The sequence below is a fragment of the Mangrovicoccus ximenensis genome, assembly GCF_003056725.1.
GTDB classification, from domain to species: Bacteria; Pseudomonadota; Alphaproteobacteria; order Rhodobacterales; family Rhodobacteraceae; genus Mangrovicoccus; species Mangrovicoccus ximenensis.
The window spans coordinates 277,482-389,989 of record NZ_QBKZ01000004.1 but is presented as its reverse complement, the minus strand read 5'-3'; the positions used below and the strand labels follow the sequence as shown (position 1 = coordinate 389,989).

Annotated in this window: 95 protein-coding genes and 19 pseudogenes (2 of these 114 cut by a window edge); 59 read left to right on the top strand and 55 right to left on the bottom strand. The window is 67.5% G+C overall.

Translation table 11 applies throughout. The annotated features are described in order from the left end of the window. From C7T91_RS11025 to C7T91_RS10995, 7 genes are all read left to right on the top strand, one after another. A protein-coding gene (locus C7T91_RS11025) for a glutamine synthetase family protein (RefSeq protein ID WP_201742063.1) crosses the window boundary here: on the top strand, positions 1-1,504 show its 3' portion. It extends 50 nt beyond the left edge of the window; only the last 1,504 of its 1,554 coding nucleotides appear in the window; its start codon lies beyond the left edge, outside the window; it ends in the stop codon at positions 1,502-1,504. 114 nt (positions 1,505-1,618) lie between these two features. Then, positions 1,619-2,920, top strand: a complete 1,302-nt coding sequence (locus C7T91_RS11020; protein ID WP_108259261.1) for an aromatic ring-hydroxylating oxygenase subunit alpha — start codon at positions 1,619-1,621, stop codon at positions 2,918-2,920. Beyond that, a complete protein-coding gene (locus C7T91_RS11015) occupies positions 2,917-3,558 on the top strand; it encodes an aromatic-ring-hydroxylating dioxygenase subunit beta (RefSeq protein ID WP_108259260.1) in 642 nt (213 codons plus the stop codon). Before C7T91_RS11020 ends, C7T91_RS11015 begins: the two co-directional genes overlap by 4 nt. Position 3,559: 1 nt before the next feature. Continuing rightward, positions 3,560-4,618, top strand: coding sequence for a PDR/VanB family oxidoreductase (locus C7T91_RS11010; RefSeq protein WP_201742062.1), 1,059 nt, complete (start codon positions 3,560-3,562; stop codon positions 4,616-4,618). Between the two features lie 93 nt (positions 4,619-4,711). Continuing rightward, complete coding sequence (locus C7T91_RS11005) at positions 4,712-5,632, top strand: alpha/beta hydrolase (RefSeq protein WP_108259259.1); 921 nt, start codon at positions 4,712-4,714, stop codon at positions 5,630-5,632. A gap of 37 nt (positions 5,633-5,669) precedes the next feature. Then, entirely contained in the window at positions 5,670-6,407 is a 738-nt protein-coding gene (locus C7T91_RS11000; protein WP_108259258.1) for a glutamine amidotransferase-related protein, read from the top strand. Positions 6,408-6,438: 31 nt separating this feature from the next. After that, positions 6,439-7,311, top strand: coding sequence for an alpha/beta hydrolase (locus tag C7T91_RS10995; protein ID WP_108259257.1), 873 nt, complete (start codon positions 6,439-6,441; stop codon positions 7,309-7,311). Positions 7,312-7,376: 65 nt separating this feature from the next. Here the strand turns inward: C7T91_RS10995 and C7T91_RS10990 are convergent, their stop codons facing one another. The 3 genes from C7T91_RS10990 to C7T91_RS10980 all read right to left on the bottom strand — a co-directional run bounded on the left by C7T91_RS10990 (position 7,377) and on the right by C7T91_RS10980 (position 10,861). After that, on the bottom strand, positions 7,377-8,417 hold the full coding sequence (locus C7T91_RS10990; protein WP_108259256.1) for an oxidoreductase: 1,041 nt from the start codon (positions 8,415-8,417) through the stop codon (positions 7,377-7,379). 123 nt (positions 8,418-8,540) lie between these two features. Next, positions 8,541-10,499 (bottom strand): FAD-dependent oxidoreductase, encoded by a 1,959-nt coding sequence (locus C7T91_RS10985; protein WP_145962850.1) that lies wholly within the window; start codon positions 10,497-10,499, stop codon positions 8,541-8,543. Next, complete coding sequence (locus C7T91_RS10980; RefSeq protein WP_236638163.1) at positions 10,499-10,861, bottom strand: SDR family NAD(P)-dependent oxidoreductase; 363 nt, start codon at positions 10,859-10,861, stop codon at positions 10,499-10,501. The genes C7T91_RS10985 and C7T91_RS10980 overlap by 1 nt, the downstream gene beginning before the upstream one ends. On the opposite strand from C7T91_RS10980, the gene C7T91_RS35405 reads away from it, so the two are divergent. Both C7T91_RS35405 and C7T91_RS10970 read left to right on the top strand, forming a co-directional pair. Next, a complete protein-coding gene (locus C7T91_RS35405; RefSeq protein ID WP_236638162.1) occupies positions 10,824-11,510 on the top strand; it encodes a nucleoside hydrolase in 687 nt (228 codons plus the stop codon). The two genes, C7T91_RS10980 and C7T91_RS35405, sit on opposite strands and share 38 nt — an antisense overlap. A 66-nt stretch (positions 11,511-11,576) precedes the next feature. After that, a complete protein-coding gene (locus tag C7T91_RS10970) occupies positions 11,577-12,290 on the top strand; it encodes an MFS transporter (protein ID WP_236638161.1) in 714 nt (237 codons plus the stop codon). A gap of 110 nt (positions 12,291-12,400) precedes the next feature. Here C7T91_RS10970 and C7T91_RS35400 read toward each other — a convergent pair whose 3' ends face one another. Then, entirely contained in the window at positions 12,401-13,660 is a 1,260-nt protein-coding gene (locus C7T91_RS35400; protein ID WP_145962848.1) for an HAD-IC family P-type ATPase, read from the bottom strand. On the opposite strand from C7T91_RS35400, the gene C7T91_RS10955 reads away from it, so the two are divergent. From C7T91_RS10955 to C7T91_RS10940, 4 genes are all read left to right on the top strand, one after another. Continuing rightward, on the top strand, positions 13,615-13,875 hold the full coding sequence (locus C7T91_RS10955) for a PepSY domain-containing protein (protein ID WP_108259252.1): 261 nt from the start codon (positions 13,615-13,617) through the stop codon (positions 13,873-13,875). The two genes, C7T91_RS35400 and C7T91_RS10955, sit on opposite strands and share 46 nt — an antisense overlap. Positions 13,876-13,987: 112 nt before the next feature. After that, positions 13,988-14,959: an ABC transporter substrate-binding protein gene (locus tag C7T91_RS10950; protein ID WP_108259251.1), complete on the top strand. Its 972-nt coding sequence runs from the start codon at positions 13,988-13,990 to the stop codon at positions 14,957-14,959. Positions 14,960-14,969: 10 nt separating this feature from the next. Then, positions 14,970-15,716 carry an ABC transporter permease gene (locus tag C7T91_RS10945; protein ID WP_108259250.1) on the top strand — a complete coding sequence of 249 codons (747 nt, stop codon included), beginning with the start codon at positions 14,970-14,972 and terminating at the stop codon, positions 15,714-15,716. Continuing rightward, positions 15,713-16,312 (top strand): ABC transporter ATP-binding protein, encoded by a 600-nt coding sequence (locus C7T91_RS10940; protein ID WP_108259249.1) that lies wholly within the window; start codon positions 15,713-15,715, stop codon positions 16,310-16,312. The genes C7T91_RS10945 and C7T91_RS10940 overlap by 4 nt, the downstream gene beginning before the upstream one ends. A 3-nt stretch (positions 16,313-16,315) precedes the next feature. Here the strand turns inward: C7T91_RS10940 and C7T91_RS10935 are convergent, their stop codons facing one another. Next, positions 16,316-16,519 carry a hypothetical protein gene (locus C7T91_RS10935; RefSeq protein WP_108259248.1) on the bottom strand — a complete coding sequence of 68 codons (204 nt, stop codon included), beginning with the start codon at positions 16,517-16,519 and terminating at the stop codon, positions 16,316-16,318. Positions 16,520-16,708: 189 nt separating this feature from the next. Between C7T91_RS10935 and C7T91_RS10930 the strand changes: the two genes are divergently transcribed. Further along, positions 16,709-16,996 carry a hypothetical protein gene (locus C7T91_RS10930; protein WP_108259247.1) on the top strand — a complete coding sequence of 96 codons (288 nt, stop codon included), beginning with the start codon at positions 16,709-16,711 and terminating at the stop codon, positions 16,994-16,996. A 1,505-nt stretch (positions 16,997-18,501) separates the two neighbouring features. Here C7T91_RS10930 and C7T91_RS10925 read toward each other — a convergent pair. After that, positions 18,502-19,137, bottom strand: a complete 636-nt coding sequence (locus C7T91_RS10925; protein WP_330848837.1) for an aminopeptidase N C-terminal domain-containing protein — start codon at positions 19,135-19,137, stop codon at positions 18,502-18,504. Positions 19,138-19,245: 108 nt separating this feature from the next. Here C7T91_RS10925 and trhO point away from each other — a divergent pair, with 108 nt between their 5' ends. Together trhO and C7T91_RS10915 are read left to right on the top strand one after the other, a co-directional pair. Continuing rightward, positions 19,246-20,151 (top strand): oxygen-dependent tRNA uridine(34) hydroxylase TrhO, encoded by a 906-nt coding sequence (gene trhO / locus C7T91_RS10920; protein ID WP_108259246.1) that lies wholly within the window; start codon positions 19,246-19,248, stop codon positions 20,149-20,151. 75 nt (positions 20,152-20,226) lie between these two features. Beyond that, positions 20,227-21,120: a DMT family transporter gene (locus C7T91_RS10915; RefSeq protein WP_108259245.1), complete on the top strand. Its 894-nt coding sequence runs from the start codon at positions 20,227-20,229 to the stop codon at positions 21,118-21,120. Here the strand turns inward: C7T91_RS10915 and C7T91_RS10910 are convergent. Continuing rightward, complete coding sequence (locus tag C7T91_RS10910) at positions 21,109-21,306, bottom strand: benzoate/H(+) symporter BenE family transporter (RefSeq protein ID WP_108259399.1); 198 nt, start codon at positions 21,304-21,306, stop codon at positions 21,109-21,111. The two genes, C7T91_RS10915 and C7T91_RS10910, sit on opposite strands and share 12 nt — an antisense overlap. Between C7T91_RS10910 and C7T91_RS10905 the strand changes: the two genes are divergently transcribed. From C7T91_RS10905 to xrtE, 4 genes and pseudogenes are all read left to right on the top strand, one after another. Next, entirely contained in the window at positions 21,260-21,622 is a 363-nt protein-coding gene (locus C7T91_RS10905; protein ID WP_161555849.1) for a TSUP family transporter, read from the top strand. The genes C7T91_RS10910 and C7T91_RS10905 overlap by 47 nt on opposite strands. Positions 21,623-21,643: 21 nt before the next feature. Further along, a pseudogene (locus C7T91_RS10900) lies at positions 21,644-22,621 on the top strand (NADH:flavin oxidoreductase/NADH oxidase); the annotation flags it as partial. An 82-nt stretch (positions 22,622-22,703) separates the two neighbouring features. Further along, positions 22,704-23,462: pseudogene (locus C7T91_RS39370) on the top strand (carbamoyltransferase N-terminal domain-containing protein); the annotation flags it as partial. A 143-nt stretch (positions 23,463-23,605) separates the two neighbouring features. Next, positions 23,606-24,295, top strand: a pseudogene (gene xrtE, locus C7T91_RS39365) (exosortase E/protease, VPEID-CTERM system); the annotation flags it as partial. Positions 24,296-24,478: 183 nt separating this feature from the next. Here the strand turns inward: xrtE and C7T91_RS39360 are convergent. The 3 genes and pseudogenes from C7T91_RS39360 to regB form a co-directional block, all read right to left on the bottom strand. Continuing rightward, positions 24,479-25,741: pseudogene (locus tag C7T91_RS39360) on the bottom strand (molybdopterin cofactor-binding domain-containing protein); the annotation flags it as partial. A gap of 1,263 nt (positions 25,742-27,004) precedes the next feature. Further along, positions 27,005-28,618 (bottom strand): PAS-domain containing protein, encoded by a 1,614-nt coding sequence (locus C7T91_RS10880; RefSeq protein WP_108259242.1) that lies wholly within the window; start codon positions 28,616-28,618, stop codon positions 27,005-27,007. A gap of 136 nt (positions 28,619-28,754) precedes the next feature. After that, a complete protein-coding gene (regB, locus tag C7T91_RS10875; RefSeq protein WP_108259241.1) occupies positions 28,755-30,143 on the bottom strand; it encodes a sensor histidine kinase RegB in 1,389 nt (462 codons plus the stop codon). Positions 30,144-30,230: 87 nt separating this feature from the next. Between regB and C7T91_RS10870 the strand changes: the two genes are divergently transcribed. Beyond that, positions 30,231-30,884, top strand: a complete 654-nt coding sequence (locus tag C7T91_RS10870; protein WP_108259240.1) for an SCO family protein — start codon at positions 30,231-30,233, stop codon at positions 30,882-30,884. A gap of 63 nt (positions 30,885-30,947) precedes the next feature. Continuing rightward, the gene (locus C7T91_RS10865) at positions 30,948-31,502 is read left to right on the top strand and encodes an ActR/PrrA/RegA family redox response regulator transcription factor (RefSeq protein WP_108259239.1); all 555 of its coding nucleotides are present in this window, start codon (positions 30,948-30,950) and stop codon (positions 31,500-31,502) included. A 79-nt stretch (positions 31,503-31,581) separates the two neighbouring features. On the opposite strand, the gene C7T91_RS10860 is transcribed toward C7T91_RS10865, so the two are convergent. Further along, the gene (locus tag C7T91_RS10860) at positions 31,582-32,991 is read right to left on the bottom strand and encodes a uracil-xanthine permease family protein (protein ID WP_108259238.1); all 1,410 of its coding nucleotides are present in this window, start codon (positions 32,989-32,991) and stop codon (positions 31,582-31,584) included. A gap of 171 nt (positions 32,992-33,162) precedes the next feature. On the opposite strand from C7T91_RS10860, the gene uraH reads away from it, so the two are divergent. From uraH to nusB, 7 genes are all read left to right on the top strand, one after another. After that, the gene (gene uraH / locus C7T91_RS10855; protein WP_108259237.1) at positions 33,163-33,519 is read left to right on the top strand and encodes a hydroxyisourate hydrolase; all 357 of its coding nucleotides are present in this window, start codon (positions 33,163-33,165) and stop codon (positions 33,517-33,519) included. A 24-nt stretch (positions 33,520-33,543) separates the two neighbouring features. After that, positions 33,544-34,701, top strand: a complete 1,158-nt coding sequence (gene hpxO, locus C7T91_RS10850) for an FAD-dependent urate hydroxylase HpxO (RefSeq protein WP_108259236.1) — start codon at positions 33,544-33,546, stop codon at positions 34,699-34,701. 43 nt (positions 34,702-34,744) lie between these two features. Then, positions 34,745-35,962 carry a urate hydroxylase PuuD gene (locus tag C7T91_RS10845; protein WP_108259397.1) on the top strand — a complete coding sequence of 406 codons (1,218 nt, stop codon included), beginning with the start codon at positions 34,745-34,747 and terminating at the stop codon, positions 35,960-35,962. 146 nt (positions 35,963-36,108) lie between these two features. Then, a complete protein-coding gene (gene ribB, locus C7T91_RS10840) occupies positions 36,109-37,209 on the top strand; it encodes a 3,4-dihydroxy-2-butanone-4-phosphate synthase (protein WP_108259235.1) in 1,101 nt (366 codons plus the stop codon). Between the two features lie 104 nt (positions 37,210-37,313). Then, a complete protein-coding gene (locus C7T91_RS10835) occupies positions 37,314-37,904 on the top strand; it encodes a papain-like cysteine protease family protein (protein WP_108259234.1) in 591 nt (196 codons plus the stop codon). 104 nt (positions 37,905-38,008) lie between these two features. After that, positions 38,009-38,521 (top strand): 6,7-dimethyl-8-ribityllumazine synthase, encoded by a 513-nt coding sequence (locus C7T91_RS10830; RefSeq protein ID WP_108259233.1) that lies wholly within the window; start codon positions 38,009-38,011, stop codon positions 38,519-38,521. Continuing rightward, complete coding sequence (gene nusB, locus C7T91_RS10825; protein ID WP_108259232.1) at positions 38,518-38,988, top strand: transcription antitermination factor NusB; 471 nt, start codon at positions 38,518-38,520, stop codon at positions 38,986-38,988. The genes C7T91_RS10830 and nusB overlap by 4 nt, the downstream gene beginning before the upstream one ends. 389 nt (positions 38,989-39,377) lie before the next feature. Here the strand turns inward: nusB and C7T91_RS10815 are convergent, their stop codons facing one another. The 3 genes from C7T91_RS10815 to C7T91_RS10805 are packed head-to-tail and all read right to left on the bottom strand — an operon-like array spanning position 39,378 to position 41,065. Continuing rightward, positions 39,378-39,797, bottom strand: a complete 420-nt coding sequence (locus tag C7T91_RS10815; RefSeq protein ID WP_108259230.1) for an anti-sigma regulatory factor — start codon at positions 39,795-39,797, stop codon at positions 39,378-39,380. After that, positions 39,797-40,153, bottom strand: coding sequence for an STAS domain-containing protein (locus C7T91_RS10810; protein WP_108259229.1), 357 nt, complete (start codon positions 40,151-40,153; stop codon positions 39,797-39,799). The genes C7T91_RS10815 and C7T91_RS10810 overlap by 1 nt, the downstream gene beginning before the upstream one ends. 3 nt (positions 40,154-40,156) lie before the next feature. After that, positions 40,157-41,065: a protoglobin domain-containing protein gene (locus tag C7T91_RS10805; RefSeq protein WP_108259228.1), complete on the bottom strand. Its 909-nt coding sequence runs from the start codon at positions 41,063-41,065 to the stop codon at positions 40,157-40,159. Positions 41,066-41,121: 56 nt separating this feature from the next. On the opposite strand from C7T91_RS10805, the gene C7T91_RS10800 reads away from it, so the two are divergent. Continuing rightward, positions 41,122-42,699 (top strand): peptide chain release factor 3, encoded by a 1,578-nt coding sequence (locus C7T91_RS10800; protein WP_108259227.1) that lies wholly within the window; start codon positions 41,122-41,124, stop codon positions 42,697-42,699. Positions 42,700-42,983: 284 nt separating this feature from the next. Here the strand turns inward: C7T91_RS10800 and C7T91_RS10795 are convergent, their stop codons facing one another. Continuing rightward, the gene (locus C7T91_RS10795) at positions 42,984-43,928 is read right to left on the bottom strand and encodes a glycosyltransferase family 8 protein (RefSeq protein ID WP_456237844.1); all 945 of its coding nucleotides are present in this window, start codon (positions 43,926-43,928) and stop codon (positions 42,984-42,986) included. A gap of 514 nt (positions 43,929-44,442) precedes the next feature. On the opposite strand from C7T91_RS10795, the gene C7T91_RS10790 reads away from it, so the two are divergent. Next, complete coding sequence (locus C7T91_RS10790; RefSeq protein ID WP_108259225.1) at positions 44,443-45,753, top strand: DEAD/DEAH box helicase; 1,311 nt, start codon at positions 44,443-44,445, stop codon at positions 45,751-45,753. Here C7T91_RS10790 and C7T91_RS38455 read toward each other — a convergent pair. Next, positions 45,719-45,916: pseudogene (locus C7T91_RS38455) on the bottom strand (DUF6635 family protein); the annotation flags it as partial. The gene C7T91_RS10790 and the pseudogene C7T91_RS38455 sit on opposite strands and share 35 nt — an antisense overlap. A gap of 252 nt (positions 45,917-46,168) precedes the next feature. On the opposite strand from C7T91_RS38455, the gene C7T91_RS10785 reads away from it, so the two are divergent. From C7T91_RS10785 to C7T91_RS10765, 5 genes are all read left to right on the top strand, one after another. After that, positions 46,169-46,993: a transporter substrate-binding domain-containing protein gene (locus tag C7T91_RS10785; RefSeq protein ID WP_108259224.1), complete on the top strand. Its 825-nt coding sequence runs from the start codon at positions 46,169-46,171 to the stop codon at positions 46,991-46,993. A gap of 70 nt (positions 46,994-47,063) precedes the next feature. Then, a complete protein-coding gene (locus tag C7T91_RS10780) occupies positions 47,064-47,708 on the top strand; it encodes an amino acid ABC transporter permease (RefSeq protein WP_108259223.1) in 645 nt (214 codons plus the stop codon). Beyond that, positions 47,705-48,364, top strand: a complete 660-nt coding sequence (locus C7T91_RS10775) for an amino acid ABC transporter permease (RefSeq protein ID WP_108259222.1) — start codon at positions 47,705-47,707, stop codon at positions 48,362-48,364. The genes C7T91_RS10780 and C7T91_RS10775 overlap by 4 nt, the downstream gene beginning before the upstream one ends. Position 48,365: 1 nt before the next feature. Further along, positions 48,366-49,154, top strand: a complete 789-nt coding sequence (locus tag C7T91_RS10770) for an amino acid ABC transporter ATP-binding protein (RefSeq protein WP_108259221.1) — start codon at positions 48,366-48,368, stop codon at positions 49,152-49,154. Continuing rightward, positions 49,154-50,230: a GntR family transcriptional regulator gene (locus C7T91_RS10765; RefSeq protein WP_108259220.1), complete on the top strand. Its 1,077-nt coding sequence runs from the start codon at positions 49,154-49,156 to the stop codon at positions 50,228-50,230. Before C7T91_RS10770 ends, C7T91_RS10765 begins: the two co-directional genes overlap by 1 nt. Positions 50,231-51,431: 1,201 nt before the next feature. On the opposite strand, the gene C7T91_RS10755 is transcribed toward C7T91_RS10765, so the two are convergent. From C7T91_RS10755 to C7T91_RS35380, 5 genes and pseudogenes are all read right to left on the bottom strand, one after another. Then, entirely contained in the window at positions 51,432-51,854 is a 423-nt protein-coding gene (locus C7T91_RS10755; RefSeq protein WP_108259218.1) for a VOC family protein, read from the bottom strand. After that, on the bottom strand, positions 51,851-52,144 hold the full coding sequence (locus C7T91_RS37860) for a hypothetical protein (RefSeq protein ID WP_269101080.1): 294 nt from the start codon (positions 52,142-52,144) through the stop codon (positions 51,851-51,853). The genes C7T91_RS10755 and C7T91_RS37860 overlap by 4 nt, the downstream gene beginning before the upstream one ends. A gap of 217 nt (positions 52,145-52,361) precedes the next feature. Continuing rightward, a pseudogene (locus tag C7T91_RS39355) lies at positions 52,362-52,841 on the bottom strand (ribonuclease J); the annotation flags it as partial. Between the two features lie 254 nt (positions 52,842-53,095). Beyond that, the gene (locus tag C7T91_RS37850) at positions 53,096-53,470 is read right to left on the bottom strand and encodes an MBL fold metallo-hydrolase (RefSeq protein WP_456237843.1); all 375 of its coding nucleotides are present in this window, start codon (positions 53,468-53,470) and stop codon (positions 53,096-53,098) included. A 50-nt stretch (positions 53,471-53,520) separates the two neighbouring features. Further along, positions 53,521-54,313: pseudogene (locus C7T91_RS35380) on the bottom strand (type III pantothenate kinase). On the opposite strand from C7T91_RS35380, the pseudogene C7T91_RS38450 reads away from it, so the two are divergent. After that, positions 54,206-57,403, top strand: a pseudogene (locus C7T91_RS38450) (PA14 domain-containing protein); the annotation flags it as partial. The pseudogenes C7T91_RS35380 and C7T91_RS38450 overlap by 108 nt on opposite strands. 355 nt (positions 57,404-57,758) lie before the next feature. Here the strand turns inward: C7T91_RS38450 and C7T91_RS10735 are convergent. From C7T91_RS10735 to C7T91_RS10725, 3 genes and pseudogenes are all read right to left on the bottom strand, one after another. Further along, positions 57,759-57,899: pseudogene (locus C7T91_RS10735) on the bottom strand (transposase domain-containing protein); the annotation flags it as partial. Between the two features lie 755 nt (positions 57,900-58,654). Next, entirely contained in the window at positions 58,655-60,448 is a 1,794-nt protein-coding gene (locus tag C7T91_RS10730; protein WP_108259216.1) for an ABC transporter ATP-binding protein, read from the bottom strand. Further along, entirely contained in the window at positions 60,445-61,122 is a 678-nt protein-coding gene (locus tag C7T91_RS10725) for a fused DSP-PTPase phosphatase/NAD kinase-like protein (RefSeq protein WP_108259215.1), read from the bottom strand. Before C7T91_RS10725 ends, C7T91_RS10730 begins: the two co-directional genes overlap by 4 nt. 177 nt (positions 61,123-61,299) lie before the next feature. Between C7T91_RS10725 and C7T91_RS10720 the strand changes: the two genes are divergently transcribed. Beyond that, positions 61,300-62,496 (top strand): pyridoxal-phosphate-dependent aminotransferase family protein, encoded by a 1,197-nt coding sequence (locus C7T91_RS10720; RefSeq protein ID WP_108259214.1) that lies wholly within the window; start codon positions 61,300-61,302, stop codon positions 62,494-62,496. A gap of 371 nt (positions 62,497-62,867) precedes the next feature. Here the strand turns inward: C7T91_RS10720 and C7T91_RS10715 are convergent, their stop codons facing one another. The 4 genes and pseudogenes from C7T91_RS10715 to C7T91_RS10695 form a co-directional block, all read right to left on the bottom strand. Further along, the gene (locus tag C7T91_RS10715; protein WP_108259213.1) at positions 62,868-63,248 is read right to left on the bottom strand and encodes a 2-dehydropantoate 2-reductase N-terminal domain-containing protein; all 381 of its coding nucleotides are present in this window, start codon (positions 63,246-63,248) and stop codon (positions 62,868-62,870) included. A gap of 470 nt (positions 63,249-63,718) precedes the next feature. Beyond that, positions 63,719-64,148 (bottom strand): annotated as a pseudogene (locus C7T91_RS10705) (transposase); the annotation flags it as partial. Between the two features lie 121 nt (positions 64,149-64,269). After that, entirely contained in the window at positions 64,270-64,668 is a 399-nt protein-coding gene (locus C7T91_RS10700) for a type II toxin-antitoxin system CcdA family antitoxin (RefSeq protein ID WP_108259212.1), read from the bottom strand. Positions 64,669-64,818: 150 nt separating this feature from the next. After that, positions 64,819-65,106: a 2Fe-2S iron-sulfur cluster-binding protein gene (locus C7T91_RS10695; protein ID WP_108259211.1), complete on the bottom strand. Its 288-nt coding sequence runs from the start codon at positions 65,104-65,106 to the stop codon at positions 64,819-64,821. A gap of 183 nt (positions 65,107-65,289) precedes the next feature. On the opposite strand from C7T91_RS10695, the gene C7T91_RS10690 reads away from it, so the two are divergent. Next, positions 65,290-66,300, top strand: coding sequence for a serine/threonine protein kinase (locus C7T91_RS10690; protein ID WP_161555845.1), 1,011 nt, complete (start codon positions 65,290-65,292; stop codon positions 66,298-66,300). Between the two features lie 21 nt (positions 66,301-66,321). Further along, on the top strand, positions 66,322-66,789 hold the full coding sequence (gene cynS / locus C7T91_RS10685) for a cyanase (protein ID WP_108259209.1): 468 nt from the start codon (positions 66,322-66,324) through the stop codon (positions 66,787-66,789). Here cynS and C7T91_RS10680 read toward each other — a convergent pair whose 3' ends face one another. The 4 genes from C7T91_RS10680 to C7T91_RS10665 form a co-directional block, all read right to left on the bottom strand. Beyond that, positions 66,790-67,980, bottom strand: a complete 1,191-nt coding sequence (locus C7T91_RS10680; RefSeq protein WP_236638158.1) for an MFS transporter — start codon at positions 67,978-67,980, stop codon at positions 66,790-66,792. Positions 67,981-68,408: 428 nt separating this feature from the next. Then, positions 68,409-69,026: a queuosine precursor transporter gene (locus tag C7T91_RS10675; protein WP_108259207.1), complete on the bottom strand. Its 618-nt coding sequence runs from the start codon at positions 69,024-69,026 to the stop codon at positions 68,409-68,411. Between the two features lie 111 nt (positions 69,027-69,137). Further along, complete coding sequence (locus C7T91_RS10670) at positions 69,138-70,094, bottom strand: glutathione S-transferase family protein (RefSeq protein WP_108259206.1); 957 nt, start codon at positions 70,092-70,094, stop codon at positions 69,138-69,140. Between the two features lie 3 nt (positions 70,095-70,097). Then, positions 70,098-70,886, bottom strand: a complete 789-nt coding sequence (locus C7T91_RS10665) for a VOC family protein (RefSeq protein WP_108259205.1) — start codon at positions 70,884-70,886, stop codon at positions 70,098-70,100. A gap of 133 nt (positions 70,887-71,019) precedes the next feature. Here C7T91_RS10665 and C7T91_RS10660 point away from each other — a divergent pair, with 133 nt between their 5' ends. Together C7T91_RS10660 and C7T91_RS31560 are read left to right on the top strand one after the other, a co-directional pair. Next, positions 71,020-71,916 (top strand): LysR family transcriptional regulator, encoded by an 897-nt coding sequence (locus tag C7T91_RS10660; RefSeq protein WP_108259204.1) that lies wholly within the window; start codon positions 71,020-71,022, stop codon positions 71,914-71,916. Positions 71,917-72,064: 148 nt separating this feature from the next. Further along, a complete protein-coding gene (locus C7T91_RS31560; RefSeq protein ID WP_145962846.1) occupies positions 72,065-72,322 on the top strand; it encodes a hypothetical protein in 258 nt (85 codons plus the stop codon). 1,523 nt (positions 72,323-73,845) lie between these two features. Here C7T91_RS31560 and C7T91_RS35370 read toward each other — a convergent pair. After that, positions 73,846-74,193: pseudogene (locus C7T91_RS35370) on the bottom strand (hypothetical protein); the annotation flags it as partial. A gap of 364 nt (positions 74,194-74,557) precedes the next feature. Here C7T91_RS35370 and C7T91_RS10655 point away from each other — a divergent pair. Both C7T91_RS10655 and C7T91_RS10650 read left to right on the top strand, forming a co-directional pair. Beyond that, positions 74,558-74,959 carry a hypothetical protein gene (locus tag C7T91_RS10655; protein ID WP_145962844.1) on the top strand — a complete coding sequence of 134 codons (402 nt, stop codon included), beginning with the start codon at positions 74,558-74,560 and terminating at the stop codon, positions 74,957-74,959. A gap of 167 nt (positions 74,960-75,126) precedes the next feature. Next, positions 75,127-76,158, top strand: a complete 1,032-nt coding sequence (locus tag C7T91_RS10650; RefSeq protein ID WP_236638157.1) for a 3'-5' exonuclease — start codon at positions 75,127-75,129, stop codon at positions 76,156-76,158. A gap of 3 nt (positions 76,159-76,161) precedes the next feature. Here the strand turns inward: C7T91_RS10650 and C7T91_RS10645 are convergent, their stop codons facing one another. From C7T91_RS10645 to C7T91_RS10630, 4 genes are read right to left on the bottom strand one after another with little or no spacing between them, the layout of a single operon-like run. Next, complete coding sequence (locus tag C7T91_RS10645) at positions 76,162-77,370, bottom strand: hypothetical protein (protein ID WP_108259202.1); 1,209 nt, start codon at positions 77,368-77,370, stop codon at positions 76,162-76,164. Positions 77,371-77,373: 3 nt separating this feature from the next. Beyond that, entirely contained in the window at positions 77,374-78,480 is a 1,107-nt protein-coding gene (locus C7T91_RS10640) for a branched-chain amino acid ABC transporter permease (RefSeq protein WP_108259201.1), read from the bottom strand. Then, positions 78,477-79,601 (bottom strand): branched-chain amino acid ABC transporter permease, encoded by a 1,125-nt coding sequence (locus C7T91_RS10635; protein WP_108259200.1) that lies wholly within the window; start codon positions 79,599-79,601, stop codon positions 78,477-78,479. The genes C7T91_RS10640 and C7T91_RS10635 overlap by 4 nt, the downstream gene beginning before the upstream one ends. Next, positions 79,598-80,266: an ABC transporter ATP-binding protein gene (locus tag C7T91_RS10630; RefSeq protein ID WP_236638156.1), complete on the bottom strand. Its 669-nt coding sequence runs from the start codon at positions 80,264-80,266 to the stop codon at positions 79,598-79,600. Before C7T91_RS10630 ends, C7T91_RS10635 begins: the two co-directional genes overlap by 4 nt. A 176-nt stretch (positions 80,267-80,442) precedes the next feature. Between C7T91_RS10630 and C7T91_RS32455 the strand changes: the two genes are divergently transcribed. From C7T91_RS32455 to C7T91_RS10615, 4 genes and pseudogenes are all read left to right on the top strand, one after another. Next, positions 80,443-80,877, top strand: coding sequence for an LLM class oxidoreductase (locus C7T91_RS32455; protein ID WP_161555844.1), 435 nt, complete (start codon positions 80,443-80,445; stop codon positions 80,875-80,877). 14 nt (positions 80,878-80,891) lie between these two features. Continuing rightward, positions 80,892-82,076, top strand: coding sequence for an aromatic ring-hydroxylating oxygenase subunit alpha (locus tag C7T91_RS10625; protein WP_161555843.1), 1,185 nt, complete (start codon positions 80,892-80,894; stop codon positions 82,074-82,076). After that, positions 82,076-83,059 carry an aldo/keto reductase gene (locus tag C7T91_RS10620; RefSeq protein ID WP_108259197.1) on the top strand — a complete coding sequence of 328 codons (984 nt, stop codon included), beginning with the start codon at positions 82,076-82,078 and terminating at the stop codon, positions 83,057-83,059. Before C7T91_RS10625 ends, C7T91_RS10620 begins: the two co-directional genes overlap by 1 nt. A 56-nt stretch (positions 83,060-83,115) precedes the next feature. Beyond that, positions 83,116-83,271 (top strand): annotated as a pseudogene (locus C7T91_RS10615) (aminoacetone oxidase family FAD-binding enzyme); the annotation flags it as partial. A gap of 117 nt (positions 83,272-83,388) precedes the next feature. On the opposite strand, the gene C7T91_RS10610 reads toward C7T91_RS10615, so the two are convergent. Both C7T91_RS10610 and C7T91_RS10605 read right to left on the bottom strand, forming a co-directional pair. Beyond that, positions 83,389-84,093: a response regulator gene (locus C7T91_RS10610; protein WP_108259196.1), complete on the bottom strand. Its 705-nt coding sequence runs from the start codon at positions 84,091-84,093 to the stop codon at positions 83,389-83,391. Then, positions 84,090-84,515: a MarR family winged helix-turn-helix transcriptional regulator gene (locus C7T91_RS10605; protein ID WP_236638155.1), complete on the bottom strand. Its 426-nt coding sequence runs from the start codon at positions 84,513-84,515 to the stop codon at positions 84,090-84,092. The genes C7T91_RS10610 and C7T91_RS10605 overlap by 4 nt, the downstream gene beginning before the upstream one ends. A gap of 259 nt (positions 84,516-84,774) precedes the next feature. Here C7T91_RS10605 and C7T91_RS10600 point away from each other — a divergent pair, with 259 nt between their 5' ends. Beyond that, complete coding sequence (locus tag C7T91_RS10600; protein ID WP_108259194.1) at positions 84,775-85,644, top strand: branched-chain amino acid aminotransferase; 870 nt, start codon at positions 84,775-84,777, stop codon at positions 85,642-85,644. Between the two features lie 73 nt (positions 85,645-85,717). Here the strand turns inward: C7T91_RS10600 and C7T91_RS10595 are convergent, their stop codons facing one another. The 3 genes from C7T91_RS10595 to trxB all read right to left on the bottom strand — a co-directional run bounded on the left by C7T91_RS10595 (position 85,718) and on the right by trxB (position 88,866). After that, positions 85,718-87,307, bottom strand: coding sequence for an arylsulfatase (locus C7T91_RS10595; RefSeq protein ID WP_108259193.1), 1,590 nt, complete (start codon positions 87,305-87,307; stop codon positions 85,718-85,720). A gap of 326 nt (positions 87,308-87,633) precedes the next feature. Next, positions 87,634-87,810 (bottom strand): hypothetical protein, encoded by a 177-nt coding sequence (locus C7T91_RS32450; RefSeq protein WP_161555842.1) that lies wholly within the window; start codon positions 87,808-87,810, stop codon positions 87,634-87,636. Positions 87,811-87,921: 111 nt separating this feature from the next. Further along, on the bottom strand, positions 87,922-88,866 hold the full coding sequence (gene trxB, locus C7T91_RS10590; protein ID WP_108259192.1) for a thioredoxin-disulfide reductase: 945 nt from the start codon (positions 88,864-88,866) through the stop codon (positions 87,922-87,924). Between the two features lie 216 nt (positions 88,867-89,082). Between trxB and C7T91_RS10585 the strand changes: the two genes are divergently transcribed. Beyond that, positions 89,083-89,583, top strand: a complete 501-nt coding sequence (locus C7T91_RS10585) for an Lrp/AsnC family transcriptional regulator (protein WP_108259191.1) — start codon at positions 89,083-89,085, stop codon at positions 89,581-89,583. Positions 89,584-89,751: 168 nt separating this feature from the next. Here the strand turns inward: C7T91_RS10585 and C7T91_RS10580 are convergent. Then, positions 89,752-90,174: pseudogene (locus tag C7T91_RS10580) on the bottom strand (polyphenol oxidase family protein); the annotation flags it as partial. A gap of 171 nt (positions 90,175-90,345) precedes the next feature. Between C7T91_RS10580 and C7T91_RS10575 the strand changes: the two are divergent. Both C7T91_RS10575 and C7T91_RS10570 read left to right on the top strand, forming a co-directional pair. Further along, positions 90,346-91,224 carry a hypothetical protein gene (locus tag C7T91_RS10575; protein ID WP_108259189.1) on the top strand — a complete coding sequence of 293 codons (879 nt, stop codon included), beginning with the start codon at positions 90,346-90,348 and terminating at the stop codon, positions 91,222-91,224. Positions 91,225-91,231: 7 nt separating this feature from the next. Continuing rightward, positions 91,232-93,727, top strand: coding sequence for a glycosyltransferase family 2 protein (locus C7T91_RS10570; protein WP_108259188.1), 2,496 nt, complete (start codon positions 91,232-91,234; stop codon positions 93,725-93,727). Positions 93,728-93,961: 234 nt separating this feature from the next. Here C7T91_RS10570 and C7T91_RS10565 read toward each other — a convergent pair whose 3' ends face one another. Next, complete coding sequence (locus C7T91_RS10565) at positions 93,962-95,215, bottom strand: Hsp70 family protein (RefSeq protein ID WP_108259187.1); 1,254 nt, start codon at positions 95,213-95,215, stop codon at positions 93,962-93,964. Between the two features lie 141 nt (positions 95,216-95,356). Between C7T91_RS10565 and C7T91_RS35365 the strand changes: the two are divergent. Next, a pseudogene (locus C7T91_RS35365) lies at positions 95,357-95,719 on the top strand (TetR family transcriptional regulator C-terminal domain-containing protein); the annotation flags it as partial. A 39-nt stretch (positions 95,720-95,758) separates the two neighbouring features. Here the strand turns inward: C7T91_RS35365 and nuoN are convergent. The 9 genes and pseudogenes from nuoN to C7T91_RS10520 all read right to left on the bottom strand — a co-directional run. Next, positions 95,759-97,162: pseudogene (gene nuoN, locus C7T91_RS37845) on the bottom strand (NADH-quinone oxidoreductase subunit NuoN); the annotation flags it as partial. A 12-nt stretch (positions 97,163-97,174) separates the two neighbouring features. Next, positions 97,175-98,747, bottom strand: a pseudogene (locus C7T91_RS10555) (NADH-quinone oxidoreductase subunit M). Next, positions 98,747-100,798, bottom strand: a pseudogene (nuoL, locus tag C7T91_RS10550) (NADH-quinone oxidoreductase subunit L). Before nuoL ends, C7T91_RS10555 begins: the two co-directional pseudogenes overlap by 1 nt. A gap of 5 nt (positions 100,799-100,803) precedes the next feature. Continuing rightward, positions 100,804-101,109 carry an NADH-quinone oxidoreductase subunit NuoK gene (nuoK, locus tag C7T91_RS10545; protein WP_108259186.1) on the bottom strand — a complete coding sequence of 102 codons (306 nt, stop codon included), beginning with the start codon at positions 101,107-101,109 and terminating at the stop codon, positions 100,804-100,806. A gap of 142 nt (positions 101,110-101,251) precedes the next feature. After that, positions 101,252-101,848 (bottom strand): annotated as a pseudogene (locus tag C7T91_RS10540) (NADH-quinone oxidoreductase subunit J); the annotation flags it as partial. Positions 101,849-101,884: 36 nt separating this feature from the next. Next, positions 101,885-102,379: an NADH-quinone oxidoreductase subunit NuoI gene (gene nuoI, locus C7T91_RS10535; RefSeq protein WP_108259184.1), complete on the bottom strand. Its 495-nt coding sequence runs from the start codon at positions 102,377-102,379 to the stop codon at positions 101,885-101,887. 2 nt (positions 102,380-102,381) lie between these two features. After that, complete coding sequence (gene nuoH, locus C7T91_RS10530; RefSeq protein WP_108259183.1) at positions 102,382-103,419, bottom strand: NADH-quinone oxidoreductase subunit NuoH; 1,038 nt, start codon at positions 103,417-103,419, stop codon at positions 102,382-102,384. Positions 103,420-103,592: 173 nt separating this feature from the next. After that, positions 103,593-104,138, bottom strand: a pseudogene (locus C7T91_RS10525) (molybdopterin-dependent oxidoreductase); the annotation flags it as partial. A gap of 396 nt (positions 104,139-104,534) precedes the next feature. Then, the gene (locus C7T91_RS10520) at positions 104,535-105,212 is read right to left on the bottom strand and encodes a GntR family transcriptional regulator (protein WP_108259182.1); all 678 of its coding nucleotides are present in this window, start codon (positions 105,210-105,212) and stop codon (positions 104,535-104,537) included. A 252-nt stretch (positions 105,213-105,464) separates the two neighbouring features. Between C7T91_RS10520 and C7T91_RS10515 the strand changes: the two genes are divergently transcribed. The 5 genes from C7T91_RS10515 (at position 105,465) to C7T91_RS38445 (ending at position 110,107) form a co-directional block, all read left to right on the top strand. Then, a complete protein-coding gene (locus C7T91_RS10515) occupies positions 105,465-106,436 on the top strand; it encodes an ABC transporter ATP-binding protein (protein WP_108259181.1) in 972 nt (323 codons plus the stop codon). Between the two features lie 43 nt (positions 106,437-106,479). Continuing rightward, entirely contained in the window at positions 106,480-107,742 is a 1,263-nt protein-coding gene (locus C7T91_RS10510; RefSeq protein WP_108259180.1) for an ABC transporter substrate-binding protein, read from the top strand. 184 nt (positions 107,743-107,926) lie between these two features. Then, complete coding sequence (locus C7T91_RS10505) at positions 107,927-108,787, top strand: ABC transporter permease (protein ID WP_108259179.1); 861 nt, start codon at positions 107,927-107,929, stop codon at positions 108,785-108,787. 1 nt (position 108,788) lies between these two features. Further along, positions 108,789-109,625: an ABC transporter permease gene (locus C7T91_RS10500; RefSeq protein WP_108259178.1), complete on the top strand. Its 837-nt coding sequence runs from the start codon at positions 108,789-108,791 to the stop codon at positions 109,623-109,625. 2 nt (positions 109,626-109,627) lie between these two features. Continuing rightward, entirely contained in the window at positions 109,628-110,107 is a 480-nt protein-coding gene (locus tag C7T91_RS38445; RefSeq protein ID WP_108259177.1) for an aspartate/glutamate racemase family protein, read from the top strand. Between the two features lie 194 nt (positions 110,108-110,301). Here the strand turns inward: C7T91_RS38445 and C7T91_RS10490 are convergent, their stop codons facing one another. Beyond that, the gene (locus tag C7T91_RS10490; RefSeq protein WP_108259176.1) at positions 110,302-110,589 is read right to left on the bottom strand and encodes an NAD(P)-dependent oxidoreductase; all 288 of its coding nucleotides are present in this window, start codon (positions 110,587-110,589) and stop codon (positions 110,302-110,304) included. A 55-nt stretch (positions 110,590-110,644) separates the two neighbouring features. On the opposite strand from C7T91_RS10490, the gene C7T91_RS10485 reads away from it, so the two are divergent. Further along, positions 110,645-112,141: a tripartite tricarboxylate transporter permease gene (locus C7T91_RS10485; protein WP_108259175.1), complete on the top strand. Its 1,497-nt coding sequence runs from the start codon at positions 110,645-110,647 to the stop codon at positions 112,139-112,141. A gap of 8 nt (positions 112,142-112,149) precedes the next feature. Here C7T91_RS10485 and C7T91_RS10480 read toward each other — a convergent pair whose 3' ends face one another. Beyond that, on the bottom strand, positions 112,150-112,508 hold the 3' portion of the coding sequence (locus C7T91_RS10480) for a DeoR/GlpR family DNA-binding transcription regulator (RefSeq protein WP_108259174.1). Its footprint extends 163 nt past the window's final position; 359 of the gene's 522 nt are visible here — the last part of the coding sequence; its start codon lies off the right edge, out of view — the gene reads right to left on this strand; it ends in the stop codon at positions 112,150-112,152.

Sequence of the window (112,508 nt, the reverse complement as noted above, 5' to 3'; positions counted from 1 at the left end):
GATGAATCAGCAAACTCCGATTGTAGCCGATCTCGGCTTCATCAAAACCCATGGCCTTTGGAACGAAAAGCAAATTGCTGCAGCAGAAGAGGTCATGAAGCAGGTCGAAAGCCTGAATCTGCGGACGATCCGCGTGGCTGTCTCCGATCCGCAGGGAAAGGTGCGCGGCAAGACCTTGATGCCGAAGACCTTCCGCTCGGTGATGAAGAACGGGCTCGATTTCACGTCTGCCCAGTACAATCTCGACAGCGCGGAAGGCATCGCCTACAATCCATTCACCTCAGATGGCGGCGTCGGCTTCACCGAAATGGCCGGATTTCCCGATGTCATCTTGGTGCCGGACCCCGAAACCTTCAAGGTGCTGCCGTGGTGCGACCGCACCGGGTGGATTCTGGGCGACATGTATTTCAACGACGGCCGCCCGATGCCCTTCGACGCCCGCCACAAGCTTAAGGCTGCCGAAAGCGCGCTCAAGGACGAGGGATACGACTTCGTGGCTGGCCTCGAGGTCGAGTTCTACGTGACGCGCGTCATCGACCAGAATCTCGGCGCCGAACATATGGGCGCAATGGGCGTTCCGCCGACTCCGCCGACTGTCGAGGCGGTCTGGCGCGGTTTTGCCTATCAGGCAGAAGAGCATCACGACGCGATTGCCGAGCTGCTCGATACGCTCGCCGATCACTGTACCGCGCTGGGGCTGCCGCTGCGCACGATGGAAGACGAAATGGGACCGGGCCAGCTCGAATTCACCTTCGACATCCAGTCTGGCCTGGAAGCCGCGGACACGCTCACGCTGTTCCGGTCGATGGTGAAGCAGGTCTGCGCGCGGATGGGATATCATGCGACCTTCATGGCGCTGCCGGGATTGCCGAACTTCGCCGCCTCCGGCTGGCACCTGCATCAGAGCATGACAGATGCCGAAGGCCGGAATGTCTTCGTCAATCACGAGGGCGGTCTGCTGTCCGACATCGGCAGGCATTTCGTCGGCGGCCTCCTGAAGCATGCTGTCGATGCCTCGGTCTTCACCACCCCGACAGTCAACGGCTACAAGCGCCGCAAGCCCAATTCGCTCGCGCCGGACCGCTCCACCTGGGGCTATGACAACCGCGCGGCGATGATCCGCGTGCAGGGCGCTCCGGGCGATCCCGCGACCCATGTCGAGAACCGCGTCGGCGAACCTGCAGCGAACCCCTATCTCTACATCGGGTCGCAAATTGCCAGCGGACTGGACGGCATCCGCAACAAGATCGAGCCGGGCGAGCTCGAGGCTGAACCCTATGCGGCGGCGCACCGCCCGCTGCTGCCCAAGAACCTGCCGGAAGCAGTCGATGCTCTCGAGAAGTCGGCCTTCTTCCGGGACACCTTCGGCGAGGGCTTCGTCAACTGGCTGGTCGGCATGAAGCGCTTCGAGCTCAGCCGTTTCGAGGCAGCCGTCCCGAACTGGTCGGAGACACCCGAGGCGGTCACCGCCTGGGAACACCGCGAGTACTTTACCCGCTACTGATCCTCACCCCCTGACGCCGCGCGGGCGCATCGCTCCCCCGCGCATCAAGACAGAACCTGCCGCAGCGATCCTGCACGGCGGCACCCAAAGACATGATTTTCTGCCGGAGGGCACATGCGCGATTTCAGCGAACCCCCGATCTATGACGACCTGATCGAGACAGACCGCGTCCACAGGACGCTTTACACCGACGAAGCCATATTCCGCGAGGAAATGAACAGGATTTACGGCGGCACCTGGACTTATCTCGCGCATGAAAGCGAGCTTCCCAAGGCCAATGACTTTGTTCGCCGGACCCTCGGGCTGAGACCGATCATCGTCTCCCGTGACCGCGACGGCAAGGTCCACGGCCTGCTCAACCGTTGCCCCCATCGCGGCGCGACCGTCTGCCGTGATGACGCCGGTTCGACGCGCCGCTTCACCTGCCCCTATCACAACTGGTCCTTTACCAATAGCGGCGATCTGGTCGGCGTTCCGATCGAGGAAGGCTATGGACCGAATTTCGACAAGTCCAGGCTCGGGCTCGGAAAGATCCGCGTGGAAGTCTATCGCGGCTTCATCTTCGGCACGCTGAACCATGAGCTGCCCGATCTCGAAACCCATCTCGGCACTGCGGCGCGCCGTCTTGACGAATGGATGGACCGCTGGCCCGGCGGCAAGATATCCGTGCGCAACGGCCAGCACCGGCTGATGTGCAACGGCAACTGGAAGCTGGTCAGCGACAATTCCCACGATGGCTACCATCCCGGCTATTCGCATGCGTCGCTTCTGCGGATGCGAAAGGACCGCTACGGCGGTGGCGTGGACATGCAATGGGTGCTGGGCAACGTCGATGACGGGCTGCAACGGCTTTACGATCTGGGCAACGGCAACACTTTCCTCGACCAGCGCCCCGAGATCGAACGCTACTGGTACCAGTCTGCCCCGATGCCGGGCGAAGACAGCTATGCAGCCACGCTGCGCGAGCGGCTGGGCGAGCGCGCCGAGCCAGCGCTCGACGTGGTGATGGGCTCGGGGATGAACCTCAACATCTTCCCCAATCTTCTTATCATCGGCAACCAACTCCAGGTGATCCAGCCGCGTACCGTCGATAGCACCGATCTGATCTGGTACTCGACCTCGATCGAGGCCGACGATCTTCCACCAGAGGTCAACGCGCTGCGGATGCGGCTGCAGGAGGATTTTCCCTCCTTCGGGGAGCCGGACGATCTTGCCAATTTCGAAGAGTGCCAGGCCGGCCTGTCGATCCCGGAAATGGAATGGGTCGTCACCAGCCGTCACATGGATACCGGCACCGAATATGTCGACGGGAACGGCGATCTTGCCGGGCTTCCCACCGATGAACTGGGGATCCGCGCCTTCTGGAAGGAATGGCTGATCCGGATGAACGCCACGACAAAGCTGGAGGCGAAATGAAGGACCTCAACGACTATTTCGATCCCGGGTTCACCGTCGACGACATCTTGGGCGACTCGAAGACCTCGACCTATGTCAACGACGCCTATTACGCGCTCCTGCGCGCGGACATGGCGGAATGGAGCGGCATCGGCACGCCGCTGACGGAGGCGGAACGTCAGGCGCACGAAGCGCTGATCCTGCACGAGAACTGGCTTCTGGACCGGCGCAATTTCGAGCAGTGGTACCAGCTCTACACGCGCGAATGCAGCTACTGGATCCCCGCGGCGCATGACCTGCCCGGCAACCCGCAATTCGATCCCCAGAGCCATGTCACCATCGCCTTCGACGACCGCCGCCGCATGGGAGACCGGATCGTGTGGCTGCGCACCGGCGTCGCCTATAGCCAGCTGCCGCCCTCCTATACGCTCCACATGTCGACCGGCTTCGTCCGCGTCCCGACCGGGCGGCCTAACGAGGTCAAGATCCGCTCGCAATTCCTGCTGCAGGAGATGCGATCGTCCAATCCGGTCCAGACCCTGAGCGGCTGGATGGGGCATGTCTTCAAGCAGGAAGACGGGCGCTGGAAAATCGACCGCAAGCTCGTGTCGCTGCTCGACGGGCAGCGCGGGCACCACAATCTGACCTATCTGATCTGAGATGGCTGCCAAGAACATGAAGGACCGGAACCAGTCTGAGGACGCTGCGGCAATCGGCATGCTGCGGCTTCGGGTGAAGTCCTGCACTGAACTAGCCGAGGGGGTGCTCGGGCTTAGGCTCGAGTCCCCCGACGGGTCGTCGCTCGCCCCTTGGACGCCGGGGGCGCATCTGGACATCACCCTGCCGAGCGGGCTAACGCGGTCTTATTCGCTCTGCGGCAACCCGTCGGACCTGAAGGGCTATGAAATTGCCGTCCTGCGCGAAGACGCAGGCCGCGGCGCCTCGCGTGAAATCCACGCGACCCAGCTTGTCGGCAGGGAGCTCGCAGCAATTGCTCCGCGCAACCAGTTCGCCCTCGCCGACGCGTCCGAGCACGTTTTCATCGCCGGCGGCATCGGGATCACCCCGCTGCTGCCGATGATCCGCGTGCTGGCCGAAGCGGGCAGGCCCTGGATGCTCCACTATTGCGGGCGGCGGCTGACTGGAATGCCTTTTGTCGAAACGCTCCGAGAGCTGGAGGCAAGCGGCACCGGTTCGGTTTCGGTCTATGCGGCAGACTGCGATGCGCGCCTGGCGCTCGAAGACATGCTCGGAACCACCAGTCCCGGCGCCGCGGTCTATTGCTGCGGTCCGGAGCGTCTGCTGCAGGCAGCCGAGAAGGCAGCCCTGGCAAGCGGCCGCGCGTTCCACATGGAGCGCTTTGGCCGGCCGGATCTGGCGAAGCCTGCAGAGCCGCCAGTGCAGCTTTCGCCGCAGGAGCAGCAGGGTACGGACGAAGAGATCGATCCCGATGCGCCCTTCGAGGTGGAGATGGCCAGGACCGGCGTCACCTTCGAGGTCGGACCCGGCCAGTCGATCCTCGGCGAAGCCCGCAAGCACCGCCAGGGGCTGAGCTTCAACTGTTCCGATGGCTATTGCGGCACTTGCGAGACCGCGGTTCTGGCGGGGAGGCCCGACCATCGCGACACCGTCCTGTCGGACGAAGAAAAGGCCGAAGGCGCCACGATGATGATTTGCGTCGGACGGTCCTGCTCACGCAAGCTCGTGCTGGATTTGTAGCGCTTGGCCTGCCCGGCGGTTGCCGCCGCCATCCCCGTGATGCGTCCATCCGGACGCGTCACCCCGAACTGACTCCCGAAAAGGGGCAATCACATGAACCGCCGTGCATTCTCCGTTTCAGTGCTGGGGCTTCTGCTGAGTTCCGCAGCGGCCCGCGCGGGCGAAGCGATCTTCTTGGACTTCGACCAGGACGGACTGAACGAAGCCTATGACCAGAGCGCTTGGGCTCCGAACGCCCCCGAGGTCATCGACCGCTACACTACCGTCAGCGCCGAAGTCCGGCGCAAGTACCCGCCCCGGACCGAAAGCTACGGCCCCGGCGCGGCAGAGACGCTAGACATTTTCACCCCGGCCGATGCAAACGGCCTGCCGGTGATGGTCTTCGTCCATGGCGGCACCTGGCGCCTGCTCAGTAGCGCGGAAGCCGCGCATCCAGCCCCCACCTTCGTCGAGAACGGCTGCATCTACATCGCGCTCAACTTCGACAACATTCCCGACATCCGCCTGCCGGGCATGGCCATGCAGTGCCGCCGGGCGATGGCATGGATCTTCGCCAACATCGCGCGCTTCGGCGGCGACCAGAACCGGATCTTCGTGTCCGGTCATTCGTCGGGCGGGCATCTGGCCGGGGTGCTGCTCACAACGGACTGGGCCGCGCAGGGTCTGCCCGCAGATCTGATCAAGGGCGGCGTCCTGCTCAGCGGAATGTTCGACCTGCACCCAGTCATGCTGTCCTCGCGGCGCGACTACCTGAGCCTTACTCCGCGCGAGACTGCGGACCTCAGCCCGATCCGGCATCTCGACCTAGTCGCCTGCGACATCCTCGTGGTCTACGGCGCGAACGAAAGCCCGGAATTCCAGCGCCAGTCGATCGACTTCGCGAATGCGCTTGCGGGCATGGGTCGGCTTTCCGGCCGGATCGAGCTGCGAGCGAACCATTTCGAGGTTCCTGAGGCCCTGAACAGCTCCGGCACCAAGGTCGCGCAGGCATCCCTGACAATGATGCACACATGATCCGGTGCGCAATGGATATCGCAAGATTGGGCAAGTGATGACAAGCAACAAACAGCCGGTGACCGTCACGATCCTCGAGGTCGGTCTAGTGCCGGAAACCCTCCGCGACCGATTCGGCTCGCTGCCGGGGATGTTCCAGGCGATGATCCGGCGCCAGGACCCTTCGGTAATCTTCAAGGTGGTCCGTGTCATCGAGGGCGAAAGCCTGCCGGAACCGGACGACATCGAGAGTCTCCTCATCACCGGGTCCTCCCATGGCGCCTACGAGGAGATCTCCTGGAAGGCCGACCTGGAGGACCTGATCCGCGCGGTCTACGCCCGCCACATTCCCATGGTGGGCGTCTGTTTCGGCCACCAGATCATTGCTCGGGCCTTCGGCGGCGAGGTGCGAAAGGCGGATCAAGGCTGGGGACTGGGACGTCATGTCTATGACGTGCGCCCCGGCAACGGGCTATTTCAGCAAAAATGCTTGGCGATCTCATGTTCGCACCAAGATCAGGTCCTCGAAAAACCAGAAAACGCAAGCACGCTCCTGTCATCTGATTTCGCACCCTATGCGGGCTTGCTCTACGACAATGGCACAACCCTGACCTTCCAGCCGCATCCTGAGTTCGAGCCTGAATATGCCCATGCACTGTGTGAGTTGCGCGAAGGCATTGCCCCGGAAGACGTCATCCGGAAGGCAAAATCCTCGCTCAATCTTCCGCTGGATGGTGACATCGTAGGTCAAGCAATCACGCGTGTTTTGAAGAATAAAGTCGCTATGGCCAGCTGACCACCTGCGCCCAAAGATCAAGGAAACCAACATGACTACGCTCTACGCCGGTTACCCGGATCAGGAAACGCTCGACCGGGCCTATGATGTCGAAGGGGCCGTGCCCGACTTCATGGCCTATGCAAGCCGATATATGGCGGACAGTGCCGCGGCCCGAAACTTGCTCAAACCGCGTCTTGACGTGCCCTATGGTCCGACACGGATGGAAACGCTCGAAGTCTACGCTGCTCAGGCGAGTGACCCGGCTCCAATCCTTGTGTTCATTCACGGGGGGGCGTGGAAGTCGCTCGATGCCTCCGTCTTCTCTCTTGTCGCCCCAGGGCCGGTCGCCGCAGGTATGGCTGTGGTGAACGTGACTTATGACCTATGCCCGCATGTAAGCATCGAGGAAATGGTGCGTCAGGTGCGAGCTGCCATCTCTTGGACATGGCGCAACGCGGACGGTTTTGGCGGCGACCGCGACCGCATCATCGTCGCTGGCCATTCCGCCGGCGCGCATCTGACAACCATGGCAACACTTACCGACTGGGACCGCTACGGCCTGCCTGAAGATGTGGTCAAAGGCGCTTTCGGCATTTCGGGGATCTATGACATGGAACCGATCTCGCGCTCCTTCCTGCAACCCTACCTGCGCCTCACGGCGGATGCTGTTCGCTGGCAGAGTCCGATCCGCAACCTGCGGACGCTTCAAACGCCCCTGACCCTTGCCTGGGGCACAGATGAGCCCGAGGGCCTCATCTCTAGCAGTCAGGCCTTCGAGAAGGCTTGGCAGGCCGTGGGCAATAGCGTCTCAAGCTTTACGCTGGAGGACGCGAACCATTTCGACGTGCTGGACGGTTTCGCTGACAAGGACGGCGTCATGACCCGCGCAGTGCAAGACCTTCTGGAGCGTAGCGCTGCCTGAGCAAAGCCCTTGTCGGTCTCTCCGCCGACAAGGGATGTCTTACATCTAGGAGCGGGCACGTCCGCTCAGAGCCCTCCACCATGCGCCCGATACCGGGCCAGCCAATGCGCATAGGGCGCTGGCAAGATCCACGCTGGATCCGGGACACCAAGTGCCGTGGCAAGCTGATATGGATAATGCGGGTTGGCCAGAAGCGCGCGCGCCATCATTACAATGTCTATGTGGTCTTCCGAAACTGCTCTTTCAGCATCGTTCGGCGCATCCAGAAGCCACGCCGAGCCGACTGCGATCCCGGCGTCGCGCCGGATTCGCGCGGCTGCCGACAGCAGGAAACCCGGCCCCCAAGGCACCTGCCCGACTGGCGCGGAGAACCCCATGCTGGCACTCAGCAAATCTAGCCCGCCCGACTTCAGCTGACGTACGAGATCAACTGTCTCGGCCCACCTGCCTTCATCATGCCCGTCGAACTCCATCAGCCCAATGCGAGCGGTCAGAGGCAAGCGCTCCGGCCAAGCCTCCCGTACCGCCGCCAGCGTTTCAATCATGAAACGGTGCCTGCCTGCCTGATCCCCGCCATAACCATCCGATCGGTGATTGGAATAGGATGACCCGAAACTGGACGCGAGGAACCCGTGCGCGAAATGCAACTCGATCCACTCGAACCCTGCCGCATATGCGCGCCGCGCAGCTGCCGCGAAGTCTCCTTGGACACGAGCAATATCCGACAATTCCATCTCGCGCGGAATTTTTGACAGCGCACCGCCGAACGCCTCGGCGGACGGCGCGATCGTCTGCCATCCGCGCGGATCGTCCTGCGAGATGTGATCATCGCCTTCCCACGGCAGATTGGCGCTACCCTTGCGTCCAGCATGGCCAATCTGGATGCCTGGAATGGCACCCGCCGCCCGGATGGCTGCTGCAATGCGGGCCATGCCCTCGATATGGGCGTCCTCCCACAGGCCGGTGCAACCCGGCGTAATGCGGCCCTCGGGCGAAACTGCAGTCGCCTCAACAATGACGAGCCCCGCGCCACCACGCGCCAGCGCCGTATAGTGGGCCAAATGCCAATCAGACACATTGCCTTCCACGGCCTGATATTGGCACATCGCGCCACCGCAATCCGGTTGCGAAGGCTGACACCCTTCAGTTCGTAGCGTGAAAACAGCACAGACATCCGTTATCCTTCTTAATTTCAGATAAGCCGCACTTTGCGGCATAAGGGGGGAGGCTCAGCCTTCAGAAATCAGCCTGTTGCGGCTGGCGCCATAGCCAAAGGCCAAGGACACCACGCCAACGGCCGCGTAGAACCAGGCAATGATCGCCCAGTCCCCTGTAAGGTCATGCAGCAAGCCGACGGCGAAGGGCCCAACGAAGCCGCCACCGACATAGCCCACACTCTGGACCACGCTCGAAAGCCGCGCCGCAACATGCTGCGATCCGGAGCGCAGCACGATCAGTGTCAGCGCCATTGCAAAGCCCCCGCCCTGACCAATTCCGACGATCACCGCAACCCCTGCAAGCGACCAAGTCGGCGCGAAGAGGAACGCGATCAAGCCGAAGGTCGACAGCAGGACCATGAGAGATGTGAGAAGCCGCTGATCACGCATCCGACCTGCGAAGACCGGTGTGAGAAAACCGCTCGGCATCTGGGCCAAAAAAAACAGCGACATGAGAAAACCGCTGCTCTTGGGATCAAGTCCCCGGTCAGCAAGCATGCTGGGACCCCAGCTGATGACTGCGTAAGCCGAAGAGGCGATCAGAGCGAAGAAGATGGCCAGCTGCCAAGAAATCGGATCATGCATGATCGATACCCTCCGGGCCATCTGTGCGTGCTCCTCATCCTCACGCAGGCGCAGCATTGCCAACGCGACGAAAGCGGCAATGACCACAGGTATGACCCATACCAGCAGGCTCGACTGCCAGCCGCCCAGAATATTCCGGATCGGAACAGCAGATGCCGCCGAGACCGCTGCCCCGAGGCCGAGTACCATGGCGAAGACCCCCATCATCATCCCGACGCTTCCAGGGAAATCCCGCCGGATCAAAACTGGGGTAAGGATGCTCAGGATCGACATGCTTCCGCCGATAAAAATCGTTCCGACATAGAGCGGAACGATGCCAAAAGACCTCAAAACTGCACCAATAAAGGCAGTGCAGAGTGCTAACAAAATTGCCGATTCCAGAGCCATACGGTGGTTCAGCACAGCAGCGAGGGGTCCAAAAACTCCGAGGCAGATCACGGGAATAGTGACCAGAACACTTATCCAGAAGCTAGACAGCGACAGGTCTTTCTGAATGTCCGGCACGAGGGGCGCGACGCTGGTGAGCAGAGGGCGGAGGTTCACAGCCACGAATACCACGAGCAGCATGCTAAGGGTGGCACGGCCCGCCAAGAGCGGAGGCGCTAGCTCCCGATTTACAGGGGAAGAGGTGTCCGTCATGTTTGAGACATAAGTCATCTGGGTCAGTTCCTTGATTGACCTGACGATCTGGTGAAATTCATCAAATACATGAAGCGAATTTATTGGATAGCATATATCTCGGAAAGAGATACATGACGAAAAGCCCCCCGGCAGCCCACTTGAGTTGACCTGCGCATCACGACTTAGTTCGACCTGAACAAGACCCATTGCATTGATATAGCGGGTCAGGAGCGCGACGCCGCGGTCCTGCGCGGCCCGCGCCATGGCAGGCACGGCAATCGACGGCTCCGCACGGCCGTCATCGGGGGTGTGGAGCGCGCCCAGCACCGGCGGCGCATGCTGCGGCATGAACTCGGCGAATTCGGACGGCGACATCCAGCGCACGTTGATGCCGTGGTCGCGGCAATTGGCGAGGCTCTGCTCCAGCACGCGCAATTCGCGCTTGTTGTAGGCGGTGTAGACCACGCCGGTGCGGCGGAAGCCGGTCTCGCGTCCGGTGCGCTGCGCCATCTGGTCCCAGAGCGACAGCGACAGCACGCCGAGCGGAAACTCCGCGCGGTCGCGGCCCGAGCAGCGCACCCAGCCCCAGTTGCGGCAGGACTGCTCGGCGGCGATCTCGCCCTTTTCGACCAGCGCCACGCGCTGGCCGCGTTCGGCCAGCTCCAGCGCCGCCGTGACGCCGGCAATGCCGCCGCCGATAACCACCGTGTCGGCCTCCGCCGGAAACTCCGGCGAAGGCGCGACGATATCAAGTTGAGGATGCATCAATACCCCGGTTCGTAACGCCAGTTGACCATGAGCTCCGCCACCGCGGCGGAGTTCGGCAGCTGGATGACATGCGCGACGAGCTTTGCAAGATCCTCCGGCTGGGTGATCTCGGCACGGTCAATCTCGCCATGCTTCACGGTCATGTCGGTGGCGACGAAAGCCGGGCAGAGGGCGGTGCCGCGCAGCCCGTGGTCCCAGCCCGTCCGCCGCGCGGCATTCGACAGCGCCACGGCGGCATGCTTGGTCACCTGGTAGCCGGCATTGACCCCGAGCACGCGCTTGCCCGACATCGAGGCGACGGTGACGACCCGCCCCGCGCCGGTGGCGCAGAGATGCGGCAGCGCCGCGCGGGTCAGCACGAACGGCGGCCACCTGCCGCAGAGCGACGCGCCGCCGCCGCCTGCCGATGCCGTGGCGGCGCTGGCCGGCTGGCTGATGCAGGACGGGCCGCGCAACCTCCTGGCGCTAGGACCGCTGACCAACATCGCGCAGCTGGTGCAGGCGCATCCGGAGGCTGCCGCGCGGATCACCCGGCTGGTCTGGATGGGCGGCAGCGACGGGCCGGGCAACCATTCGCCCCTGGCCGAATTTAACGCGCTGGCCGATCCCGAAGCCGCCGCGATCGTCGCGGAGGCAGGCCTGCCGCTCGACGTGATCGACCTGATGATCTGCCGCCAGGCGGTGTTCGGCCCCGCCGACCTGCCCGAAACCGATCCGCTGACCGCCGACCTCCTGGGTGGCTATCTCGATATCGGGCTCTCGCGCGGCCGTCCCGGCATGGCGATCTACGACCCGGTGGCCGCGCTGGCCATGCTCCGTCCGGAGGCCTTCGCCTTCGCGTCCCGCGCCATGGCGGTCTCCACCGCCGGGGACGGGACCTATGGCGCCACCCGCTTCACCGAGGACCCGCAAAGCCGCACGCGCCTCGCCACGGCGCCCCTCGAAGACCTCGCGCGTCCCTGTCTCGACGCGCTGCGAAAGGAGGCCCCGCATGGCCTTTCCCGCTGACCTGAACGATCCTGCCCTGCGCGCCCGCGCCGTCGAGGGATCGGCGCGGCGGCGCTGGCGGCCTTCGTGCGGCGCCAGCTGCGTCTCGGACCGCAGGGGCGCGCGCTGCTCGACCTGCGCACCTTCCGCGCCAAGGTGTTCTCGGTCTCGGTGGTGATGATGGCCTTCTGCATGGTCGCGCTCTTCGGGATGATCATCCTGCTGCCGATCTACATGCAGCAGGTGCTGGGCATGGAGCCGGTCGAGGCCGGCCTCCTGCTGCTGCCCGGCGGCCTGCTGATGGGGCTGCTGGCGCCGCCGATCGGGCGGGCCTATGACCGGATCGGCGCAAGGCGGCTGGTGATCCCGGGATCGGTCTTCCTCTGTGCCGGGCTCTGGGCGATGGCCGCGCTCGGCGTGGCCAGCCCGGTCTGGGCGGTGCTCCTGAGCCATGTCCTGCTGAGCATCGGCCTCGCGCTGCTCTTCACCCCGCTCTTCACCTCGGCGATGGGCGCGCTGCCGCAGGAGCTCTATTCCCACGGCTCGGCGGTGCTGGGCACGGTGCAGCAGGTGGCGGGCGCCGCCGGGATCGCGCTCTTCGTGTCGGTCATGTCGCTGCGCATCGCCGCCGAGACCGCGGCGGGCGCCCGGGAGGCAGTGGGACATGCGAGCCGGCCCATGATGCAGCGGCCCCGCCCGGTGAGGCCTGATCCTGCATCGCGGGCGGCGGATCGCAGCAGACCGCCGCCATGCCCGCCGCATGCGCCTGCCCGGAAGGCAGCGCGGTCCACAGGACGGTGACCGACACGCCGCGAAGGCGGAGCACGAGCCGGGCCATGGTACCGTCATGCGCCCTTCCGCGCGGCATGCCGGATCACAGTCCCGGCATGCCCTCCCGGGTTGAGGCCCGGTCACAGCTTGGCTGCACGCAGCCGCAAGGCGTTGCCGATCACCGAAACCGAGGACAGGCTCATCGCCGCCGCCGCCACCACCGGAGACAGCAGCACGCCGAAGAGCGGATAGAGCAGGCCAGCCGCCAGCGGCACGCCCGCCGAGTTGTAGACGAAGGCGAAGAACAGGTTCTGGCGGATGTTTGCCATCGCGGCCTCGGCCAGCCTGCGTGCCCGCAGGATGCCGCCGAGATCGCCCTTGACCAGCGTGATGCCCGCGCTTTCCATCGCGACATCCGCGCCGGTGCCCATGGCGATGCCGACATCCGCCGCAGCCAGCGCCGGCGCGTCGTTCACCCCGTCCCCGGCCATCGCGACCAACAGGCCCTCGGCCTTCAGCCGGTCGACCAGGGCGTGCTTGTCCTCCGGGCTGACCCCGGCATGGACCTCGTCGATGCCGAGCTCGCGGGCCACCGCCCTGGCCGTCGCCTCGGCGGTCTCGATCCGCGCCACCGGCCCGCCATCGGTCAGCTGGAAGATGTCGCTGCCCCCGGTCGCCAGCAGCAGCGGCAGGTCGCGGTTCGTCACCAGCGCCCGCACCGCAAGCTGCGCCAGGTTGGCCGGCCAGGGCGCCGCGGCGGCATCGACGAGGTCGAGGTAGATTTCGGCCCCCAGATAGGAGGACCGCGCGCCCTGCAGCTTCTCCTTCTGGCTGCGCTGCCGCATCCGCCGCCGCTGGGTGTAATAGGCCGTGCCGCCGGCGCCGAGCGGCGTGAATTCTCCCGCGGCGAAGAACGGCCGGAATTCGGTATCCGCCTCGCCCTCGCCGCTGTAGCCGCGCACCGAGGTGATCGCGTAGACCTCGTGATCCATCGGCGCGGTGCGGTCGACCACGACATGCTGCTCGACATCGGCGCGGGTCAGCTGCACCCGGTCGCAGCGCCGCTCGAAGAGGTTCACCGCCGGCGTGCAGTGCAGCGCGAAGCTCTCCGGCGACAGCGTGCCCTCGGCGGCCGGATTGCCGTGGCGCAAGAGGACATAGAGATCGACCGCCGCCCCGTCGGCGCGGGCCAGCGCCGGGGCCAGCCCCGAGAGTTCGGCAAAGCGGTAGCGCTGCGGCAGCGCGAAATATTCCTGCAGCAGCCGGTAGCCGTCGAAGCTCTGGTCCGGCACCGGCAGCAGCGCCTCGCGGCGGGCGAAGCCAAGCGGCGCGAGATCCAGTGAGGAGACCCGCGATGAAATCCCTGATCCTGTCCGCCGCGCTCGTGGCGCTGGCCGCACCTGCCTTCGCCATGAGCCATGGCGGCGGCCTGCCCGAGGAGACCGTCAACGCCATCATGGAGAAGCTCGCCGCGATGAACTGCCAGATGGACCCCGACGACATCGAGGCCGAGGACGAGGGCTATGACCTCGACGACGTGATTTGCGAAGGCGGCCAGCAATTCGACATCCTGCTCGACATGGACTTCAACGAGGTCAGCCGCCGCGCCGAGTGACGGCGCCCGCAGCCCCCCGCCTTGGTCCTATTGCAACGGGGCGGGGGATGCGCGAGTCAGGGAAGGACTGCGATCCGGCCCGGGGAGGGGCCGGTCCGAAGGGAGGACAGACATGAGCTTTTTCAGGATGCTGGGCGCTGCTGCCCTGCTTGCCGCGACTTCCATCCCGGCCTTTGCTGACGACCTGCCCCAGATCCGCGCGGCGACGCTGGAAATCGGCACGGTGAACTGGGAGCTGAACACGATCATCGACAGGGGCTTCGACAAGGCGCATGGCTTCGAGCTGGTGCTGCAGCCCTATGCCTCGAACGACGCGACCCGGGTCGCGACCGAGGGAGGCGAGGCCGACATGTTCGTGGCCGACTGGATCTGGGTGGCCCGCCAGCGCGCCGCCGGCAAGGATTACGTGGTCATTCCCTATTCGACCGCGGTCGGCGGGCTGGTGGTGCCCGAGGACAGCCCGGCCAGGACGCTCGCCGATCTCGACGGGCTCAAGATCGGCATCGCCGGCGGGCCGCTGGACAAGAGCTGGCTGATCCTGCGCGCCTTCGCCAAGTCGGAATACGGCATGGATCTCGCCGCGCAGACCGAGCAGGTCTATGGCGCGCCTCCGCTGATCATGAAGACCGCCATTTCGGGCGAGCTCGACGGCGCGATCAATTTCTGGCATTTCCTCGCCAAGATGAAGGCTTCGGGCATGCGCCAGCTGGTCTCGGTGCAGGACGCGGCGGCGACGCTCGGGCTCGACCCGAACACGCCGCTCCTGGGCTACGTGATGAAGGAAAGCTTCCTTGCCGAGCATCCCGGCCTGGCCGGGGCGCTCTATGCCGCGTCGCGCGAGGCCAAGGATCTGCTGGCGTCGGACGATGCCGCCTGGGAGGCGATCCGCCCGATGATGAACGCCAGGACCGACGCCCAGTTCGTCCAGCTGCGCGAGGATTTCCGGGCGGGCATTCCGCAGCCCGGCCCGGTCGACGAGGCCGCGGCAGACCGGCTGCTGTCGCTGATGGCCGAGCTCGGCGGCGCCGAACTGGTGGGCGAGGCGGTGACGCTGCCTGCCGGTCTCTTCGCGCAGGTGGAGTAAGGCGGACCGCTTGGCACGTTTCCCGGTTACGGCGGCCTCCCTCCTGGGGCTTCTCGGCCTCTGGGTCGTGGCCGCCGCGCTCACCTCGGACCCGACGGTCCTGCCGCAGCCCTGGTCGCTGATCGGCCCGGGCTGGGCCGAGATCGCCAGCGGCAAGCTGCCCTTCCATCTCGGCCACACGCTGGTCCGGGTGGCCTGGGCCTTCGCGCTGGCGATGTCGATCGGCACGGTGCTGGGCTTCGCCATGGGGCGGTCGGAGGCGGTGAACCGCTGGCTCGATCCCTGGCTGGTGGTGTTCCTGAACCTGCCGGCGCTTGTGCTGATCGTGCTGTGCTATCTCTGGATCGGGCTGACCGAGACCGCCGCCATCGCGGCGGTGACGCTGAACAAGGTGCCGAACGTGACCACGGTGATCCGCGAGGGCGTGCGCAGCTTCTCCGCCGATCTCGACGCGATGGCGACGGTCTACCGGATGCCGTTCCGCACCCGGCTGCGCCATGTGCTGCTGCCGCAGCTCGCGCCCTATCTCTCGGCGGCGGCGCGCTCGGGCGTGGCGGTGATCTGGAAGATCGTGCTGGTCGTGGAATTCCTCGGCCGCTCGAACGGGATCGGCTTCCAGATCCACCTGTATTTCCAGCTTTTCGACGTGGCGCGGGTGCTGATCTACGCGCTCAGCTTCGTCGGCGTCATGCTGGCGGTGGAATGGCTGGTGCTGCAGCCCTGGGAACGGCATGCGCGCCGCTGGCGGTCGGCATGATCGAGGTCGATCTCGAGGCCAAGCGCTATGGCGCGCTGCAGGTGCTGGGGCCGCTCTCCTTCCGGATCGCTGGCGGCGAGACGCTTGCCATCCTGGGGCCTTCGGGCGTCGGCAAGTCGACCCTCCTGCGGATCGTCGCCGGGCTCGACACGCGGTTCGAGGGCAGGGTGGTCCGGCCCGAGCGGGTTGCGATGGTGTTCCAGGAGCCGACGCTGCTGCCCTGGCGGTCGGCGCTGCAGAACCTGACGCTGGTCCATCCCGATCTGGAGCGCGCCGCGGCGGAGGAGATGCTGGCGCAGGTCGGACTGGACGGGAAGGGCGGGTTCTTTCCCGGCCAGCTGTCGCTCGGCCAGCAGCGGCGGCTGGCGCTGGCCCGCGCCTTTGCCGGGCGGCCGGAATTCCTGGTGCTGGACGAGCCCTTCGTCTCGCTCGATGCCGAGCTGGCCGAAACCATGCTGTCGCTGACCGAAAGCCTGATTGCGCGCGCGCGCCCAGCGACGCTCTTGGTCACCCATGCGCGGGCGGAGGCGGAGCGGCTGGCCGACCGGATGCTCTGGCTCGGCGGCTCGCCCGCCCGGCTCGGCGCGGAGCCGTGAGGCTCAGGCGTCGCGCTCGGCGGTCTGCATGATCCGGCAGGACCATTTCTCGACATGCCATTTTCCATGGCTCTCGGTCCATTTCGCCAACTCGGGCTGGGCGCCCATCATGCAGGTCATGGGGGAAATGTCGGTGAACAGCAGGCTGCGTTCCTCGCAGACACCGGGTGTCGCGTTCAGGCAGGCTACGAAGAGGAGTTCGATCATAGGGGAGGCTCGCGTCAACTCAGACCATCGGATAGGTTTAGTATGAAAGAAGCGTTGCACGCAGGAAGGGAATGGCGCTGCATGGCAGGTATGTCAGTACCCCTGCCCAAGTTTCGGGCGCAAAAATGCTGCACCTGCACAATAAACAGGGTTAACGTAGCGGAATCCGCTCGGGAAGGGACAGCATAGGTGAGCTATCTGGGGGCCTCGCTGACGCTGCGCCTCGGGCTGACGGCGGCCGCCCTCGGGACGGCAGCGGTGCTGTCCGCGGCGCTATTGGTCGGCGGCCTGGGCGAGGTCTCGGCACGGATGCAGGCGCTGGAGGCGGCGGAACGGCGCATCGACCGCTATTCGGTGCTCTCGACCGAGGCGGCGCGCTATCTGGTCGTGGCGACCGAAGCGGTGCAGACCGGCTTGGGCCCCGAGGACCGCGCGGTGCGGGCCTGCGCGCTGGACAGGACAGCCCGCCTGACATGATCGCGGCCGGACCGGCGATCCTGGGGGCCGTCGACTGTCCCCCGGAGCGCCGGAACCGCGGCCGCCGGGGCGCGCCCGGCAATGTGCCGCGCATATGGCCTTGCCGCACACAGGAGATCAGGGAGGGCACCTCGTGACGCCTATGCAGCAGCCGGGTGGCATGGGCAGACCTCCGAGGACGGCGGGAAAGACCGCCAACCGGCGCTCCTGCAATCGGGCGCCGAAGCAGCGAGGCGCGCTGACCATCTGGCGCGATCCGTCGCTGCAGCGGGACGGTTTGGCGGCAAGCCTGCCCGAGCCGCCCCGGCCCGGCTGCTCCGTGCCTGGCCGTTCCACCCTTTCACGCCCCCCGGAAAGCCCCGGCGTCACCATCCCGCATCGCCGCGCAAAGCGCGCTTCCCCTGCTCATCCCCTTCCGGACAGCGGACAGCACCGGCATCAAGACCGCGGGCGAAGGCTGCGGAGCGACCGTGACCCGAGTGGGGCCGCCAATGGGCGCAGCACGGCACAGCCGTCGGCAAGGCGGCTCGAACGTCCCCGCCGCGTGCCCGCCCATGAGCAGGATCCGCCTTGGACGTGACGGGCAACGCCGGAAATCCGCCCGATCACGCTTACCTCCGACACTGCCGGCGAAGGCTGCCCCCAGGTCCCTGCGGTCGAGGAGATCGCCACGGAGACCGGCGCGGTGCCAGCGGATGCGCCATCTTTCCGGGCCCCGCTGGCGGCGCCTGCGACACGCGGGTCTGCCAGGGCGCCCGTGCTGTCCGCGCCGCCGCAGCGGTTCGCCGGACAAAAGCTCCGCCGGTGCTCTTGCCGTCCCTCCCGGCGTCCGCTGCGCCGGAACGCAAGGCCATGGAAGCCGGACACGGGCGGGGCCGGGCGCGAAACGAGATCCTGCGGGAATCGACGCGCTTCGTCCGGACCTTGCGGCGGAACCGGAGCGGGCATCACCGCCGGATTTGGGCGCGGACATCGGCTGGACCGCAAAAAGTCGAGGGGGACCTTTTCCCGGCGGGTGAATGGCCTGCGCGATCTCGCGTGGCCAGCAGCGCAAGTCCGTTCGGCATCGGCCTTGGACCGATGGCGGTGCAAGGCCTCACCTTCGGCCGCCAGGATGCCGAGGTCCGGACCCGTGCCATTCGCGGCTGCGCTCGGGCCAGTGGCGCTTGCCGCTCATTCCTCAACCGCTTCACGGCACCCGGCATTCCGGTCACCGCGGCCCTGGAATTGGTGTGTCCGGGAGAGGGCACCTGCGGCCGTCAGCCGATTTGCGCAGAAGACAGCCGGGGCCGGTTGCCCGCAGGCCTGCGGCTGCACCGGCAGGCGCCTCCTCCACAGGCGGAAGCCAGCAGGAGCGCCGCCGGACTCACTGCGGCGGCCTGGCAACGCGGATCACGGCGCGGATGGATGCCGCCGGGCAGCCTGCCGGCGGGACGGGGCGTCGCCCAGCTCGGTGAGGCCGCCGCAGCCGCCAAGCGCCGCCAGGCAGAGGAGCCCCGCGCGGATCACCCGAGGATCCGGCTGACCATCTCGGTCGTGTCGCGGCTGAGCCCCTTGGCGGCGAGGATGCGTTCGAGCGCCTCGCGCATCAGCGCCCGCCGGTTGTCGTCGTAGCGGCGCCAGGTTTCGAAGGCGGTGCTCATCCGTGCGGTGGTCTGCGGGTTCACCGGGTCGAGCCTGATCAGCCAGTCGGCGACCAGCGCATAGCCCGCGCCCGACGGATCGTGGAACCCGGCCGGGTTGCCGGCAAAGCCGCCGATCACCGCACGGAACCGGTTCGGCGTCTTCCAGGTGAAATCCGGATGCTGCGTCAGGGCCTTGGCCGTTTCGACCGCCGTTTCGGGCGGCGCGAGCCCGGCCTGCAGGCCGAACCACTTGTCGAGAACCAGCCGGTCCGCCTTCCATTGGCCGTAAAATCGGGCCAGCTCGTCTTCGCCCTCCCCGATCGCCACCAATGCGGACAGGGCGCCGAGCTGCTCGGTCATGTTGTCGGCGGCCCCGTATTGCGTCCGGGCCCGGCCCCCGCCATCGACCAGGGTCAGCAGCGACAGGGCCGCCCCCGCGAGGGCGCGCTGGCCCGCCGAGGCGGCGTCCGGGGACCATCCCGCCCCGCGCCGCCCGGTTTCGGCCGCGGCGTCCATTCCGGCCACGGGCAGGCGGCGGCCGCGCGGCGATACGCGCAAGGATCGGACCATCCGGGAGGCGCTGCCCCCTTGCCCGGCCCCCTGCGTAGGCGTATCGGAATGCCCATGTTCACCGTTGCCGCGCTCTATCATTTCACCCCCTTTCCCGACCCCGCCGCGATCAAGGGGCCGCTGGCCGAGATCTGCTGCGCGAATGGCGTGAAAGGCACGCTCTTGCTCGCGCAGGAAGGCATCAACGGCACCATCGCCGGCCCGCGCGAGGGCATCGACAAGGTGCTGGCGCATATCCGCGCCCTGCCCGGCTGCGCCGATCTGGTGTGGAAGGAAAGCACCGCCGCCGAGGCGCCGTTCCCGCGGATGAAGGTCCGGCTGAAGCGCGAGATCGTCACCATGGGCCAGCCCCAGGTCGATCCCCGCGCCGCCGTGGGCCATTACGTCGAGCCCGCCGAGTGGAATGCGCTGATTTCCGCGCCGGACGTGGCGGTGATCGACACGCGCAACGACTACGAGGTCGCCATCGGCACCTTCGAGGGCGCGGTCGACCCGGAAACGGAAAGCTTCCGCGACTTCCCCGCCTGGTGGGAGGCCAACAAGGAGCGCTTCCACAACAAGCGGATCGCGATGTTCTGCACCGGCGGCATCCGCTGCGAGAAATCGACCAACTACCTGATGGGGCTGGGCGAGCAGGAGGTCTACCACCTCAAGGGCGGCATCCTGAAATACCTCGAGGACGTCCCGGAGGAAGACAGCCTCTGGCGCGGCGACTGCTTCGTCTTCGATGGCCGCGTCTCGGTCAGGCACGGGCTGAAGGAAGGCCCGCATGTCCTGTGCCATGCCTGCCGCCGCCCGATCCTGCCCGAGGACCGCGAGCGCCCGGAATACGAGCACGGCGTCAGCTGCCACCACTGCTTTGCCGAGACCACGGACGAGGACAAGGCGCGGTTCCGCGAGCGGCAGAAGCAGATCGGCCTGGCCAGGGCGCGCGGCGAGGACCATCTCGGCCCGCGTTGACTGGACCTAGCGCCAGGCGCCGCTGGCCCCATCCGCCGCACTGGACGGATCCCTGCGACCTGCTAGAGCGGGGGCATGACAAGCTCACCGCGTTTCGATCTGCTGGCCGTCGCCATGGGCGTGGCCTTTTCCTTCATGTGGTCCTCGGCCTTCACCTCGGCGCGGATCATCGTCGCCGAGGCGCCGCCGTTGCTGTCGCTGGCGCTGCGCTTCGCCATTTCCGGAGCCATCGCCGTGGCGATCGCGGCGGCGATCGGCCAGACCATCCGGCTGACCCGGCAGCAATGGGCGATGACCGCCGTCTTCGGCATCTGCCAGAACGCGCTCTATCTCGGGCTCTATTTCATCGCGATGCAGACCGTGCCCGCGTCCGTGGCGACGATCACCGCCTCGACCATGCCGCTGTTGGTCGCGCTCCTGGGCTGGGCCTTCCTCGGCCAGCGCCCGCCGCTTCTGGGCTGGATCGGGCTGGCCGCAGGACTTGCGGGCGTGGCGCTGATCCTCGGGCACCGCATTTCGGGCGGCGCGGATCTGGCCGGACTGGCGCTCTGCGGCTTGGGCGTTCTGGCGCTGGCCGTCGCGACGCTGGTGATGCGCGGCGCTTCCTCGGGCGGCAACCTCCTGATGATCGTCGGGCTGCAGATGTGGGTCGGCGCCGCCGCGCTCGCCGTCGCGGGCGGCCTGACCGAGAGCTGGGATGTCACATGGACGCCGCGGCTTGCCGGCGCGCTGGCCTATACCACCCTGGTGCCGGGGATCATCGCCACCTTCGTGTGGTTCACGCTGGTCCAGCGCATCGGCGCCGTGAAGGCCGCGACCTACCATTTCCTCAACCCGGTCTTCGGCGTCGCCATCGCCGCCGCGCTTCTGGGCGAGGAGCTGTCGCTGTGGGATCTGGGCGGCGTTCTGGTCGTGGCGGGAGGCATCCTCTGCGTGCAGCTCGCCCGCCCGCGCCGCTCAGCCGCGTGAGGCGCGCTCGGCCAGAAGCAGGACGCCGCCCGCCAACATCCCCCAGAAGGCCGCGCCGATGCCGAACAGGCTGAGCCCCGAGGCGGTGGTGACGAAGGTCACGACCGCCGCCGTTCGGTGCTCCTCGTCGCCGAGGGCGGTGACCAGCGCCAGCATCGCGGGCGCGGCGGCGGGCTTCACCAGCATGATCGCCAATGCCGGCGCGCCACCGGTGCAGATCTACCTGCTGCCGCAGCGCCTCGCCCGCGACGCCTTCATCGGCACCAGCACCGTGTTCTTCGCGACCGTCAACTGGCTGAAGCTCCCGGCCTTCCTGGCGCTCGGCCAGGTCAACCGCGAGAGCCTGGTGGCCTCGGCGCTCCTGGCGCCGGTCGCGGTGGCGGCGACGCTGGCGGGCGTCTCGCTGGTGCGGCGCATCCCGCAGAAACTTTTCTACGACATCATCCAGATCCTGATGGGGCTGGTCGGCCTGAAGCTGATCGCCGACGCCCTGACGGGCTGAGCCCCCGGACCGGAGGACCCCATGACCGACCCGACCCCCAGGCTGCTGCAGCCGTTCCCGCTCCGCGGCCTGACCCTGAGAAACCGCATGGTGGTTTCGCCGATGTGCCAGCACTCCGCCGTCGAGGGCGCGGTGCAGGACTGGCATGTCGTGCATTACGGCAAGTTCGCGATGGGCGGTGCCGGGCTTGTCCTGACCGAAAGCACCGCCGTCACCTCGGACAGCCGGGTCGGCATCGCCGATCTTGGCATCTGGTCGGACGAGCACGTGCCGGGCCTCGCGCGGTTGGCGGCCTTCGCCCGGTCTCAGGGCGCGGCCTTCGGCATCCAGCTCGCCCATGCCGGGCGCAAGGCATTTTCCGAGCCGCTCTGGGAGGGCGGCCGCGCACTCAGCCCCGAAATGCTCGACGCCACCGGCCTCGACTGGCGCCGGGTCGGCCCCAGCCCGATCGCCGCCAGCGGCGAGTGGTCGGAGCCCGAGGAATTGACCGTCGCGGATATCGAGGCGATCCGCGACGCCTTCGTGGCCGCCGCGCGCCGCGCCGACCGCGCGGGGGCGGATGTGGTCGAACTGCATTTCGGCCATGGCTACCTGCTGGCGAGCTTCCTGTCGCCGCTGTCGAACCGTCGGGCCGACCGCTATGGCGGATCGCCGGAAAACCGCATGCGTTTCGCCGTCGAGACCGCGGAGGCCGTCCGCGCCGCCTGGCCGGAGGAGAAGCCGCTGTTCGCCCGGCTCTCCTGCCTCGACGGCTCGGGGCAGGGCTGGGACATGGACGACACCGTGACGCTCGCCCGCGCGCTGAAGGGCGTCGGCGTCGATGTGATCGACTGCTCCTCCGGCGGGCTGACCGAAGAGACCCGCGGCTCGAACATCCCGCGCGGTCTGGGATTCCAGGTGCCCTTTGCCGCCGAGGTGCGCGCCCGCGCCGGCATCGCCACCCAAGCGGTCGGCATCATCCTGACGCCGGAACAGGCGGAGGCGGTGCTCTCTGCCGGGCAGGCCGACCTGATCGCGCTCGGCCGCGAGGTGCTGCGCACGCCCTACTGGCCGGCGGAGGCGCCATGCGCCCGGCGGCTTCTGGTCGTTCCGCGCGGCGATGCCCGGCTGGCTCGGGGGAAAGCTCTTCACCGGCGCGCTGATCCGACGGGAGCTCGGCCGCATCGCGCCGGAGCTCGCCGCCGTGCCGCTGGCCTTCGCCGCCCATCACCAGAGCCATGCGGCGTCGGCCTTCTACCCCTCGCCCTTCGGGGAGGCCGCCATCCTGACGCTGGACGGGGTCGGCGAATGGACCTGCGCCGCGATGGCGGCAGGCAGCGGCAATGCCGTCGAAGTGCTGAAGGAACAGCGCTTTCCGCATTCGCCGGGGCTGTTCTACAGCGCGCTCACGCAATATCTGGGCTTCAAGGTGCTGTCGGGCGAGTACAAGGTGATGGGGCTCGCCCCCTATGGCCGGCCGGTCCATGCGCAGACCATGTTCGAGCACCTGCTCGACCTGAAGCCCGACGGCTCCTTCCGGCTCGACATGGGCTATTTCGGCTTCGCGGCCGGGCAGAGCATGATCACCGAGCGGATGGAAACGCTGTTCGGCCGACCGCGCCGCCTGCCAGGCGAGCCGCTGGAGGCTTTCCACATGGACATGGCCGCCTCGCTGCAGGCGGTGACCGAGGAGATCCTGCGCCGCATGGTGCGCAACGCGGTGGCCGAGACCGGCATGCGCAATCTCTGCATGGCCGGCGGCGTGGCGCTGAATTCGGTGGCGAACGGCAAGATCCTGGCCGAGGGACTGATCGACCGGCTCTGGGTGCAGCCTGCGGCCGGGGATGCGGGCGCGGCGCTCGGCGCAGCGCTGGCCTATTGGCACGGCACGCTCGACCGGCCGGGGGCATCGGGTTTTTCGCGGCCGCCCTGGAGGTCCGCGCGATCGACGCCGGGGTGCTTCGCGGCGCGCTGCTGCCGCTGGGGCTCGCCACGCTGCTCGGCATGCTGCTGCCCGATCTCGCCGTCCTGCTTCAGCCGGTCTGGAAGATCGAGGCGATCACCCGGATCACCTTCGACGGCGTCGTCGGTCTGCTCGGGCTCCTGGGGCAGAACGTCACCGAGGACGTGGCGCACAAGGAAATCTGGATCGACGATTTCGGCGTCGCGGTCGGCGCGCCCTGTTCCGGCGTCGAAGGCTTCGCGATCATCACGGTCTTCACGCTGTTCTATCTCTGGCTGTTCCGCGACACCCTTATCCTGCGCCGCGCCTGGCTGCTCCTGCCGGTGGCGATCGCCTGCAGCTGGCTGCTGAACATCGTCCGGATCGCCGTGCTGGTGATGCTCGGGCGCCATGTCTCGCCCGAGCTTGCCGTCAACGGCTTCCACAGCCAGGCCGGGCTGCTGGCCTTCCTTGGGCTGTCCCTCGCCATCGCGATGGCGGCGCATTGCGTGCCCTGGCTGCAGAGGGAGCCGGGCGCGCGCCGCCGCGCCAAGCCCGCCTTCTTCGACGATCCCGCGGTGGCGATGATTCTGCCCTTCGCGGTCTTCATGGCCTCGGCCAGCCTTTTCACCGCCATCGCCGAGCTGCCCGGCCTGCATTATCCATGGCGCGCCGCGCTGATTGCCGGGGTCCTTTTCCTCTGCCGGAGGCCGCTGCTGGCGCTGGAGTGGCGGGCCGATCCGGTCTCGCTCGCCGCCGGGCTGGCGGTCGGCGGGCTCTGGATCGTGACCGCGCCCGCGGCGGAAGCGCTGGCCGGTCAGGGCCGCCGCCGCATTGGCCACGGCCGGGCCGACGCCCGGCAGGCCCGGCTCGCCGATCCCGCCCATCTTCGCGCCGCTTTCGACGATCGCGACATGTACCTCGGGCATCTGGTCCGGGCGCAGGATGTCGTAGCTGTCGAAGTTGCGCGCGCGCGGCGCGCCGTCCTCGTAGACATATTCCTCGACCAGCGTCTGCGACAGGCCGAGCGCCACGGCGGACTGCACCTGCGCCTCGATGATCGCCGGGTTCACGATGCTGCCCGGGTCGATCGCCACCCAGACCCGGTGGACGCGGATCTCGCCGCCGTCGAGCGATACCTCCGCCATGGTCGCGGCCTCCGAGCCGAAGGGCGAGGCCAGCGCGACGCCGCGGGCGCGGGTGGTGCCGTCTTCGGCCTGGTAGGGCCCGCGCTGCCAGCCGCCCGAGAGCTTCTCGACCTCCGAGAGCAGCGTGACATGGCGCGGCGAGGCCTCGACCAGTGCCTTGCGCATCTCGAACGGGTCACGGCCCGCAGCCTCGGCCAGCTCGTCGAGGAAGCCCTCGTAGAAATAGTCGTTCATCGAATGGCCGACCGCGCGCCAGTAGCCGATCACCGCGGGGTTGTCGGCATAGACATGGCCGATCCGGCGGTTCGGGATCGCGTAGGGCTTGCCCGAGATGCCCTCATGCGCCGAGCCGTCCTCGCCTGCCGGGGCGTTGTACCAGCGTCCGGTCGGACCTTCGCCGAGAACCTCGGCGGAGATCGCCAGCGAGCCGTCTGCCAGCACCGCGCCGCGGAAGCGGGCGACGCCGATCGGACGGACCGCGTCGCGCAGGAATTCCTCCTCGCGGGTCCAGGTCAGCTTGACCGGGCGGCCGGTGGCCTTGGCCAGCGCGATCGCCTGCGGGAACGGGTTGGCGGTGCGGTAGAGGAAATGCCTCCCGAAGAAGCCGCCCAGCATCTGCGAATGGATGCGGATCTGGCCGGGCGCGATCCCGGCGGCTTCGGCTGCGGCACCGAGGAACATCTCGGGCGCCTGGTTCGGCAGCCAGAGGTCGAGCGTGCCGTCCTCGTTGAAGCGCGCCGTGGTGGTCGGCGGCTCGAGCTGGCCATGCGCCAGGAAGGGCGCGCCATAGACCGCCTCGATCACCGTCTCGGCACCGTCGAGCGCGGCTGCGGCATCGCCTTCGGCCTCGACTTCCAGGCCGGGGCCTTCGAGCGCCAGCAGCTGGTCGCGGTAGCCCTGGCTGGAGAAGCCCTCGGGCAGCGGCCATTCGGCCTCGGCCTGCTGCCACTCGACCTCGGCCGCCTCGACGGCGCGGCGGGCCTGCCAGAACTTGTCGGCGACGACCGCCACGGCACCGTCGAGCAGATGCACGGAATGGACGCCGCGCATTGCCTCGATCTCGGCCTGGTTGGCAACCGAGGCCGGACCGAGCCCGAGGCGCGGCGCGTGCTGGACGGCGGCGCAGAGCATGCCCTCGACTTCGACATCGATGGCGTATTTCGCCTGGCCGGTGGATTTCTCGCGGATGTCGAGCCGCTTCAGCCCGGCGCGGATCCAGCGGAACTCCTCGGGCGCGCGCAAGCTGACCTCGGCGGGAACGGCCAGGTCCATCGCTGCCTCGGCCAGATCCCCATAGCCGATCTCGCGGCCCGAGGCCGCGTGCACGACCATCCCCGGACGGGTGGAGAGTTCGGCGGCGGGCACGCCCAGCTCGGCCGCGGCGGCCTCGATCAGCATGGCGCGGCCGGTGGCGCCGAGTTCCGGGCGTTCGAGCAGGGTGGCGAGGCCCGCGTTCCGGCGGTTGCCAACCTCTTCGCATGCCGCCGCTGAGCGGCTTTGGCCCGGCGCGCGCCAGGATCCGGGGCCCCAGGGGCGTGCCTTTTCCCGGGCAGGGTGTTCGCCACGACAGGAGGCCGTGCTATCCTTGCCGCAGGGCGGCCGCAGCACCGGCCCGTGTGGAGCCGCCGCCGGACGGCTCATCCGGAGGGAGTGACGATGTCCTGTTCCGCAGCGCGCGATTGTCCCGGAGCCTGCAGCTGCCTGCGCCCTGGCGCTTGCCTGTCAGGGGCCGGCCCGATCGGCGCCGTCCGCCTGTCCATGCGCGAAGGTCGGCCATGACCCGCCGCCCCGAGCTCGACTGGCTGCGCGTCCTGCTGTTCGCTCTGCTCGTCCCGCACCATGTCGCCATCGGCTTCGTGGACTGGGGCGCGGACATCTACCAATTCGTCAATGACCGGCTGGCGGGGGACGGGATGACGCTCTTCATCTACTGGAGCCATGGCTGGCGGCTGCCCTCGCTGTTCCTGATCGCCGGGATCGGCACCTGGTTCCTGACCGGAAGGGGCGCGGGGCCGCGCTTCATGGCGGCACGGCTGTCGCGGCTGCTGGTGCCGGCGCTGTTCGGCGCGCTGGTCCTCAACGCCGCCGGAGGCTACGCGATCGCGCGGATGACCGGCGATCCGGGCAGCTTCCCGGCCTTCTGGTCCGGCTGGCTGGACATCCATCGCGGCTCGCGGCGACGGAGGACCGGACCGTCCCGGAGAGCGGCGCATTGCGGACCGGTCCCGCCGGTGTCCGAGCTGCGGCCGCCAGACGGCGCCCGGCACACTCCAGAGGACACCGCTGCCTGCCCGGCAAGCCCTTGCGGCGGGATCAACCCCGCGCTTCGCGCAGGACCGGGGCCGCGCGCGGCGCACCCGCCGCAGCTTCGGAGCTGCGGGCGGCAAGGGCCGGGCAAAGGGTCAGGAATTCGATCATCGTGGCGCGCTGCGGCAGCGAGCGCACCGTCGCGAAGACCGGAGCACCGTCGGGGCCCTTGAGCCGGAAGCAGAAACTGCTGCGTGCGCCCTCGCCCAGAACGAAACTGCTGATTTCCCGGCGCAGGGGATCCCGCTGGTCCTCCAGCCCCCAGTGCCGGAACGCATCCCCGAGCGTGATGCGCGCCAGCGCGGTCTCGGGCGAAACGTCCCAGAGCCCGCCATAGGCCGCGTTCGACATCAACATCGCGCCCTCCGTGTCGAACACCGCAACCGCCTGCTCGAAGGCATTGAGAACCGAATGGCCGAGGTCGATCTCCGAGCGGAAGCGCCGCTTGAGAGAAACTTCCGAGGAGATGTCCTCGAACAGGAAGGCCACCGCCCCGTCGGGATGCGGCTGGCCGGTCACCCGGTAGGTCTGGCCGGTGGGCAGGGTCCAGGTCTCCTTGTAGCGGCCGTCCTCGGCGGCGGCCTCGAGCCGCGCGATGCGCAGCCGCCAGCTCTTGTAGTCGCGCGGCTCGGGGATGCGCTGGTTCTCGCGCAGCGCATCGAGGAAGGCATGCAGCGTCGGCCGCTGGGTCAGCATTTCGGGCCCCAGCGCGGTCAGGTCGATCAGAGCCGGATTGAACAGCACGAGGCGCCGCTTGGCATCGAAGATCGCCAGCCCGATCGGCAGCTGCGCGAAGGTCTTGCCGAGCGTGCCGATGAATTCCTTCAGCGAGGCTTCGGCCTGGACCAGCTGGTCGATCGGCAGGGCGAAGCACAGCTTGGCCGCATCGCCGGGGCAGTCATGCAGCTCGTACCAGTTCGGACTGCCGCCGCGCCAGCTCTGCCGCGAGATCCGGCGCGGCGGCGATGCGCCCTCCCAAGCCTCGAAGGCGAGGCCGGGAAAGACCGGCCGCGGCGGCCATGAGGCCAGCGCCTCCTCGCCGTATTCGCGCTGCATCTCGTCCATGTAGGCGCGGTTCGCCCAGATCACGGTGCCGTCGGGCTGCTGGCGCCAGGTCAGGACCGGGCTGTCCTCCGCGACGGAGCGCAGCATTTCGAGCTCTGCCTCCATGGCCTGGACCGCATAGGGCTCGAACGCGTCGGGCGTCTCCTCGCCGACCGGCTCGCAGAGCGCGGCGCGCAGAACCCCGCCATGCCGCTCGGCATGAAGCACAAGCGCGGCCGCGCCCGCGGCTTTCTCGGCGATTTCGAGGATATCGCCGTCGCGCAGCTCCGACAGGCGCTGCTCGAGGCGGGAAAATCGCCCGGCATAGGTGGCGAGGAACCTGCTCCAGTCGTCGCAGCCCGGCTGGCCCGCCGAGAGCAGGCCCAGCGCGCGCCCTGTCGCGTCGACGAGGCTCCGGCCGCGGAAAAGATAGACGATGCCTTCCTCGTCGGGCGGCCGCGCCAGGGACGCGCCGCCGGGCAGCGGCGGCACGGCAAGTCGCAGAAGCATCACCCCCGCTAGCGCCGAAGCGATGCCGACGCCCACCATCGCCAGCCCGGTCGCAACAAAATCCATGAAACGCCATTCCGCAAGAATCTCCAGCTCTAGCGGTGACTCCGATTGGTTAATGCTGCGTTAATCCTCGCCTGTCGGCAGCGATCCGGCGCAGCCGCGCAGGCGGCGGCGTGCCTTTGCACGGGACGCGGAGCACTCAGGCGCGGATCGGCTCGTTCTCGCCCAGCGCGCCGCGTTCGGCGCGTGTCAGCCGGTCCATCGGCCAGGTGACCTCGATGATCGCGCCGCTGCGCTGGCCCTGCCCCGGTTCGACGCCGACATGGGCATCGCGGCCATTGGAGAACCGCAGGCTCGCGCCCGAGCGCTCCAGCAGGGTCTTGGCGATGAAGAGGCCGAGTCCCATGCCCTCGTATTCCGGGCGCCGCGCCTTTTCCTCGGCGGATTTGCGGCGCCGCAGGAACGGGTCTCCGAGGCGGCCGATCACCTGCGGCTGGAAGCCCGAGCCGTCATCGGCGATGCGGATGATGATCGAGTCCTCGGTCCATTGCGCATCGACCCAGATATGGCCCTCGGCGAAATCCACGGCGTTCTGCGCGAGGTTCCTCAGCCCGTGGATGATCTCGGGCTTGCGGTAGATCACCGGCTGCTCGCTGTCGCCGCCCGAGGCGGGGGCGACGTGGAAATGCACCCGCTTGCCGCGCGCCATGTGCGGCTCGGCCGCCTCGCGGATCACGGTGTCCAGGGGCGCGGTCAGAAGGTGCTTGTCATCCTTGCCGGCCCGGCCCATCGAGCGCAGGATGTCGCGGCAGCGGTCGGCCTGGTCGCGGATCAGCTCGGCATCGCTTTTCAGGTCGGGATCGTCGAGCTCGCCCACCAGTTCGGAACTGACCAGCTTGATCGTCGCCAGGGGCGTGCCCAGCTCATGCGCGGCCGCGGCCACCACGCCGCCGAGATCGGTCAGCTTCTGTTCGCGCACCAGCGCCATCTGCGTGGCCAGCAGCGCCTCGGACATCGAATGGATTTCCAGGCTGATGCGGCGCGCATAGGAGGCCAGGAAGACGATGCCGATGTTCAGCGCCAGCCAGAAGCCGACGATGAAATCGCCGGGCATGTCGATCAGCCGGCCCGTCTCGGTGCGCAGCGGCAGGTGGAACACCGCCACCAGCGTCAGCAGCGTGCAGGACACCGCGCCGAGGAGCAGCGTCGAGCCCAGCGTCAGCGCCGAGGCCGAGATCGTCACCGGGACGAGGATCAGGAGCGCGAAGGGATTGTGCAGACCGCCGGTCAGGTAGAGCAGGAAGCAGAGCTGCGAGATGTCGAAGAGCAGCATCGACACGACTTCGCTTTCGCTCAGCCGCTTGTTCTCGGGGAAGACCAGGATCGCCAGCAGGTTGGCGATGATCGACGCGCCGACCGCGAGATAGCAGAGCCCCAGTTCCAGATCGACCTGGAAGTAGCGGTCGACGACGGTGATGGCGGCGAGCTGGCCGACGACGGCGATCCAGCGCAGCACGACGAGGGTGCGCAGCCGGATCCAGTGCGTTCGGGCGGCGGGGTTGAACGGATCGAGCGCGGGATCTTCCATTTCTTTCCGTGACCTGCCCCGGTTCCCTCTTGGTCGCTGGTGCGTCTCTCTATATGGGAAACAGGCGGAGTGCAAAGGAGTTGTGCCATGTCCCCCCGTCTTGCCGTTCTTCTCGCCGGAACCGCGCTGGTCGCCGTGCTGGGCGCCACGGCGGGCTATGTGCTGCTCGGAAGCGGCGGCGACGACCGCTTCGCGCAATGCCGCGAAACCCAGGTGGCGGGCGGCCTCGGCGCGGTCGGCGGGCCCTTCGAGCTGGTCAATGCCGCGGGCGAGACCGTCACCGACAGGGATGTCTTCACGCAGCCGTCGCTGGTCTATTTCGGCTACACCTTCTGTCCCGATGTCTGCCCGCTCGACAACCAGCGCAATGCCGAAGCCGCCTATATCCTGGAAGAGGAGATGGGCATCGAGGTGACGCCGGTCTTCATCTCGGTCGATCCGGCGCGCGACACGCCCGAGGTGGTCGGCACATTCGCGGCGAATTTCCACGAGCGGATGATCGGGCTGACCGGCAGCCCCGAGCAGGTCAAGGCGGCCAGCCAGGCCTACAAGACCTATTACCGGCTGCACGAGGACCGGGAGGACAATCCCTATTACCTCGTGGACCATTCCACATTCACCTACCTGGTCCTGCCCGGCGAGGGCGTGGTGGAGTTCTTCCGCCATCCCGATTTCGCCAAGGGAACATCGCTTGCCGGAGATGTTGCCGAGCGGACCGCCTGTTTTGTTGACAATATGTGACCCAAATTGACGCCCGGGGCCGGGTGTCCTAGAGGTTGAAAAAAGAGAAATACGGAGAAAGCCATGGCCGAAGCAGAGATGCAGGACATCGGGGAGGACAAGAGCCTGCTCCTGGTTGACGATGACGAGCCGTTCCTGAAGCGGCTGTCGCGCGCCATGGAGAAGCGCGGCTTCGAGCCGGAATGCGCGGGCTCGGTCGCGGCCGGGAAGGCGATCGCCACGGCGCGTCCCCCGGCCTTCGCAGTGGTCGACCTGCGGCTCGAAGACGGCAACGGGCTCGACGTGGTCGAAGTGCTGCGCGAGAAGCGCCCGGATTGCCGGGTGGTCGTGCTGACCGGCTACGGCGCCATCGCCACCGCCGTGGCGGCGGTGAAGATCGGCGCGACCGACTACCTGTCGAAGCCCGCCGATGCCAATGACATCACCTCGGCGCTGCTGGCGACCCAGGACGAGCTGCCGCCGCCGCCGGAGAACCCGATGTCGGCCGACCGCGTCCGCTGGGAGCATATCCAGCGCGTCTACGAGCTCTGCGACCGCAACGTGTCGGAAACCGCGCGGCGGCTGAACATGCACCGCCGCACGCTGCAGCGCATCCTGGCGAAGCGCAGCCCGCGCTGACGGAAAAGGGGCGCGCCCTGCGGCACGCCCCCCTCACCCCGGCCCTCTCCCCGGCGGGGAGAGGGAGAGCGCCCCGGCCTCACGGCTTCGGCGCAGACATGCCCCCCGAGATCTCCTCGGTGCCTTCCTCGCTCAGCGGATCGGGCAGCACCAGGTTCAGCACCACGGCGAGCCCCGCCGCGGGCAGCAGCCCCGAGGTCAGGAGGATGCGCAGCGTGTCGGGCAGGTGCTGCAGCGCCTGCGGTTCGAGCTGCAGCCCGAGCCCCAGCGACAGCGAGATCGCGAAGATCACCATGTTGCGCTTGTCCCAGGTCACGGCCGAGAGCATCGAGATGCCCGAAGCCACCACCATGCCGAACATCACGATCACCCCGCCGCCCAGCACCTCGATCGGGATGGTGCGGATCAGCCCGCCGACCTTCGGCACCAGCCCGCAGATGATCAGGAAGATCGCGCCGATCGTCACGATATGGCGGCTCATCACCCCGGTCATCGCGATCAGCCCGACATTCTGGGAAAACGACGTGTTGGGCAGCGAGCCGAAGACCGCGGCCAGCGCGGTGCCCGCGCCGTCGGCGAAGGTCGCGCCGGTGATCTCTTCCTCGGTCGCCTCGCGGTCGGCGCCGCCCTTGGTGATGCCCGAGACATCGCCCACCGTCTCGATCGCCGAGACCACCGCCATCAGGCAGAAGCCGACCACGGCGGCAATGCTCAGCTCGAAGCCGTAGCGGAACGGATCGGGCAGCGCGAAGGCGGCGGCGCTGTTCCAGCTGCCGGCGATCGACGAGACCGGCAGCGAGCCAATCAGGATGGCATAGACATAGCCGACCGCGAGGCCGATCAGTACCGCCGAAATCGACAGGATCCCCTTGGTGAAGAACTTGACCCCGAGCGTCACCAGCACGACGATCAGCGCCGCCGACCAATGCGCGAGGCTGCCGTAGTCCGGCGTCCCCTTCAGCGGCACGCCGCCGGCCGCGTACTGGATGCCGACCTGGACCAGCGCCAGCCCGATCATCAGCACCACGAGCCCGGTCACCAGCGGCGGCAGCGCGAAGCGGATCTTGCCGATCACCAGCCCGAGGCAGAAATGGAAGAGCCCGCCGATGAAGGCGCCGGTGAAGAGCGCGGCCAGCCCGTCGACGCCCTTGCCCGCCACCAGCGGGATCATGATCGGCAGGAAGGCGAAGGAGGTGCCCTGCACGATCGGCAGCCTGGCGCCCACCGGACCGATCGAAACCGTCTGGATCAGCGTCGCCACGCCCGCGAAGAGCATCGCCATCTGGATGAGGTAGAGCAGCTCCGGGAAGTCCGGCGAGCCCGAGCCGAAGCCGAAGCCCGCCGCCCCCGCCACGATGATCGCCGGGGTCACGTTTGACACGAACATCGACAGAACGTGCTGGATTCCCAGCGGAATCGCCTTGACCAAGGGCGGCATGTAATTCGGGTCGCGCAATTGCGCGGCAGTGCCTATGGATTCATCACTCATGGAATTGCCCCTCTTTCGCCAGGATGCCGCACTGCATCCCCTTGCCTGCATCCATTCCGTCGGGAACTGTGCCGGGGCGGCCAGACGATGCAGCTGCCGCGCCGAGCGGAAACGACGAAGACTTCGGCAAAGCCCGGCTTTTGGGCAGAGCTGCCGAAAAACGGGGCAAGAATGAACGGATACCTGACGACCCATGTGCTGGACACCGCGCGCGGCTGCCCGGCCGCCGGGCTGAAGATCGTGCTCTACCGGATGGAGCCGGCAAGCCGCGAATTGCTGGCGGCGATGCACACCAACGAGGACGGCCGCACCGACACGCCGATCCTGCCCAAGCAGAATTTCGGCACCGGCGAATACGAGCTCGAATTCATGGCGGGCGACTACCTGCGCGCCACCGGACAGGCGACCGAGAGCCCGCTGTTCCTCGACCTGATCCCGATCCGCTTCGGCATTTCCGACGCCTCCGCGCATTACCACGTGCCGCTGCTGCTGTCGCCCTACGGCTATTCGACCTATCGCGGCAGCTGAGCATTCGCAGGTGGAGCAAACGGCATGAAAGTCATCATCGTCGGCGCCGGCATCGGCGGCCTGAGCGCCGGGATCGCGCTGCGGCGCATCGGCTGGGACGTCGCGATCTATGACCGCGTCACCGAGGTGAAGCCGGTGGGCGCGGCGATTTCGGTCTGGTCGAACGGGGTCAAGTGCCTGAATTACCTGGGCCTGCGCGACGAGGTCGCTGCGATCGGCGGGCGCATGGATGGCATGGGCTATCTCGACGGTCTCAGCGGCGAGGTGATGACCCGGTTCAGCTTCGCGCCGCTGGTCGAGGAGGTCGGGCAGCGCCCCTACCCGGTGTCGCGCGCAGAGCTGCAGAGCATGCTGATGCGTGTCTTCGGCCCCGAGAGCCTGCATCTGGGCCGCAGGGTCACGGCGGTCTCGCAGCAGGGCGGCACCGTCACCGCGACCTTCGAGGATGGCCGCACCGACACGGCCGACATGCTGATCGGCGCGGATGGCGCGCATTCCGTGGTGCGCACCCATGTGCTGGGGAGGCCAGCCGAGCGGCGCTATGCGGGCTACGTGAACTGGAACGGGCTGGTGGCGGCCGATGCCGGGCTGGCGCCCCCCGACGAATGGACGGTCTTCGTCGCCGAGGGCAAGCGCGTCTCGCTGATGCCGATCGCCGGGGACCGGTTCTACTTCTTCTTCGACACGCCCGGCCCTTCCGGCCGGACCGTCGCGCGCGACGCCTTCCGTGCCGAGCTGAAGGCCGAATTCGCCGGCTGGGCGGACCCCGTGCAGCGGCTGATCGAGCGGATCGACCCGATGGCGGCCAACCGCATCGAGATCCATGACATCGACCCGTTCCACACCTGGGTGAAGGGGCGGATCGCGCTCCTGGGCGACTCGGCGCACAACACGGCGCCGGATATCGGCCAGGGCGGCTGCATGGCGCTGGAAGACGCGGTCGTTCTGGCGATCGCGCTGCAGACCAACAGCCTGGGCATCGAGGACGCGCTGCGCCGCTACCAGGCCCGCCGCACGGACCGCGCCGCCGAGCTGGTGCTGCGCGCCCGCAAGCGCTGCGACGTCACCCATGCCAAGGACCCAGCGGCGACGCAGGCCTGGTATGACGGGCTGCGCCGCGAGGACGGCAGCAACATCATGCGCGGCATCATTTCGAACATCGCAGGCAATCCGCTCGGCTGACGGCAGCGCTTGGGCGGCACATTAGGAGGAAGACGCGTTGGACATGACCCTGATCGAGGCCTGGGCGGAATTCGCCGTCCGCTGGCTGCATGTGATCACAGGCATCGCCTGGATCGGCTCCTCGTTCTATTTCATCGCGCTCGATCTCGGCCTGCGCACGCCGCTGGAGCCGAAGGAGGGCGTCAAGGGCGAGGAATGGCAGGTCCATGGCGGCGGCTTCTACCATATCCAGAAATACCTGGTGGCGCCCGCGCGGATGCCCGAGGACCTGATCTGGTTCAAATGGGAAAGCTACGCGACCTGGCTGTCGGGCTTCGCGCTGATGGTGCTGGTCTATTACATGGGCGCCGAGATCTTCCTGATCGACCCCAACGTGCTCGACATCCCGGTCTGGGCGGGCATCCTGATCTCGCTGGGCTCTCTGGCCTTCGGATGGATCGCCTATGACCGGATCTGCAAGTCGAAATTCGGCGACGACCACACCAAGCTGATGATCGGGCTCTACGTGATCCTCGTCGTCATCGCCTTCTTCTACACGCATGTCTTCTCGGGCCGCGCCGCGCTGCTTCACCTGGGCGCCTTCACCGCGACGATCATGTCGGCGAATGTGTTCTTCATCATCATGCCGAACCAGCGGATCGTGGTCGCCGACCTGAAGGCCGGACGCACGCCCGACCCGAAATACGGCATCATCGCCAAGCAGCGCTCGACCCACAACAACTACCTGACGCTGCCGGTGCTCTTCATGATGCTGTCGACGCATTACCCGCTGGCCTTCGCCAGCCAGTGGAACTGGCTGATCGCGGCGCTGGTCTTCCTGATGGGCGTGACGATCCGGCATTTCTTCAACACGATGCACGCGACGAAGACGCTGCTGTGGTGGACCTGGGGGCTGACGCTGCTGCTGTTCCTCGCCATCATGGGGCTGAGCCTCGGGCCGATCCAGAACATGGACTGGGAGGACGAGGCCAAGCTGACGCCCGCGGCCGAGCGCTTCGCTGCCGCGCCGGGCTTCGACGAGGTGGCCGAGGTGGTGGTCAACAGCTGCTCGATGTGCCACGCGCCCGAGCCGGGCGTGCCCGGCATCGGCCCGGCGGCTCCCAAGGGCGTGCGGCTCGACAACCCCGGCTGGATCGCCACGCATGCCCGCGACATCTACCTGCAGGCAGGCGTCACCAACGCCATGCCGCCGGGCGCCTACAACTACATGACCGACGAGGACCGGGCGCTGATCGTCGCCTGGTACCGCGCCGCCGAATGACCCCCGGGGGCGCCCGCCCCCGGCCCTGCCGCAATTCTGCCAGCCATCCTGCGCTATTGCACAAGGCTCCTGCGCCCTCGGCACTGGTCAAAAGCCCCGCATTGCGCTAACCCGGCCCTCCAAATGCAAGCCACAGGAGCCGGGTGATGTCGGAATCGGGCGAATACACGGACGCGATCTCTCCGATCGAGGAAATCATCGACGATGCCCGCAACGGGCGGATGTTCATTCTCGTCGATCACGAGGACCGCGAAAACGAGGGCGACCTCGTCATCCCCGCGCAGATGGCAACGCCCGAGGCGATCAACTTCATGGCCACCCATGGCCGCGGCCTGATCTGCCTGTCGCTGCCCGGCGAGCGCATCGACGCGCTCGGCCTGCCGCTGATGGCCTCGCAGAACTCGTCGCGCCACGAGACCGCCTTCACCGTCTCGATCGAGGCCCGCGAAGGCGTCACCACCGGCATCTCGGCCTATGACCGCGCGCGCACCGTCGCCGTCGCGATCGACCCGTCGAAAACCGGTGCCGACATCGCCACCCCCGGCCACATCTTCCCGCTGCGCGCCCGCGACGGCGGCGTGCTGGTCCGCGCCGGCCATACCGAAGCGGCCGTGGACGTGTCGCGCCTGGCAGGCCTCAACGCCTCCGGCGTGATCTGCGAGATCATGAAGGAAGACGGGTCGATGGCCCGCCTGCCCGATCTGGTGTCCTTCGCGCAGCTGCACAACCTCAAGATCGGCACCATCGCCGACCTGATCGCCTATCGCCGCCGCCACGACAACCTGGTGAAATGCACCGAAGAGCGCCAGATCACGTCGCAATTCGGCGGCAACTGGGCGATGAAGGTCTATACCGACCAGTCGCATGGCGACGAGCACATCGCGCTGGTCAAGGGCGACGTGACCACGCCCGGCCCGGTGCTGACCCGGATGCACACGCTCGACCCGATGCTCGACATCGTCGGCATCGGCGATGCGGGCCGCGCCACCGAGTTCCAGCGCGCCATGTCCCAGATCGCCGAGGAAGGCCGCGGCGTCGTCGTGCTGATCCGCGACACCACGCTGAAGCTCGCCACCGAGGATGCCGCCAGCCCGGCCACGCTGCGCCGCTACGGCCTCGGCGCGCAGATCCTCAGCTCGCTCGGCCTGCACGAGCTGGTGCTGCTGACCAACTCGCCGAAGCCCAAGATCGTCGGCCTCGACGCCTACGGCCTGTCGATCACCGACACCCGTCGGATCGACGACTGATCCGCCGCTTTCCGCGCTCCGCACGGACGCAGCGGAAAGCAGCACTTGCCAAGCCTCCTGCCGGATTGCAGTCTTGCCGCAGACCAACCGGCGGGAGGCCCGCAATGCCCCGATACGCACTGACCCCGGTGCTCGATCCCGAGCCCGTGATGCATGACCAGCGGCTGTCCAAGCGGACCGGCGCAAGCTTCCTTCCAAATATCGCCATCGACCCGACCTGCGGGCGCTATGCGCTCAAGGCGCTGCTGAAATGGCATTACAGGAAGCAGACCGGCGTCACGGCCGAGGGCGTGACGCTGCCGAGGCCCTCCAATCCGTTCAAATCGCTGGCGGCCTACGATCCGGAAAACGACTTCCGGCATTTCGGCACGCTGCTCGCGGCGCCGGACAACCTGCCCGGCACGATCGGCGACTATGTGGACATGCTCGGGAATTTCGGCCCGCTGATCGCCAATGGCAGCGGCGTCGGCAAGGCCGGCGCCTCCGTCGGACATTACATCCTGCTGGTCGGGGCCGATGCCGCGACCGGGACTCTCTACTACAAGGACCCGCTGCGCGGCGACCAGCTGTTCGACGAGCCCCATGGCGACCTGGGGCCGAAGATCCGCTGGCTCTGCCATGGACAGCAGACGATCGGCCAGACGCTCGCCGCGCTGGGACAGAGCCAGGACTATGCCGACATGGCCTTTACCTGAACGCCACGGCGCCCCGCCGCGCGCGGCCGGCCGGGACGAAACTCTTGTGCTTTGCGGCGCATGGAGGTAGGTGGCCTTTCCGAACTCTCTGAGGAGCCAGTTTCATGGCCAGCATTACCCATTACACCCTGCCGCGCCCGGAATTCGAAGACGCTCCGAAGGTGCTCATCGTGGTCTCTCCCTACTACAAGGAGATCGCTGACGCGCAGCTGGCGGGGGCGCGGGCCGAACTGGATGCGGCAGGCGCCGCCCACGAGACCATCGAGGTCCCCGGCGCGCTGGAAATCCCGACCGCGATCCGCATCGCCTACCGCCAGGCCGATTTCGACGGCTTCGTGGCGCTCGGCTGCGTGATCCGCGGCGAGACCACCCATTACGACACCGTCTGCAACGACAGCTCGCGCGCGCTGCAGCTGCTGGGCCTCGAAGGCGCCTGCATCGGCAACGGCATCCTGACCGTCGAAAACCTCGACCAGGCCATCGTCCGCGCCGAGCCGGGCGAACAGAACAAGGGCGGCGGCGCCGCGGCGGCCGCGCTGCACCTGATCGCGCTGACCCGCAAATTCGCGCCTGCGGCCAAGGGCATCGGCTTCAAGACCGGGAGCAAGCAGGCATGACCACGCTTTCCGGCAACCAGAAACGCGCGATGCGCTCGGCCGCGCGGTTCTTCGCCGTCCAGGCGCTGTTCCAGATGGAGCAGTCCGACGCGCCGATCGGCCAGATCGTCAAGGAATTCGCGGATCACCGCTTCGGCGAGGAGTTCGAGGACTATGCCATGCAGGAGGCCGACGTGAAGGTCTTCCGCACGCTGGTCAACGGCGCCGTCGACAACCAGGGTTCGATCGACAAGATGACCGACCGGGCGCTGGTGGCGAAATGGCCGATCGACCGGATCGACCCGACGCTGCGGGCGCTGTTCCGCGCCGCGGGCGCCGAGCTGACCGTCGCCGACACGCCGCCGCGCGTGGTGATCGTCGAATACGTCCAGATCTCCCAGGCCTTCTTCCCGGACGGCAAGGAATCGCGCTTCGTCAATGCCGTGCTCGACCACATGGCGCGCGAGGCGAAACCGGAAGCCTTCTGAGCCCGGTCCCGGCCGGCGCGCCTGCCAGCGCGCCGATCTGCCCCTGCTTCTGCCCCTTGAGCCCGGCGCTGCCGCCGCCCATAGTCGCGCCATGCCGAGCCTCGACCTCCGTCTTCCCACGCCCGACGACACCGCCGCCCTTGCCCGCCGCCTGAAGAGCCGGGGGAGATCGGTGCCGATGCCGCCCTTCAGGCTGCCGAGGCAGGCCTCGGCGGCGGCGGCGGCCTCCCGTCCGGATCCGGCGCCGTCGACCACCGCGATCAGCAGGTTGTCCTCCACGCGGCGGATCAGGTAGCCGTCGCCCGAGGCCTGGCCGCGGATCTTCGGCCTGGAGGCGACGCCCCAGCCCAGCTCCTGGCCCGCGGTGCCGGACGGTATCGTGCCCTGGGCTACCGCGATTTCCATTTGACGACCGTCACGGTGACGCCTTCGCCGGGGGCGGAGCGGATGTCGAATTCGTCCATGATGCGCTGGGTGCCGGGCAGGCCGAGCCCGAGGCTGTTGCCGGTGGAGAAGCCGTCGGTCATCGCGGCGTGGATGTCGGCGATGCCCGGACCGCGGTCCTCGGCGGTGATGCGCAGCCCTTGGCGCCGCTCGGCATCGACCGCCGCGAAGGAGATCATCCCGCGTTCGGCATAGGAGACGATGTTGCGCGCCAGTTCCGAGATTGCGGTGGCGATCAGCGCCTGTTCGGGACGGCTGAAGCCGATCTCGGCCGCCAGGTGCCGCCCGATCTGGCGCGCGGCCACCACGTCGCCGTCGCGTTCGATCCGCTGCATCTGCGGCGCGGCGAGGTCGAGGCCGGTCATCAGGCGGCCCTGCCGAGCATCGCCAGCCCGGTCTCGAGATCGAGCGCGGTCGGCACGTCGGCGAGGGTGAGCCCGAGCAGCACCATGGAGAAGGCCACCTCGGGCTGGATGCCGACGATGACCATGCGCGCGCCGCGCAGCTGCACGGCGGCGGCAATGTCGCTGAGCGTGCGGGTGCCGAAGCTGTCGAGCACGTCGAGCGCGCTGACATCGAAGATCACGCCGGTGGCGCGGTGGCGGATCACGTCCTCCAGCACGCGGGCCTGCAGCGCGAGGATGTCGCTGTCGCTCAGATCCTCCTGGATCGAGGCGATCAGCGTGCGGCCCTGGCGCAGGATGGGGACGCGGACCGGCATGGCTCAGATCTCCAGCATGCGTTCGGCCATCTCGATGCCGTGCTGCAGGTCGCCCGCGGTGCGCAGCGCCTCGCCGGTGACCCCTATCTTGACCAGCGCCTGCGCGACCTCGGCGGAAAGCCCGGTCAGCACCGAGGAGGCGCCCATCAGCCGCGCCGCGGTCATGGTCTGGATCAGATGGTTGGCGACGGCGCTGTCGACCGCGGCGACGCCGGTGATGTCGAGGACCACGGCGCGGGCGCGGTGGTCGCGGATGCCTTCCAGGAGCTTCACCGTCAGGCTGCGCGCGCGGTAGCTGTCGAGCGTGCCCACCACCGGGATCAGCAGGAGCCCGTCGCGCAGCTGCAGCACCGGGGTCGGCAATTCGCTCATTTCCCTCTCCCGCTGTTCGATCGTCGCCTCGCGCGCCTCCACATAGGTTTCCAGCGCCTGCGCCATGTCGAAATGCGCGATCTTGATCAGCGACAGCAGCAGCGCCAGCGCGCGGCCCGGGTCGTCCTGCATCCGGTCCATCACCCGGTGGCCGAGCCGGTGCAGGTAATAGGCATAGGCGCCGACATAGAGCGTCGGCGTCACCCCGGAGCGTTCGTGGATCTGGCCGATCTGGCGGCGGTTGCGGACGTAATCCTCGTCCAGCGCCGCGGTGACCAGTTCGCGGAAATACTTGAGTTGCCCCTTCTTCACCCGGGCGATCTGCTCGTCGCTGCGGAAATGGCGCCGCGCGTCGTCGAAGCTCAGCAGATGGGCATAGAAATCCTCGATGATCTGTTCGGCCAGCTCGTCCGCGGTCACCGCCAGCGCCTCTGCCTGGCGGCGGTCGGTTTCGGTGATGTCGAACCATCTGAGCTGATCGGCGATTTGGCCCCCCGGAGGACCGTGGCGGCCGCCCGAGGACGCAATGATGTCATCCATTTGAAATCCCGCAAGCCTGTGCTTTTGCCTGGGCGAGCTTGGCGGAAAAACGGATAATGATTGGTGAACCGGCCCCCGGCTTTCCGTCCGGGGTCCGGAGAACCTTCAGAAAGGGCAAGACGACGCTGACCGAGAAATTCCTGCTCTACGGCGGCGCCATCCAGATGGCCGGCCAGGTGCGGGCCAAGGGCGAGGCGCGGCGCACGCGCTCCGACTTCATGAAGATGGAGCAGGACCGCGGGATCTCGGTCTCGGCCTCGGCGATGTCCTTCGATTTCGGGCCCTACCGGTTCAACCTCGTCGACACGCCCGGCCACTCGGACTTCTCCGAGGACACCTACCGCACGCTGACCGCGGTGGACGCGGCAATCATGGTGATCGACGGCGCCAAGGGCGTGGAAAGCCAGACGCAGAAGCTGTTCGAGGTCTGCCGCCTGCGCGACCTGCCGATCCTGACCTTCTGCAACAAGATGGACCGCGAAAGCCGCGACGTCTTCGAGATCATCGACGAGATCCAGGAGAACCTGGCGATCGACGTGACGCCTGCCAGCTGGCCGATCGGCATGGGGCGCGAGTTCCTCGGCTGCTACGACCTGCTTCGCGACCGGCTGGAGCTGATGGACCGCGCCGACCGCAACAAGGTGGCCGAGAGCATCGCCATCGAGGGGCTCGACGATCCGAAGCTTGCCGAGCATGTCCCGCCGGAGCTGCTGGCGCAGCTTCGCGAGGAGATCGAGATGGCGCGCGAGCTGCTGCCCGCGCTCGACCCGCAGGCCGTGATGGACGGCACGATGACGCCGATCTGGTTCGGCTCGGCGATCAACTCCTTCGGGGTCAAGGAACTGATGGACGGGATCGGCAATTACGGCCCCGAGCCGCAGCCGCAATCCGCCAGCCCCCGGCAGATCGCGCCGGACGAGAAGAAGGTCACCGGCTTCGTCTTCAAGGTCCAGGCCAACATGGACCCCAAGCACCGCGACCGCGTCGCGTTCCTGCGGCTGGCCTCCGGGCATTTCCAGCGCGGCATGAAGCTCACGCATGTGCGCAGCAAGAAGCCGATGGCGATCTCGAATCCGGTGCTCTTCCTGGCTTCCGACCGCGAGCTGGCCGAAGAGGCCTGGGCGGGCGACATCATCGGCATCCCGAACCACGGGCAGCTGAGGATCGGCGACACGCTGACCGAAGGCGAGGCGCTGCGCGTCACCGGCATTCCGAGCTTCGCGCCGGAACTGCTGCAGGGCGTGCGCTCCGGCGATCCGATGAAGACCAAGCACCTGGAAAAGGCGCTGATGCAGTTCGCCGAGGAAGGCGCGGCCAAGGTCTTCAAGCCGATGATCGGTTCGGGCTTCATCGTCGGCGTGGTCGGCGCGCTGCAATTCGAGGTGCTGGCCAGCCGGATCGAGCTGGAATACGGCCTGCCGGTGCGCTTCGAGCCGTCGCAATTCACCTCGGCCCGCTGGGTCACGGGGCCGAAGGACAAGCTCGAGAAATTCGTCGACACCAACAAGGGCCACATGGCCGCCGACAATGACGGCGACATGGTCTACCTGACGCGCCTGCAATGGGACATCGACCGGATCGAGCGCGACTATCCCGACCTGACCCTCTCGGCCACCAAGGAAATGATGGTCTAGACCCCAANGCTCGGGGCCATCTGCACGGCNAGCTGCCGAAATGCCGATGGCCCGCCNGCGAAGCCGGGCGGACTGCGCCCGGCNTCCCTGNCGGAGCCCCCCGGNAAGAGATTGGCCGCGGACGGAATGTCCCCGNGACCCGCGCNGCGGGAGNACGGCACTTTGCGGTCTTTNTCTGGCCCGCGGGCGCCCGAGTTCACCGCAAGNCAGCCATGCACCTTGATGNCCGGGACCGGGCAGCCGGGGTCNCGCCACGCGGGTCCGGACAGGCAGGTCGTCCCCCGTCAGCTAGCCGTCGGCCGGAACTGCGGCGCCGCCGCCCATCGGCGCGCGGCGGATGCCCCGGCGAGACGGACAAGCGGCAGCCGGTCCGCATGAGCCTCCAGCCGGGTCTTCCGACCGGAAATGGATGGAACGTGGCCTAACCGACGACGGAGGCGCTGATCGCCTTGTCCATGACCGCGCGCTTCGCGTCCATGTCGCCGNCCGTACCAGGTCCTGAGGAACTTCTTCTTCGCCCGGCGGCGGTAGAGCGCCACGCGGATATGCTCGAACAGCTTGATCTTGTGGCGCGGGTTCTCGTAGCGCCAGGCGGCCGAGCCATGCGGCGTCTTGCGCTCGAATTCCGGGAATTCCCGCGACAGGTATTCCAGGTAATCGGGCTCGAACATCCGGAAGAACGGGTTGTCGTGGCGGTCCCAAGGCTTCAGCGGCCCGGCGAAATGCAGCACCACCGGATCGTATTCCTCGGTGAAGCGCGGGTTCATCCAGTCGCGGGTCCGCCAGTTGTAGAGCGGGCTCATCGGCACGATGTCATCGGCGAAGGCAAGGTTCATCGCGCCCTGGTCCTGGTCGCGGTGCAGCGGCATGAACTCGACATTGCGCACTGCGGCATCCTGGAAGCGGCGCAGCCCGTCCATCGCCAGGAACGGCTCCGGCTGCATCACCAGCACGCCGGCATTGTAGTATTCGCCGTTGCGCCCGCCGAGGTCGCGGAGCTTTTCCTTGAACTTGGTGTCGCCCACCGAGCCGGGATTGGCCGGGCGGATCAGCTCGGTCACCGCGGCCAGCGGCACGTCCGGCGCGATCGTGTCGAACACGGTCTGCAGGCCCGGGCGGCGCTGGTAGGTGTCGGTGTCGAGATAGAACAGCGTGCGGTACTCGTCGGCGAAGATGTTCGGCAGCACCCAGCGGAAATAGGTGCCGAAACTGATCCATTCCTTGACCATCGGCACCTGCGGCAGCGCCGAGATGTCGATCTCGCAGATGCGCACCGGACCGTCCATGTCGCGCGGCCGGACCTTCGAAATGTCGGGCATGGCGATGACGATGTCGAAGGGGCCGGGCTCGATCCGCCGGATGCGGTCCGCGGCAAACATGGCCAGGGGGAAGTGCCCATGATCGCAGGCAAAAATCACGGCATTCTCGTGAGATGCACCGCGGTTCTGCTTCTTTACCAGGCTCATGCCGCCCTCCTCCGCATGCGCCGTCCAAAAGCGCCCGTCGCAGATACCGTCGCGCATTCGCAAAAGTCAATGCTGCGGAGCCGCACCCGCCCCCGGGCGTGGCTGCAAGGCACCGTCCGGCCACACCTGCACGCGGCCGGCCCGGGTCGCGTTGACCCAGAAGCTCTTTTGCTGTAGTAGCGCCGTGTCCACATCCAAGCGGACAAATACGCAGGACGCGCGACCGAATGCGTCCTTCCGATGACCGGCGGCCCGATGCCGCCTCGACAGGACGCTGATGACGAAATTTACCGATCTCAAACTGGACCCCAAGGTCCTCAAAGCCATTGACGAAGCGGGTTACGAGACCCCCACCCCGATCCAGGCAGGAGCGATCCCGCCCGCGCTGGAAGGCAGGGACGTGCTCGGCATCGCCCAGACCGGCACCGGCAAGACCGCGAGCTTCACGCTCCCGATGATCACGCTTCTCGGCAAGGGCCGGGCGCGCGCCCGGATGCCGCGGTCGCTGGTGCTCGCGCCGACGCGCGAACTCGCCGCCCAGGTCGCCGAGAACTTCGACACCTACACCAAGCACATGAAGCTGACCAAGGCGCTCTTGATCGGCGGCGTCAGCTTCAAGGAGCAGGACGCGCTGATCGACCGCGGCGTCGACGTGCTGATCGCGACGCCCGGCCGCCTGCTCGACCATTTCGAGCGCGGCAAGCTCCTGCTGACCGGCGTGCAGATCATGGTGGTCGACGAGGCCGACCGGATGCTCGACATGGGCTTCATCCCGGATATCGAGCGGATCTTCTCGCTGACGCCCTTCACCCGGCAGACGCTGTTCTTCTCGGCCACCATGGCCCCCGAGATCGAGCGGATCACCAACACCTTCCTGTCCTCGCCCGCCAAGATCGAGGTGGCGCGCCAGTCCAGCGCCTCCGAGACGATCACCCAGGGCGTCGTCTGCTACAAGCCGTCGCGCAAGGACCGCCAGGCTACCGAGAAGCGCGCGCTGCTGCGCGCGCTGATCGACAGCGAAGGCGAGGCCTGCACCAACGCGATCGTCTTCTGCAACCGCAAGACCGATGTCGACATCGTCGCGAAATCGCTGGCCAAATACGGCTACAACGCGGCGCCGATCCATGGCGATCTCGACCAGTCGAAGCGGATGGAGGTCCTGCAGGGCTTCCGTGACGGCAATATCCGCATCCTCTGCGCTTCCGACGTGGCGGCGCGCGGACTCGACATCCCGAATGTCAGCCATGTCTTCAATTTCGACGTGCCGAACCACCCGGAGGACTATGTCCACCGCATCGGCCGCACCGGCCGCGCCGGACGCAAGGGAACCGCGCTGACGATCAGCGTGCCCTCCGACGAGAAGCAGCTGGCCGCGGTCGAAGAGCTCCTCGGCAAGGACGTGCCGCGGGTCGAAAGCCCCTACGCGCCGACGGCCCGCAAGGCCGCCGAAGAGGCCCCCGCCGAGGAGGCCCCCGCCCCGAAGCGCGCCCCAGCGCGGTCGGAAATGCCAGCCGGATGCGGCCGAGCCGCGTGCCCGCGCTTTTCCAGCCGACCCGGTGCAGCAGCCAGATCGCCACCCGCACGATGAAGGCGAGGCCGGCGAGCAGCACGTTGGCCGGGGCGCGCAGCAGGTCCCAGCCGAGCGCGTGGCGGTGCAGGGACAGGGTGCCGCGCAACCCGAAATTGCGGCGGATGAAGGCGCGGATCTGCGCTTCGGCTTCCGGGGAAAGAGAAGACTCGTCATGGGACATGGCGATTATGCTAGCACGGGTTTGCAGGGGTTTCAGGGCGTTCTTCGGGCTTGGCGGAAAAGTGAGTGGCGCGGTTTTGGGCTGGCCGGCGAGGTTCCGCTCATATAACAGGCAATCAGCAGCGGAATTGCCCGGTGCCGTGATCGACCCTGTCGCTTTCCTGTATTTGTATACACAAAAGGGAAGGCCGATCGCGCGGCCGACGGATACCGTATAGACGAAGCCCCGCAGGGGCGCACAGGGAGCAAGGACATGCGTAAACAGATTTTCGCGGCATTGGCCGGGGCGGCTCTGACCCTCGGCTCCGGGATCGCCGCACAGGCGCAGGACGCGCTGGCGCGCGTGATGGAGGCGGGCGTGCTGAAGGTCGGCACCGAGACCGCCTTCGCGCCTTTCGACTATATCGATGCGGGCACCCATACCGGTCTGAATGTCGATGTCTTTGCCGAGATCGCCAAGGACATGGGCGTCGAGCTGGAATGGATCACGCTGGACTGGACCGGCGTCCTGCCGGGCCTCGAAGCGGGCCGGTTCGACGTCGTTGCGGGCCCGGCGACCATCACCAAGGAGCGTGCCGCGCGCTACCGCTTCTCCACGCCGGTGGCCGAGGCGACCGTGGCGCTGCTGGCCTGCGCGAAATGCGAGATCGAGACCCCCGAGGACATCGCGGGCAAGCCCGTCGGCGCCGGCACCGGCACCGCGCAGCTGGCGCAGCTGCAGGCCTTTGCCGAGACGCTGCCGACCCCGCCCTCGGACATCAAGGAATACGTCTCGTTCAACGAGTCCTATGCCGATCTCGCGGCCGGCCGGATCGAAGCCGTGGCCAACTCGCTGCCGAACATCGCCTTCGTCGCCAGCCAGCGCCCCGAGGTCTTCAAGGTGGTGAAGCCGGCCTTCGGCACGCCGACCTATTTCGGCTATCCGGGCCGGATCGAACCTGAATACGCCTCGCTGATGGACAAGATCGACGAGATCCTGCTGGCGATGAAAGAGGACGGCCGCATGGCGGCGCTGCAGGAGAAGTGGTTCGGAACCACCTTCGACATGCCCGACTACGTGACCGATCCGAACATCTGATGCCGGCTGCGGCGCGGCGGGTTTTCCTTCTCTCTCCCCCGCCGCGCCGCGTTTTCCGCAGGACGCTTCCATGACCTGGCAACTTTTCGAATTGCTGCTGCAGGCGTCGCTGATGACGATCTTCGTCAGCGTCACCTCGATCCTGCTCGGCCTTGCCTTTGCCATCGGCCTGTCGGCCATGCGGATGTCGGGCTTGGGCCCGCTGGTCTGGTTCGCGCGGATCTTCATCTCCTTCTTCCGGGGCGTGCCGCTCTTGGTGCAGCTCCTGTTGATCTTCAACCTGCTGCCTGCCATCGGCATCAGCCTGTCGAGCCTGACGACAGCGCTGATCGGCCTGTCGCTCTGCACCGCCGCCTACCAGGCGGAAAACCTGCGCGGCGGCTTCGAGGGCGTGCCCCGCGGGCTGATCGAGTCGGCCGAGATGGCCGGGCTCTCGCCCGTGCAGAGCTTCATCTGGATCCGCACGCCGATCGCGCTGCGCCTGACCTTCCCGGCGCTGGTCAACGAGGCGATCCTGATCCTCAAATCCTCCTCGCTGGTCTCCGTCGTCGGCATGATCGAGCTGACCAAGATGGCGCAGAACCTCGCCGCCTCCACCTACATGCCGCTGCCGATCTTCGCCTCCGCCGGGCTGATCTATCTGGCGATCAACTGGATCGTCGCCATCGCCGGGCGCCGCGCCGAGGCGGCCCTGCCGGGACTGCCCGCCAAATGAGCTTCGATTTCGCCGTCATCCTCGCCAAGGCGCCGCAGATCCTCGCAGGCCTCGGCGTCACCATCCTGATCTGGGTCGCGGGCACGCTGCTGGCCGCCATCCTCGGCTTCCTCGTCGCCACCGCGCGGCGCTATGGCGGCCGCCTCGCCGATCTGGTGCTGTCGGTGCCGGTCGAGGTGATCCGCGGCACGCCCTTCCTGGTGCAGATCTTCCTGCTCTATTTCGGCGGCCCCTATATCGGCCTGCGCCTCGACCCGATCGCGGCCGGTCTTCTCGGGCTGACGATCTACGGCGCCGCCTATTACGCGGAAATCTTCCGGGCGGGCTTCCAGTCGGTGCCGCCGGGCCATTCCGAGGCGGCGGATTGCGTCGGGCTGACCCGGATGCAGACGATCCTGCATGTCCAGCTGCCCGAGATGGCGCTGCTGGTGCTGCCGCCGTCGATGAACATGGCGGTGATCCTCCTGAAGGAGACCGCGCTCCTGTCGCTGATCACCGTTCCCGAGATGACCATGACCGTGCAGGCCATCGGCTCGCAGCAATACGCCTTCGTCGAGTCCATCGTCGTCCTGGCGCTGGTCTACTGGGCGCTCGTCGAACTCGCCAACTTCCTGGGCCGCCTCGCCGAGCGCCGCCTCTCAACCTACAGTGCCTGACATGACCCAGCCTGCCATTTCCGTCCGCAACGTGTCGAAACGCTTCGGCGATACGCTGGTCCTGAAGGACATCAATCTCGAAGTGCCGCGCGGCCAGGTCAGCTGCCTGATCGGTCCGTCGGGCTCCGGCAAGTCGACGCTGCTGCGCTGCATGGCCTTCCTCGAGGAAGCGAGCGCGGGGATGATCGAGATCGAAGGCGAAGCGCTGGGGTTCTCCGAGAAGGACGGCAAGCGCCGCCGCCAGACCGCCGCCGAACTGCGTCGCACGCGCTCGAAAATCGGCATGGTGTTCCAGCAGTTCAACCTCTGGCCGCACATGACCGCGCTCGGCAACGTGTCGATGGCGCTGCGGCGGGTGCGGGGCCTCGGCCGCAAGGAGGCCGAGGCGCGCGCCATGGCGCAGCTCGTCAAGGTCGGGCTCGAGGCCCGCGCCGGGCATTATCCGTCGCAGCTTTCCGGCGGCCAGCAGCAGCGCGTCGCCATCGCCCGCGCGCTGGCGCTGGAGCCGACCATCATGCTCTTCGACGAGCCGACCTCGGCGCTCGATCCGGAGCTGACCGGCGAGGTGCTGAACGTGATGCGCGCGCTGGCCGACGAGGGCATGACCATGGTCGTCGTCACCCACGAGATCGGTTTCGCCGCCTCGGTGGGCAACAATGTCTGCTTCCTCGATCACGGCCAGCTCCTGTTCCACGACACGCCCGAAACCGTCTTCGCCGCACCGCGCCACCCGCGGCTGGAGCAGTTCCTCGACACGTATCTCGACCGCGGCGCGCAGATGCTGCGGTGATGGAGCAGGCACCCGAACCCGCCAAGTCGCTGCATGACACGATCCTCGGCGACATCGAGGCCAAGATCCTCTCGGGGGACTGGCCGCCGGGCCATCAGGTGCCCTCCGAGCTGGAGCTGAGCGACACCTATGGCTGTTCGCGGATGACCGTGAACAAGGTGATGACCCAGCTGGCGCAGGCCGGGCTGATCCGCCGCCGCCGCCGCGTGGGCTCGGTCGTGCTGCCGCAGAAATCGCATGTCTCGATCCTCGAAATCCACGACGTGCGCGAAGATGTCGAGGCGATGGGCGGCCGCTACTGCCACGAGATCCTGTCGCGGACGTTCCGGCGCCTCGCCTTCGAGGAGGCCGCCCGCCATGACGTGCCCGAAGGCGCGCCGGTGCTCGACGTGCTCTGCCTGCACCGCTCCGACGGCCAGCCCTTCACGCTGGAGGAGCGGCTGATCTTCCTCGATTGCGTCCCCGAGGCCGAGGCCGAGCCCTTCGCCGAGGCCGCACCCGGGCTCTGGCTGCTCGACCACGTGCCCTGGAGCGCCGCCGAGAACCAGATTTCCGCCGTCGCCGCCGATGCCGGCGAGGCGGCGCTGCCGGTCAGCGCGCCGGCCGCGACGCCGAGCGCCAGCCCGAGCCCCGAGCTGAGCGCGGCATTGTCGGCATTCAGGCTGCGCCGGACCATGTGGCCGTTGGTGACATGCGGGTTCTCGGCATGGGCGATCACATGCCGAGCTTCATGGCGCAGAGCTTCGAGGAACGCCGCCAGGCCGCAGAAGCCTGAGCGGAAAGTCCGCCGAATTCGGGAAAGGGGCCTTCGGGCCCCTTTTTCGTTCCGGCCCTGCGTCCCGCCTGCGGCAATTCACGCGCACTCGCGGCGGGCGGCCTGTGCCGCTGCAACTTGCGCAGCCGCCGCGATCCGGGGCTGCCGCTATTCCTGTCACGCCAGTCCGGGAGCCGCAGACATGCCGTCTTCAGATGCCTGCAAGGGGCGCAGGCCCGTGCTCAGCTTGCTCCGGCTCCCGGACTGGGCCGATATCAGGATGCGGCCATTGCGGCGGCCATGTCGGTCCTTGCCTGCGTAGCGGTCCGTGCGCCGATGCCAGAGCGGCGGCGCTGCCGGTTGCAGAAGATGCGAAACATTCGAACAGTGAGGCTTTCGCCTATTGGCGTGCCCCGAACCCGGGGCGGTAAACCACTGCGTTCTTCAGCCCGCCGGAGACGCGCTCCATGGGAGCGTTCCGTGCCTTCGAACGGTCCCCCCGGACCGTTCGCTCCGCAGAAGCGGACCAGCTTTACTCCAGGCAACCGCCTTCAGGGCTCATCGACGCGCCGACTTTCCACGCCTCCGGAAGCCGCCTGCAGTCACTGGCCGCATCCTCGACCCCGCGGTCCGAATGGCAGATCAGCCCCGGTGGCAGCCGCCGGTCCTGCAGCGCCATGCGCCTCGCGTCGACAGCGAGGCTGCTATTGAGCCGCTCCGGCATCGACCCGCTGCCCTCCCAGCTATCTCAATCGCGGCGTCCGCCATTGGGCTCGGAGTTGCCATCGTTTGCGCCATCGGTACGGACAACGATGGCGACGGCGGCACGATGGAAAACTCTTTCCCGGCCGCAAGAAAGAGCCAGCCCTCCTCCCTCGGCAGTCGCCAAGGTTGCACCGCTGGTCCGGCCCATTGGCGACGCCGATGCCGGCCAGCCAGTTGCAGCCGGGCGCCTCGGCCCGGACGCTCCGCCCCGACAGCGTCTGCGCAATGCCGGGATCGTGCCGGCTGCCGATCGCCCGCGGAGCCCGGGGTCCGTTGCACGGCGGGCGGATATGGCTCGCCATTGCCCTCGGAGTTACCAGCGGCTGCGCCACCGGTCCGAGCGCCGCTGGCGACGGCGGACAAAGGCTTGCTCTTTCATGAGCTTGGCCAACGGCGTCCTCGCAACCCGGATGCCTGGGTCCTGCAGTTCGGCATCGCCATTGACGCTCGGACCAATGACGCACCAATGATGACTGCGCGGGCGGCGGCGCTGCGGACTTGTGGCCCGGGGAGACGCAAGGACCTCGCTCCACCTTCCCGCAGGCCCGCGCGCAAGGCGCCCGAGCCTGCCTGTTCGGTCCTGATGCTGCCAGGAGGCGTGGCCGCACATGGCTGCCTCGGAAGCGCGCGCGGACCATCGTCACGATGGCCGGCAACGGCCCCGATGCGGGACGTTCGGTCCTGGCAAAGGATGGGCTGTGCCTGCCCGGAACCCGTGCAACCCCGGCCCGGGCCTGCGCCACCGCTGTCCGGCCTTCTCAGTAGCCGTCCCAGAGACCGGGCGTCGCCAGCTCCAGGCAATGGCCGTCCGGGTCGCGGAAATAGAGGCTGCGGCCCCCGCGCGGCCAGGTGGCCTCGCCCTCGATCGCCACGCCCTGCGCCTCGAGGTGCCGCCGCCAGGGCTCCAGCGCCCCGGCGGCGACGGCAAAGGCCATGTGAACCGGCCCCTGCCCGTCATGCGGCGGGATGGTTCCGCCGGGAAAGCGCACCGTTTCGGTCGTCGCCCCGCTCTCGAAGAGCAGCAGCACGCCGCGTCCGTTCACGTCGAAGGCTTTCAGCCGCTCCTGGTCCGACAGAACCGGCAGACCCATCACGTCCCGGAAGAACGCCAGCCCGCGGTCGAGATCGGCGACATAGAGCACCGTCTCCAGGATGGCGTCGATCCGGGGCGCGCCGGTCATTCGGACAGCCGGCTGATCACCACGGTGACCTCGGGCTTCTTGCCGATTTCGTTCTGGGCGGTGTTGCGCACGGTGCGCCGCATCACCTCGGTCAGCTTGTCGTCGTCGATCAGCACGTCGTCATCGGCGCGGCCGATCACCTGGGCCAGATCGTCCTCGAGGATTTCCTCCAGCGCCGTGCGCGAGCGGCCATGCGCCGGAAGCCCCATGATCTCGCACCAGGGCTCGCCAAGCGGATCGTCGTTCTCGTCGATGATCAGCGTGACCAGCACATGGCCGTTCAGCGCCATGCGGATCCGGTCGCGCACCACGCCGTCCATTGCCCCGATCAACGAGGAGCCGTCGAGATAGGTGCGGCCGGTATCGACGAAGCTGACCACCTTGGGCTCGTTGCCGGTCAGCTGCACCATCGTGCCGTTCGGCGCCAGGATGCCCTTGAAGCCGTTCTGCNTCGGCGAGCTTGACGTGCTCGCGCAGGTGGCGGTGCTCGCCATGCATCGGCACGACGATCTGCGGGCGGACGATCTTGTGGATCTCGGCCAGGTCGGGGCGGTTGGCATGGCCCGAAACGTGGTAGAGCCCGGAATTGTCGTCGACGACGTCCACGCCCTTCTCGCTGAACTGGTTGATGATCCGGAACACGCCGCGTTCGTTGCCGGGGATGATCTTCGACGAGAAGAGGAACGTGTCGCCCGCCTTCAGCTCGAGCCCGAGATACTTGCCGCGCGCCAGCTGCGCCGAGGCGGCGCGCCGTTCGCCCTGACTGCCGGTGACCAGCAGCATCAGGTTCTCGCGCGGGATCTGCGAGGCGTCCTCGACCGCGACGGTCGGCGGGAAGTCCTTCAGCACGCCGGTCTCGATCGCTTCCTGCACCATGCGGCGCATGGCGCGGCCCAAAAGCACCACGGAGCGGCCCGCATCGCGGCCGGCCTCGGCCAGGGTCTTCAGGCGGGCGATGTTCGAGGCGAAGGTCGTCGCCACGACCATGCCGCTGCAGGCGGCGACCATCTTGCGGATCTCGGGCCCCACCAGAACCTCGGACCGCCCGGGGTTCGGGTTGAACACGTTGGTCGAGTCGCAGGCCAGCGCCAGCACGCCCGGCGCCGAGACCTCGGCCCAGAGATCGGGATCATAGGGTTCGCCGACGCCCGGCTCGCGGTCGAGCTTGAAATCGCCGGTATGGACGATCCGGCCCTTCGGCGTGTCGATCACCAGCGCGGAGCTTTCCGGGATCGAGTGGCTCATCGGCAGATAGGAGACCTCGNAACGGACCCGCCTTGACCATGTGCGGCCAGGGATCGACCGTGGTCACCTCGGTCTCCGGCGCATCGGCCTCGATCATCTTGCGCCGCGCCACGGCCGCCGTGAAGGGACGCGCATAGACCGGNGCATTTCAGCCGCGACCAGAGCCGCCCGACGCCGCCGACATGGTCCTCGTGCGCATGGGTGACGAAGACCGCCTCGATCCGGTCGCGCCGCTCTTCGAGCCACGCGATGTCGGGGAAGATCAAGTCGACGCCGGGGGTGGTGTCCATGTCGGGAAAGGCGACGCCCAGATCGATGACGATCAGGCGTTCCTTGTCCTTCGGGCCGTAGCCGTAGACGTAGCAGTTCATTCCGATCTCGCCTGCCCCGCCAAGGGGGAGGTAGATCACTTCATCCGTACTCATTCCGGTACCGCCATTTCATCCGGGCCGCCGACGCGGTCCTTGTTGTAATTGTAGATGACGGTCAGCCCGTGCATCGTCAGATCTTCTTCGAAGACGTCGAATAGCGCATCGCCCTGCTGAAACAAAGGGGCGAGCCCGCCTGTGCCGATGACTTTCATCGGCCGGCCGCGTTCCGCCTTGATCTGGTGCACGATTCCGGCGACCAGGCCGACATAGCCCCAGAACACGCCGGACTGCATGCAGGCCACGGTATTGGTGCCGATCACCTTGTCGGGCTTGGTCACGTCGACATGCGGCAGTGCCGCCGCCGCCTGGTGCAGCGCCTCGAGGCTGAGATTCACGCCGGGCGCGATCACCCCGCCGATATAGGCGCCGTCCTCGCCCACCACGTCGAACGTGGTCGCGGTGCCGAAATCGACCACGATCAGGTCGCCGCCATAGAGGTCGTAGCCCGCCACCGTGTTGACCAGCCGGTCCGGCCCGACCAGCGTGCCCGGATCGACCCGCGGTTCGACCGGCAGGTCGCAGCCCGGCTTGCCCACCACCATGGGCCGGCAGTTGAAATAGCGGTTCGCCAGGACGCGCAGGTTGAACACCACCCGCGGCACGGTCGAAGAGATGATCACCGAATTGATCGTGGCNGTCGAGCTTCTCATGCTGGATCAGCGTCGACAGCCAGACATGGTATTCGTCGGCGGTGCGGCTGTGGTTCGTGGAAATCCGCCAGCGGCCGAGCAGCTCGCGGCCGTTCCAGATGGCGAAGACGGTGTTGGTGTTTCCGCAGTCGATGGGGCTCGTCCTTGCGGTTGCCGCGGCGCGCGGCGCGCTCGCTGCGGTCCGGACGTTCGCTGCGCTCCGGACGCTCGGCGCGCTCGGTCTTCTCGGGCCGCTCCTCGCGCTGGCTTCGCGGCTTCCCAGATCGCGCGGGCGGCGATGGCGGCCGGCGGCACGGTCAGCGACCCGGCGGTCGCGCAGCTTGCCGATGGCCGCTGGGCCGTCGCCTGGACCGGCAGCAATGACGGCTCGAATGCGGGCGTCTACGCGCAGCTCTTCGATGCCGCGGGCATTGCGCAGGGCGGCGCATTCCTTGCCTCCGACCAGATCTACGACACGCAATACCAGCCCGAGATCGCGGCGCTGGCCGATGGCGGCTTCGCCATTGCCTATTATGAGGACGACAGCGTCACCAACCGCGACGGGGTCTACATCTACCGCGACGCGGTGGTGCAGCTCTTCGGCGCCGATGGCGGGCGGATCGACGGGGCGCAGAAGCTGAACCTGCAATCGACCTCGGTCACCCAGAGCCAGCCTGCGCTGGCCGCGCGCCCGCTCTCCGAGGGCGGCGGCTTCGTCGCGGCCTGGACCGCCAGCCAGTCCGCGACCGAGGGCGACGGCTCGGGCTATGCGGTCCTGCAGGCCGTGTTCGGCGCGCCGGAGGGCTTCGTGATTGACAGCCGGCCCGAGGTGGCGGGCTTCGCCGGGACGTCGCTGGAGGAAGCCGCGGTCAATGCCGGGCTGACCGCGATCGATGCCGACGGGCTGGTCGGCGCGGCGGCGTCGGAAGGCGCGGATTTCGCGGGCGGACAGCTGGTCTTCGCGCTCGACCTCGCCAATCTCGACCTGAACCGCGAGCCGCTGTCGCAGCACAGCCTGGGCGTCATCGACCAGGGCGGCGGGCCGGGGCAGATTGGCGTCTCGGGCAGCACGGTCAGCTACGGGGGCAGCGTGATCGGCACGCTCTCGGGCGGGCAGCAGAGCGTCACGGTGAGCTTCACCGCGGCGGCCGGCGCGGAGGCGGTCGAGGCGCTGTTCAAGGCGCTCGGCTATGCCAACCCTTCGGATGCTGTCTTCCCGGACATTCCCTATACCGTCAGCCTGACCGACAGTCTCGGCCGCAGCTGGCAGGACCGCGGCAGCTTCGCCGTGACGCCGCAGGCCGATTCCGACGGCCCGGTGCCCGGCGAGACGCAGGTCAATGCGGCGGCGGCTGACGACCAGTACGACCCGGCGATGGCGCGGCTTGCCGATGGCGGCTGGGTGGTGGTCTTTGCCGACGACGCCACCGGCGGCAATTCCGAGGATATCCGCGCCGCGATCTACAATGCCGATGGCAGCCTGCGCGCCGCCGACATCCTGGTGAACGACGCTGCGGCAGGCCGGCAGCACGAGCCTGCGGTCACCGCCTGGGGCGACGGGTTCGCCGTGGCCTGGCGCAGCGACCAGACGACGGCCGGGGATGGCAGCCTGTCGCATGTCATGATGGCAGGGTTCGACGCGGCGGGCGCCAAGACCGTCGCCGACTTCCAGCTCAACGGCTACACGGCGAACTACCAGTGGTCGCCGGCGCTGGCGACGCTGGCCGACGGCAATGTCGCGGCGGCCTGGACCTCGCGCGGGCAGGACGGCTCGGTCGACGGGGTCTACGGCAAGATCCTGGCGCTGTCGGCCAGTGGCACGCCGGTCACCGAGGTGATGGCCGAGACCCGGCTGAGCGGCACCTCGTCGGGCTACCAGAACTATCCCTCGCTCTCGGCGACGGCGGATGGCGGCTTCGTGCTGGGCTACCAGAGCCAGAACATCGACGGGTCTGGCTATGCCGCCATGGCGCGCGGCTTCGGCGCGGCGGGCGCGGAAGCCTTCGGCGAGATCCGCCTGAACACCACGGGCAGCAACGACCAGAGCGGCGTGCAGGTGGCGGCGCTGGCCGGTCCGGGCGGGACGCATGGCGGCTTCGTCGCGGTCTGGCAATCCCAGGGCGGAGATGACGGCAGCGGCTGGTCGATCGTGGCGCGGCGCTACGATCCGGCGGGCAATCCGCTGGACGCGCCCTTCGTGGTCAACGGCAACACCGAAGGCACCCAGCAACAGCCCGCCGTCGCGGCGCTGGCGGATGGCGGCTTCGTCATCGGCTGGCATGACGCAGATTACCAGGGCAGCTACGCCCAGTACCGCACGGTCGACCTCCAGCGCTACGGCGCGGACGGGCTGCGCATCGACGGCGAGGAGACCGTCAGCCTGCCGACCGGCACCAGCGCGGACACTGCGCAGCGCCCGGCGCTGCTGGCGCTCGACGGCGATGATTTCGTGGTCGCCTGGGACAGCAACTACGCGGGTGCCGAGGAGGGCCCGGATGTCTCGGGCTATGCCGTGCACCAGCGGATCTTCGGCGATCCGGCAGATTACGCGGTGTCGGTGACCAGCCTGCCCACGCCGCAGGTGAGCGAGTTCGCCGGGCAGCATTTCACCACCGCCGCCGCCAAGGCCGCGCCGCAGCTGATCGATGCGGCCATCGCTTTCGATCCCGACGGGGTGGCGGATTTCGATGGCTGGGTGCTCTCTGCGGCACTGCCTGCCTCGCTGGCGGGCGAAACGCTGTCGGTCGCCAGCTCGGGCACCGGGGCGGGGCAGATTTCGGTCTCGGGCAGCAGCATCCTCTACGGGGGCACGGTGATCGGCCAGCTCGCCGCGGTGCCGGGGGAGGCGGGCTACCGGCCGTTCGTGGTGCGGCATTTCAATGTCGGCCAGAGCATCTCCGCGCTGGCCGATGTCGATTTCGGTGCGGCGCCGGACCATGTCGAGGCGGTCGCCGCGGTCAGCTATTCCGGGACCTTCTATCCGGGCGGCCCGGGCGATTACTTCGCCGCCGCGGCCGACGGCTCGGTCTGGATCGACACGGCGGGGGACTACACCTTCTACCTGCGCAGCGATGACGGATCGCAGCTGACCGTCGACGGCGTGAAGATCATCGACAATGACGGCGTGCACGGGTCGACCGAAGTCTCGGCCACCGTGTCGCTGAGCGCCGGCTATCACGACATTTCGGCGACCTATTTCGAGAACACCAGCAGTTCGGTGCTATCGCTGGAATGGGCCGGGCCGGATTCGGGCGGGGCGCGGGTCTCGACATCGGCGCCGCCCGCCGCGTCTCCCGCCGGGGGCATCGAGGTCACGCTGAACGGCAATGCCGATGCGGCGGCGATCGAGGCGCTGATCGAAGCGCTGGCCTACCGGCTCGACCCGGCGGCGGCGGGCGGTTTCCGATCTGGCCGGCACCTTCGCCGTCCCCGCGCCCTGACACCCTGCCGCGGGCGGCGCGGTCCCGAAAATGGACCGCCTCAGCGCCGCCATCGGCCGCGGGCACGGGAGGCGCTGACCCTGGCAGCAGGTCTGCGGCGGCCCTCGCCCCCCCCTCCGGACGGCACTTGGACAAGCGCTGTGCAGGGTTCCCGGGATCTCAGGTTGACGGGTTGGAATGCCACGGCAGAAGTTCGTCGATCCGGTTCTGCGGATGCCTGGCGGCGATCGCCTCCAGCGTGGCCTTAAGATAGGCGAAGGGCCCGACGCCGTTGATCTTTGCCGTCTCGATCAGAGAGGCAAAGCGGCCCTGGGCTTCCCCCGGATCCCACCGGCCCGCGCGGCAGCAAACCTCGCGGACCGGCCGCGGATGCCGGATGCGGAACGTGCCGCGCCCGGGCCTTTCCACAGCCCTTCCGACCGCCAGTTCCGGGAATGCGGGACCGGACGGTCATGCCGGACGCCCCGTGTGTCCGGCGGCATGGCGGCAGCCCCGCCGCCCTCCGGCGGCTCTTCCGCCGCACTTCGTCCGGTGGCGAAAGCCGGAACTTGCGCCGGGAGACGCCGTCGAACCGCGGTCCCATGCGGCAGGGTCCGGTGCGTCCCGGCCGCTGCCCTGACCCGACCAAGCAACCGACGTTGCCCAAAGATCGGCCGCTCGGGCACAGCGGGTTCTGCCACCCCGCGCTGCCCAGGCCCGTCCCGGCGGGATCGTCCGCGACATCCGCTGGACCCTCCCCTCCGATGCAGGCGGCGCCACCGCCGATCCGCCTCGGCACAGATGCCCCGGCGGGCTGCCCGAAAGCCTGTTCCGGCAGGAGGCAGGAGCGCCAGAGCACCGGCAAATCGGCAATAACCCGGCAGTTTCCGGCAGCGGGCCCGGCAAAACCCGGAACGATTGCCCCGGCGCCGTCTGTTCATCCGCGTGCCGGTGCAAGCCGCGGGGCCCGCCGCCGTCGGCGCGGTCAGCCTTCCGCAGATCGCCTGCGCGCCGATGGGAGAAGTTCCGCGCCAACCGCTCCGGCTGCCGCGGAACCGGCTCCTACGGCGGGCGGATCAGGCGGTGCTGCTTTCCTGGAAGGCCTCGGAATCGCTGCCGAACTGGGTGGTGTAGAGCTCCGCATAGGCGCCGCCGCGGGCCAGAAGCTCGTCATGCGTGCCCTCCTCGACGACCTCGCCCTGGTTCAGCACCACGATCTTGTCGGCATCGCGCACGGTCGACAGGCGGTGGGCGATGACCAGCGTGGTGCGCCCCTTCGACAGCTTGTCGAGCGCCTCCTGCACCACCGCCTCGCTCTTGACGTCGAGCGCCGAAGTGGCCTCGTCCAGAAGCAGGATCGGCGCATCGCGCAGCAGCGCCCGGGCGATCGCCACCCGCTGGCGCTGGCCGCCCGACAGCAGCGTGCCGCGCGAACCGACATCGCTGTCGAGCCCCTTCGGCATGTTGGCGACGAAATCGTCGACATGCGCCGCCGCCAGCACGCGGGCCAGCTCGTCCTCCGAGACGCCCTCGCGGCCCAGCGTGATGTTCTCGCGCAGCGACTCGTCGAAAAGCAGGCTTTCCTGGGTGACCACCGCGAACATGTTGCGCAGCGTGCCGAGGTCGATTTCCGCCGCCGGGACGCCGCCGATGGTGACGCGGCCCTCGTCAGGGTCGATCAGCCGGGTGATGACGTTGAACACCGTGCTCTTGCCCGCCCCCGAAGGACCGACCAGCGCCGTGGTCTTGCCGGCTTCGGCAGTGAAGGTGGTGTGGCGCAGCACCGGCAGCTCGCCATAGGCGAGGCTGACATTCTCGATCTTCACATCCGGGCGCGGCGGCGGCGCGGTCGCGGCATCCGGCAGGCTGACGATGGTCGGCTTGGTGTCGAAGAGGTGCTTCACCCGCTCCAGCTTGGTCGCGAAGGACTGCCAGCTGCCCGCCAGGTTCGACAGGCGGCGGATCGGTTCGAAGACCAGCAGCATGGCGGTGAAGAAGCTCATGAACTCGCCGACGGTCTTGTCGCCGGAGATGATCTCGCCGCCGGCGAAATAGAGCACGCCGACGAAGCCGATGCCGGTGATCATGTCGACCAGCAGCGGGATCATCGACTTGCCCAGCTGGGTCTGCATCGACAGCGCGATCTGCTCGTCCTGCAGCGTCATGTAGCGGCGGTGCTGGTAGTTCTCGAGCGCGTTCAGCTTGATCTGGTTGATGCCGTGGAAGATCTCGTCCATCCGCACGGTGATGTCCGAGCTGAGGTCGCGCTCGCGCTTGGTCTGGCGGCGCACGAAGCGCTGCACCCAGGAGATCGGCGCCAGCAGCAGCGGCGCGCCCACCAGCGCGATCAGCGTCCATTTCCAGTCGATCGACAGCGCCACCGCCGACAGCGAGATCACCGAGATGATGTCGCGCCCGACGCCGAGGAAGAAGCTGCGCCAGACCGAGCCGATGCCGACCACGTCGCCCTGGACGCGGGTGATCATGTGGCCCGGAGGGTGGTTGTTGTGGAACGCGGTGTCGAGCGACATGACATGCGCGAGCAGGTCGCGGCGCATCTGCGCGGTCGAGACCTGGCCGACCCAGGTCATGATCCGCTTCTGCACCAGGCTCGAGACGCCGCGCACGATGAAGATCGCCATGATCGCCAGCGCGACCCATTTCATCGCCTCGACCTGGCCGCCGATGAAGATCTTGTCGAACATCGGCTTCAGCGTGTAGGCCAAGAGGCCCATCATCGAGCCCTCGAGCGACATCAGGCCGAAGGCGATCGCGACGCGCCACTTGTAGGGGCTCAGGTAGTGCTTCCAGAGCCACGAGATCAGCGGCCAGGCCTCTGCGTCGGGGACTTCGGTCTCGCGTCTGCTCATTTCCGTGTCCTCTTCCAGCTCCGGGTCAGCGCCTCGTGATCGTAGCGCGTGGAGATCCATTCCTCCAGCGATTGCCCGGTCTCGCGGCTTTCCGCCTCGTACACGTCGAGCACATGGTCGAGGATGCCGGTATCGGTGCTGCTCAGATGCAGGTATTTCCAGTGCAGGTGGCGGCGCGCCTCGGCGATCGGCCGGCCCTCGACCACCGCCAGGTAGATCACCGCGGCGAACCCGGCCCGGTCGGAGCCCGACTTGCAATGCATCAGCATCGGCCGTTCGGCCCGCCGCATCAGCCCGATCAGCTCGATGAGGCTCTCGCGCGGCACCAGCTTGCGCGCCGACAGCTCGATGTCGAGGAGCGTGATGCCGTGGCGCGCGCAGGCCTCGCGCTCGAACAGGTAGGGCGAATGCTTCTTCTCGCCGCGCAGGTTGATGATCGTGCGGATGCCCATCTTGGCATAATGCGCGACGCGGCGCGGCGAGGGCTGGTTCGACCGCCAGATGCCCGGCGCGATCTGCTCCATGTTCCACCACACGGTGCGCAGGATGCCGTGATCCAGCAGGTGGAAATGCAGCATCGCCTGGCGCCGCTCGGCCGGGGTGCCGATCCTGCGCCCGTATTTCTTGCGCATCTTGTGCTCGAACTCGCGGAACCGCGCCTTGATCGGATTCATGTACCTGCCGCCATCTGCGCGGTCCCGCCTCGGGAAAAAGGACCGCAAGTGGCGGGGAAATACGCGCTCGGGGGGGATGCATCAAGTCCGCGGCGCAAAAACGCCCACCGAGGCTGGACGCCGTGCAACGCCCGGACTACTCCGTCGGGGTGGTTCGCGCAGGTCGAAAGGTGCGTCATGTCTCTCGCTCACGGTCGTCATTATCTTGCCATCCCCGGCCCCTCGGTCATGCCCGACCGGGTGCTGCAGGCCATGCACCGCCCTGCGCCCAACATCTATTACGGCGCGCTCGCCGACATGACCGACGCGATGATCCCCGATCTGAAGCGCGTCGCCTGCACGGACGGCCATGTCGCGATCTACATCGCCAACGGCCATGGCGTCTGGGAGGCTTCGGCCGCCAACGTGCTGTCGCCGGGCGACCGCATGCTGGCGCTGTGCACCGGACGCTTCGGCTTCGGCTGGGCGGAGACCGCCGGGCGCATGGGCGTCGAGGTCGAGCGGCTCGATTTCGGCCTGCAGGCGCCGGTCGATCCGGCCCGGGTCGAAGAGCGGCTGCGCAATGACCCCGGCCACGGGATCAAGGTCATCACCATGGTGCAGGTCGATACCGCGACCTCGGTGAAGAGCGACGTCGCGGCCGTGCGCGCCGCCATCGACGCCGCCGGGCACCCGGCGCTCCTGATGGTCGACTGCATCGCCTGCCTCGCGGTGGACGAGATGCGGATGGATGACTGGGGCGCCGACGTGGTGATCACCGCCTCGCAGAAGGGGCTGATGACGCCGCCCGGCCTCGGCTTCGTGTTCTTCAACGCGCGCGCCAAGGCCCGCCGCGCCGAGGTGGAGACCGTCAGCATGTACTGGGACTGGGTGCCGCGCTCGGAACCCGAAATGTTCTACCAGTATTTCAACGGCACCGCGCCGACGCACCATCTCTACGGCCTGCGCGAGGCGCTCTCGATGCTGCATGAGGAAGGCATGGAGAATGTCTGGGCGCGGCACGCGACGCTGGCCCGCACGGTCTGGGCGGCGGTCGAGGCCTGGAGCCAGGACGGCCCGCTGGCCTTCAACATCGCCGACCCGGCGCTGCGGAGCCACGCGGTGACGACGCTGCATATCGGCAAGGAGCACGGGCCGCGGCTGCGCCAGTGGCTGACCGACGAGGCGGGGGTGACGCTGGGCATCGGGCTCGGCATGGAAACCGTCGAGAAACGCGATTCCGACGGCTATTTCCGCATCGCCCACATGGGCCATGTCAACGCCCACATGGTGCTGGGCGTGCTCGGCACGATCGAGGCCGGCATGGCCGCGCTCGGCATTCCGCACGGCAAGGGCGCACTCGAAGCCGCCGCCGCGGTCTGCGCGCGGACCTGATGCGGATGGCCCGTCTTTCCGCCGCGCTCGCCGCCGCCTGCCCTCGAGCTCCTGCGCGATGGCGGTGGCGCGGGCGAGGCTGGCGGGATTGGCGGCGATCTGCGCCAGCGTTTCGCCGGTCAGCGCCGAGAGCGGATTGGTGGCGAGGTTCAGCCCCAGCTTGTGCCAGACCAGCGGGCGCACGTAATCGGCGCGGTCGATGGAAATCCCGGCGGCGTCGAGCGCATCGGCCAGGTCGACCGGGCGCGGCCCGTCGGGCACGGTCGGGCCGAGGGCGAGGTGATGCGGGATGGTGGAGACCAGCCGGTCGCCGTCGAAGCTTGCGGTCATCAGCGTGACGGCGCCGACGATCTGCTCGAAGGGCACCATGTTCAGGAGCTTGCCGCCCGGATCGACCGCCTCGACGGCATGGCCGAGATCGTCGAAGAACCACCACGGGATGCCGTTGACCAGCGGCACGACCCGCGTCTGGGGGCCGATCCCGGCAAGGTTCTGGCGGATCGCGGTTCGAGGGCGGCGGCCTTCACGCAGAGGAAGACAGTGCTGACCGGGGCCTCCAGCCGCTCGGTCACGGCGGGGCGGGCATGGCGGGCGCCGTCAAGGTCGGTCAGGTGGATGCCGTCGCGCAGGATGGCCTCGCGGCGTCCGCCGCGGGCGACGAGGGTCACGTCCAGTCCGGCGCTGCAGAGCCGCGCAGCAAGCACCGAACCGATGGCACCAGCGCCGATGATGGCGATGCGGGGCGGGGTCATGGCTGTCTTGCTCCCTCATTAACGTGATTATTCATGTAAAACCGTCCTCGTACCGCTTGTCCATTACAATTGCCGCCCGGGTGCCGGAAACTGCCGCTCACCTTGCGTTGCCTGACCGCTGCACAGGCATGGACGGAAAAATCGCGCTCAAAGATTAATGCAAATGCAAACCGGACGGCAGAGCCCGCGCCGGGGCGGGGCAGCGGATTCGCCGTCAAGGGTCAGATGCCCGCCATCGGCACATCGACTGCGCGGGTGGTCCGGTCGCCCTGGCCGGCAACGCTGCCGCTGCGGCGGAGGGCCGGGCGGCGCAGGGAGGCGATCAGCCGCGTGGCAAGCAACAGCTCGCGGCCGCCATGCCGGATGACCGGGTTCAGGTGGCGGACCGCCGGATAGTCCGGCAGCAGGGGACATTGTTGCAGAAGTCGTGTCGAAGCCCCTTTCCCCGGTCGAGGCCAGGCCGCGCGTTCGATCTCGGCGGTCTGGCGGCCGGGATCTCTCGAGGCAATCGGCTCACCGAAGGATTTGCGGCATCGCATCCGTGCCGCGATCCGGCTCCGGACGTGGTCGCCGGACCATTTCTTCCAGATTGCCCTGCCGATGCGTCGCGTTGCCCGCAGGATATCGTTCCGAAGGATGGCCGCGTCCCAGTCTTCCTTCCAGAGGCGGCCATTTATCCGGATGGGGATGATCGCCGTGCCGCCGCGCGCCCGGATCGCCGCATGGCCCCGCCGGGAGCCGATCACCTCGTCCTTCGGGATCTGATTTCGGCAACTCCGGCAGCATCGGGCTGTTGCCCTCGCGGCTGGAGGTGAATTCCGCCGCCCGGATGTCGCCGGTTGCCGCGTCCATGGCCAGATGGACCTTGCGTTGCCGGCGTCGGCGCTGCGTGCCATGTCGCGCTCCAGCCAGACCTGCAACGACCCGCGCCGCTGGAGGGCCCCGTTGTGCGGTTTCCAGCTCGTCGTTCGGTCGCGGGCCGGCGGAGGCTTCGTCATGGCGGGTGTTTAACCCACGGGATTCACAACGCGAATTCTATATGCAGCCGGGTTCCGCAACAACGCCGCAGCAGGGAAATGGCGAGGACGGCAGGGGCGGGCGGCAGCAGGCTGCTTTCGACGGCCACCATCGAGATGCCGCCGCAATCCGGCGATCTCGAAGCGGCTCGGCTCTGCCATGTGTCCTTGCCGGGGCCGGCCATGATGTCCGCCAGCGGCCGGCCGTTCGCCGCGTGCCAGCCGGCCCGGGCTTCGAAGGCGGTGGTGTTTTCCTCCAGCCATTGCGCCCGGCGCGCCGCGCCGGCGTCACGGGACAGCGCCGCTTCGGCCTCTGCCGAGATGGTGATCCCGAGCGCCCGCGCCTCGTCAAGCATCCCTGAGGCCCGCGCCGCCGATGTCTTGCGTTTCGCGGCGCCGCCCATGCGGCCACCCTCCGTGTCGATACCGCACCGATAGGCCGCCTTTGCCGGCACAGGCGGCAGTGCAGCGACCGGCCCCCGGAAAAGGCGCCGCGCCGGAGAAGGACGCGGGGCAGGGGACGCCCCCCTTGGAGGGGGGGCGCAGGCGGCGGATCAGGCGGGACGCACCTTGATCTCGCCGCCGAGCACCTGGCACTGGCAGGCGAGGCGCTCGTCGCGTGCGGCCATGTTCTCCTTCAGCACCCGCTGTTCCAGCACCGAAGGCTCGGTCAGGTTGCCGGCGCCGTCCTCGATCTTGGTCAGGCAGGTGCCGCATTCGCCCTCGCGGCAGCCATAGGTGATGCCCGCGCCCACCTTTTCGGAGATTTCGATGATGCGGGTTCCGGAAGGCACGTTCACCGTGAGCGCCACGTCGGAGAAGGTCAGCTTGGCAGTGGCCATGGCAGGCTCCTTTCAGGGTCGGAGGGAGGCGAAGTCGAGTTCGCGCGGGGCGGCGGTTCCGGCCAGATGGGCGGCGAGCTCGCGGCCATAGCCGCGGCAGGCCTCCAATTCGGGCGGGGTCGGGCAGAGCTTGACGCGCAGGCCCGGGACCGGGACGCGCAGCTTCGGCCCGGCGAGGAGGTGGTGCGCGTCGACCGCCTGCCCGAAGGCGGCGCGGATCTGGCGCAGGACATGGCGCGGCTTCCCGTGCCGCCCCTGCCCGCGCCCGGTGACATGCTCGACGGGTTCCGCATCATCCGCCCGATCCATGCCAGCGCGCGCAGCCATGTCTTCCTCGCCGAAGCCCCGGACGGCGCGCGGCTGGCGCTCAAGATCCCCGCGGGCGACACCGCCGCGGACGAAGCCTATCTCCGCCGCTTCGTGCTGGAGGAATGGATCGCCCGCCGGGTCTCCTCGCCGCATGTCGTCAAGGCCGCCCCGGCACCGGCCAGCCGCTCGGGCCTCTACGTGGTCACGGAACTGGTCGAGGGCGTCACCCTGCGCCAGTGGATGACCGACACCCCCGCCCCCGATCTGGAAACCGTGCGCGGCATCATCGCCCAGATCGGGCTTGGCCTGCGCGCGCTGCACCGCCGCGAGATGATCCACCAGGACTTGCGGCCCGAGAATGTCATGATCGACCGCGACGGCACCGCCAAGATCATCGATCTCGGCTCTGTCGCCGTGGCGGGCGTCGAGGAGGCGATGCCGGGCGTGCTGGGCGAGATGCCCGGCACCTACCAGTACACCGCGCCCGAATATTTCTCCGGCGACGTAGCCAGCTGGCGGTCCGACCAATACGCGATCGGCGCGATCGCCTACGAAATGCTGACCGGCCGCCTGCCCTACGGCGCGCAGGTCGCCAAGGTCCGCTCGCGCACCGACCAGCGGCGGCTGGCCTATGCGCCTGCCCGCGACGACGACAGCAGCCTGCCCGGCTGGGTCGACCTGGCGCTTCAGAAGGCCTGCCATCCCGACCCGCTGCGCCGCTACGATGCGCTGAGCGAATTCGCCGCCGACCTGCGCCGCCCCTGCCGCGAATGGCAGAGCCGCCGCCATGTGCCGCTGATGGAGCGCAATCCCGCGCGCTTCTGGCAGGGCGTCTCCGGGCTGCTGGCACTGGCGCTGGCGGTGTCGCTGGCGACCCGCAACTGACCACCAACAGGAGGACGACCCATGAAGGACATCGCAACCGACGAGCTCTTCACCAAGGAAGACGCCACCGCCGCCATCATCCTTGCCAAGAAGAAGGCCGGGCTGAAATGGGAGGAGATCGCCGCGAAGATCGGGATGAACCCGGTCTGGACCCATTCCGCCTGCATGGGGATGAACGCCTTCCCGCAGGACAAGGCCGAGGCGATCGTGGCGCTGCTGTCTCTGCCCGCCGAGGCGGTCGACGCGCTGACCGAAAGCCCCACCAAGATCTGGGAACAGGCCGTGCCGACCGATCCCTGCATCTACCGCTTCTACGAGATCGTCGGCGTCTACGGCCCGACGCTGAAGGCGCTGATCGAGGAGGAGTTCGGCAACGGCATCATGTCGGCGATCGATTTCGACATGTCGGTCACCCGCGTGCCGAACCCGAAGGGCGACCGCGTCAAGGTCGAGATGTCGGGCAAGTACCTCGCCTACAACGCCTGGTGATCACCGCGCGCCATGCGCCAGCTTCGCCGCCTCCGGCAGGCGGCGAAGCGCCATCATCGCCCAGCCCCCCACGACGGGGCCGGGCACCAGGATCAGGAAGGCCCATTGCCAGCCGCCCAAGGCATCCGCCATCACCGGCACGATGCGGATGGCCAGCAGCGTCAGCCCGAAGCCGATCCCCATCTGCATCGTCAGCGCCGTGCCGATGAGCCGGCTATCGGCCAGTTCGGTGACCGCGGCCGAGAATTGCGCGCTGTCGCCGATCACGCTCATCCCCCAGATCACCGCGACGATCAGCAGGAGCCAGCCCGGCCCGTCGAAGGCGAAGCCGATCAGCAAGGCGCAAGCCCCCGACACGGCCATCATCCCGGCGGTGGTCAGGCAGCGCCCGATCCGGTCCGACAGCCAGCCGCCCAAGAGGCAGCCGATCACGCCGGAGCCCACGACCACGAAGGCCAGAAGCGACGGCGTCCCCGCCGGGAACGGGTCCAAGCCCCCGGCAGCAGCCGCAGTGCCGAAGGCGAGGATCCAGGCCCACATCGCATAAAGCTCCCACATGTGGCCGAAATAGCCGAGATTCGCGAGGAAAACCGGCCTGTCGCGCAGCACGCGCAGGGCTTGGTGCGGATCGAAGGTGGCGCGGCCGAAGGGGAACGGTCCCTCATGGACCATGAGCGCGAAGATGGCGGCGCTGCCCAAGGTGAGTGCCGAGGTGGCCATCACCACGGATTGCCAGGCCACGCCGTCGGTCAGGCTGCGGATCAGATGCGGCATCGAGGAGCCGAAGGTCAGCGCCCCGATCAGCGCGCCGAGCGCCAGCCCCCGCCCGGTGCGGAACCAGGTCGCCATCAGCTTCACCGCGGGCGGATAGACCCCGGCCAACGCAATTCCCGTGACCGCGCGGGCGAGAATGGCCATGAAAGGCGTCGGCGCCACCAGCAGCGACAGGTTGGCGGCCGCGGCCAGAAGCGCCGCCAGCGTCATCAGCCGCTGCATCCGCATGATGTCGGGCAGATTGACCAGCGACGAGCCGAGCGCGCCGATCACGAAGCCGCCCTGCACCGCGTTGGTCAGCCAGGCGGCCTGTCCGGGGCTGAGCTGCCAGTCCGCAATCAGCTCTGGCAGGATCGCGGTGGCCGAGAACCAGGTGGTCATCACGCCCACCACCCCTGCGCAGATCAGCCCCAGCATCCGCCAGCGTCCTGATTCGACTGGCTGCCCCGCCATTGCACCGCTCATCGCCGCCCCTCCCGAGCTTTCCTTCGGGTGCATCGTCACGGCTTGGGACCGGCGCCGCAAGCCAGACCATCCTCCCGGTCGGTCACGTCCCGGACAGGGCAGCGAAACATTGGCGGAAAGCGGGCGCAAAAGCAGAAAGGGTCGCCCTTCTGGGCGACCCTTCCGAGAGTTTGGAGGCAGGCCGGTCAAGACCTGTCGGTCAACTGCGATCCGCGACCTTGCGGGGATTGCCCCTAGGTGCGGCCCTCCGCAGCTGTTCCGGCCTCTTTCTCCAGGATCTCTCTCGACACTGGATCACCTCCTTTCATCTGTTTTAACCTGAGCTCAGGCTGCCATGAAGGAGATTAATCGCAAATTAAAATCCGACCTCGGATCGTCACTCAGGCGTGATGTGCGTAACGAGCAGTCAAAGCGCGGAACGGAATCAGCGCGACGATCGCCAGCGAAATTTTCACCATCCAGTCTGCTGCGGCAAGGGAAATCCACAGCGGCACGGCCGGACCCGCGCCAAGCAGGGGAATCGCCTCGCTTGCCCAGGACACGTCGTTGCCCGGCTCGAGGAATGCGAATCCCCCGGCGAAGGCGACGGAGAAGAAAATCGCGGTATCGAGCGACGCGCCGATCAGCGTGGAGGCCAGCGGCGCCTTCCACCAGGCGCCCGAGCGCATCCGGTCGAAGACGGCGACATCCATCAGCTGGGCGGCGAGGAAGGCCAGGCCCGAGCCCAGCGCGACGCGGAAGGTGACCAGCGGGCCGAACTCGCCCGTGATCTGGGAGCCGACCAGCGAGCAGGCGACGCCGACCGCGAAGCCCGCCCAGACGATGCGCCGCGCGTCGCGGGGCCCGTGGATGCGGTTGGTCAGGTCGGTGACGAGGAAGGCGAAGGGATAGGTGAAGGCGCCCCAGGTCAGCCATTGGCCGAAGAGGTGCTGCACCAGGATGTTCGAGGCGACGACGATGGCCGCCATGGCAAGGATGCCGGGCAGAAGGCGTGACATGGGCATGATCCGTTTTGGCAAGGTCGCGGAGACTTGGTCCCGGACCGGGACAGCGCCCGATAGTCCGTCCGGCCCCGCAATGCAAGGCCGGACGTGCCGGAATGTCGCAGCTCAGGCCAGCAGCGCCTCGATATCGGCCGGTCCGACGGGGCGGATGCCGGTCGGGTTCAGCGCCTTGATCGAGTAGTAGCCGCGGGTGATGTGGTCCATGTTGACCGTCTCGCGGACGCCCGGAAGCTCCAGCACCCGGCGGGTATAGGCCTTCAGCCGCGGATAGTCGGAGATGCGGCGGCGGTTGGTCTTGAACAGCCCGTGATAGGCCGCGTCGAAGCGGATCAGCGTCACGAAGAGCCGGATATCGGCCTCGGTGAAACGCTCGCCGAACAGCCAGTCGCCGGTCAGCCGGTCCTCGAGCTTGTCGAGCGTCGCGAAGACCCCGGCCACGGCCTCGTCATAGGCTTCCTGGCTGGAAGCGAAGCCGGCCTTGTAGACGCCGTTGTTCAGCGTGTCGTAGACCTCGGCGTTCAGCGCGTCGATCTCGCCCGCGATGTCCTCCGGATAGAGCCGCAGACCCGACGGCACGATGCCCTCGAAGGCGGTGTCGAACATCCGCACGATATCGGCGCTCTCGTTGCTGACCATTGTGCCGGTCTTGGTGTCCCACAGCACCGGCACGGTGGCCCGGCCCGTGTAATGCGGATCGGCGCGGGTATAGAGCTGGTGCAGGTGGCTGTAGCCGAACAGCGGATCCTCGTCGGCGCTGTCATAGCCGCCGAAGGCCCAGCCCTCGTCGCCGATCGTCGGATTGACCACGGTCACCGGGATCAGGCTGTCGAGCCCTTTCAGCTTGCGGGCAATCAGCGTGCGCGACGCCCAGGGGCAGATCAGCGCGACATAGAGCCGGTAGCGGCCCGGCTCCGCCTTGAAGCCCCCCGTTCCGGTCGGGCCGGCCGCACCGTCCGGGGTGATCCAGTTGCGGAAGGACGAGATCTGGCGCACGAAGCGGCCCTTCTCGTCGGCTTTCTGCACCGGTTGCCAGTCCTTGGTCCATTTTCCGTCGACGAGCATGGCTCAGGCCTCCTTCGGGGTGATGTCGAATTCGGTGCCCCAGGGGTCATGGAGCACGGTTGCATTGCGGCCGGTGCCGTCGAGGATCTCGACCGAGGCCAGGCCGGTGGCGGGGAACTGGCGCATGGGCGCGTTGCGGCTGTTCCAGATGTTCCCGGCCAGGTGGTGGTGGTAGCCGCCCGAGCCGAAGAACAGCGCGCCGGGATAGGTGCTGGTGACGTCGAAGCCGAGCTCGCCCGAGATGAAGTCCTGTGCCTGCGGCAGCGCGCCGGCCTGCAGGTGGACATGGCCGATCACCGTGCCCTCGGGCGCGCCCTGCCAGGGCGCGGCGGCCGACGCGGCGAGGCTTTCCAGATCGAGCGGATCGGTGCTCATCTTCACCATGCCGCCCTTCACTTCCCAGGTGTCGCGCGGCCGGTCGATATAGATCTCGATGCCGTTGCCCTCGGGGTCGGCGAGATAGAGCGCCTCGCTGACCAGATGGTCCGCGGCACCGTGCAGCCCGACACGGGTCCCGGCGGCATGGCGCAGCCAGGCGCCCAGATCGGAACGCTCGGGCAGCAGGAAGGCGGTGTGGAACAGCCCGGCCTCGCGGCGCGAGGATTTGCGGGCCGCCTTGTCGCGGCGCAGCTCGACCAGCACGCGGCCGCCGGCGCCGTAGCTTGCGGTTTCGCCATCCTTGCCCATCGGGGCAAGGCCGAGGACGTTCTGGTAGAAGGCGCCGGTGCGGTTCAGGTCATGGACCGTCAGGGCGACGCGGCCGATTTCGAGAGGGGCGGAGGAAGTTGCCATTGTCTTGTCTCCTTGCGGGGCGCCGGCCTGCGGCGCTGCGTTTTTCTGTTGACGGGAAGATGCCCCTTGTGCGCCCAGAATGAAATCGCGATTATGGCGTATATCTATCCATATTTTGTTCCGAAAGGCAGCCATGGATCTGATCGACGGTCTCAAGGCCTTCGTGGCCACTGCGCAGAGCGGCTCCTTCACCGCCGCGGCGGAGCGGCTGGGCATGTCGAACCGGCTGACCTCGAAATATGTCGGCGAGCTGGAGACCCGGCTGGGCGTGCGGCTGCTGCAGCGGACCACGCGCAAGGTCGGGATCACGCCGGCGGGCGAGCGGCTGCTGGCGCGGGCGCCGGCGCTCCTCGACGAGCTCGACGCGCTGATCGGCGAGGTGACCGAGGACACGCGCGGCTTTTCCGGGGTGATCCGGGTCTCGGCACCGGTGACCTTCGGCGAGATCTTCGTGCGCGAGCTCCTCGGCCGGTTCTGCGCCGAACATCCCGACCTGGTGATGGATCTGCGGCTCGACGACGCCCATGTCGACCTGGCCTCGGACGGGATCGACCTGGCCTTCCGGATCGGCCAGCCCGAGGTGGCGGCGCTGACCGCGCGGCGGCTGGGGCAGATCGGCAGCCGGCTGGTCGCCGCCCCCGCCTATCTTGAGCGCCACGGCATGCCCGCCCATCCGCGCGACCTGGCGGCGCATCGCTGCATCGTCGACACCAACCGCCGCGCCGCCGATCGCTGGGTGCTGCATGGCAGCGACGGCGAGCATGTCATCCATGCCACCGGCCATCTCTTCGCCAACAGCGCGCGGGTGGTGCGGGATCTGGCCATTTCCGGCCAGGGCATCGCCTTCCTGCCGGATTTCGTGCTGCCCGAGGCGCTGGAAGCGGGAGAGCTGGTGCCCCTGCTCGACGGCTACGCGGGCGAAACCATTCCGGTCAGCGCGGTCTGGCTCGAGGGCCGCAGCCTGCCGCGCAAGGTCCGCGCGCTGGTCGATTTCGCCCGCCGGGACTTCGCGGAGCGCCTGCGCCGCTGACAGGGCGGCAGCGCCCCGACCTCCGGCAAAACTGCCCCGTGCGCCGCCGCTGCCGCCGCTGCCGCCGGCCCCCGCATCCGGGCTGAAGCTGAAGGCGCCGCCGTCATAAGCGCCGTTGCCGCCCCGTCCCGCCTCGGAGGTCACGGAGATGCCGGGCGCGCTGCTGCCGGTGGTGGTAACCCTGCTGCCGGCGCCGCCATCGCCTTCTGAGAACGTCAAAGCGACCTTCCCCATCGAGCCGCCGCTGCCGCCGGCGACCTTGCTTTCGCCGTCCTTGCCGTTGCCGCCCGCACCACCCTTCTGGCGGATCAGGATCCCGGCCGTGCCCTCGGCAAAGGCTGCGAGGGTGCTGTCCTCGATCCCGAGAGTCACGTCCTGGCTGCCGCTGCCTTTGCCGCTGGGATAGTCCTCCTTGCCGTCGCCGCCGGGCTGTGCGCGCTGGTTCAGCACCAGCGCGCCGCCGCCGCCGGAATGGCTTGCCCCCGCGGCCGCCGTGACGCTCACATTGGCCCGGGTCAGCGTGACGTCCTGCGCCCCGGCCTGGCTTGCATTGCCGTTGGCGTTTTGCTCGCTTGGGGTGATGCCATGCAGCGCGCTGCTTTCGACATAGACGCCGATCAGTCCGGAATCGACCTGGGACGCGCCGAAGGACAGCGTGACATCGGTATCGCTCAGATCCGCCGTCACCCCCTCCATCGTGACTTCGCCGTAGTAATTCTGGTAGTTGTAGAGCCCCAGCGCGCTGAACCCGAAATCGTGGCTGACCGTCAGCGCCAGCCCGTCCCCCGCCGAGAGCGCGGCGGCAGAGGTCGAAAGCGTCAGGCTTCGCGCGCCCCAGCCCTCGACGTTCTGGTAGAGCGCGCTCCAGAAATCCCTCGTCCCGGATGCCGTCACATCATGGCTGAATTGCGTGTTCACCGCGGAATATGGCGTTCCGACCAATTCGGGATTTGCAAGGGCGAAGGGGCCGGCAAGGCTGGAGGCAAGGGCAAGCGGAGCGATCAACTGGGGGCGGGCCATGGCTGCAAAGGCCTTTCGTTCGGCAAAGGGCATCAAAATGCATGAACAATTCAGGCAAGATTGTGTTTAATTAAGTTAATATTAATAACTTATGCAACAAAAACTTGACTTAGCGGAACATTGCGGCCGAAAAGAAAACTTTCCGGGCCTTGGATTTCACAGAAAATCCCATTTTATTCAGAAGCTTGCGCAAGGATCGCGAAAATCAAAGCTTCCGGCCGGATCGCCCGGCACGCCGGTCCGCCGAAATCAAGTTGCAGCAGGACTGCCGCACGGCGTTGAAGGCAAGGCCGTTCTGGTGCGCTCCGGGACAATGCCATCCAAGCTTGCCCAGCCGTCGACCGTGCACGACGCCCCTCTGTCCCGCCGGATCGGCCCGGTCGCGACCTCCAGGCGATCTTGCGGTCAGCCCCGTTTGCAGGGCGTCAACCTCTTCGGCGGCGGCCGACACCCCAATTGGCCGGGTTTGACCGCTGCGGGCCTTGTTGAGGCAAGCGTGCGCTCACCGCCTCGGGTCTATCGCTGGAGGCTGCCGACGGGTCGACAGGCTCGGGAGACGGGGGCCGGGATGCGGCAGCCCGCCACCAGCAGCTATTGCCGCTCATCACGGGGGAATCGTACGGACCGTGGCTCCTGCGGGCCTGCGCAAACCCTGAAACGGGCGTGCCGGACCAGCCCGCCGATCGCGACAACGGTGACGGTTCGGTCCGCAAAGACGCAGCCCCGGGCGCGGAAAGGCGGACCGGCGGCGAGGGCGAGCCTCCTGGTCTCGCAGCCCCTGGCACTCTGCTCGCTGAGACCGGAGCGCTGGGTTTTGGCCCTTCTGCGCGCAGGAGATGTCGTCGAGAATGATCAAATCGAAATTTCCGGGCCCGGCCAAGGCAGCCTGAAGGGGCACTGTTGCACAATTCAGCTCACGGCCAGAACCTTCCCCGGACAGACTTGTTCCAGGGCCACGGTGACCGGGATGCCCAGTGCCGTGAAGCGGTTGAGGACTGAGCGGCAAGCGCCATCGGTCCGAGCGCAGCCGCGAATGACCCGGATCTGGAGCTCGGCAACTTGGCGGTCGAAATCCCCTGACAGCTGGCGCTGGCCGGGCAGCTTCACGCAGGTCGTCCAATCGCCGAGGGAAAGGTCCCCCGGACCTTTTCCCGGTCCGGCCCATATCTCCCCCCTGCTCCGGCGGTGGTCCCCGCTCCAGGTCCGCCAGGACGCCCGGCCAAGATGCCTTGCCGCGCGCAGGATCTCGTTTCGTGCTCGGCGACGGCGTCGTGGCAGGCGTGCGTGTCGCAGGCGTCACCAGCGGTGCTCGAACCGGTGGTGCATCCGCTGGCAACTCGGCTGTTACCGTGGCGATCTCCTGATCCGGGCCAATCTGCGTCAAGAGCTCCGGCAGCATCCCTCGCCGGTTCGCCCGAACAGATGGCGCGCAGCGGCTCGCAAGCTCTTCCAGTTGGTCGTCTTCGGTGGTCTTCTCATGCTGCCCGGCTAGCATGCTCGCTTCACAAGATGAACCCTCCTGGATTTGCGCAACACCGCCACCTCGACCTCCAAACCCTTGATGCCCGCCAGGTTCGCCTCTCCCCGCACAGGCCCCCGAGGTCCGGCACCGCTGCAGGCCATGCATGACACAAGACTGCAACCTCACGGAAACAATCGAAACGCCAATGGAAACAAGCCGGACACATCCATCCCCCAGAATCTCTCCGATGGCGGCGGACGGTCCGGCGCCGCTACCGGAGAAACGGATATGGCCGAAGATATCGAAGACACGCTGATATTTGTCCGCGATAGCGGCGAGGCCGCCATTGGCGGCTTCGGAAATGACCTGATGAATGCCGATGATGTCGTCCAGACAACGACCGCCGCAGGCGACTCCGAATGGCGCTATGTCCCGGTGCGGCGCATGGCCGTCGAAACGGACGGCGACATCGCCGGCAATTTCAGGGACACTGCCGAGGGCGAAACAGGGATGGCCGCCGATCCCTACGCCTTCTACAATTTCCAGGTCGATCTGGGCTGAACGCCCGCAGGTTTCCTGCGACCGGACGCGGGCCACGGCCAGACCGGCTGTGTCGGTTCCGTGGCCCCCGGTCTTCCGGTGACTTGCGGCACGTCCGGACGCGGCGAGGCGCTGCAGGAGACCGACAGCCCCCGTTGGGCGCCTGCCGGCAGAGCGCCCCGCCGCCCGTGCCGACACCCGGAAGCGCCGCAGACCGCATTTCCGGAGGTCCGGCCTCCCGTGGCGCCGCCGAAGAGCTGGCCGGGGTCGTCTCGCTCGCCATGGCGCCGGACGAGCCCGGCGCCGAGATCCGGCTGAGCTGGCGCGGCGAGCCGATGAGCGTCTCGGTGCTGGAGCGCACCCTCGCCCAGCCGCTCGATCCCGAGACCGACACGCTGACCGGCCGCGAGGTGCTCGACCGGCATGGCAGCGAGATCTGGCCGGAATGGGACCATGACGGCAATTCCTGGCTGACCATCCCGATCCATGCCGCCCGCCCGGTGCCGTCGGCCGCGCCGCCCAAGGGCTTCGTGCCCGAACGCAACGCGGTCTATGATTTCGATCTCCTGGCGCATACCGACCACGCCGCCGTGGATGCGACGCCGCTGTCGCGGCTGACTTACGTGATCTTCGACACCGAAACGACAGGGCTCGACCCGAATGGCGGCGACGAGATCGTCCAGATCGCCGCGCTGCGCGCGGTGAACGGGCGGCTGGTCCCCGGCGAGGTGATCGACCAGCTGGTCGATCCGGGGCGCCGGATCCCCCCCGGCTCGACCAAGATCCACGGCATCACCGACGAGATGGTGCAGGGCCAGCCCGGCATTGCCGAGGCCGGGGCGTATTTCCACCGCTTCGCCCATCGCGCGGTGCTGGTGGCGCATAACGCGCCCTTCGACATGGCTTTCTTCCACCGCCACGCCCCCGCGATCGGCGCCGCCTTCGACAACCCGGTGCTCGACACTGTGCTCCTGTCGGCGATCCTCTTCGGCCAGCAGGAGGAGCACACGCTCGACGCGCTGGCCGCGCGCTTCGGCGTCACCATCCCCGAAGAGGCGCGCCATACCGCGCTCGGCGACACGCAGGCGACCGCCGAGGTGTTCCTGCGGATGATCCCGATGCTCGAGGCCAAGGGGCTGCGCACCTTCGGCGACGTGCTCGACGCGATGGCGCGCAATTCCCGGCTGATGCGCGAGATGACGGCGCGGGTCGGGGCCTGAGCCTCAGCCCGCCGGGATGCCCGCCACGGCGACGCCGAAGCAGAGCAGCGAAAGCGCCCCGTGCCAGACCGCGCGGAGCCGCTCGCTGCGCTCCCAAGCGGTCAGCATCGCGACGAGGCATTGCAGCGCGTAGAACAGCGCGAAGGCCCGCGAGGCCAGCGCCACCAGCGCGGTGACATCCGTCGCCCAGATCACCGAGACCGCCACCGCACCGATGGCGATATAGGCGTGGCGCGGCGTGACATGGCCATGGGTCGTGTCCGACACGAGCCCGCTGGCGCCGAGGGAATCCGCCACGGCTGCGCTGAACTGGCTGGCGATGGCGCCGAAGGCGACCACGAAGGGCAGGACCGGCGAAACCCGCCCGATCACCTCGATCACCCCGGCGACATCGGCGCCTTGGGGGAAGAACGGATAGAGCGGGATCATCAACGCGAAGAACACCAGATAGACCGCCGAGGACAGGCCCTGCGCCCGCTTCATCGCCCTCTCCCTTGTCGGCGCATCATAGAGCGAGCCCATGAAGCGGGTCGTCTCGAAGCCCTGCACGACGATCAGGAGCCCCATCAGGAAGCGCAGCGTGTCCCAATCGAACTCCGGCGCCGCCCCGGGATCGCTCCAGACATAGCCTTCGGGCAGCCGCGCCGCGAAGAGCCCGAGCGCCGCCAGCAGCGCGGCGATGGCGGCGAGATTGGCGCTGACGGTGAAGCGCTCGGCCTTCTCGACGCCCTCGAGCCCGCGGACCACCCCGGTCAGCGCGATCGCCGCGACCAGACCGGTGGCGATCAGCGCGGCGAAGCGCGGGTCGGCGATGCCTGCGAGCTTCGCCAGGAAGCTGCCGAGCAGCACCAGGTAATAGGCGACCGAGATGAAATAGGCGCCGGTCAGCACCAGATGCGACAGGGTCTCGATCGAGGGAATGTGGTGGCCGCGCGGCGCCTCGGCACAGCGGGCCTCGCCATGGCGGATATTGTAGCGGATCGCGCCGCCGATCAGCCAGGCGATGCCGGTGAGCGCCGCCATGGCGGGCACCGCCCAGAGCCCGATCCGCCCCGCCACCAGCGGCACCGAGACGAGGAAGCCGCTGCCGATGATCGAGGCCAGCGGCGTCAGCATCGCCCGCCAGGCCCGGCTCGCCCGGAGCGGCCCGAAGGCGAGGACGGAGAAGACCGCAGCCAGGACGGCGGCGGCGAGAAATTCGGTCAGGTCCATCGGTCAGCGTCCGGATTTCAGCCGTCCGGCGATCCCCGCGGGGAAGAAATAGACGCTGAGGATGAAGAGGAGGCCCAGCCACATCAGCCAGCGGTCGGGTTCGAGCAGGACCGCCAGCGCCGGCAGGTCGGCGGCAACCGCGCCCTGTGCCGCCGCCATCAGGTCCTGCAGGTAGCCGCGTGCCAGCATGAACAGCGTCACGCCGATCACCGCGCCCCAGACCGTGCCCATGCCGCCGATCACCACCATCAGCAGGAGGTCGACCATGATCGGGAAGCCCAGAACCGTGTCGGGCCCGACATAGCGCAGCCAGACCGCATAGAGCGCGCCCGCCAGCGCCGCGATGCCCGCCGAGATGCAGGTCACGGCGATGCGGTAGCGCACCACGCGGTAGCCGATCGCCTCGGCGCGGAACTCGTTCTCGCGGATCGCCTGCAGCACGGTGCCGAAGGGCGACACGGTCAGCCGCCGCATCAGCGCCAGGAGCACCAGCATCGAGGCGAAGACCAAGTAATAAGCGGCGAGCTTGCCGTTGGCGCGCACCTCGGAGAAGAGGCTCTCCATCGGCGCATCGCCGAAGACCACCCCGGGCAGAGCTGCCGGGTCGAGGCCCGGCAGGGGATCGGGCAGATAGGCCGCCGACGGGCTCAGGGCCCGCGGGATCTGGAAGCTGAGCCCATCCTCGCCGCCCGTGAGCCCGGAGAGCTGGCTGACCAGAACGGCGACGGCCGAGGCCACGGCCAGCGTGATCATCGCGAAGAAGATCGCCCGGACGCGCAGCGAGAACAGCCCGATCAGCGCCGCCAGCACGACCGCCACCGCCATGCCCGCCCCGGCCCCGAGGATCAGCCCCGGCGCCTCGCGGCCCAGATGCACCGAGGCCAGCGCCACGCCATAAGCGCCCATGCCGAAGAACATCACATGGGCGAAGCTGACGATCCCGGCATAGCCGAGCATCAGGTCATAGGACGCCGCGAGCACGATGAAGACGCAGATCCGCGCCGCGGTGTCCATTGCGCGCACGCCCGGGAACAGGAAGGGCGCGGCGGCCAGCGCCGCGAGGATCACCGCCACGACGGCGATCAGCAGCCAGGAGCGCGGCGCGGTCATCGGCGGCCTCCGGCAGACATCATGCCCTCGGGACGCCACATCAGGATCAGCACCATCAGCGCGATGTCGCTGACCAGCGCGGCCTTGGGCTCGAGGAAGGCGACATAGTTCTGGGTCAGGCCGACCAGCAGCGCACCGAGGAAGCAGCCCTCGACCGAGCCGAGCCCGCCGATGATCACCACGATGAAGACGAGCACCATGATCTCGGCTCCCATCGTGGCGGTGACCACCTCCTGGTAGAGCCCCCACATCACGCCGCCGAGTCCCGCCAGCGCCGATCCGGCGATGAAGACGCCGACGAAGACCAGCCGCAGCCGGTAGCCGAGCGCTTCGACCATCTCGCCGTTCTGCACGCCCGCACGGACGATCAGCCCGATGGTGGTGTGGCGCAGCACCGCACGGATCGCGAGGAAGATCGCCAGGCCGAGCCCCACCGCCATCAGCCGGTAGGTTTCGATCGCGGCGCCGTGGAAGGTCAGCGCGCCCTTCAGCATCTCGGGCCGGGCGATGAAGATCTCCGAAGGGCCCCAAACCACGTGGATCATCTGCTCGGCGACGATCAGACCGCCCATGGTGACGAGGATCTGCTTGAGATGCGCGCCGTAGACCGGACGGATGATGATCCGCTCGAAGAGCCCGCCGAGCAGTCCGGTCACCGCCATGGCGGCCAGCGCGGCAAGGCCGACCAGCGCGAGGTTCGCGGCAAGGCTTTCCGCGCCCGCCAGTCCGGGAAAGGCCAGCAGGACCGTGATGCCGGTGAAGGCGCCGATCGCGACGAAGGCGCCATGGCCGAAATTGATCACGTCCATCAGCCCGAAGACCAGCGTCAGCCCCGAGGCCATGACGAAGATCATCATCCCCATGGCGAGGCCGGACACGGTCAGCGTCAGCCAGGAGGACAGCCGGACATCGAAGGGCGCGAGGTCGAAGACCCGGGTGCGCAGCGTGCCGTCCTCGTTCAGAACCGGCTCCAGCAGCGGCCAGGAGGCCTGCGCCCAGATCCCGAGATAGCCCAGCAGGATGGCTGCCGGGACCAGCAGCCAGGGGATCAGCGGGCGCAGCCGGCCGGACAGTCCGGCCCGCTCGATGCGCGGCGCATGCGCCGGTGCGGCATCGCTCATCGGTGGCCCTCCAGGTGCAGCCCCATCAGCCGGTCCTGCAGGCCCGCGTCGCCCGCAAGCTCCGCCATCCGCCCGGACCAGACGGTGCGGCCGTCATCCATCACCGCCGCGTTCTGCCCGAGTGCCTTTGCCACGGCGAAATTCTGTTCCACCATCAGGATCGTCGCCCCTTCCGATTTCAGCTGCCTCAGCGCGCCGACAAGCACCGAGACGACGGCCGGGGCAAGTCCCTTGGTCGGCTCGTCGATCAGGTAGAGCTGCCGCGGCTCGACCATGACGCGGGCCAGCGACAGCATCTGCTTCTGACCGCCCGACAGCGTGCCCGCGGGCCGATGCCAGAAGGTGCCGAGCGCCGGGAAGGCCGCGGTCAGCCAGTCGATCCGGTCCTGGCGCATGCGGCGCGTCCGCGCGCCGAGCCGCATGTTCTCCGCCACCGTGAGATCGCCGAAGATGCCCATCTCCTCGGGAACATAGCCGATCCCCGCACGCGCGATGGCGGACGGCCCCATGCCGCCGAGCTCCTGTCCGGCAAAGCCGATCCGGCCCTGGCGCAGCTTCCACAGCCCCATGATCGTGCGCAGCGTCGTGGTCTTGCCCGCGCCGTTGCGGCCCAGAAGCATCGTCACCTCGCCTGCGGGCACGTCGAGATCGACGCCCTGCAGCACCTTGTAGCGGCCGATATCGGCATGGACCGCCGAAAGCGCCAGAAGCGGCGGGTGCCCGGGCCCGGGCCCGGGCGCGGCCCCGTCCTGCTCCGGCTCCTTGGCGGCGTGGCGGAAGAGCGGACGGCGCTACGCCCTTCATCACCGCCGGGTTCCGCGGCTCGCCCGCGCTGATCGAGATGGGCCATGCCACGGCAGCGAAATGGCAGGCGGCCGGGCTCGGCCCGCTGCAGCGCCTCGGCGTGCAGCAATACATCCATGTCACCGACAGCCGCGAGGACGCGCTGAAGGCCGCAGATTGCGCCCGCTTCGTCGGCCGCATGGCCGGAGGTCTGCGCAGCCGCGACATTGCGCGGACCGGCGCGATGATCGACGCCCCGCCCCTGCCGGACGAGCCGTCGCTCGAGACGATCGCGCAGAACATCATCATCGGCCCGCCCGAGCATGTGGCCGAGCGCATCGCCGCCGAATGCGCCGCGCTGCCGATCACCCATTACAACACCTTCTTCCAGTTCGGCGACATGCCGCTCTCCATGGCCGCGCGGTCCTTGGAACGCTTCGGCGCCGAGGTCCTGCCGCTCCTTGCGACGACCCCCGAACTGGCCGTCGGCTGAAACGAGGATCCGAAATGACCCAACATGCACAGATCGGCAGCATGGCCGCCCCGGCGCTGCCCGAGATCCTGCGTGCCGTCCATGCCGGGCGCGGCCAGACGCTGGAGGACAGCGAGACCCTGCCGCCCGCCGCCTATGCCAGCCCCGAATTCTACGAGCTGGAATGCGAACGCATCTTCCGCCCGGGCTGGCTGGCCGTCGGCCATGTCGCGCAGGTGCCGGAGGTCGGCGACTATGTCTCCATCGAGGTGCTGGGCGAACCGCTGGTCGTGGTTCGCGGCAAGGACCGCATCCGCGTGCTTTCCCGCGTTTGCCTGCACCGCTGGGCGCCGGTGGTCGAGGGCGCGGGCAATGCCAAGCTCTTCTCCTGCCCGTTCCACCGCTGGGGCTACGACCTCGAAGGCAACCTGCGCACCGCGCCCTTCATGGAGCAGGCGCGGAACTTCGACAAGAAAGGCATGAAGCTGCCCGAGATCCGCTCGGAAATCGTTCTGGGCACCATCTACGTCAACTTCTCCGGCGATGCCGAGCCGCTGGCGCCGCGCATGGCGGGGATGATCGGCGACTGGGCGAACATTCCGCATGACGAGCTGATCGTCGGCTACGAGACCCAGTTCCATTGCCCGTTCAACTGGAAGATTGCGGTCGAGACCTTCATGGAATGCTACCACCATATCGGCGCGCATTCCCGCACGCTCGAGCCGCACAATCCCGCGCGCCTCAGCTGGGGCGAGGACATGGCCGACCCGGACCAGGCCTTCGTCACGCTGCGCCATCCGCTGCGCGAGGACCTGCCGACCGAGACCAACCTGCAATCCGGCCTGCCGGTCTTCGACGGCTGGACCGAGGACCAGATCCGCACCGGCAGCCTCTACCACGTCTTCCCGATGAACCTGATCGGCACCTCGGTCGACGCGGTGCGCTGGACCTCGATCCTGCCGCGCGGCGCGAATGACACCTGGTGGGTGCGGCTGCATCTGGTGCGCCGCGAGGCGGCCGAGCTGCCGGAATTCCAGGACATGATGGCCAAGGCCAAGGAAAACGGCGCGGTGATTGCGGGCGAGGATGTCGAGGTCAACACGCTGCAGCAGATCGGCGCCGCCTCGCGCCTCGCGCAGCCCGGACGGCTCAGCCATCTGGAAAAACCGGTCTGGCAGCTCGCTGACTATATCCGCGACCATATCGGGGAGACGGTGTGATGGACTATGCACGGCTCGGCCGTTCCGGCCTCGAAGTGTCGCGCATCTGCCTCGGATGCATGAGCTACACCGTCACCGGCCCCGACCAGAAGCACGGCTGGCTCTTCGACGAGGAGGCGAGCAAGCCCTTCTACCGCAAGGCGCTGGAACTCGGGATCAACTTCTTCGACACGGCGAACGGCTATTCCGCCGGGCAGAGCGAAGAGGTGCTGGGCCGGCAGGTCATTGCGCAGGTGCCGCGCGACGAGGTGGTGATCCTGACCAAGGTCTTCAACCGGATGCGTCCCGGGCCGAACGGCGCGGGGCTGTCGCGCAAGGCGATCATGGACCAGATCGACGGCAGCCTGCGCCGTCTCGGCACCGACCATGTCGATGTCTACATGATCCACCGCTGGGATTACGCGACGCCGCTGGAAGAGACGCTGGAGGCGCTGAACGACGTGGTGAAGGCCGGAAAGGCGCGCTATCTCGGCGCCTCGTCGATGTTCGCCTGGCAGCTCGCCAAGGCCGTCGAGGTGCAGAAGGCCAACGGCTGGGCGCGGTTCATCGCGATGCAGAACCATCTCAACCTCCTTTACCGAGAGGAAGAGCGCGAGATGCTCCCTTTCTGCCGCGATGCCGGGATCGGGGTGATCCCGTGGAGCCCGCTGGCCCGCGGCCGCCTCGCCCGACCCTGGGGGCAGGGGTCGGAGCGCTTGGCGCAGGACGGCTATACCCCCGCGCTCTACGCCGCCGAAATGCCGGAGGAGCCGGTGATCGCAGGCCGCGTGGTCGACCTGGCCGCGCGGCTGGGCGTCAAGCCCGCGCAGGTGGCGATGGCCTGGCTCTGGCAGAAGGACCCGGTGGTCGCCCCGGTGATGGGCGCGACCAAGCCAGCGCAGCTGGAAGATGCCGCCGCCGCGCTGTCGATGGTGCTGTCCGCGGATGACGTCGCCTTCCTCGAAGAGCCCTACCGCCCGCGCCCGGTGATCGGCTTCTCGTGACCGCGCCGGACGTTCTCGTGCTCGGTTCCGGCGGCGCGGGTCTGGCAGCGGCGCTGCTGGACGCCGGACTGATGCTGGCCGCAAGGCCGGGCGTATTCTGCGCCGGCGAAATGCTGTCCTGGGACGCGCCGACGGGCGGCTACCTGCTGACCGCCTGCCTCGCCACGGGCCGGCGCGCAGGGCTGTCCGCGGCGGAGTGGCTCGCGGGATAGGCCATCCGGCCCGGACATATTGCGGAGCCGACATCATCTGCAGCCCGAAGCTCAAGGGCGGCGGAACGGCCGCCGGACTTGGTGCCGCCGGCGCCCGCAGGTTCAGGCCGGACCGCGCTAATCCGCCACCAGCATGTAGCCGGCCCCGCGCACCGTCTGGAGATAGCGCGGCTGCTTCGGATTCGCTTCGATCTTGCGGCGCAGCCGGGTGATCTGGACGTCGACCGCACGTTCCATCGACTGGCCCTCGCTGCGGCCTAGCTCGTCGACCAGCTGGGTCCGGCTCAGCGGCTCGCCGACATTGCCCGAGAAGATCTTCATCAGCTTCGCCTCGGTCGCGGTCAGCCGCACCAGCTGCTCGCCGGCCCACATCTCGCCACGGTCGATGTCATAGCGCACTTCGCCGAGCCGCAGCACCTTGACCGAAGCCGTCTGGACTTCGGGCGGCGGCACCCGGCGCAGGATGGCGTTGATCCGCAGGAGCAGCTCCTTCGGCTCGAAGGGCTTCGGCAGGTAGTCATCCGCGCCGGCCTCGAGCCCGCGGATACGGTCCTCGGTCTCGCCCTTTGCGGTCAGCAGCAGGATCGGCGTCGCGAGATGCTCGCGCAGGCTGGCGGTCAGCGAAATGCCGTCCTCGCCGGGCAGCATCACGTCGAGGACGATGAGATCGAATTCCAGCCCCTCGAGCAGCCGCCGCGCATGGGCGGCATCGCGCGCCGACGACACCCAGAACCCCTGGCGCGCCAGGAATTTCTGCAGCAATCCGCGGATGCGCTCGTCGTCATCGACCACCAGCAGGTGGGCGTCGGCCTGTGCCGTCATTGGCCGTTGTCTCGCGATCCGCGGAACTGCCGCCGTTGCTCGGGATCCATCATTTCTTCCAGCACGCGGCGGAAACCGCTGACCGCCTCGGGCCCGGCGGTGCGGAAGGCCGTCCGCATCCTGCTCCGCTGTGCCTCGGACAATTGGCGTTCCAGGGCCGCGCCCTCCTCCGTCAGATGCAAATGTCTTTCCCTCTTGTCGCGGGTTCCGACCCGACTTTCAACCATGCCGTCCTCGATCAGCGTGCGCAGCACACGATTGAGCGATTGCTTCGTGACCCCGAGGATGTTCAGCAGGTTGTTCACCGTCGTGCCCGGCGCGCGCTGGATGAAATGGATCGCGCGGTGATGCGCGCGGCCATAGCCGAACTCCTCCAGAAGCCGGTCCGGATCCGCGGTAAACCCCTTGTAGGCAAAGAACATCGCCTCGATCGCATGGCGCAGCTGCTCGTCCGTGAGGAAAAGCAGGTTCTCGCCTGTCGTGTTCACCGCCAGTTTCGTCTTCGGCATGCCCGCCCCCCGATCTTTGCATCGCTAGTTTATGTCAGCGTTATTGACTTTCCAAGACTCATCGTGTTAGCCGTGCCGGGCTTTTTGGCAATTTTTGGTCCACTTCGGACCTGATTGCGCAATTTCCGCAAACAAGACGACCCGAGACCGACGACGAAGAAGGAAGAAGACGATGGCGGGAAGCTACGACGACCGCGACGGGATGATCTGGATGGACGGCAAGCTGGTGCCGTGGCGGGATGCGAATGTTCACATTCTCACCCATGCCCTGCATTACGCATCTTCCGTATTCGAAGGCGAGCGGGCGTATAACGGCACCATTTTCAAGTCGCGCGACCATTCCCAGCGCCTGCTGGAGTCCGGCAAGGCGCTCGACATGCCGATCCCCTACACCGTGGACGAGATCGAGGCCGCGAAGATCGAAGTGCTGCAGGCCAACGGCCTGACCGACGCCTATGTGCGCGCGGTGGCCTGGCGCGGCGCCGGCGAGGACATGGGCGTCAGCTCGGCGAAGAACCCGGTGCGCATGGCCGTGGCGGCCTGGGGCTGGGGCGCCTATTACGGCGACGCCAAGATGAAGGGCGCCAAGCTCGACATCGCCAAGTGGAAGCGGCCCTCGCCCGAGACCATCCCGACCCATGCCAAGGCGGCCGGCCTCTACATGATCTGCACCATGTCGAAGCACGCAGCCGAGGCGAAGGGCTATTCGGACGCGATGTTCTTCGACTACCGCGGCTACGTGGCCGAGGCGACCGGCGCGAACATCTTCTTCGTCAAGGACGGCGAAGTGCACACGCCGAACCCGGACTGCATCCTGAACGGCATCACCCGCCAGACGGTGATCGGCCTGCTGAAGGACAAGGGCATCACGGTGCACGAGCGCTATATCGAGCCGGGCGAGCTGGAAGGCTTCGAGCAGTGCTGGCTGACCGGCACCGCCGCCGAAGTGACCCCAGTGGGCGAGATCGGCGGCTACAATTTCGAGGTCGGCGCGCTGACCCGCGACATCGCCGAGACCTACGAGAAGCTGGTCCGCGCCTGATCGCAGCACGACCCGGACATGGAAAGGGCGGCCCTTGGGCCGCTCTTTGCCGTTCCGGAACCGTCCCCCGGGCTTACTGCATGCCCTTCGACATGAAATCCTCGACGATGTTCGACATGTCGAAGGAGGCCCCGCCCTGCACCGGCGGATAGTCGGCCAGGGTCTGCAGGTGCTCCTGCATCAGCACGTTCATCGGCTGCATCAGCCAGGACACCTTCTGCATCAGGTGGCCATAGGCGTCGGTGCTGGAATAGCTCTCGAACGGATCCATGCGGATGTTGAACACCATCGGCGCAGTGCGGCCTTCGATCGTGTCGTAATAGTCTTCCTTGGTGGCGAAGTGGAGCTTCCACGGCCCCATCCGCACCGCCATCAGCCGGCTTTCATAGTAGTAGAACAGGCTGTTGCGGGCCGATTGGTCGGCGTCGCCGGTCCAGTAGGCGAGGTTGTCGACGCCGTCGATATACTGGTTCTTCTCCTCCATCACCTCGGCATTGACGTCTTCGATGCCGGCCGCCGCGGCGAGGGTGGTGAACATGTCCTGGTGCTGCTGGATGCCGTTCAGGATCGAGCCCGCCGGGATATGGCCCGGCCAGCGCACCATGGAGGGCACGCGCACGCCGCCTTCATAGGTGGTCATCTTCTCGCCGCGGAACGGCGAGGTGCCGCCATGCGGCCAGGAATTGTGCTCGGGGCCGTTATCCGTCGAGTACCAGACGATGGTGTTGTCGCTCAGCCCCTGCTCGTCCAGCCAGTCGAGCACATAGCCGATGTCGTGATCATGCTGCAGCATCCCCGAGCCGTAAAGATCGGCCTCGGAGGTGTACATCTCGGCGGCATAGCGCCAGTCCTCGTCGAGCCGGGTATAGAGATGCATCCGCGAGGTGTTCAGCCAGACGAAGAACGGCTCGCCGGCCTCCTTGGCTGACGCCATGAAGTCGATCGCCAGCGGGATGACCTCGTCATAGTCGAAATTCTTCATCCGCTCCTGGGTGAGCGGACCGGTATCCTCGATGGTCTGCATGCCGACCTTGCCGAAGCGCGGCATCTCGGTCGGGTCGTCCTCCTCGGTGGCGAAGGTGTGCAGCACGCCGCGGGTGCCGAACTGTGCCTCGTACTCCTCGAGCGAGCCGGAGAATTCCTTGCCGAAATTCTGGTAGTCGCGCTGCTCGGCCTCTTCCTGGGTATTCAGGTGATAGAGATTGCCGAAGAACTCGTCGAAGCCATGCGCCGTCGGCAGGTGCTCGTTGCGGTCGCCGAGGTGGTTCTTGCCGAACTGCCCGGTGCGGTAGCCGACCTGCTTCAGCTCCTCGGCCAGCGTCGGCGAGGCGGCCTGAAGCCCGAGCGGCGAGCCCGGCTGGCCGACCGTCGTCATGCCCGAGCGGATCGGGTACTGGCCGGTGATGAAGGCCGCGCGCCCGGCCGTGCAGGAGGGCTGCGCGTAGTGATCCGTGAAACGGACGCCCTCCATGGCGATCCGGTCGATATTGGGCGTGGTGTAGCCCATCGTGCCCATCCCGTAGGACGAGAGGTTCTGCCAGCCGACGTCGTCGCCCCAGATCACCAGGATGTTCGGCTTTTCGGCCGTCTCCTGCGCCTGCAGGGCCGTTGCGGAAATGATGGCAAGCGCCACCCCGGCCGCCGCCCGTGTCGCGAATTTCATGTCACTCTCCCTTCGCTCAAACAGCCGGAATTGCGGCTGCCCTGGGAATACGGTAACATATTAAATCGGAAATCCATCGGCTTGAGCGACGTTTTCCCTTCGGTCCGTCCGGCGGCGTCTCGCCGCGCCCGGCGGTTCGATCGTCGATCCCGAACACCTGCACCAGGCAGCGGCAAAGTCCCGGTCAGGGTGCCGATCTGCGGTCATGGACCCGACGATAGTCGCGTTGAGCCAGGCTCGAATCGCCCGGAGGCGGGCGGCGACCTTGCGGATGTCGTGGCCGCAGCCGCAGGGCACCGCGAAGATCGCGTTGCCGTCGGCCCCCGTCAGCGGGCAGCGCGCCAGCAGAGGTGGTCCCGGTTTTTGGGCGCTTCGGCCGGAGCCGGGCTGCAGCCGAAGGGGCAGGCTACGTCATCGCTGCGTTCCAGCGTGGCGGCGCTGCCGGGGCAGCTCCAGCCGGCCGCGGCCAGCAGCAGGACGGACGTTTTCATGTCTATGGCCATCTCGGTCGCTTTCCTTCCCGGGTTCCCGATAGCAGGATCCGGACGGGAAAGCTGTTCCGATTTCGACGCCCGGCCGGTTCCGTTGCGGAAGGGCCGGGCGGCTGCCCGGTATCAGGCTTCGTGCTCTGCGAGGAAGCGCTCGGCCTCGAGCGCAGCCATGCAGCCCATCCCGGCCGAAGTGACCGCCTGGCGGAACACGTCGTCGGTCAGGTCGCCCGCGGCGAAGACGCCGGGAACCGAGGTTGCGGTGCTGTCGGGCTTGGTGGTGACATAGCCGCCCGAATGGGTGTCGAGCTGGTCGACGACCAGCTCCGAGGCGGGCGCATGGCCGATCGCCACGAAGAAGCCCGCGCAGGGGATCTCGGTGATCTCGCCGGTCTCGACATGCTTCGCGCGCACCCCCTCGACGCCCAGAGGGTTTTCCGTGCCGGTGACTTCCTCGATCGTGTGGTTCCACAGAACCTCGACCTTCGGGTTCTTGAACAGCCGGTCCTGCATGATCTTCTCGGCGCGCAGGCTGTCGCGGCGGTGCACCAGCGTCACTTTGGAGGCGAAGTTGGTCAGGAACAGCGCCTCTTCCACGGCGGTGTTGCCGCCGCCGATCACCACGACTTCCTTGCCGCGGTAGAAGAACCCGTCGCAGGTCGCGCAGGCCGAGACGCCGAAGCCCTTGAACTTCTCTTCCGAGGGCAGGCCGAGCCAGCGGGCCTGGGCCCCGGTCGCCAGAATCAGCGCGTCGGCGGTATAGACCGTGCCGCTGTCGGAGGTGGCGGTGAAGGGCCGCTTCGAGAGGTCGAGCGAGGAGATGTAGTCCGAGACGATCTCGGCGCCCATCTCGCGGGCATGGGCCTCCATCTTGACCATCAGGTCCGGCCCCATGATCGAGGCTTCGCCCGGCCAGTTTTCCACGTCCGTGGTGATGGTCAGCTGGCCGCCCGGCTGCAGTCCCTGCACCAGAACGGGGTTGAGCATGGCGCGCGCAGAATATACGGCTGCCGTGTAGCCGGCCGGTCCCGAGCCGATGATCAGTACCTTGCTGTGTTTCGTATCGCCCATGGTCGGTCCACCCCGTTTTTCTGGCTGCGGCTGGCCATATAGGCGCGATGGCACCGCGAGGGAACCCCCGCCATCGCGGCCCTGTCATGTTAGCGTGCCAAGAAAAGGTGATGCGAAGATATTGGAATTAATCCATAGAATCTTCGCTCGTGAAGAAATAATATTGCGCGTCATCCCGGTTTTTCCTAGGTTGGCATCGCAAAGGAGAAAGACCCGATGGCCGGTTCCAAGCTTGACCCGATCGACCGCAAGATACTTGCGGAGCTTCAGTCCGATGGACGCATGACAAACGTGGAGCTGGCCAAGCGCGTGGGCATCTCGGCGCCGCCCTGCCTGCGCCGCATGCGGACTCTGGAGGAAAGCGGCTACATCCGCGGCTACCATGCCCAGGTCGACAGCCGCGAGCTGGGCTTCGAGGTCCAGGTCTTCGCCATGGTGGGGCTGGAATCGCAGGCCGAGGCCGACCTTTCGGCCTTCGAGCAGAAATGCCGCGACTGGCCGCTGGTCCGCGAATGCCACATGCTCAACGGCGAAGTGGATTTCATCCTGAAATGCGTGGCGCCGGACCTGTCGACCTTCCACAGCTTCCTGATCAGCGACCTGACTGCAGCGGAGAACGTCGCCAGCGTCAAGACTTCGCTGGTCATCCGCTCCACCAAGGAGGAACCCGGCGTGCCCTTCGAGGTACTGGAAGAGCGGCTGAGCAAGAGCGCGTAGCTATCTATCTGAAAAAGGGCCGGTGCCTGCTGTCAGGCACCGGCCCGAAACTCGTGACCACGTACTCGTCACCAACCACGTTGTTTGTATGGTACGTATAATGCTGTCGATCAAGCGAAAATGTTCTGCATTGCAGAAAGGTCGGCGGCTAGCGGTGGAATGCCTGACCTAAAGTCGTATGGCGGCGGCGAGCCGCCCATAATCCGGTTCGCCCTGATGAAAGCTGCGGCGGAACGAGAAGAACCGCGCGGGGTCCGCGTAGGTGCAGTGGCGCGACCATTCCGCCTCGCCAATTCCGGCTTCGCGCAGCCGCCAGGCGGCAAAGGCAGGCAGGTCGAACTGGTACTTGTCCGCGGTGCGGCCGCCGGCGAAGAACCGCTGATGTTCGGGGTCATCGTCGAGGAACCGCTCCAGGAATTCCTGGCCGACCTCGTAGGCAGACTGGCTGATGGTTGGGCCGATCACCGCGCGGGTCGAAGCGCGCGAGGCGCCGAGCGATTCCATCGCCTCGAGCGTGGCTTCGAGGACGCCGCCGAGCGCGCCGCGCCAGCCGGCATGGGCGGCGCCGACGACAAGAGGCGGCGCGGTCGCGCGCGCCGCGGCGGGGCTCCGGCCCTGGCGGGCGGCCCCGTGGCCAAAGGTCCTACTCCACATCATACTGAAATATAACGACTATTATATAAGCCGCGGCATGTCGGCAACTTGAACGGGAAGGGTGCGGCCAGTATAGCTTGGGACGCATGACTTTTCGGGGAGCGGAATTTGGCCACGGAGACAATCATCTACGGGCGCGAGGAGCGCGAGATCTACGAGGCTCCGGATTTCGACAGCTATTACCGTTCCGACCGCGTGCAGCCGCTGGTCGACCGGTTCGAGACCCTGCTGGCGCGGACCGACATCTGTTCCTTCGACGTCTTCGACACGGTGCTGCTGCGCGACGAGCGCTCGGAGCTGGAACGTTTCGCCGACGTGGCAGCCGAGTTCATCCGCCGCGCGGCCGCTGCCGGGGAGGGCAGCGTTCCCGAGCTGCGCACCTGCCTGTCGGCCCGCGTGCTGGCGGCCTCCACCGCCTACCAGATGAGCCCGGAGGTCCAGGGCTGCCGCGAAGGGCGGTTCGAGGAGATCGTCCGCAACCTGGTCGCGTCGCTGTCGCTGCCCGAGGAGCCCTACCTGGCGCTTTGGCGCGAGGCCGAATTCGAGATCGAGGCGTCGCAGCTGCGCGGCTCGGCCTTCATCGAGAACCTGATCGACCTGGCCGTGGCGCGGGACAAGACGGTGATCTTCGTGTCGGACATGTACTTGTCCGCCAGCGACATCGCGCGGCTGGTCGAGGGCTGCGGCATCTCGCTTGAGAAGATCGCGCGGATCTTCTCAAGCGCCGACACGGTGGTGAACAAGCGTTCGGGCCTGGTCTATGACCTGGTTTGCGGCGAGTACGGCACGGAGCCGGGGCGGATCCTGCATCTGGGCGACTCGCTGGAGGGCGACTTCATCGCCGCCAAGCGCCGCGGCCTCGAGGCGATCCACCTGCCGATCCCGAAGGCAATCCTGCGCAAGCGGCTGGACAGCCACCGCCGGATGATGGACCGGCTCGGCGGCGATGCCGCCCTGCCGCTGCCGATCGCCCCGCCTGCGCTGTGAGGAAGACATGACCAAACCTGTAGACGTCCTGGGCCCGATCCTGCTGAACTGGATCGCCCAGCTCGACCGCAAGCTGCGGTTCCTCGATGCGCGCGGCGGGGCCAAGGTGCTGTTCTGCAGCCGGGCGGGCAAGCGCATCAAGGAGCAGCTCGACCTCTATGCCGGCGGCGAGCTCTCCTATGACGCGGAGGTCTTCGGCATCTCGCGCATCTCCGCGGTCAAGGCGGGGCTCGGCTACCTGAAGAATTTCGAGCAGTCCTTCGAGGTGTCCCGGGAAAGCTTCGGCCCGACGCCGATGGGCGATGTCTGCGCCGCCTTCCTGAAGAACTTCGCCGCCGGGCACGATCCGCGGCTGCATGCCCTCAAGGCGCTGCGCGGCGAGTTCCGCGGCGACAATTTCCGCGTGCTGCTGGCCGCCAATGACGAGGCCTCGCGCTGGTTCCGCGATTATTTCGAGAAGAGCCACGATGCCATGCGCCGCCATCTCGACGAGCTGCGCGGCGGCCGCGGCCAGGTGGTGCTGGTCGATACCGGATGGAAGGGCTCGATCCAGCGGCTGCTGCAGGCCACCTTCGACGACATCCGCTTTTCCGGGGTCTATTTCGGCGTCATGGACCATGCGCCGATGGCCAACCGCTATCCGGTCGTGTTCGATGCGCTGAGCTATCACAAGGGGCGCCCCGAGACCTGCCTGGCGGTGCACCGCCACCTGATCGAGAGCCTCTACGAACCGGCGGCGCCCAGCGTCGAGGAGATCGCCGACGGCCCCTGCGCCGAGACCGCCGCCCGCCAGATGGCCGCGGTGATGGACGAGCGGCCGCGGCCCGATGACCGCAGCGACGCGCTCTATCTCGACGTGCTGGCCTATACCGAGGCGCATCGCGGCGAGCCGCTCGACGTGATCCTGGAAAAGGCCCATGCGGCCATGGCCGAGCTGGAGCGCATCCTGATCTTCCCGAAGCCGGAGGAGGTGGCGGATTTCCAGGGAAAGCCGCGCAGTTCGGATTTCGGCCGCGAAGGCTTCGTTCCGGTGATCCGTCAGGCCGGGGACGGCGACACGCCCGAGGCGCGGGTGTCGCGGTCGCTGTGGCAGCCGGGGCAGATCGCGCTGGAATACCCGCCGGGCGTGGCGCGGGATCTGCAGGCGCGGGCGGTCGGTCTGGGCAACCAGGCGAATTATTTCTCGGGCTATACCGGCGAGGCTGCCGCCGCGGCCGGGGCGCGCGAGGAATTCTCCCGCGAGGGATCGGTGGCGATCGTGACCCGCACCAAGGACCGGCCCGTCCTCCTCGAGCGCGCGATGCGCTCGGTGGCGGACCAGACCTGGCGCAACTATCACTGGGTCATCGTCAATGACGGCGGCAACCGCCAGGTGGTCGAGGAGATCATCGAGCGCTCGCCGATCGACCGGAGGCGGATCACGCTGGTCTCGAACGACCGCAGCGTCGGCATGGAGGCGGCCTCCAATCTCGGCGTGCGCGCGGTGGATACCGAATTCGTGGTGATCCATGACGACGACGACCGCTGGAACCCGGAATTCCTTGAGCGCTGCGTCGGCTTCCTGTCCTCGCCCAAGGCGGTCTCGGCCGGGTTCGAGGGCGTGCTCACCCGCGCCTGGCGGGTGTCGGAGGAGATCCGCGACGGCGAGGTGATCCATCACGGCCAGACCCCGTTCAACCCCTGGGTCAACGACGTCACGCTGTTCCAGATGGCGATCGGCAACTTCTTCGCGCCGATCAGCTTCGTCTACCGGCGCAGCGTCTATGACGCGATCGGCGGCTATCACGAGAAGCTGCCGGTGCTGGGCGACTGGCGGTTCAACATCGAGTTCCTCGCCCGCGCCAATATCGGCTTCATCGACGAATACCTGTCCTATTACCACCATCGCGATGTCGGCACCGGCGCCTCGATCGGCGGCGTCTACCAGAACAGCGTGATCGGCGGCCGGTCGGTGCATGCGGAGTATTTCCCGGTGGTGGTCAACGACCTGATCCGCGACCAGACGCTGCCGCCAAGCGTCGCCACCGTTCTGGGACAGGCGCATCTGGTCCGCATCCTCGAGCACCGCTTCAACATGTCCGACCAGAAGCTCGCCGCCTTGGAGGAACGCCTGTCGGGCGCGGCGGCGCCGGAAGGGCCGGGCCCGGCCGTGCCGGCGGAGGAGGCCGAGCCGCTGGGCGTGCTGCTGCAGACCGACCGCGACCACCTGGTCGGGGCGCTGCTGTCGGCGGTCCGCGGGGAACTGCCCGAGGAGCGGCGCGAAAGGCTGGAGCCGCTGATCGGCAAGCTCCACCAGCTCGACGATCCCGGGGTGCGCGAGGAAATCGTGCGCGAGGCTAGCTTCGCGATCCCGAGCCCGGCGGATTTCGACCATATCAGCTATCTCAAGCAGCGGACCGACATCTGGGCGACGCCATTCAACGGCTTCGAGGACCTCAAGCCCTACCACCACTACCTGATCCACGGGATCACCGACGGCGAGCGGCGCCCCACCACCGGGTGAGGGCGGCGGGCCCCGGGCCTGCCATATCTCGGGGCGCGCCAAGGCGGGCGCGCAATGCGAGGGCCCGGCCAGCGGGAAGACGAGATGAATCCCCCTGATTTGCGCAACAGCGCCTGCCCGAACCGAAGGGAGCAGCGAGGCCTGACCGGGCCGTGCAGCTGGCACAGCTCCGCAGCCTCTCCCCAGCCCGGTCAGGCGCGCCTGCCGGAAGTCAGGGCGTTTGCATCCGGGCGGCTAGCCCGGCATGCCGTTGCGTGCGGCCAAGGCAAGCCCGTCGACCACCGCCGTGAAGGCATCGGCCTGCAGGATCGCCGCCTGCGGGCAGAGCGCGCGCATTTCCTCGCCGACGAATCCCATCAGGCTGGAGCCGCCGACCAGAACGACCTTGCCGATCGCCTCCGGCGCAGCCCCCGCCTGCGCGGCGGTCTCGGCAGCCGCCTCGCGCAAGGCACTGCGATGGCTGCCGAAAGCCGCGCCGAAACTCTCCGCGCCGACCGGCGCCGAAAGCCCGGGTTCGAGGAAATCCAGCGCGATGCGCCCGGTCCCGGCATCGCGGTTCGCCTCGATCTTGCCGCGCTCCACCGCAAAGGCCAGCTCATGCCCCAGCTCGGTCTCCAGCACCTCGCGGAACCGCGACAGCTTCTCCGGCTCCACCGCCAGCCGCGCCAGCCCGGCCGCCATGCGCCGGGTCTCGGGCGTGTAGAGGAAGGGGATCGCGTCACGGGTCGCGAGCTCCACATAGGGGGCAACCGGCACCGGCACGCGGCCCTCGCCCATCTCGCGGCGCAGCTCGCCGCCGAGCCCGAGGAGCGGCATGGCATGGGCCAGCGAAACCGACTGGTCGAAATCGGTGCCGCCGAGCCGGATGCCGTGGCTGGCAAGGACCTCGATCGCCCCGCCGTCCTCGCGGAACAGCGTGAAATCCGAGGTGCCGCCGCCGATATCGACCACCAGCCCCAGCTTGCCGGACGGCCCCTTGCCGCGGCAGGCCAGCGCCGCGGCCTCGGGCTCGGCGAGAAAGGACACCTCGGCATAGCCCGCCGCCAGGTAGCAGGCACGCAGATCGGCCTCGGCCTGCGCATCGAGCTCGGGCGCGCGGGTGTGGAAATGTACCGGACGGCCCGAAAGCGCGCGCTCGAACCGCATCCCCGTTGCTGCCTCGGCGCGGGATTTCACCTCGGCGAGGAAGGCGGTGACGATATCGGCCAGCGAGCGGCGGCGGTCGCCGATCCAGCGGGTCTCGCCGAAGAGCGGCAGGCCCAGAACCCGCTTCATCGCGGCCATGTAGCGCCCCTCTTCGCCCGCGGTCAGCGCCGCGGCGGCCGAGACGCCGATCCGCATCGCGCCGCCAGCCGCCGGGAAGAATGCCGCCGTCGGCAGGGTCTCGGCGCCGCGCTCGACCGGGATGCGGTAGATGCCGCCCTCCCAGGCGAGCGCCGCGGCGGTATTGGAGGTTCCGAAGTCGATGGCGAGGGTCTGGGTCTGCATGGCACTCCCCGTATTGGACGAGCCCGGCGGCCTAGCCCGGATCGCCGCACCGCGCAAGCGCCGCCGCGACAGGCGGGACATTCGCCGCGGCGGCTGCTAGCAGGATAGGAGGACACACGAAGAGAGGCAGGCACCCCCCGGATGACCCGCGCAAGCAGCACCCGAAAACCCACCCGGATCCAGCGGGAGAAGCGCCGGGCGATCTTCGAGGCGGCGCTCGACGTGTTCTCGGAACAGGGGCTGCGCGGCGCCACGCTGGAACAGGTCGCCGGCGCCTCGGGGCTCTCGAAGCAGAACATCATCTACTATTTCGACGGCAAGGAAGCGATCTACCGCGAGCTGCTGGCGGGATTGCTGGAAACCTGGCTCGACCCGCTGAAGGCGCTTTCGCCCGAGGGCGAGCCGCTGGAGGAGATCCTCACCTACATGCGGCGCAAGCTGGAGATGTCGCGCGACATGCCGCGCGAGAGCCGGCTCTTCGCCACCGAGATCCTGCGCGGCGCGCCGCTTCTGGACGCGGTGCTGCATGACCAGCTGCGGGCGCTCGACGCCGAAGAAGTTGAAGATGCCGAAGACCATCACCAGCGCGGTGGCGACGACGAAGCTGCGCAGCACCGGCGCCCGGTCGGCATCCAGCGGCTCGATATCGGCGCCGAAATACATCAGGTAGATGATCCGGATGTAGTAATAGGCCGCGACGACCGAGGTGATCACCCCCGCGATGGCCAGCCAGTAGAGCTCGGATTCCACGGCGGAGAAGAGCACGCCCCATTTGGCGAAGAAGCCCAGCATCGGCGGCACGCCGGCCATCGAGAACAGCAGCACCATGAAGGCCATGGCCCGCACCGGGTCGCGCTTCGACAGCATCGACAGCGAGGCGATGTCCAGCACCGGACGGCCCTCGCGCTCCATCGACATGATGAAGGCGAAGCTGCCGATGTTCATGGTGATGTAGATCGCCATGTAGAGCAGCATCGACTGCACGCCGTCGGTGGTGCCCGCCGCAAGCCCCATCAGCGCGAAGCCCATATGCGCGATCGAGGAATAGGCCATCAGACGCTTGATGTTGGTCTGGGTGATCGCCGCGACCGAGCCGATCGCCATCGAGGCGACCGAGAGCAGCGCCAGGACCTGCTGCCAGTCGGCCACGGAATTGCCGAACGCGTCATGCAGCACCCGNCGCGAACAGCCNCCATCGCCGCCACTTTCGGCGCGGTGGCGAAGAAGGTCGTCACCGGCGTCGGCGAGCCTTCGTAGACGTCGGGCGTCCACATGTGGAAGGGCGCGGCGGACACCTTGAAGGCAAGGCCCGCGCAGATGAAGGCCAGGCCGAAGACCAGCCCCAGCGGCGCGCGCTCGGCGCCGACCGAAGACAGGATGCCCGCGAAATCGGTCGTCCCGGCAAAGCCGTAGGTCATCGAGCAGCCATAGAGCAGCATGCCCGAACTGAGCGAACCGAGGACGAAGTATTTCAGGCCGGCCTCGGTCGACTTCACGCTGTCTCGGCGCAGCGCGGCGATGATGTAGAGCGCCAGAGACTGCAGCTCGAGCCCCAGATAGAGCGACATCAGGTTGCCCGCCGAGACCATGATCATCATGCCGACGACCGCCAGCGTGATCAGCACCGGGTATTCGAAGCGCAGCAGGCCGCGGCGCTCCATGTAGGCCTCGGACATCAGCAGCACCGCGGCAGCCGAGAGCAGGATCATCACCTTGGCGAAGCGCGCGAAGCCGTCATCGACGATCATGCCGCCGAAGCCATGGGCGGTGCCGCCGCCGTTCAGCCNCGATCCAGAAGCCGGTCAGCGTGAAGATCGCCGCCGTCAGCCAGGTCAGCACCGGGGCGTAGCGGTCCTTGCCGGTATAGACGACCGCGACCAGCGCCAGAAGGGCGAAGAGCGCCAGCACGAATTCCGGCAGGACGGTGGACAGATCGGATGCCGTCATCTCGGTCGCTCCTCAGTGGCTTGCATTTTCGGCGAGCTCCACCCCGGGGGCGAAGCTGGCCTGCGCGGCGAGGTTCTCGGCCACCAGTGCCTCGACCGCCGGACCGGTGATGTCGGTGACGAGCGAGGGGAAGATGCCGAGGATCAGGGTCAGCGCGACCAGCGGCGCGAAGATCGCCTTCTCGCGCCGGTTCATGTCGGTGATGCCCTTCAGGCTTTCCTTGATCAGGTCGCCCAGCATCACCCGCTTGTAGAGCCAGAGCCCGTAGCTGGCCGAGAGGATCACGCCGGTCGCGGCGACGAAGGCCACCCAGGTGCTGTCCTCGAAGATGCCGACCAGCGTCAGGAACTCGCCGATGAACCCGGACGTGCCCGGCAGGCCGGCATTGGCCATGGTGAAGAACATGAAGACGATCGCATAGGCCGGCATCCGGTTCACCAGCCCGCCATAGGCGGCGATGTCGCGGGTATGCATCCGGTCATAGACCACGCCGACGCAGAGGAAGAGCGCGCCCGAGATGAAGCCGTGGCTGAGCATCTGGAAGATCGCGCCGTCGACGCCCTGCTGGTTCGCGGCGAAGATGCCCATCGTGGCATAGCCCATATGCGCGACCGAGGAATAGGCGATGACCTTCTTCATGTCGGTCTGCACCAGCGCCACCAGCGAGGTGTAGACGATGGCGATGGCCGAAATCCAGAAGACCAGCGGTTCCATCAGCTGCGTGCCCACCGGGAACATCGGCAGCGAGAAGCGCAGGAAGCCGTAGCCGCCCATCTTCAGGAGCACCGCCGCCAGCACGATCGAGCCCCCCGTGGGGGCCTGCACGTGGGCATCGGGAAGCCAGGTATGCACCGGCCACATCGGCATCTTCACCGCGAAGGAGATGAAGAAGGCGAGCCACAGCAGCGTCTGCATGCCGCCGATCACGTCCATGCCGAGCACGGAGATCGTCGCGGTGGAGAATTCGTGGTGCAGCAGCCCGGTGACCTCCGGCCCGCAGGCCGCGATGCAGGTCGTGCCCGCATCGATGAACATCGCCACCATGCCGACCAGCATGAAGACCGAGCCGAAGAAGGTGTAGAGGAAGAACTTGAAGGCCGCATAGACCCGCCGGTCCCCGCCCCAGATGCCGATGATCAGGAACATCGGGATCAGCGCGCCCTCGAAGAACAGGTAGAAGAGCACCATGTCGAGCGCGCAGAACACGCCGGTCATCAGCGTCTCCAGCACCAGGAAGGCGATCATGTATTCCTTGGTGCGGTGCGTCACGTTCCAGCAGCTGAGGATCACCAGCGGCATCAGGAAGGTGTTGAGGATCACGAAGAGGACCGACAGCCCGTCGACGCCCATCCGGTACTGCAGGCCGAGCACCCAGTCGCGCTCCTCGACGAACTGGAACCCGNGGATCGGAAGCGTCGAAGCCGGTCAGCAGGAACAGCGACAGAAGGAAGGTGACGCTGGTCGCGATCAGCGCGACCCATTTCGCGTTCTTCTGCGCCGCCGCGTCATCGCCGCGCAGGAAGACGGCCAGGATGACCGCTGCCAGCGTCGGCATGAAGGTGACGATGGAAAGCAGGTTATCCATTATTCGGCGCCTCCGCTGAGGACCAGCCAGGTCATGAGCGCGGCGATGCCGAGCACCATGGCGAAGGCGTAGTGGAACAGGTAGCCGGACTGCGCGCGTCCCGCCAGCTTGCTGAGGGTGGGGATGAAGGCGGTGGCGACGCCGCGCACGGTGCCGTCGATGACCGTGCGGTCGCCGCGGTTCCAAAGGAACACGCCGAACTTCATCGTCGGGCGGACGACCGCGTGCTCGTAGAGCTCGTCGAAATACCACTTGTTCAGCAGGAAGCGGTACATCGGCGCCTGGTTCGCCGCGAGCTTCGCGGGCAGGTCCGGGCGGCGGACATACATCTGGAAGGCCAGGCCCAGACCGAAGAGCATGGCGACGAAGGGCGAGACCTTGACCCAGGTCGGTGCCGCATGGGCGTCCTCGAGCACCGTGTTNTCCGGGTCCGAAGAGGACANGCGCCGCGNTTCCGCCGNGTGCGGCATGGGCCGCCTCCGCGCCCTCTTCCNGCCGGGGCCTCGACATGGTGCGGCATGCCGAAGAAGCTGGCCACCTTGTCATAGCTGCCGAAGAACGAGCCGTACCAGATCATGCCCGCGAAGACCGCGCCGATGCCCAGCACGCCGAGCGGGATGGTCATCACCGCCGGGCTTTCATGGGCATGGTCATGCGTGTGCCGGTCGCCGCGCGGCTTGCCGTAGAAGGTCAGGAACATCAGCCGCCAGGAGTAGAAGCTGGTCATGGCCGCGGCGAAGACCAGCATCCAGAAGGCGTAGGAGGCGATGGAATTCGACCNCGGCCCAGGCGCTCTCGATGATCGCGTCCTTCGACAGGAAGCCGGCGAAGCCGATATGGGTCAGCGGGATGCCGACGCCGGTGATGGCGAGCGTGCCGACCATCATCGCGGCGAAGGTCCAGGGCAGCTTGCGGCGCAGGCCGCCGTAGTTGCGCATGTCCTGTTCGTGATGCATCGCGGTGATCACCGAGCCCGCGCCGAGGAACAGCATCGCCTTGAAGAAGGCATGGGTGAAGAGGTGGAACATCGCCGCCGGATACATGCCGACGCCCGCGGCCACGAACATGTAGCCGAGCTGCGAACAGGTCGAATAGGCGATGACGCGCTTGATGTCGTTCTGCACCAGGCCGATGGTGGCCGCGAAGAAGGCCGTCGAGGCGCCGATGAAGGTGACGAAGGCCATCGTCTCGGGCGCGTATTCCATCAGCGGCGACATCCGGCAGACGAGGAAGACGCCCGCGGTCACCATGGTGGCGGCGTGGATCAGCGCCGAGACCGGCGTCGGGCCTTCCATCGCGTCCGGAAGCCAGGTGTGCAGGAAGAGCTGCGCCGATTTCCCCATCGCGCCGACGAAAAGCAGGAAGGCGCAGATATTCGCCGCGTTCCAGTCCGTCCACAGGAAGCTCATCTGGGTTTCCGCGAGCTCCGGCGCCTTGTCGAAGATCACGTCGAACTGCAGGCTGTCGGTCAGGAAGAACAGCGCGAAGATGCCCAGAAGGAAGCCGAAATCGCCGATCCGGTTGACGATGAAGGCCTTCATCGCCGCGGCATTCGCCGAAGGCTTGCGGTAGTAGAAGCCGATCAGCAGGTAGGAGGCGAGGCCGACGCCCTCCCAGCCGAAGAACAGCTGGACGATGTTGTCGGCGGTCACCAGCATCAGCATCGCGAAGGTGAAAAGCGACAGATAGGCGAAGAAGCGTGGGCGGTAGCTTTCCTCGCCCTCGCGGAAATTCGCGTCATGCGCCATGTAGCCGAAGCTGTAGAGATGCACGAGCGCCGAGACCGTGGTGATCACCACCAGCATGATCGCGGTCAGCCGGTCGATCATCACCGTCCAGTCGACGGTCAGCGAGCCGCTCTCGATCCAGCGGGCGATCTCCACGGTGTAGGCGGTGCCGTCGAAGCCGAGGAAGATGATCCAGGAGAAGAAGCAGGACAGGAACAGGAGCCCGGTCGAGATCCACTTGGCCGCCCGCTCTCCCATCGGCTTCCACAGGAAGCCCGCGATCAGGCTGCCGGCCAGCGGCGCGAAGAGGATGATGCTTTCCACTGCGTTCAGCCTTTCATGTTGTTGACGTCTTCCACCGCGATCGTGCCGCGGTTGCGGAAGAAGCAGACCAGGATCGCCAGGCCGATGGCGGCCTCGGCGGCGGCGACGGTCAGCACGAAGAGCGTGAAGATCTGGCCTTCCAGGTCGCCCAGGTAGCTGGAGAAGGCGACGAAGTTGATGTTGACCGACAGGAGGATCAGCTCGATCGACATCAGGATGATGATGACGTTCTTGCGGTTCAGGAACAGCCCGAAGATGCCGATCACGAAGAGCGCTGCCGCCACGCCCAGATAATGCTCAAGTCCGATCATCCATGTCCCTCCGGGTCGTTCCGNCCCGTCGCTTTGGTCTCGTGGGGTCCCGCCCCGGGCTTGACCCGGGGCCTCCCGTTTCTTGCGGGCCGCCGNGCAACCGGCNGGGGCCCCGGATCAAGTCCGNGGGCGGGACAGGGCNTCAGAGCCCCTGCCCCGGCTTCACGTCCTTCAGTTCCATCGCCTTGGCCGGATCGCGGTACATCTGCGCCAGCACGTCCTGGCGCTTGACGTCCGGACGGTGGCGCAGCGTCAGCACGATGGCGCCGATCATCGACACCAGCAGGACCAGGCCCGCCAGCTGGAACAGGATCAGGTACTTGTCGTAGAGCAGCAGGCCGATCGCCGCGGTGTTGCTGATCTCCGCCATGTCGGGCGTCGGCGCGCCGCGCAGCATCTGCGCGCGGTCCGAGAACTGCCAGACGCCGATCCCCATGCCGAGCTCGGTCAGGATGATCACGCCGATCACCAGCGCCAGCGGCACGCCCTTGGCCATCTCGGCGCGCAGCTCGGCGAAGTCGACATCGAGCATCATCACCACGAAGAGGAAGAGCACGGCGACCGCGCCGACATAGACGATGACCATGAGCATCGCGACGAATTCGGCGCCCAGGAGCACGAAGAAGCCCGCCGAACTGAGGAACGCCAGGATCAGCCACAGCACCGAATGCACCGGGTTGCGCGAAATGACGGTGAAGAGCCCCCCGGCGATGACGCCGAGCGCGAAGGCATAGAAGGCNGATGGTAGCCATGATGTTCGGNGCCTCCCTCANGGTCACCGGTAGGGCGCGTCGATTTCGAGGTTGCGGGCGATCTCGGCCTCCCAGCGTTCGCCGTTCGAGAGGAGCTTCGCCTTGTCGTAGTAGAGCTCTTCGCGGGTCTCGGTGGAGAATTCGAAATTCGGGCCCTCGACGATCGCATCCACCGGGCAGGCCTCCTGGCAGAAGCCGCAATAGATGCATTTCGTCATGTCGATGTCATAGCGCGTCGTGCGGCGCGAGCCGTCCTCGCGCGGTTCGGCATCGATGGTGATGGCCTGGGCCGGGCAGATCGCCTCGCACAGCTTGCAGGCGATGCAGCGTTCCTCGCCGTTCGGATAGCGCCTGAGCGCATGCTCGCCGCGGAAGCGCGGGGAAAGCGGCCCCTTCTCGTGCGGATAGTTCACCGTGGCCTTCGGCGCGAGGAAGTATTTCATCCCCAGCTTCAGCCCCTGCCATACATCCTGCAGCAGGAAGTACTTCGCGGCGCGGTTCCAGTCGATCGCTGCCATNGTCAGCCTCCCACGGCCCAGCGGGCATAGGCGCCGCCGAAAACTTCGAATTTCGCCAGGAACGCCACCAGCACGACCCAGACCAGGGACATCGGCAGGAACACCTTCCACCCGAGACGCATCAGCTGGTCGTAGCGGTAGCGCGGCGTGATCGCCTTCACCATCGCGAAGAGGAAGAAGAAGATGGCCATCTTGCCGACCATCCAGAGCGCCCCGTCGGGCAGGCCCGGGATCGGGCTGAGCCAGCCGCCGAAGAACAGCAGCGTCGTCAGCGCGCACATCAGGAAGATCGCGATGTATTCCCCGGCCATGAACAGCAGGAACGGCGTCGAGGAATATTCCACCTGGTAGCCCGCGACCAGTTCGGATTCCGCTTCGGGCAGATCGAAGGGCGGGCGGTTGGTCTCGGCCAGCGCCGAGATGAAGAACAGGAAGACCATCGGGAAATGCGGCAGCCAGTACCAGTTGAACAGGCCGAAATGCCCGTCCTGGGCCCGCACGATGTCGGAGAAGTTCATCGAGCCGGTCGAGATGATCACGCCGATGATGATCAGGCCGATCGACACCTCGTAGGAGATCATCTGCGCCGCGGAGCGCAGCGAGCCGAGGAACGGGTATTTCGAGTTCGACGCCCAGCCGCCCATGATCACGCCGTAGACCTCAAGCGAGGAGACCGCGAAGACATAGAGGATGGCGACGTTGATGTCCGCGAGCACCCAGCCGTCCGAGAACGGGATCACCGCCCAGGCGACCATGGCGAGCACGAAGGAGGCCATCGGCGCCAGCAGGAACACGGGCTTGTCGGCGCCCGCCGGGATGACGATTTCCTTGACCACGTATTTCAGCGCGTCGGCCACCGTCTGCAGCAGCCCGAAGACGCCCACCACGTTCGGACCCCGGCGCATCTGCACCGCCGCCCAGATCTTGCGGTCGCCATAGACGAGGAACAAGAGCGAAAGCATCACGAAGGCCAGCACGGCCAGGCATTGCGCGATGATGATCACCGCGATCCCCGCAGGCGTTGCGAAGAAATCAGCCATGAACGGTATCCTCCCAGGTCAGCGCGGCCGCGGCCCGGAGGGTCGTGGCGGCTTGCTCCGACATGTCGCTGTAAAGCGCGTTTTGGTTGCCGAATCCAGAACCGATGCAAGCCGTTGTGCAAGTATGTCGCGGAAATTTCGCCATGGCNCCGCCTCATTCCGCCGCCATTNGCCGGACTGCGCCGCGCCTTGGCCTGCGCGGAAAGCTCGGCCATCAGCTGCGAGGCCCGCGCGATCGGGTTGGTCAGGTAGTAATCGCGGATCGCCGGGACGAAATCGGCGCCCGCCTTCGGCTCGGCAGGCTCGAGCGGCGTCCACCCGTTTTCGGCGACCTGGTCGATCCGCGCCAGATGCGGCACCTCCTTGACGAGCTTGCGGCGCAGCGCAGCGAGGCTGTCATAGGGCAGCTTCTCCCCGGCCAGCGCCGAGAGAGCGCGCAGGATCGCCCAGTTCTCCTTCGCCTCGCCCGGCGGGAAACCGGCGCGGTTGGCAATCTGGGGACGGCCTTCGGTATTGACGAAGAGCCCCTGCTCCTCGGTCCAGGCAGCAGCAGGCAGGATCACGTCGGCGCGGTGCGCGCCGCGGTCGCCATGGCTGCCCTGATAGATCACGAAGGGCCCGTCGGCGATCTCGACCTCGTCGGCGCCGAGGCTGTAGACAACCTCCGCCCCCTCCAGCGCGGCGGCCATGCCGCCTTCGGTCACGGCGCCCACATCCACTCGCTCGCGGCCACGGCCGCGCTGGCCCTTGTCCCGTGACGGCGGGGGCTGGCCGCAGGGCTACGGCCTGCGGAGCCTCCCGGAAACCGACAGCACCAATGCCGAGGCGGCCCGCATGGCCGCCTCTTGCCATGCACCGGTCTGGATCACCGCGCTGCGCCAGACCGCGGGCCGCCGGCGTCACGCAGAGCTCGCGCGCACGGTTGGCCTGGGTGGCGCCAGGCTCGGAAAGGCGCGCGGCGGCCTGCTCCCTGACCTCGGCGGCGAAGCGGTGGCGGGACGGTCTGCCCACATGGGATCCCGCTCTCCGGGCGGCGGGGGGCAAGGTCAAGGCGGCCGCGTCTTCGGTCCCGGGATTCCAGCCATCGGCCGCCACCGCCTCGGTTGTCCCCGACGTCAGCCGGTGAGCGCCTCCTTCAGCGTCCGCGGCTGGGAGGGGGCATCGCGCAGGTCGAGCGAGGTGTAGAGATCCAGCAGGTGGCTCTTCATCACCGCCTCGGCCTCGTCGGCATCGCCGCTTTCCAGCGCGCGGATCAGCGCGTCATGGGCATGGCTCTCGCAGAGCGCGGCACGGCGTTCCCAGTAGAGCGCGATGATCAGCGACGAGCGCGACACCAGCTGGGTGATGAATTCCGCGATTGTGTCCTGCTTGGCGATGCGGGCGATCTCGGTATGGAACGTGCCCGACAGGTGCAGCGCGCGCCCGTCATCGCCCTCGGCCAGCGCGGCATGCTCCGCCTCGACATGCGCGCGCAGCTTGGCGATGTCGGCCTTGCCCGCGCGCAGAGCCGCGGAGCGGGCGGTGGTCGGCTCGAGGAGGCTCCTGGCCTCGAAGACCTCGCGCGCCTCGCGCACGCTCGGCTTCGCGACGAAGGCGCCGCGGTTGCGTTTGAGATCCACCAGATGCTCATGCGCGAGCTGCTGCAGGCCCGCGCGGACCACCGTGCGGCTGACGCCGAAGATCTCGCCGACCTCGTCCTCGTTCAGCTTGGTCCCCGGCGGCAGCCGGTGCTCGTGAATCGCCACTGCGAGCTTTTCGGCCACTTCGGCGCTGCCGGTCACCTGCCTTGCCACTGGCGTCGTTCCTTTCCGTCGTTACCCTGCCAGAGTGTTCCGCGCCGCGGCGGAGGACAAGCTGGACGGGTGCGATACAGCCTTGCCTTTGATTGTATACGAAGCTTGTTCAAATTGTGAGCGCTTTGCCCTCCGGAACGTCCAAAGCTTGGGCGAAGCCGGTGCCGGGCGTCCAGCCGGGCCGAAAAGGCTTCGTTTTGCCGATGTGATCGTCTCACGTGGGAAAAGAGACGGCAGACAGGGGATGGCGGCATGCGATCGGGGCAGGATCTGGAACTGGTGCACGTGACCAAGCGCTATGGCGCCACGGTGGCGGTCAATGACGTGAACCACGTCTTCAACAACGGCACCTATGTCTGCCTGCTGGGGCCGTCGGGCTGCGGGAAATCGACCACGCTGAGGATGATTGCCGGCCATGAGAGCATCTCGGAGGGCTCGATCGTGCTCGACGGGCATGACGTGTCGCAGCTGGCGCCCGCGAAGCGCGGCACCGCGATGATGTTCCAGAGCTATGCGCTCTTCCCGCATCTGAGCGTGCGGGACAACGTCGCCTTCTCGCTGAGAATGAAGGGCGTCGACAAGGCCACCCGCCACAAGGCCGCCGACGAGATGCTGGAACTGGTCGACATGACCCATCTGGCCGGGCGGCTGCCCGCGCAGCTCTCGGGCGGCCAGCAGCAGCGCGTGGCCCTGGCGCGGGCGCTGGTGACGAAGCCGCGGGTGCTGCTCCTGGACGAGCCGCTTTCCGCGCTCGACCCGTTCCTGCGCATCCGGGTGCGCGCCGAGCTGAAGCGGCTGCAGCGCGAGCTGGGCATCACCTTCATCCATGTCACGCACGGCCAGGACGAGGCGCTGGCGCTCGCCGACGAGATCGTGGTGATGAACAACGCGGTGATCGAGCAGGCCGGCAATGCCCGGGACGTGTTCTCGGCGCCGAAGACCGAATTCGTGGCCCGCTTCATGGGCGGCCACAACGTGATGACCGTCGACGGCGCGCGCTATGCGCTCAGGGCCGACGAGGTCGAGCTTGGCGAGACCGGAGCGGCGGCCACCGTGCGCACGGTCGAGTACCAGGGGGCCCATGTCGCGGTGACCGCGATGATGGGCGAAGAGGAAGTTCTGGCACTGGTGCCGGAGGGGCGCTTCTTCGAGAACCCGAAATCCCCGGGGGATGCGGTGGGGCTGAGCTGGGATCCGTCCCGGCTGCACCGCCTGACCGCCTGATCCCCGGCAACGACAGACTCCAACAGGAAGAGAGAGAACACCAATGGCGAAAGTGGGCTATACCCGCCGTTCCATCCTCAAGACCGGCGCTGCCGCCGCAGCCGCGACGCTGGCCGCGCCGATGGTCTGGTCGCAGGAATCCAAGAACATCGTGCTGCGCCAGTTCGGCACCGGCGTGTCGAACCTGAATGACGTGGCGACCAAGGTGAAGGAAGATCTCGGGATCACGCTGGAGATGACCGCGCTCGATTCCGACGCGGTGACCCAGCGCGCCGCCACCCAGCCGGGCAGCTTCGACATCGCCGACATCGAGTACTGGATCTGCAAGAAGGTCTGGCCGACCGGCAACCTGCAGGCGATGGATGTCTCGCGGATCGCGAATTACGACAAGATCGTCGGCATCTTCAAGGACGGCAAGCTGACGCCCGAGTCGACCATCGCCCAGGGCACCGCGCCGCATACCGTGGGCTTCGTCGAGGGCCAGGGCTCGACCACCTTCGCCTCCGAGCAGACCAACTGGATGACGCTGATCCCGACGATCTACAATGCCGACACGCTGGGGATCCGCCCCGACCTGATCGGCCGCCCGATCGAGAGCTGGACCGAGCTGCTGAACCCGGAATTCAAGGGCAAGGCCTCGATCCTCGACATTTCCTCGATCGGCATCATGGACATGGCCATGGTCTGCGAGGCGATGGGCGAGATCCAGTACGGCGACAAGGGCAACATGACCCGCGAGGAGATCGACAAGACCTTCGCGATCTTCACCGAGGCCAAGCAGAACGGCCAGTTCCGCGCCTTCTGGAAGACCTTCGACGAGAGCGTCAACCTGATGGCTTCTGGCGAGGTGGTGATCCAGTCGATGTGGTCGCCCGCGATCACCGCGGTGAAGTCGCGCGGCATCCCCTGCGTCTACCAGCCGCTGAAGGAAGGCTACCGCAGCTGGGGCGGCGGCATCGGCCTGTCGGCCTCGCTGTCGGGCATGGAGCTGGATGCGGCCTATGACTACATCAACTGGTACCTGTCGGGCTGGGTCGGCGGCTATCTGATGCGCCAGGGCTACTATTCCGCGGTTCCGGAGACCTCGAAGGAATTCATGACCGAGAACGAGTGGGGCTACTGGTTCGAGGGCAAGGAAGCCACCGACGTGATCACCTCGCCGACCGGCGACACGCTGGCCCAGGCGGGCGAGGTGCGCGACGGCGGCAGCTTCGAGGACCGGATGGGCCATGTCGCCTGCTGGAACGCCGTCATGGACGAGAACCAGTACATGGTCCGCAAGTGGAACGAGTTCATCGCCAGCTGAGCCGGGCCGCGTCCGGACCGGCCCCGCGCTGATCCGGACGCGATCCACCGGACGCCCGCTGCGCGGGCGGCATCATGTCCCCGCCCGCGGACTTGCGCCCGCGGGCGGGTCTCGGGGGCCGGAAGCCCCCTCGGGCGCCCTTGCGGGCGCGCGCCCAGTCGATACCGAAAGCCCGGGAGACCCGATGCAGATCCTGAAGAACCGCCATGTCACGGGCTGGCTGCAGGCCGCGCCGCTGACGCTGATCCTGCTGGGATTCCTTGTCCTGCCGATCATCACCATCGTCATCGTCAGCTTCTGGCAGGCGACCGAATTCTCGATCATCCCGGCCTTCTCCTTCGAGAACTACGAGTTCCTGTTCGGCTCGGCGGTGACCTGGAAGGTGTTCATGGCGACCTTCCGCTATGCCTTCATCACCTGGGCCTTCACCCTGGCGATCGGCTTCACCGTCGCCTATTACCTCGCCTTCCACATCCGGTCGCAGCCGGTGCAGATCGCGCTGTTCCTGCTGTGCACCATCCCGTTCTGGACCTCGAACATCATCCGGATGATCTCGTGGATCCCGTTCCTCGGGCGCAACGGCATCGCCAACCAGACACTGATCAGCTGGGGGGTGGTCGACCAGCCGGTGGAGTGGCTGCTGTATTCCGATTTCTCGGTGATCCTGGCCTTCGTACATCTCTACACGCTGTTCATGGTGGTGCCGATCTTCAACACGATGATGCGCATCGACCGCTCGCTGATCGAGGCGGCCTATGACAACGGCGCGACCGCTTGGCAGACGCTGACCCATGTCATCCTGCCCCTGTGTAAGCCCGGCATCATGATCGGCACGATCTTCGTGGTGACCCTGGTGATGGGCGATTTCATCACCGTGCGCTTCATGTCCGGCAGCCAGCGCGCCAATGTCGGCAGATTGATCTCGAACGACATCGCGCTGCTGCAATACCCCTCGGCAGCGGCGACGGCGGTGGTGCTCCTGTGCACCGTGCTGATCACCATCGCGATCCTGCTGCGCTTCGTCGACATCCGGAAGGAACTCTGACATGGAAAAGCGGTCCACCGGCTTCTGGCTGCTCACGGCCTTCTTCGCACTCTTCATGCTGTTCCTCTACGGGCCGACCATCACCATCGGCATCCTCAGCTTCCAGGGCGAGGGCGGCGGGTTGACCTTCCCGATGCGCGGCGTCTCGCTGCACTGGTTCCGCGACCTCTTCCAGGAACAGGCGGTCGGCGACATCTGGGGCGCGTTCCGCCGCTCCTTCGCGCTCGGGCTGATGGTCATGGTGACGACGGTCGTCGTGTCGGTGATGGGCGGGCTCGCCTTCCGCAAGCGCTTTGCCGGGTCGGGGCTGCTGTTCTACCTGATCATCGCCTCGCTGGTGATCCCCTCGATCCTGATCTCGCTCGGCGTCGGGCTGATCTTCAACCAGTTCGGCATGACGGTCCACTGGTCGACCTCGGGCTTCGGCTCGCAGCTGACCTGGACGCTGCCCTTCGGCCTCCTGATCATGTTCGCGGTGTTCAACCGCTTCGACAAGAGCTTCGAGGAGGCCGCCCGCGACCAGGGTGCCAGCGCCTGGCAGACCATCGCCCATGTCGTGCTGCCGATCATCGCGCCGTCGCTGATCGGGGTCGGGCTCTTCGGCTTCACGCTGAGCTATGACGAATTCGCCCGCACGCTGCTGACCGCGGGCAGCTACAACACCCTGCCGCTGGAAATCTACGGCATGACCACCAATGTCACCACGCCGGTGATCTATGCGCTGGGGACGCTGACCACCATCTTCTCCTTCCTGATCATCGGAACCTTCATCCTCACCGTCTGGATCATGGGCAAGCGCCGCGCGCGGCTGGGCTCGGATGCGGGCAAGGGCGTCTGAGCATGCGCATCCTCTACCTGAACCCCAATTCCACCGCGGCGATGACCGCCTCGATGCTGGAGGTCGCGCGGGAAGCGGTGCCCGGCCACGAGGTCCTGGGCTGGACCAACGAGGCAGGCCCGCCCGCGATCCAGGGCCCCGAGGACGGCGCCGTGGTGGTGCCGCAGCTTCTGGCGCTGCTGCCCGCGGCCGAAGAGGCCGGGGCGGAGGCGATCGTGATCTCCCGGCGGCCCTGCCGGGCTTTGCCGCCGGATGGCAGGGATCGGACCGGCCCCGCGGCCGGGGACCGCGTGGGGCAGGACTGTCTGACGGAATGCGCGGCCACCGGCTGCTCCCGGTCTCGTCGCGTCCGGAACCGGAGGGCCCCGGACAGGGCATGCCGTTCAGGCGGGGGCCGGCAGAAAAGCGCGGGCGGAGAACGCAAGGCGCCATGGCGGAGGCGGACCTCTGGGCACGGCCGAGGCTGGGGCTGCGTCCCGTGACGGTTTGTCCAGAAATCTGGAGTATCAAGATAAATTTCCGAAACCATCCTCTAGTCCGGTCAATCTGCCCTTGCGGGAGTCGCGCCGCCGTCACTCCTGCACGCGGAAAGGGGCGGCCCGGGAGGAGCCGCCCCTTCCGTCCTGCGGGACAGGCAGGAAACCCGCCGGCGGAGGAGCGCCGGCAGGCCGGGATGTCAGGTGACCGGGCTCTTCAGCGGCTCGCCCGCCAGATGCGCGCGCAGGTTGGCCAGCATCAGATCCGCCATGATCCGCCGCGTGCGCCAGGTCGCGCTGCCGGTATGCGGGGTCAGCACCACGTTCGGCAGCGCCAGCAGCCCCGGATGCGGATGCGGCTCGTCCTCGAAGACGTCGAGCCCGGCGCCGGCGATCCGGCGCGAGGGCTCCGCCATCCTGCTCGTCGCCGGGGGCGAGCGGTGGCCCTGGGTGCTGCTCGCCGCGCCCTGCGGCTTTGCCGCGGGCATCCATGTGCTCTTCGTCGTTCTGCTCGGCGTGCGCTTCTACTAGGAGGAAGACGAGATGGAAAACCTGCTTCTGGGACTGTCGAGCTTCGGCGCGGCCCCGGTCTGGTTCGGCCTCCTTGGCGGAGCGCTGATCGGCTATTTCATCGGCGCCATTCCGGGACTCGGCCCGTCGCTGGGGATCGCGCTGCTGATCCCCTTCACCTACGGGATGGACCCGGTCGTCGCCATCGTGACGCTGGTCGCGCTCTATGTCGCCGCGGAATACGGCGGCGCGATCAGCGCGGTGCTGATCAACTCTCCGGGGACGGTCTCCGCCGTGCCGACGTCATGGGACGGCTATCCGATGACGCTCCAGGGCAAGGCCGGGATGGCGCTCAACATCTCGATCATGGCCTCCGGCATCGGCATCCTGCTCAGCGCCGTGCTCCTGGCGCTGACCGCGGTGCCGCTGGCCGAACTTGCGCTGATCCTCGGCCCGGCGGAATACTTCGCGCTGGCGCTCCTCGGGCTGACCTTCACCGCAGGGCTCTCGCAGGGCTCGGCGCTGAAGGGTGCGGTGGCGATGGGACTGGGCCTCGCGCTGGCGACCGTCGGGCTCGACGGCCAGAGCGGCCTGCCGCGCTTCGCGCCGAGCTACCAGTTCTTCGAGGGGCTGCCGCTGGTGCCGGTGCTCTTGGGTCTCTACGCGATCTCCGAGGTCTTCGTGCTGGTCGAGAAGCGCGCCGAACCGCAGCGCCAGGCGACCGAGATCCGCGGCCTGCTGGCAGTGCCGCTGAAAAGCTATGACGCGCTGAAGGGCACGATCCTGCGCAGCTCGCTTCTGGGCTATGTCATCGGCGTGCTGCCGGGGGCGGGGCCTGCCATTGCCTCCTTCATCTCCTATGCCGTGGCGCGCCGCCTGTCGCCCAGCCCCGAACGGTTCGGCGAGGGCGCGCCCGAGGGCGTCGCCGCCTCGGAGGCCGCGAACAACGCCGCCGTCTCGGGCGTGATGGCGCCGACGCTGGCACTCGGCATCCCCGGTTCGGCCACTTCGGCGATCCTGATCGGGGCGCTGACCATCCACGGTTTGCAGCCCGGGCCGCTGCTGTTCTCGCAGAGCCCCGAGATCCCCTACACGATCTTCGTGTCGCTGTTCCTCGGCGTGCCGGTGATGGTGCTGTTCGGGCTCTTCGGCGCGCGGCTCTGGGCGCGGCTCGCCAACGTGCCGCGGCCGATCGTGGCGGCGGGCGTGGCGGTGATCTGCCTCGCCGGGTCCTATGCGACCAAATCTTCGATGTTCCCGGTCTATGTCACGCTTGCCTTCGGCGTGATCGGCTACCTGTTCCGCAAGACCGGCATCCCGCTGGCGCCGATCGTGCTGGCGCTGGTGCTCGGCGAGATGATCGAGACCAATTTCCGCCGCGCGGTGGTGATCTCGGGCGGGGATTACTGGATCTTCCTTCAGAACCCGGTCTCCGCGGTCCTCTTGGCGATCGCGGCGGCGGCCTTCCTGGTGCCCGCGGCCAAGGCGCTGTTCGGTCCGCGCAAGGCGAATGGCCACGCGCCGGGCTGAGACCCGCCTCAGGCTTCGATGACCTCGCATCCGCCGCCCGAAAGGGCGGCGGAAAGCGTTTCCGGCAGGGGGGCGCCGCAGATCACCGCCTCCAGCTCTGCGGCATTGCCCCAGGCAAAGGGCGCGGGACGCCCGATCTTGGTCCGGTCCAGGACCAGCGTGCGCCGCCGGGCGCAGGCGGTGATCGCCTTGCGGGCCTGGATCTCGCCGGTGGTGAAATCCAGAAGATCGCCCGTCCCGGTCATGCCGCCCGCGGAAAACACCGCATGGTCGAAATTCAGCCCGCCGAAGAAGGCCAGGCTGTCCGGGCCGACCACGTCGAGATCGCGCATCCGCAGCTCGCCCCCGGCCAGCAGGACGGTCACTT

Excerpts from the sequence above, each read along its gene's own strand:
- uraH (WP_108259237.1), top strand. The coding sequence starts at position 33,163 with ATGAACGGATACCTGACGACCCATGTGCTGGACACCGCGCGCGGCTGC.
- C7T91_RS10985 (WP_145962850.1), bottom strand. The coding sequence starts at position 10,499 with ATGCATCCTCAACTTGATATCGTCGCGCCTTCGCCGGAGTTTCCGGCG.
- C7T91_RS10490 (WP_108259176.1), bottom strand. The coding sequence starts at position 110,589 with ATGCCCGCGGCAAAGCCGCAGGGCGCGGCGAGCAGCACCCAGGGCCAC.
- C7T91_RS10935 (WP_108259248.1), bottom strand. The coding sequence starts at position 16,519 with ATGATCGAACTCCTCTTCGTAGCCTGCCTGAACGCGACACCCGGTGTC.
- C7T91_RS10765 (WP_108259220.1), top strand. The coding sequence starts at position 49,154 with ATGGAGCAGGCACCCGAACCCGCCAAGTCGCTGCATGACACGATCCTC.
- C7T91_RS10635 (WP_108259200.1), bottom strand. The coding sequence starts at position 79,601 with ATGAGCGATGCCGCACCGGCGCATGCGCCGCGCATCGAGCGGGCCGGA.
- C7T91_RS10485 (WP_108259175.1), top strand. The coding sequence starts at position 110,645 with ATGGAAAACCTGCTTCTGGGACTGTCGAGCTTCGGCGCGGCCCCGGTC.
- C7T91_RS32455 (WP_161555844.1), top strand. The coding sequence starts at position 80,443 with ATGGGCCATGCCACGGCAGCGAAATGGCAGGCGGCCGGGCTCGGCCCG.
- C7T91_RS10655 (WP_145962844.1), top strand. The coding sequence starts at position 74,558 with ATGCATGACACAAGACTGCAACCTCACGGAAACAATCGAAACGCCAAT.
- C7T91_RS11005 (WP_108259259.1), top strand. The coding sequence starts at position 4,712 with ATGAACCGCCGTGCATTCTCCGTTTCAGTGCTGGGGCTTCTGCTGAGT.
- C7T91_RS10660 (WP_108259204.1), top strand. The coding sequence starts at position 71,020 with ATGGATCTGATCGACGGTCTCAAGGCCTTCGTGGCCACTGCGCAGAGC.
- C7T91_RS10510 (WP_108259180.1), top strand. The coding sequence starts at position 106,480 with ATGGCGAAAGTGGGCTATACCCGCCGTTCCATCCTCAAGACCGGCGCT.
- ribB (WP_108259235.1), top strand. The coding sequence starts at position 36,109 with ATGTCGGAATCGGGCGAATACACGGACGCGATCTCTCCGATCGAGGAA.
- C7T91_RS10990 (WP_108259256.1), bottom strand. The coding sequence starts at position 8,417 with ATGTGCCAATATCAGGCCGTGGAAGGCAATGTGTCTGATTGGCATTTG.
- C7T91_RS10805 (WP_108259228.1), bottom strand. The coding sequence starts at position 41,065 with ATGGATGACATCATTGCGTCCTCGGGCGGCCGCCACGGTCCTCCGGGG.
- C7T91_RS10515 (WP_108259181.1), top strand. The coding sequence starts at position 105,465 with ATGCGATCGGGGCAGGATCTGGAACTGGTGCACGTGACCAAGCGCTAT.
- C7T91_RS37860 (WP_269101080.1), bottom strand. The coding sequence starts at position 52,144 with ATGGCGCTGAACGGCCATGTGCTGGTCACGCTGATCATCGACGAGAAC.
- nuoH (WP_108259183.1), bottom strand. The coding sequence starts at position 103,419 with ATGGCTGATTTCTTCGCAACGCCTGCGGGGATCGCGGTGATCATCATC.
- trxB (WP_108259192.1), bottom strand. The coding sequence starts at position 88,866 with ATGGGCGATACGAAACACAGCAAGGTACTGATCATCGGCTCGGGACCG.
- C7T91_RS11020 (WP_108259261.1), top strand. The coding sequence starts at position 1,619 with ATGCGCGATTTCAGCGAACCCCCGATCTATGACGACCTGATCGAGACA.
- C7T91_RS10570 (WP_108259188.1), top strand. The coding sequence starts at position 91,232 with ATGACCAAACCTGTAGACGTCCTGGGCCCGATCCTGCTGAACTGGATC.
- C7T91_RS10600 (WP_108259194.1), top strand. The coding sequence starts at position 84,775 with ATGGCGGGAAGCTACGACGACCGCGACGGGATGATCTGGATGGACGGC.
- C7T91_RS10625 (WP_161555843.1), top strand. The coding sequence starts at position 80,892 with ATGACCCAACATGCACAGATCGGCAGCATGGCCGCCCCGGCGCTGCCC.
- C7T91_RS10620 (WP_108259197.1), top strand. The coding sequence starts at position 82,076 with ATGGACTATGCACGGCTCGGCCGTTCCGGCCTCGAAGTGTCGCGCATC.
- C7T91_RS32450 (WP_161555842.1), bottom strand. The coding sequence starts at position 87,810 with ATGGCCATAGACATGAAAACGTCCGTCCTGCTGCTGGCCGCGGCCGGC.
- hpxO (WP_108259236.1), top strand. The coding sequence starts at position 33,544 with ATGAAAGTCATCATCGTCGGCGCCGGCATCGGCGGCCTGAGCGCCGGG.
- C7T91_RS11010 (WP_201742062.1), top strand. The coding sequence starts at position 3,560 with ATGGCTGCCAAGAACATGAAGGACCGGAACCAGTCTGAGGACGCTGCG.
- C7T91_RS11000 (WP_108259258.1), top strand. The coding sequence starts at position 5,670 with ATGACAAGCAACAAACAGCCGGTGACCGTCACGATCCTCGAGGTCGGT.
- C7T91_RS10640 (WP_108259201.1), bottom strand. The coding sequence starts at position 78,480 with ATGACCGCGCCGCGCTCCTGGCTGCTGATCGCCGTCGTGGCGGTGATC.
- C7T91_RS10800 (WP_108259227.1), top strand. The coding sequence starts at position 41,122 with ATGATTGGTGAACCGGCCCCCGGCTTTCCGTCCGGGGTCCGGAGAACC.
- C7T91_RS11015 (WP_108259260.1), top strand. The coding sequence starts at position 2,917 with ATGAAGGACCTCAACGACTATTTCGATCCCGGGTTCACCGTCGACGAC.
- C7T91_RS10755 (WP_108259218.1), bottom strand. The coding sequence starts at position 51,854 with ATGACCGGCGCGCCCCGGATCGACGCCATCCTGGAGACGGTGCTCTAT.
- C7T91_RS10770 (WP_108259221.1), top strand. The coding sequence starts at position 48,366 with ATGACCCAGCCTGCCATTTCCGTCCGCAACGTGTCGAAACGCTTCGGC.
- C7T91_RS10880 (WP_108259242.1), bottom strand. The coding sequence starts at position 28,618 with ATGGATTTTGTTGCGACCGGGCTGGCGATGGTGGGCGTCGGCATCGCT.
- C7T91_RS10700 (WP_108259212.1), bottom strand. The coding sequence starts at position 64,668 with ATGGGCGGCGCCGCGAAACGCAAGACATCGGCGGCGCGGGCCTCAGGG.
- C7T91_RS10865 (WP_108259239.1), top strand. The coding sequence starts at position 30,948 with ATGGCCGAAGCAGAGATGCAGGACATCGGGGAGGACAAGAGCCTGCTC.
- C7T91_RS10860 (WP_108259238.1), bottom strand. The coding sequence starts at position 32,991 with ATGAGTGATGAATCCATAGGCACTGCCGCGCAATTGCGCGACCCGAAT.
- C7T91_RS10585 (WP_108259191.1), top strand. The coding sequence starts at position 89,083 with ATGGCCGGTTCCAAGCTTGACCCGATCGACCGCAAGATACTTGCGGAG.
- nuoI (WP_108259184.1), bottom strand. The coding sequence starts at position 102,379 with ATGGCAGCGATCGACTGGAACCGCGCCGCGAAGTACTTCCTGCTGCAG.
- C7T91_RS10675 (WP_108259207.1), bottom strand. The coding sequence starts at position 69,026 with ATGTCACGCCTTCTGCCCGGCATCCTTGCCATGGCGGCCATCGTCGTC.
- C7T91_RS10810 (WP_108259229.1), bottom strand. The coding sequence starts at position 40,153 with ATGCCGGTCCGCGTCCCCATCCTGCGCCAGGGCCGCACGCTGATCGCC.
- C7T91_RS38445 (WP_108259177.1), top strand. The coding sequence starts at position 109,628 with ATGCGCATCCTCTACCTGAACCCCAATTCCACCGCGGCGATGACCGCC.
- C7T91_RS10780 (WP_108259223.1), top strand. The coding sequence starts at position 47,064 with ATGACCTGGCAACTTTTCGAATTGCTGCTGCAGGCGTCGCTGATGACG.
- C7T91_RS10670 (WP_108259206.1), bottom strand. The coding sequence starts at position 70,094 with ATGCTCGTCGACGGAAAATGGACCAAGGACTGGCAACCGGTGCAGAAA.
- C7T91_RS10595 (WP_108259193.1), bottom strand. The coding sequence starts at position 87,307 with ATGAAATTCGCGACACGGGCGGCGGCCGGGGTGGCGCTTGCCATCATT.
- C7T91_RS10505 (WP_108259179.1), top strand. The coding sequence starts at position 107,927 with ATGCAGATCCTGAAGAACCGCCATGTCACGGGCTGGCTGCAGGCCGCG.
- C7T91_RS10785 (WP_108259224.1), top strand. The coding sequence starts at position 46,169 with ATGCGTAAACAGATTTTCGCGGCATTGGCCGGGGCGGCTCTGACCCTC.
- C7T91_RS10720 (WP_108259214.1), top strand. The coding sequence starts at position 61,300 with ATGTCTCTCGCTCACGGTCGTCATTATCTTGCCATCCCCGGCCCCTCG.
- C7T91_RS10835 (WP_108259234.1), top strand. The coding sequence starts at position 37,314 with ATGCCCCGATACGCACTGACCCCGGTGCTCGATCCCGAGCCCGTGATG.
- regB (WP_108259241.1), bottom strand. The coding sequence starts at position 30,143 with ATGGAAGATCCCGCGCTCGATCCGTTCAACCCCGCCGCCCGAACGCAC.
- C7T91_RS10665 (WP_108259205.1), bottom strand. The coding sequence starts at position 70,886 with ATGGCAACTTCCTCCGCCCCTCTCGAAATCGGCCGCGTCGCCCTGACG.
- C7T91_RS10775 (WP_108259222.1), top strand. The coding sequence starts at position 47,705 with ATGAGCTTCGATTTCGCCGTCATCCTCGCCAAGGCGCCGCAGATCCTC.
- C7T91_RS10950 (WP_108259251.1), top strand. The coding sequence starts at position 13,988 with ATGAGCTTTTTCAGGATGCTGGGCGCTGCTGCCCTGCTTGCCGCGACT.
- C7T91_RS10645 (WP_108259202.1), bottom strand. The coding sequence starts at position 77,370 with ATGGACCTGACCGAATTTCTCGCCGCCGCCGTCCTGGCTGCGGTCTTC.
- C7T91_RS10910 (WP_108259399.1), bottom strand. The coding sequence starts at position 21,306 with ATGCTGGTGAAGCCCGCCGCCGCGCCCGCGATGCTGGCGCTGGTCACC.
- C7T91_RS10680 (WP_236638158.1), bottom strand. The coding sequence starts at position 67,980 with ATGCTGGGGCTGATCTGCGCAGGGGTGGTGGGCGTGATGACCACCTGG.
- C7T91_RS10565 (WP_108259187.1), bottom strand. The coding sequence starts at position 95,215 with ATGCAGACCCAGACCCTCGCCATCGACTTCGGAACCTCCAATACCGCC.
- nusB (WP_108259232.1), top strand. The coding sequence starts at position 38,518 with ATGACCACGCTTTCCGGCAACCAGAAACGCGCGATGCGCTCGGCCGCG.
- C7T91_RS10940 (WP_108259249.1), top strand. The coding sequence starts at position 15,713 with ATGATCGAGGTCGATCTCGAGGCCAAGCGCTATGGCGCGCTGCAGGTG.
- C7T91_RS10730 (WP_108259216.1), bottom strand. The coding sequence starts at position 60,448 with ATGAGCAGACGCGAGACCGAAGTCCCCGACGCAGAGGCCTGGCCGCTG.
- C7T91_RS10605 (WP_236638155.1), bottom strand. The coding sequence starts at position 84,515 with ATGTTCTTTGCCTACAAGGGGTTTACCGCGGATCCGGACCGGCTTCTG.
- cynS (WP_108259209.1), top strand. The coding sequence starts at position 66,322 with ATGAAGGACATCGCAACCGACGAGCTCTTCACCAAGGAAGACGCCACC.
- C7T91_RS10790 (WP_108259225.1), top strand. The coding sequence starts at position 44,443 with ATGACGAAATTTACCGATCTCAAACTGGACCCCAAGGTCCTCAAAGCC.
- C7T91_RS10955 (WP_108259252.1), top strand. The coding sequence starts at position 13,615 with ATGAAATCCCTGATCCTGTCCGCCGCGCTCGTGGCGCTGGCCGCACCT.
- C7T91_RS10925 (WP_330848837.1), bottom strand. The coding sequence starts at position 19,137 with ATGGACGCCGCGGCCGAAACCGGGCGGCGCGGGGCGGGATGGTCCCCG.
- C7T91_RS10695 (WP_108259211.1), bottom strand. The coding sequence starts at position 65,106 with ATGGCCACTGCCAAGCTGACCTTCTCCGACGTGGCGCTCACGGTGAAC.
- C7T91_RS10815 (WP_108259230.1), bottom strand. The coding sequence starts at position 39,797 with ATGACCGGCCTCGACCTCGCCGCGCCGCAGATGCAGCGGATCGAACGC.
- C7T91_RS10500 (WP_108259178.1), top strand. The coding sequence starts at position 108,789 with ATGGAAAAGCGGTCCACCGGCTTCTGGCTGCTCACGGCCTTCTTCGCA.
- C7T91_RS10915 (WP_108259245.1), top strand. The coding sequence starts at position 20,227 with ATGACAAGCTCACCGCGTTTCGATCTGCTGGCCGTCGCCATGGGCGTG.
- C7T91_RS10995 (WP_108259257.1), top strand. The coding sequence starts at position 6,439 with ATGACTACGCTCTACGCCGGTTACCCGGATCAGGAAACGCTCGACCGG.
- C7T91_RS10830 (WP_108259233.1), top strand. The coding sequence starts at position 38,009 with ATGGCCAGCATTACCCATTACACCCTGCCGCGCCCGGAATTCGAAGAC.
- C7T91_RS10715 (WP_108259213.1), bottom strand. The coding sequence starts at position 63,248 with ATGACCCCGCCCCGCATCGCCATCATCGGCGCTGGTGCCATCGGTTCG.
- C7T91_RS10870 (WP_108259240.1), top strand. The coding sequence starts at position 30,231 with ATGTCCCCCCGTCTTGCCGTTCTTCTCGCCGGAACCGCGCTGGTCGCC.
- trhO (WP_108259246.1), top strand. The coding sequence starts at position 19,246 with ATGTTCACCGTTGCCGCGCTCTATCATTTCACCCCCTTTCCCGACCCC.
- C7T91_RS10725 (WP_108259215.1), bottom strand. The coding sequence starts at position 61,122 with ATGAATCCGATCAAGGCGCGGTTCCGCGAGTTCGAGCACAAGATGCGC.
- C7T91_RS10845 (WP_108259397.1), top strand. The coding sequence starts at position 34,745 with ATGACCCTGATCGAGGCCTGGGCGGAATTCGCCGTCCGCTGGCTGCAT.
- nuoK (WP_108259186.1), bottom strand. The coding sequence starts at position 101,109 with ATGATCGGACTTGAGCATTATCTGGGCGTGGCGGCAGCGCTCTTCGTG.
- C7T91_RS31560 (WP_145962846.1), top strand. The coding sequence starts at position 72,065 with ATGCCGGGCGCGCTGCTGCCGGTGGTGGTAACCCTGCTGCCGGCGCCG.
- C7T91_RS10610 (WP_108259196.1), bottom strand. The coding sequence starts at position 84,093 with ATGACGGCACAGGCCGACGCCCACCTGCTGGTGGTCGATGACGACGAG.